The sequence below is a fragment of the Curtobacterium sp. 24E2 genome, assembly GCF_016925595.1.
Classification (GTDB): domain Bacteria; phylum Actinomycetota; class Actinomycetes; order Actinomycetales; family Microbacteriaceae; genus Curtobacterium.
The window spans coordinates 1,078,131-1,190,933 of record NZ_CP068987.1; the positions used below are offsets into that span (position 1 = coordinate 1,078,131).

The following is a 112,803-nucleotide window of genomic DNA, read 5'->3' on the forward strand; positions in this document are numbered from 1 at the left end:
GGCCCGGATCGCGTCCGACACGGACCTCGAGTCGGTCTTCGCCGCGGCCGGGCGCGGGGGCGCAGCGTCGGGTCGCGTCGGCGAGGACGGCCCGGACCCGGCGGCGGTCGACGTGGTCCGCGCCTTCGCGGACGACGTGGCACCGGGCGTCGTGCAGCTCGTCGCGACGATCGACCCCGAGGTCGTGGTCGTCGGGGGCGAGGTGCTGCCGGCGGCACCGGTGTTCGCCGAGGCGCTCGCCGCGGTGGTCACGCCCCGGCTCCGGCACCCCGTCGAGATCGTCCCGTCGACGGTCGGTCGTGACGCCGTCGCCCGCGGCGCCCTCGCGCGGTCGCTGACGCACGTGCGGACCTCGCACATGGGACTCGGCTGACGTTCAGGTACCGCGCCGGGTCCTGACAGGGCGCTCAGGGATGCTGGGGGCATGACGACTGCCGTGACCACCCGTGCCATGACCGTCGCCACCGGCGACTCCACCGCTCCCTCGGACCTCGGCGGACTCTCCGGCCTCGTGCTCCAGATCATCGACGCCCTGGGGGAGTGGGGCGTGGCGCTCATGCTCTTCGTCGAGACGGTGTTCCCGCCGATCCCGTCCGAGCTCATCCTGCCGCTGGCCGGGTTCCTGGCGGGTGCCGGGCAGATGAACCTCGTGCTCGTCCTCGTCCTGGCGACGCTCGGGTCCTACCTCGGTGCGCTGGTGCTCTACTGGCTCGGCGCGAAGATCGGGTTCGAGCGCACCACGCGGTGGTTCGGCAGGCTCCCACTGGTCGACGAGGACGACTTCCGCAAGGCCGCCGCGTGGTTCCACCGGCACGGCAAGAGCGCCGTGTTCTTCGGTCGGTTCGTCCCCATCGTCCGGAGCCTCATCTCCCTGCCCGCGGGAGCCGACCGGATGCACCTCGGCACCTTCTCGGTGTTCACGATCATCGCGAGTGGCATCTGGAACAGCGCGCTCGTGCTCCTCGGCGCCGCGTTCGGCTCGCAGTACGACCGTGTCGAGCAGTACACCGAGTGGATCGACCGGGTGCTCTACGTCGCGATCGCGGTCGTCGTCGTGACGTTCGTCGTCCGGCGGGTCCGTCGGTGGCGGGCGGACCGTCGCGTGGACGGAGGCGGCACCGGCGACGGAGCCGCGAGCGGGGGCGCACGAGGTCGTCGTCGTGCCGAGCCCGCCCGCGACTGAGCCGCTCGTCGTCAGGCCTTCGTCAGCGCTGACTCCTTGTGCGCGGCCCGCTTGCCGCTCTTCTCCGACTCGACGATCCAGTACGGATCGTCGTCGGTCGGCTTGAACGTCTGACCGTCGAACTCGAAGTCGCTGGTGCGCTTCTGGACGAGCTTCCCGGTCGTCTTCCCTTGCGAGGTGTTCCAGTGCGCCGCGTCACCCTTCGTCAGTGCCATCGCTGTCCTCCTTGCGTGATCGCTCACCCTCATCGGAGGTCGAACGGTACCCTGATGCATCCGCATGAACACAGGGAAGTACGCCGATCACGATGTCATAACACCCGCACAAAAGCGGGGTCGGACGCGTACCGTTTCCCATGAGCCAACACGCCGGCAGCAGCCGCGGAACCTGCGGCTCCCGACGGAACGACGGAACCCATGACCATGCTGGACGGCTTGCGGACGGAGACGGTCCTGTCGGGCCGGTACCGGCTGGTGAAGCTCATCGGCACGGGCGGCATGGGGACCGTCTACGAAGCCCGCGACGAGCACACCTACCGCGCCGTCGCCGTGAAGCTCTTCGCGACCCCGGACAAGATGACGACGGCCGACCGCGTCCGGCAGGAGCGCGAGATCCGGCTCCTCAGCATGCTGTCGCACCCCGGGCTCATCCCGCTCTACGACGCCGGCACGCACGACTTCCCCGACGGCCCGCACCGGTTCATCGTGATGGAGCTCATCGCCGACACGACGCTGCTGCGCCGGCTGTCCGAGGGTGCCCTGCACAACTACGAGGTGGCCGACCTCGGCGCCCAGCTCGCCGACGCCCTGGCGTACGTGCACTCCCGAGGCATCGTGCACCGCGACGTCAAGCCCGCGAACATCCTGATCAGCGACGAGGGCTCGTCCGGCTTCGCCCGGACCGTGAAGCTCACCGACTTCGGCGTCGCGCACTTCGTCGACGGCTCGCGCCTGACGAACGACGGCACCATCATCGGCACGGCGGCGTACCTGAGCCCCGAGCAGGTCGCCGGTGAGCCGATCAGCTTCGCCACCGACGTGTACTCGCTCGGGCTCGTGCTGCTCGAGTCCCTGACCGGCAAGCAGGAGTACTCGGGCACCCTGATCGAGGCGGCACTGGCCCGCCTGCGGCACGACCCCGAGATCCCCGACGACGTCGCCTCGGAGTGGCGTGACCTGCTCAGCCGGATGACCGCCCGCGACCCGGAGCGTCGTCCGACCGCGGTCGCGATCGCGAACGCCCTGCGCGGGGGCTCCACGCAGGTCACCGGCCCGGTGCCGCTCGGCCCGGAGCGTGTCAAGCACCAGCGCGACCACCGCATGCACCGTGCAGCGCACCGGCACGCGAAGCGCGGCACCTTCTCGGCCGTCCGCCGCTGGCGTCGGCGGAACGTGCTCGTCGGGTCGTTCGCGGCGTTCGGCGTGCTGGTCGCGTGCGGCTCCGCGTACATCGCGGGCATGCTGCACTGAGGTCGCCCGCGCGTCCCGTTCGTCCGTGGTCCCTGGCAGGATGGACAGCATGACCGACCAGCGCTGGATCAAGATCTGCGGCCTGTCGACGCCCGAAACCGTGGACGCCGCCGTCGACGCGGGCGCCGACGCGGTCGGGTTCGTCTTCGCCGCGAACAGCCCCCGCACCGTGACGGCCGACCTGGCGAAGGAACTCGTCGAGCGGCTGCCGGACGGCATCGACGCCGTCGGGGTCTTCCGCGACCAGAAGATCGACGAGATCGTCGGCATCGCGTCCGAGGTCGGGCTCACCACCCTGCAGCTGCACGGTGGCGAGGCCGCGACCGACTTCGCCCGAGCCCGCGACGCCGGCTTCTTCACCATCCGCGCCCTCGCGGCCGAGGACTACCTGCGCGAGACCGCCGAGCAGCGCGCCTCGTACGACCACGACCTGCTGTTGCTCGACGCCGCCGTGCCGGGCAGCGGTCGGCTGATCGACCCCGCCGTGATCGAGGGCGGGATCGACGAGGCCTGGATCCTGGCGGGCGGCCTGACCCCCGCCAACGTCGTGGCCGCGGTCGAGGCGCTCGACCCCGACGGCGTCGACGTGTCGAGCGGCGTCGAGTCGGAGCGCGGCGTGAAGGACCCGGCGAAGATCCGCGCGTTCGTCGAGGCCGTCCGCAGCCTGGGCTGAGCGCGCGCCCGCGGCTCTCGACGCGGAGCGACGACGGCCTGGAGGCGCGGGGCGGGCCCGCAACGGGCCTCCCGTCCGCCGTGCCGACCGTCTCAGGGCCGAAGGCGCCGGCGTGTCCGGGGACGCCGCCTCGTGCGCGGTCAGCGCAGGGTCGGGATGAGCTCGGTCAGGAAGGCGTCGGTGTCCTCCCAGCCCTCGACCGCGTGGCACGGCACACCGAGGGCCTTCACCGGGTAGTCGTTGCCCTCGGGGTCGAGCCGGTCGCCCACGAAGAGCATGTCGTCGAGCGCGATGCCGGTGATCTCGGCGAGACGCTGCATGCCGTACGCCTTGTCGATGCCCTTGCGGGTGATGTCCACGCTGGTCGAGCCGCCGGACCGCACCTCGAGGTCGGGAGCTCCGCCTGCACCCGGCGACGCAGGTCGTCCTTCTTCGCGCCGGTCGGGTCCCACTGCTTCTTGACGTCGACCGGGGCGGCCTGGCCGAGTGCGGAGAACGTGATCTGCGACCCGCGGTCCTCGAGGATGTCGCCCCAGGTCTCGGACTCCCAGTAGCCGGCGTCCTTCGCGACGGACTCGACCGCTGCGAGGGCGCGTGCCTTCTGGTCGTCGGTGAGGTCCTCGGCGTACTGCAGTGCCCAGTCGTCGTCGGACCAGCGGTAGTACCGCGTGCCGCACGTCGGCAGCAGGTGCAGGTCGTCGAGGGTCAGGCCGTCGCGGGTGCGGAGCGGGGTGACGAGCTGCTGCTCGAACTGCGTGAAGTTGCCGCCGGAGATGACCGCGACCGGCACGACCTCGAGCAGGGACGCGAAGGTCTCGAGCATGCGGGGGTCGAGGGAGGACTTCGACGGGGCGAGGGTGTCGTCCAGGTCGAAGGCGACGAGGCGGGGCGTGGTCATGCCCCGATCCTGCCAGAGGCCACCGATCACATGCCGGGTGCTGTGTTCACCGCACGCGACTGCTGCGCGATGTCTGCGGGGTCACGCGGGTCAGGCGCGGTGAGTCGCGGGGACCCGGTCGCGGTCGTACGTGATGTCCGTGTAGCCGTGCGGCGCCGGGTTGCCGTCGTCGTCGAGGTTCACGAACACGACCTCGTCGATGGTGAGGATGCTGCGGTGCGTGAAGAGGTTCCGTGCCTCGGCCCGCATCGTGAGCGAGCTGCGGCCGAAGCGGGTGGCGACGAGGCCGATCTCGACGATGTCGCCTTCCTTCGCCGAGGACACGAACTCGATCTCCGACATGTACTTCGTGACGACCTTGCCGTTGCCGAGCTGGATGATCGCGTAGACAGCGGCCTCTTCGTCGATCCAGCGGAGCAGGCTGCCGCCGAACAGGGTGCCGTTGGCGTTGAGGTCCTCGGGGCGGACCCACTTGCGCGTGTAGAAGTTCATCTCGGGCTGCATGTCACTACATACTACGCGGCGGCGGCAGCGGAGACGACAGCGGCCGCGCCCAACAGGGACGCGGCCGGACGTTGGTGCCGAGGACTACTCCTTGACGAGCACGACCTCGTCGAGGGGCAGACGGGTGCGCGGAGCGACCTCGCGCTCGGCCGCCTTCTCGTCGAGCTGCGACGGGTGGGCGACGGTGCCGATGGCCGTGACGGTGAAGGGCAGGAAACGCTCCGGCAGGTCGAACGCTGCGCGCAGGCCGGCGGCGTCGATGCCCGCCATCTGGTGCACGTGCAGGCCCTCGGCGTGCGCCTGGACGGTCAGGGCGGCGAGCGACTGGCCGAGGTCGTACTGTGCGAAGGGACGCTCGTCGCCGTCCTCGGTCACGGTCTCGAGCACGCCGACGACGAGGGCGCTGGCACGGAAGGCCCAGGCGGCGTTGAAGCCGAGCAGGTTCTCGTTGATCTTGCGGAACGTCTCGGTGCCACGACGGCCCGCGATGAAGCGGCGGGGCTGGAAGTTCATGGCCGACGCGGCCCAGCGGGCGGCCTCGAGGACGGCGTCGAACTGCTCGTCCGAGATCGTCGCGGTCTCGTCGTAGGAACGGGGGCTCCAGCGCTCTTCGAGCAGGGGCACGAGGGGCTGGCTGGAGTCGGTGGACCGGGTGAGGGTGTCGGCGTTCGTCGAGGTCATGGTGCCTGCAACGGTATTCGATGCGAACGCATTTCCGACCTGAGCGACGTCACATGGTGCAAGGATGGACGCGATGGGTGGCGTGTTGACCGGCTTCGCGATCATCGGCGCGATCATCGCCGGTGGGTACGTCGTCGGGCGCATCGGGCTGCTCGGCCCGCACGCGCAGTTCGTGATGAGTCGCCTCGCGTTCTTCGTGCTCATGCCCTGCCTGCTCTTCCACACCATCGCCTCGGCCGACATCGAGTCGCTGCTGTCCCCGATGCTCTGGGTCTCGCTGCTGAGCGCCGCGGTCGTCGCACTCGGAGCGGCGGCCGTCTTCCGGTTCGTGCTGCGGCGTCCGGTCACCACCACGACGGTCGGCGCCCTGGCCGCGAGCTACGTGAACGCGAACAACATCGGCCTGCCGGTGGCCGTCTACGTGCTCGGGCAGGCGACGGCGGTCGTGCCGGTGATCCTGCTGCAGCTCATCGTCATCGCGCCGGTCGCGTTGACGATCCTCGACGCCGCGACGTCGGGCGCCGGCGGCTGGGGACGCCGGATCTCCGGGCCGTTCCGGAACCCGATCATCATCGCCTCGCTGGTCGGCCTGGTGTTCTCGGCGACCGGCACCTCGCTGCCCGACCCCGTGCTCGAGCCGTTCTCGCTGGTCGGCGCGGCTGCCGTGCCCGTCGTCCTGCTGTCGTTCGGGATGAGCCTGCACGGTGCCGCACCGCTGCGGGACCCGGCGATCCGGACGGACGTCATCGTGGCGTCGTCGATCAAGCTCGTGGTGATGCCGGCGGTCGCGTACGTGTTCGCACGGTTCGTGTTCGGGCTCGGCGACCAGGACGTCTTCGTGCTCACCACCCTGGCGGCGTTGCCCGCGGCGCAGAACGTGTTCAACTACGCGCAGCGCTACGGTGCGGCGGTCCCGGTGGCCCGCGACGTGGTGCTCATCTCGACGATCGGCTCGGTCCCCGTCCTGGTCGCGATCGCCGCGCTGCTGCACCCGTAGCGGCCCTGGTCGCACTGCGCGGCGGACGGGAGGCCCGTGGCGGGGCCCCACCGGGCCTCCCGTCCGCCGTGGGGTCGCGTGCACCGCGGATGGTGAGCAGGAACGGTCGGGTCGCGGTCACCGACCCGACCGTTCCTGCTCACGAAGCGCATCGGGGGCGCGCGTACGCTGACACCCACGGGGCGGACCCGCCTCGGGACCACGACGGACGGAGACCTCCGATGGACACGATGGCGATGATGAAGAACATGTCGATGACGGACATGCCCGCGGCGATGGACACGGACCTGATGCAGGACACGATGATGGCGATGAACGCCGCGTCGATGGCCGCAACGATGTGCTCCGCGAGCGACATGCGCACGGGCGGCGAGATGGCAACCTGCGCCGCGATGTGCTCCAACACGGCGATGATGGCCGACACGGGCATGCGCATGATGATGCGTCCGGCCGGCATGGACCTGCCGAGCATGCAGGCGATGCTCATGGCCGTGATGACGATGGGCACGATGTGCGCCGCCGAGTGCCGGGGGCACATGGACATGGACGAGTCGTGCCGTTACTGCGCCATGGCCTGCGACGAGATGGTCGCGAAGTGCGAGGCGATGCTCGCCTCGATGTCTGCCTGAGCTACGCGCTGCGTGCCGTGGTCTGACGACCGCCGGCACTGAGGATCTCCGCCACCGGGTGGTGGGCGACCGGGTCGCCGACCGACAGGAAGGCGTCGGCGTCCGCCACCCGGAGCTGGGTCACGCCGCCGTCCAGGAACACCACGACGGCGTCGGCGGGACGGGTCTCGACGACGATGCCGTCGCGCCAAGCGCCGGGGGCCGCGTTCGCCATGACGCGCTGGATGGGAAGGATCGTCGTACGGGACATGGCTTCACCTGCTCTCGAAGGGGTTCGGTGCAGGAAACCTACGTCCGGCCTCCGCCCCGCTCAACGCGGGTGGACCCGGGACGTAACAGAACCCGACGGGCTCAGAAGATCATCGGACGGTCGTCGTCGAGCGACGTGTCCAGGTCGAGGTCGACCACCACGGGGACGTGGTCGCTCGGGGCGTCGCCCTTCCGCTCGTTGCGGTGGATCGAGGCGTCGGTGACGACGTCGGCGAAGGCCTGCGAGCCCATCACGAAGTCGATGCGCATGCCCTCGTTGCGCGGGAACCGCAGCTGCTTGTAGTCCCAGTAGGTGTAACCGTCGGGGACGATCGGCCGGACGACGTCCTGCAGCCCCGCCGTCTCGAACGCCCGGAAGGCGTCACGCTCGGGTTCGCTGACGTGGGTGTGCCCCTCGAACACGCGGACGTCCCACACGTCGGTGTCGAGCGGCGCGACGTTCCAGTCGCCCATCAGCGCGAGCGGGGTCTCCGGCGAAGCAGCGATCCAGTCGGCGGTACGGTCGGCCAGCTGCGCGAGCCAGTCGAGCTTGTACGTGTAGTGCGGGTCGCCGACCTCGCGCCCGTTCGGCACGTACAGGCTCCAGAGCCGCACGCCGTCGACGGTGACGCCGATGGCCCGGGCCTCGACGGGCAGGTCCGGCCCCTCGTGCCCCTTGAGGAAGCCGGGCTGGCCGGGGAAGTCGCGGGTCACGTCCTCCATCGGCAGGCGGCTGGCGAACGCGACACCGTTCCACTGGTTCAGGCCGTGCGCCTCGACGTGGTAGCCGGCGTCCTCGAACGCCTGCACCGGGAACTGCTCCGGCTTGCACTTGATCTCCTGCATGCCGAGGACGTCGACGTCCTCGCGCACCAGCCAGTCGACGACCCGCCCCACTCGGGTGCGGACGGAGTTCACGTTCCAGGTCGCCACGCGCATGGGATCGAACCTACCGGCACGCCCATCCCCGGCCGGGGTACGGCACGATGGTGTTCGCTGGAACACCAGGAATCGATCGCATCGGAGGCAGCAATGGCATCGACGACGAACCGCGTCGACGGGACCGCGACGACCGGCACCGCGACCGGCACCACGACCGGGACCACCACCACGCAGGTCACGGCCAAGGGCAGGACGATCATCGACGACACCGTGGTCGCCAAGGTCGCGGGCATCGCCGCACGTGACGTCCCCGGCGTCTTCGCCCTCGGCGGCAACGCTGCCCGGGCCTTCGGCGCCATCCGCGACGCGATCGGGTCGAGCGCGCTCGGCCAGGGCGTCCGCGTCGAGGTCGGCGAGACCCAGGTCGCCGTCGACCTGACGATCGTCGTGGACTACCCGACGCCGATGATGGACGTCGCCACCGCGGTGCGCGCCGCCGTCACGAGCGCCGTCACCGAGCTCGTCGGGCTCGAGGTCACCGAGGTCAACATCGCGATCAACGACGTGAACATCCCCGCACTGAACGGCACCGCCGACGACCTCGACGGCGACGTCCGCGAGGGCCGGGTCCGGTGAACGCCACCGTCGTCGGGATGGGCGTCGGCGCCCTCCTCGCGATCGTCGCGGTGACCCTCGGGTTCTGGGCGTTCGTGGTCGTCGCCGTCTGCACGGCCGTCGGTGGCCTGGTCGCCCGCATCGTCGCCGGTGACGTCGACGTGCGTCGCCTGGTCGACGTGCTGCGCGGACGCCGGAGCTCGTCGTGACCGACGCCGCCGTCGCCACGGTCGGCGACAGCGGCGTCCGGCTCCGCGGCTCCGACCGCATCGGCACGTCGGCGCTGGTGCACACCGCCCAGGCGGTCGCCGCCGAATCGCTGCGCGTGGCCTTCCGGGAGGTCCGTGCCCGGGTCTCCGACGACGGCCGCGGCGCGCTGGCGGTCGAGATCACCGCCCCGCTCACCCTGCCCGTGCTGGGGAGCCACGCGGTCCCCGACGAACCCGTCGTCACGAGCGCGCACCGCGCCCGCGGCACGATCGCCGAGCGGCTCCGGACCATCACCGGCCGACAGGTGTCCCGGGTGACCGTGACGTTCGCGTCGTCGGTCGTCGACGTGCCGCGGAGGGTCCGGTGACCGCCGCTCCGACGCACGGCGAGCACGCCGCCACGTACCGCCGCCTGCTCCGCCGTGAGACACACGTGTCCCGCTCCGGCGCCGTCGTCATCGCGATGCTCATCACCCTCGTGCTCGCAGCCGCTGCCGTCTTCGCCGGTGCCCTCGTGCTGCTCGACCAGAACGTCCTCGGCGTCGACCCGCGCGCCGTGGTGGACGCCGCCCTCGCCGCGCCGCACGGCCTCGACACCACGCTCGTCGTCGGGATCGCGGCGATCGTCGCCCTCGTCGGCCTGGTGCTCCTGCTGCAGGGGCTCCTGCCGCAGCGGCGTCCGCGCCACGCGATGGCGTCCGACCGGCTCGCCGTCGTGGTCGACGACGAGGTGCTCGCCTCTGCTGCTGCCCGCGCTGCCCGCTCGGCCACACGCCTCGGCCAGGACGCTGCCGTCGGCACCGTGGGCCGCCGGACCGTCGAGGTCGTGCTGCGCCCCGCCGCCGGCGTCGACGTGCCGGCAGTGGCCGCGACCGAGGCCGTCGAGCACGAGTTCGACGCGATCGACGCGCTGCCCGCCCTCGCTGCACGGGTCCGCGTCCAGCCGACCGGACGGGTGGACGGATGAACGCGACCAACCGTGGCCTGGGCCGGGCGGCGCTCGTCGTCGTCGGGCTCGTCCTGCTCGTCGCCGGGGTCGGCGCGATCCTGGTGCAGACGGCCCAGGGCCTGCCGCTCGTGGCGTCCTGGTGGCGCACGGCGGGCGATGCACTCGCGGGCCTCGGCACGGACACGTCGCGCGATGACTCCCTGTTGTCGTGGACGTGGGTGCTCGGCGGCGGGGTCGTCGTCGGCATCCTGGCGATCGTGGTGCTGACGACGCTCGGCGGTGGCCGCGAGGGCACCGTCGTCGAGAGCGACGGATCAGCCGACGGCGTCGCCGGTTCGGTGCGCGTCGAGTCGACGGCCGTGCAGCACGCGCTGTCCTCGGCGATCGGGGAGCTGCCGCAGGTGGCCTCGCTCGCGGTCGACGTCTACCGCGTCCGCGGTGGCCGGGCGATCCGGGTGCGGGTCCGTCCGCGCCGGGGCGCATCGCCGCGCGAGGTCACCGAACGGGTCGAGGCCGTCGTGGCCGACCTGGACGCCCTGCTCGGCGAACGCCTGCCGGTCCTGCTCGAGATCGCGCGCGGTGGGGCCGGGTCCTCGCGCCCGGACCGCGTGCACTAGGTCCGTCGTGGTGCGCTCGATCGGTGGGTTGCCGGGGCCGGACTCCGTCCCCGTGCCACGGGTGGTCGTGGAGGCCGCCCGGGGCCGCGAGGTCGCCCTGGTCTGGCACAACGAGATCGGCGGCACGACGTTCCGGATCGGCCCGGACGAGCACGCCGACGAGTTCGTCAAGGTCCTGCCGCACGCCTACGGCCGGTGGATCGACGCCGAAGCGGCCCGGCTGACCTGGGCGTCGCAGTACGTGCGGGTACCAGAGGTGCTCGACCACGGTGCCGATGCCGACGGCGTGTGGCTGCGCACGCGTGCCGTGCCCGGGTGGAGCGCCGTCGACCCGCGCTGGCACGACGAACCGCGGACCGCCGTGATCGCGGTCGGTGAGGGGCTCCGTGCGTTCCACGACACCCTGCCGGTGGACGACTGCCCCTTCGAGTGGTCGACCGTGGCGCGGCTCGACCGTGCTCGTGCGGCGGGTGCCGACACGGACCGCCTGGGCCCGGAGCCGCCCGGCGACCGCGTCGTGGTGTGCCACGGAGACCCCTGCACGCCGAACACGCTCATCGGTGCCGACGGCCGGTGGAGCGGGCACGTCGACCTGGACGCCACGGGTGTCGCGGACCGCTGGGCGGACCTGGCGGTGGCGACGATGGCGCTGGGGTGGAACTACGGGCCCGGGTGGGACTCGTTGTTCCACGAGGCGTACGGGGTGCCCGACGATCCGGAGCGGACGGCGTGGTACCGGGCGTTGTGGAACGTCGATGTCGATGACGTCTGAGCGAGCCGAGTTTCTCGCAGGGTCAGATCTTGGGCTCGTTGACGATGGGGTCGTCCCACTCCGGGAAATCTGGGTACACACCCGGGCGGGACCGGTCGGGAAACGTGACGGTCGAGCGTCCGTAGATGGCATCCGAAAGCGCGTTGCCGTCGTTGGTCCAGAACAGTTCGCTGTAGACCTCGAGGGTGTAGCGGCCGTTCTCTTGAGCGGTGTAGATGAGTTGCCAGCCATCGCCGGTGTACCCCCAGAGCTCGTGGTCGCCGGTGATGTCGCGTTGCTCGATGGTCCACCCCTGATCGGTGAAGTAGTCGAGCATCGGTTGCAGGTCGCGCTGCTCGCCTGCGGTGCCAGGGGGTGACCAGAGTCGTCCGCTGCGCATGTAGTAGCTGTTCTTCGTGTCCGCGCCCGGCAGCGGGGCGACGCCGTCCCCTCCGATCAACGGCAGGTCGTCGCCGCCACCCCACTCCCACTCGCCGTCGTAGGCCTGGAGCTGTGCTTCGTTGAGGAGCCGTTGCATGTGGTCGTAGTGGTCCCGGAAGGCGTCGAACTCTTGGTGGAGCGACCTCTCCGCGACGTCGTCCTGTGTCAGGCCGGCTGCGTCGGTGGGCATCTGGTCTTCTCCTGCTGCGCACCCGGTCAGCAGTCCCAGGGAGAGGACTGCCGTCGTGATGGTGCGGAGCATCGGTCAGATCTTGGGCTTGTTGACGACCGGGTCGTTCCAGGAGGGAGCGGCGGGAATACGCCCGGAAGTGACCGGTCGGGGAACGTGACGGTCGAGCGTCCATAGATGGCATCCGAAAGGGCGTTGCCGTCGTTGGTCCAGAATGGCTCGCTGTAGACGGTGATCGGGTTGTCGCCGTTCTCCTGGGCGGTGTACTGGATCTGCCAGCCGTCGCCGGTGGTGGCCCAGACTTCTTCGTCGCCGGTGATGGTGCGGCGTTCGAAGGTCCAGCCCTGTTCGGTGAAGTAGTCGATCATCGGTTGCAGGTCGCGTTCCTGGTCGATCGTCTCGGGTGGGGACCAGAGTCTGGTGGTGCTCATGTCGTAGCTGTTCTTCGTGTCCGAGCCCGGCAGCGGGGCGACGCCGTCCCCTCCGATCAGCGGCAGGTCGTCGCCGCCGCCCCACTCCCACTCGCCGTCGTAGACCTGGAGCTGTGCCTCCTTGAGGAGCCGTTGCATGTGTTCGTAGCGGTCCCGGAAGGCGTCGAACTCTTGGTGCAGGGACATCTCCGCGACGTCGTCCTGTGTCAGGCCGGCTGCGTCGGTGGGCATCTGGTCTCCTCCTGCTGCGCACCCCGACAACAGCCCGAGGGTCAGGGCTGCCGTCGCGATGGTGCGGAGCATCGATTGCATGGTGTTCATCATGGCTTCCCGGTGGCGATGATCTTCGCGATCGTGTGCTGCGACGTGGCGTCACGGGACAGGTAGCCGACGCCGCTGTCCGGGTACATGTCGTGGCCGGTGACGGCCTTGGTGCCCCGGGCGGCTTCCGCGCTGAACGTCCCGACGTCGCGCAGGTCGCGGGGATCGGTGCGCCCGATCCTCCCGAATCTCGCGGTGTGGTCCTCCGCACCTTCGGTCGCGTAGACCCGGCCCACGTTGAGGTGCTCCGGTCTCGTGGTGTCGGTGAACCCGACCGAGCCGTAGGTGATGAACGAGTCGACTCGGTGCCGGGTCTGCGCGAGTGCCTCGGCCGCGGTGGTGGAGCCGTAGGAGTGTCCGAGGACGGTCACAGACCGCGGTGGCGTGCTGCGACTGTCGTGGATACCGTCCAGGAACGACGCGAGGTTCGCCCCGCCCGCGTGCGCCCTGTCTTGGCGCGGGACCTCGATGACGCCCGGAGCGCGGTACCCGATCCAGGACACGACCGCGAACGATTCTGATCGTCGATGCTTCCACGCGGTTGCCAGAAGCCCGTTGGCGGCGCGGACCTTCTCACCCATGCTGTCGAGCGTGGTCATCGCACCCGGCACGTTGACGGTCACGTTCGACGCGGTGTCCAGATCGCCGAGCGCGACGGCGGCGACGAGCGCTCCGTTCGAGACACCGAACCCGACCAACTGCGCGACCGCTGCCGAGGGTGCCTTCAGCCGACCCGCGAGTTGATCAGCACGGTTGAGTCCGTCGCGGAGCGCGATGACCTGCTCCGTGAACTCGTCGAGGCTGACCGCCCCGTAGGTGTACGCCAACCCGATCAGCCGGTACAGCCGCTCCGGATCCCGCACGGCGGCGGAGAGGACCGCACGGGACGCGATGTCGCGCTGCGCGGCCGGGACCCCGTCGAGTCCTGCGAACTGCAGCTGCGTGGTGAGCGGCAGCGCGCGGACGTCGGCGTCGGTGAATCCGAGTGCAGCCCAGATCGCTGCGACCTCCGCCGGTGTCAGGGAGGGATCGAGCAGCCGCTGCAGCCCTGGCGGGAGTGTCGACGCCGCGGCAGCGTCGAGCGCGGTGTTCGCCAGGGAGTCCCCGCCGGCAGCGCTGAAGGCGTCCGCGATCCGGTCGACCCAGGACGTGTCCTCGGCGTTCTCGGCGAGGTAGTCGCCGAACCCGCCCGGCAGCGTGGCACCGTCGATGGGGACCCAGCTGCAGCGGCTCGTGAACGCAGTCCAGGCGTTGCGCACCCGGACCAAGTCCTGTTCCGTCGAGGCGTCCTGTGCGCGGGCCGTCGCGCTGAACTGCCGCAGCCTGGTCGGGTCGGCACTGCTGCGTCCGCCGGATCGACCACCGCCGGTGCGCTGGCGTGTCCGGGCGCTGAAGGTCGCAGAGACCGGTGACGGGCGCTTCGGTGTGCTGGACGGCTTCGGGTCGAAGACCGCACTGGTCCAGTCGAGCACGGGCTGCATCGGCACGCCGCCAGCTGTGCGCACGAGCGCACGGTCGGTCTCGCGCTGCCGCCACGCCGCCAGATCCGCCGAGCGCTGCCGTTCCACGTCCGCCTGCCGTTGCACGACGCGGAGCTGATCGGCCAAGCTCTCGAGCTCCTTCGCCAGCCGGACGCGGTCGGCGGACTCCGTCACGCGAGCCGCCTCGAACAGCCGCGCGTGCGCACCGTCGAAGTCGAGCAGCGCGGCCTCGGCGGTGCTCCGACGCGGTCCGGCGCTGGCCCGCAGCGTCAGTGCCACCTCGACCGCGCAGTCGACCAACCGCGACGCCGCTGCGTCGTCGAACTCGATCCCCATCGTTCCCCCACCATCCAACTGGCTGTTGTGGGAAACGTAGCATTTCAGTGGTGCAGTGTGAAATTGTGCGCGCGATGGTGTGGAAACAGCGGACCGCCGCCCGCGGGAGCGGACGGCGGCTCGGTGGTCGAGCGGGGACTAGAAGGCGACGCCCCGCGCGGACATGAACGGCACCGGGTCGGTCGTGGCGCCGTTGATGTGCACCTCGACGTGGCTGTGGCACCCGGTGGATGCACCGGTCGACCCGACGAGGGCGATGAGCTGCCCCGCGGAGACCTGCTGTCCCGGGCTGACCCGGAACCCGCCGTTGACGATGTGCCCGTAGGCCGTCTGCACGCCGTTGCCGTGGCTGATGCGGACGTAGTTGCCGTAGCCGCCGTACCAGCCGACGTAGTCGATGGTGCCGGCGGATGCTGCGACGATCGGTGTCGAGCAGCCGCTGGCGAGGTCGGTGCCGTCGTGCTTGGTGACGATCCCGGTGATCGGGTGCACGCGGTAGCCGTAGGGGCTGATGACGTAGCCGCTGGCCGGACGGACCCAGCCCTGACCGCCACCCGAGCCAGCGGAACCGCCACTGCCCGAGCCGCTGCTGCCGGAGCCGCCACCACCGCCGGACGACCCGCTGCCGGCGTTCGCTGCCGCTGCTGCTGCGGCCAGTTCTCGGGCGGCACGGGCTTCGGCCTCGCGCGCAGCCTTCGCCTCGGCCGCCTTGCGGATCTGCTCACCCTTGGCGAACTCCGCCTCGGTCCGGACGCGACCGGAGACCAGGGTCGCGAGCTGGGCGTCGAGCCGGGCCTTGTTCGACTGCTGTTCGTCGTACGCGGTCTGCACGGCGTCGGAGGCGGCCTGTGCCTCTTGCATGCGGGCCTCGGCCTTCGCAGCGAGCCGCTCGAGCTCCGCAGCAGCGCGGTCGGCCTGGGCCTCGAGCGAACGGGTGACGCCGGCGTCGACGGCCGCGGCGGCCTGCACGCGTTCGGCCTGTTCGGACAGCTTGCTCAGCGCGCCGAGGTCGTAGAGCAGGTCGCGCGCATCGTCGCCCTTGGTGAGCACCGAGGTCGTGACGTCGGCACCGCCGGAGCGGGCCATCTGCGCGGCGAACTGGCCGGCCTGCGCCGCGCTCTGCTCGGCGACCTTCGCGTGCTCGTCCGCCTTCGCGCGGAGCTGCTGCTCTTCTTCTGCGGCGTCCTGGGCATCGGACTGGGCGTCGAAGAACACCTGTCCGAGCTCCTGCGCCTTCGCCTGGGCGGCCTCGACCTTGGCGTCGAGGTCGCTGATGATGCCCTTGATCTCGGTGATCTGCCCCTGCTTCGCAGATTCCTTGCCGCGGGCGTTCTTGACCTCGTCCCACGTGGGGTAGGTCGCCGCCTGGGCGGTGGGTGCATCGACGACGACCGTGCCGACCAGGCCCGCGAGTGCCAGTCCGGTGACGGCGAGGCGGAGGCGCACGGTGGCACGAGGGGTGCGGTGGCTGGTGGGGCGAGACATCGAGCACGAGCCTATACATCCGTACAGAGAAGATCGGACGCCGACGCGCCGCTGTGGACAACTCCTAGAACCCGCGCTCCTGGCGGATCTCGTCGGCACTGCCGACCACGTCGCGCCGGAGGACGTCCGCGCCGGAGGTCTCCGCGTAGTCGTAGACGTCGAACCCCGTGCAGTGCGTGATCGTCGCCGGGGCACCGAGGGAGTCCTCGACCGCGGTGGTCCACAGGTCGTGCGACCCGACCACCACGAACGTCGGGTCGGCGTCACGGTAGGCACCGAGGTCGACGAGCCACGGGTACGTGTCGAAGGTGTCGCGGACCTGCAGCAGCTGCATGTTCGTCGCGGAGTACGTGGCGAGTGGCCGCACCGTCCAGAACTGGCCGACCCCGGTGACCGATCGTCCGTCCGCCCAGCGGTCCAGGCAGGACGACGGGGTGTACCGGGCCGTGGCGACGGCGTGCGCGGTGCTCGGTGCGGTGGCGACCCCCGCGGCGAGGACGGCGACGGCGGCGATCGCGACGGTGGCCCGGACCCCGCGGAACGGCCGGTGCACTCGGGTGCGGCGGACCGCGGTGCGCGTGAGTTCGGCCACCGCGACGAGCGCCAGCAGCGGTGCGGTGACGACGGGCTCGAGGTACCGCGGCGTCTCCGACCCGACGAGGACGACCCCGACCGACGCCGCGACCACGGTCACCAGGGGCAACGCGGTCGCGACGAGCACGGTGCGTGCGGTCCGGACCCGCCAGGCCCACACCGTGCCGCCGACGGTGACGAGCACCCCGACGAACATCAGGAGCAGCCCGGCATCGCCCGCGGCTGTGCCGGCCCGCACGTCGGTCAGCGCCGCGAAGAACTGCAGGGTCTCCACCGCGCGCGACGGCCGGACGTAGGTGGACGGGTCGAGCGACACGAAGGGCCGCAGCGGGATCCGTACCAGGTACCCGAGCAACGACCCGGCCGCCATGGTGCCGGACAGCAGCAGCGCTGGACGCCACGGCACCCGGCGCACCGCCGCCAGCAGCACGAGCGTGACCATCACGGGTGCGGCGGACCACGGGACGTACAGCGGGTTCGACGCGGTCGTGCAGAGCGCCACCAGCCCGAGCACCACGAGCACGACGACGGATGCCCGCCCGACCCGCACGGCGCGGAGCACGAGCACCGCGGTGCCGAGCATCGCCAGCACCACGCCGTAGTAGTACGTCGTGGTCAGCAGCAGGGACGCCAGCTCGAGCGACGTCGCGGTGCCCGACGACTCCGTCAGCACCAGCAGGGTCACGAACGCCACGCTCGCCGCCGACACCGTGATGCGGGCCGCTCGTCCGGCCGACGGCATGAGCTCGTTCGCGGCAGCCCGCACCAGCGCGTACACGGCCAGCAGGACGAGCACCCCGTTCAGCGCCAGGGCCTGCTGCGGGGTCCCCGTGACGAGGGCGCAGAGCAGGTAGACCGGCAACTCGGGGAAGAAGAACAGCGCCGGGGACATCGCCCACTCGAACGGCTGCCCGAGCTGCATCGACCGGTGCACCAGGGGCAGCAGCACCGAGTCGCCGTCGTACCAGAGCAGGGCGACCCGTTCCGTGGCGACGACGTGGCGGAGGGCGATGACGGCCAGGGCCAGCGCGACCAGGGCGCCCAGGGCCTCCCGTCCGATCGCCCCGGCCACGCCGCCGGACCGACGGCCGCCGGACGGAGCCGGCGCCACGGCGGAGCGACGCGGTGCTCGGGGCATGTCCCGGAGCGTACCGAGCGCTGCTCGGGACGACCCCACAGGACGGGGAGCGCGCTGCGAGTCCGACCGGCTACCCTTGTGCGCTGTGACCGACGCGCGCGAACAGTTGATCCAGTACATCTCCTCCGAAGCGGTGTTCCACGGCGACTTCACCCTGACCAGCGGGAAGAAGGCGACGTACTACATCGACCTGCGGAAGGTCAGCCTGGACCACCGGGTCGCGCCGCTGATCGGCCAGGTCATGACCGAGCTCGTGCAGCAGGTGCCGGACGTCTCGGCCGTCGGCGGACTGACCATGGGCGCCGACCCCATCGCCAGTGCTGTGCTGCACCAGGCCGCCGCACAGGGCCTGACCTACGACGCCTTCGTCGTCCGCAAGGAGCCCAAGGACCACGGCCGCGGCAAGCAGGTCGAGGGCCCTGACCTCGCGGGCAAGCGCGTCGTCGTGCTCGAGGACACCTCCACCACGGGCGGATCGCCGCTCAAGGCGGCCGAAGCGCTCGAGCGCGAGGGCGCGATCATCGCCGCCGTCGCGGTCGTCGTCGACCGCGACACCGGCGCCAAGGAGACCATCGAGGCAGCCGGGTACCCCTACTTCGCGGCCATCGGGTTGGCTGATCTGGGGCTGACCGCGTGAGCGGGGAGCGTCCGGACGACGCGCGCGACCCCGAGGACACGGCCGGCCCCGCAGCGGCGGCCGACGGTGCCGACGGGGTCGACGGCCAGGAGGCCCGGCGCGCGTCCGACCCGGACGCTCCGTTCCACGGTCTCCGCAGCGCCGCGGACATCTTCGGCGCCCCGCGGGGCGAGGAGGACTGGCCCTCGCGACGGGAGCGCCGCGAGGCCGAGCGCACCGCACGTGAGACGGGCGCCCCGCTGCCGGAGCCGTTCGAGGCGTCGGCACCGGAGCCCGAGGCACCCGCGGCTGCGGCGGTGCCTGCTCCGGCCGCTCCGGTGCTGGACGACGGCGCGACGCAGGCCATCTCGATGCCCGAGCAGCTGTCAGCTCCGTCCGAGAGCCCGGACGCCGCCGCCGAGCACGAGCGCTCCACCCTGCACGACCGCATCCCGCCGGCCGCCGTCGTGCCGCCGAACCCCACAGCGCCGCACCCCTCGTCGATCGTGCTGCCCACCGCGCAGACCCACCGCGACGAGCGCGCCGCGGCCGCGAAGGCCATCGAGGACGAACGTCGCCGCACCGACCCATTCGGCGAGGGCCGTGCCGACGTCGACTGGCTCGGCCGTGCAACCGGCTCCGGCACGCCCGTCCCGCCCACCGGGCCCGTCGCGCACCAGCCGCTCGGTGTCGAGAACGTGCTGCCCCCGTCCGAGGAGCCGCCGAGCTTCACCGACCTGCTCCGCATCGCCGGAACGGGTCCCGTGCCCACGCAGGGAGCCGGACCGGACCGACCGTTCGACTGGGCCATCCGCGACGACGAGACCGGCGAGGTCCCGACGGCCCTGACCGGCGACTCCTTCGACACGACGGCGTTCGGTGGCAGCGGCTCGTGGTCGCTGGCGGACGAGACCGACGCCGAGGACGAGGTCGACTCCGGCGAGGTCGACACCCCGGTCGACGGGGTGCCGCAAGCGCCACGGACGTTCCCGGTGCCGCCGGCGGTGCCGACTGCTGTCGTGCCGCCTGCTGGTGCTGTGCCGCCTGCAGTTGCAGGTGCCGGGCCGGTGGCTCCCGCGGAGTCGACCGAGGCCCCGGACGCGACCCGCTCGGCTGCCGAGGGCGACGGGGCGGACGCGGCCACGGGCCTCCCGGACGCCGCGACCACCGCACTGCCGGTCGCCGGGACGCCCTGGTGGTCCGAACCGGACGCGACCGTGCCGCCGACCGCTGCGCCGCCCCTGGTCGAGCCCGCTGCGTCGCCCGCGTCCCCAGTGCGCCTGCCGCCCGCGGTGGGGCAGGACCTGGACGCCGTCCTCGGCCTGCACCGGGACGACACGGGTACGCAGCCCACGGCGTTGCCGGCCGCGGCGCCGGACGACCTGGACCAGACCGAGTGGGACGGCCGCGAGACCAGCGACACGAGTGCCATCAAGGACCTGTTCGGCACCGAGGCCGTCGGGCAGCTCGGCGGCACGGGCTACGACCCGGAGGACACCGGGACGCGGATGATGCCGGCGGCCGCGGTGCCGTCGGCTGCTGCCGGTGCTGCCGGTGCTGCCGGTGCTGCCGGTGCCGGGGCGTCGTCGCCTGCTCCCGCTCCGTCCGGCCAGCCGGTCGAGCGCGACAACTTCATCAACCAGGGCGCGGCGCGCCTGCGGAGCGAGGGCAAGCGCGGCAAGCAGCTGCTCGTCTACGGCTCGATCGCCCTGATCGTCGTACTCATCGCCCTGGTGTTCCTGCTGACGACGTGGATCCGCGGCAACAACATCTCCGACCAGGAGATCGCGCCGACGAAGTCCCCGGCGGCAGCGTCATCGGCTCCGGCGACTCCTTCGGCTGCGGCGTCTGCCGCTCCCTCGGACGAGGCCGCTGCTCCGGCTGCGACGCTCCAGTTCGCCACCACGCCCGCGCTGCCGGGCGAGCACGCCTGGACCGATCTGGCCGGCGGGGAGTGCCTGTCGCCGTTCACCAACGCCTGGGCGCAGAGCTTCACGGTCGTCGACTGCGCGACGCCGCACATCGGGCAGCTCACCGCACGGATCGCCGTCGACGGGGATGCGTACCCGGGGGCCGAGGCCCTCGCGACGCAGGCGGCCGACCAGTGCCAGTCGGACGCGGCCCTGAACGCCTCGGCGGCTGCGGACGTCGGGGACGTGCAGGTGCAGGGGTCGTACGCTCCGGACCAGGCGACGTGGGACCAGGGCGACCGGTTCATCTCGTGCTTCGTGACGCGGTCGTCGGGACAGGAGCTCACGGCGTCGTTGGCCCCGGGGGCGTAGGGCGGCTGCTGCGGCTGGCGGCTGGGGTACGTGCGGGCGCATCTTCCGACGGTCCACGACGTGATCGACGCGTGTTCTGTCGAGACATGCGCACGCATCGGATGCGTGTGCAATGAACGACATTCCACGAGTTGGTCGTCTGGTGGATCGTCGGAACATGCACACGCATCCGTGACGCGCGAGCGGGCCGCGGTGAACTGGGCGCGGGTCAGGCGGCCGCGGGGACCTTCGCCGACACATCGGACAGGGTCTGCAGCTCGTCGGCGCTGAGCTCGAGCTCCGCCGAGGCCAGCAGTGCCGGCAGCTGCTCGGTGTTGCGCGCGCTGGCGATCGGCGCGACGACGTCGGGCTGCGCCTGCAGCCACGCCAGGGCGACGGTCGCGAGCTCGGTGCCACGGGCCTCCGCGATGGTGGACAGGGCGTCGACCACGGCGAGCCCCTCGTCGTTGAAGTACCCCGAGACCTGGCCCTCGCGGTCCTTGCCGGCGAAGTCCTCCTTCGAGCGGTACTTGCCGGTCAGGAACCCGGCGGCGAGTGCGAAGTACGGCACGACGCCGAGGCCGTGCGCGTGGGCGAGCGGGGCGATCTCGGACTCGTACGGCTGGCGGGTGACGAGGTTGTAGTGCGGCTGGATCGCGACCGGCTGCGCGAGGCCGTTCTCGGTCGCGATGCGGATCCACTCCTCGGCGCGGTCCTTCGAGTAGTTCGAGATCGCGGTGTAGCGGACGATGCCGTCCTTCACGAGCTGGTCGAAGGCGCGGACGGTCTCCTCGAGCGGGGTCGACTGGTCGTCGAAGTGCGCGTAGTACAGGTCGATCCGGTCGGTGCCGAGGCGCTGCAGGCTGGCACGGGCGGCAGCGGCGACGGTGTCCGCGCCGAGGCCCTGGAACTGCGGGTGCTGCGAGCCCTTCGTGGCGATGACGACGTCGTCACGCTTGCCCGAGGCCGCGAGCCACGAACCGATCACCCGCTCGGACTCGCCGCCCTCGTTGCCGGGAGCCCACGCGGAGTACACGTCGGCGGTGTCGATGAAGTCGCCGCCCGCCGCGGTGTAGGCGTCGAGGACCTGGTGGGAGGTCGACTCGTCCGCCGTCCACCCGAAGACGTTGCCGCCGAGGGCGAGGGGGAACACGTGGAGGTCGCTGGTACCGATGCGGGGCATACGGGGGTCCTTTCGCGGTCGGGCGAGCAGTCCTCGATGTGAACCGCTCCTCGGCCGACGCTATGCCCCGAGGCTTGACACGGCCCCGGTGGCAGCGGGTTGCATGGACCCATGACCGCGCTCACCGATGCCCTCGCCGACCCCCGTTCTTCGGTCCGGCTGCAGGCCGTGATGGCCGCCGGGACCACCCCGGACGCGGCCGACCTCGACGTGCTCGTCGAACAGTGCGCCGTCGAGCCGGACTTCTTCGTCCGCGACATGCTCACCTGGGCGCTGACCCGGCACCCGTCGGCCGACGTCGTCGGGCGGGTGGTCCCGTCGCTCACCCGTTCCGAGCCGCAGGCCCGCAGCCAGGCGTTGCACACCCTGTCGAAGGTCGGCGACCCGTCGGCCTGGCCATCGGTGCGCCCACTGCTCGCGGACCACGGCGACGAGGTGCTCCGCGCCGCCTGGCGGACCGCCGTCGCACTCGTGCCCGACGACGAGCGGGCCGACCTGGCCCGGACGCTCGCGGTGCAGCTCGGGGTCGGCCCGCGCGAACGGCGGCTCAGCCTGTCGCGGGCACTGGTGGGGTTGGGCGAGGAGACGGTGGTGCCGGTGCTCGCGGCGGCTGCCGACCGGGGCTCCGAGGCCGTGCGGGAACACGCCGCCGACACGGAGCGGCTGTTGCACGACCCGGACGCGGCGTCCGCGCTCGCCCTCGAGCGGGCTCGGCGCGAGGTGGCGCTCGGCCGCACCCGGTCCGCCAAGGGGTGAGCGCGGCCGTGGACGTCACCAGCTGACGGACGGGAGGCCCGTGGCGACGCCGCCACGGGCCTCCCGTCCGTCACGGGGCGGGGCGGACCGGGGCGGACCGGGATCGGCTGGGGCGGACCGGGATCGGCTGGGGTCGGCTGCCGCGCTCGCGTGAGGTTCCACAACACGCCGTCGGTTCGTCGCCGAGGTTCCACGCGCGAGCCCTGAGCGCGCCGAGGTTCCGAGATCTCGGAACCTCAACGGGCGCGGGCGGGCGCGGCGGACGCGGACATCGCGCCCGCGCCCTCGTCAGTCGGCGTCGGGAGCGAGCCAGATCGCGGTCGCGGCAGCGGCGGGCAGGTCGACGAGCGCCTCGGCGCCGTCGGCCCCACGTCGGGAGACCGCGATGACGCCGGCGTAGTCCCGCACCCGCTCGACCCGCAGGTGGGTGCCGAGACCGACCCCGAGCTCGTCGAAGTACCGCAGCAACGAGGGGTCGTCGTCCGACACCCGGTCGACCGTGCCGCACGCACCGGGCTCGATCGCGCCGAGCAGGACACCGAGCGTGGCGGGTACGGTGCCGTCCGCGGCGGGGATCGGGTCGCCGTGGGGGTCGTGGGTCGGGTGCCCCAGGTCGGCGTCGACCCGGTCGAGGAACCGCTCCGACACCGCGTGCTCGAGCGCCTCGGCCTCGGTGTGGACCTCGTCCCACGTGTAACCGAGGCGGGACACCAGGAACGACTCGATCAGCCGGTGCCGCCGGACCATCGCCACGGCGACCTGGTGCCCGAGCGGGGTGAGCACGACACCGTAGTAGGGGGTGTGCTCGATGAGGCCGTCGCGGTCGAGCTTCTTGAGGTTGCCGGACACCGTCGAGGCCGACACCTTCAGCGTCGCCGCGATGTCCCGCGTGGCCAGTCCGGCGCCGCCGCGTTCCCCGGCCTTCCAGATGAGCTTGACGTAGTCCTCGGCCATGGTCGACAACGAGGGCAGGCGCATACCGCCAATCGTACGGCTGCACTGGTACAACCGGGACGTGCACCAACCCCGTCGCCGCCGCTGGCCGGTCCCGCCCTCGCTGCTCATCGGCCTCGCGCCGCTCGTGGTGTTCGCGGCGATCAGTGCGTGGCGGTCGCGCCCGAGCGACGACTACCCGACCCTCGGCCAGACGGTGGACAGCGTCGTCCGGTCGTTGGTCGTCCCCGAGGGCATCGCCGCCGTCGCGCTCGCCGTGGTCGTCACGGGACTCGGGTGGTGGCGGATCGCGACCGTCGACCGCACCCGGACACCGCTGCGCTGGTCGGCGCTGGCTCCGTCTCTGGTCCTGGTGGTGTGCGTGGTGCGCCTGCCGTTCATCGACTGGGCAGCGTTGCCCGTGCGCTACTTCCTGCTGCTCACCGTCGGGGTGCTGTTCGTCGGGGTGTTCGAGGAGCTGATGGCCCGGGGCACGCTGCTGGTCGGGCTCCGGCGCCGGGTGCCCGAGTTCGGCGTGTGGGCGCTGTCGTGCGTGCTGTTCGGGCTGCTGCACCTGCTCAACGCGCTCGCCGGGGCGGGCATCGGACCGACGCTGATCCAGGTCGTCTTCGCGGCGTCGTTCGGCTCCACGCTCTACGTCGCTCGCCGGGTCACCGGGTCACTGCTCGTGCCGGTGCTGCTGCACGCGTTCTGGGACTTCGGGTCGATCGGGTACTCCGCGACCGCTGATCCGTCGGACACCGGTCGGCTCGTGGGCCTCGGGCTGATCGGCCTGTTCTCGTTCCTGGTGCTGGCGTTCGGGATCGTCGCGGGCGGCATGGTCGCGTGGCGCGACGACCGTCCGCGTCGCCTGGCGAAGCGCTGGCGTTCGGTGCCGCCGATGGCGGCGTTCGCCCTGGAGGCCCGTGGCTTCGAACCCGCACAGCCTGCGGTCCGGTTCACCTCGCGGTAGACCCCCGTTCGCGCGCTGGCAACCGCCTCTCCCTACCGTCGTGGTGATTCCAAGTCGGTACCAAGAGAGGAGCGCCGCTCGGTCCCCGGGCGGCCACCACACATGCGCAGAACCGCTGTCCGCGGGGTGACGGTCGCCGTCGCCGCGACCGCACTCGTGCTCGGGACACCCCTCGTCGCCCAGGCGGCCACGACGTACCCGAGCGACTCCGCCAAGCCCGACCTCGTCTCGCTGCTGAGCGGGTACGACCAGTTCTGGACGTCGAGCGGCGCAAACGACCTGCACGGCACCGTCGTCGACCCGACCACGCTGGCGAAGAACGACCAGCTGACCTCGTGGATCAACCAGAACGCCACCGCGGCGCAGCAGTTCACCGCGCTGCAGGACTCCGAGTACCAGAACGCCACGAACACCGCCTACGACCAGTCCTCCACGGTCGCGCAGGGGTTCGGCGACGTGCTCGAGAAGGCGTACGTGCAGGGCCGGCTCGACGGCGCCCTGCCGTTGACGAGCGCGGTCATCAACAGCTCGAACGGCAGCACCGGCGCGTACGTGAGCACCGGTACCGCGAAGGCCCACTACAGCCACTCGCGCCCCTACCTGCCCGCGACCACCACCGCGACGCTCCCCGCGACCGACGACCAGACCGGCTGCGCCCCCGCGACGGTGAACGCCTCGTCGGTCTCCGCCAACCGCGCCGGCAAGGCGTGGGCATCGGCCGACGGCACGCTCGACATCACCCGCGTCCCGGTCGCCACGGACACCACGCACGAGTTCTCGCCGAACGACGTCGTCCTCGACCCCGGCTACGGCACCGCGGGCATCTGCACCGGCGGCTCGTACCCCAGCGGACACACCACCACGGCGTACCAGGCCGGCATCACCCTGGCGACGCTCGTCCCCGAGCTCTGCGCCGGAGATCCTCGCCCGCACGTCGGAGAACGGCAACGACCGCATCGTGCTCGGCGTGCACTACCCGCTCGACATCATGGGTGGGCGCATCGACGGCGAAGCCGCCCTCGCAGCCCGCTGGTCCGACACCCAGTACCGCACCGACGTGCTCGAGCCCGCTCGCGCCGAGCTCGTGCAGTACCTCGAGCAGCAGTGCGGCGACACCCTGGCGAACTGCATCGCGAAGGAGCAGCCCTACACGAACAACCCCTACGGCGGGAAGGCGATCCCCGGCGGAACCGCCCAGGTCGTCACCGACCGCGCCTCGGCCGTGCGGGTCTACCAGGAGCGCATGACCTACGGTTTCGCGAAGACCGGGACCGCCGGCCAGGCGCCGTCCGTCCCCGCCGGCGCGGAGAACCTGCTCCGCACCACGTTCCCGACGCTGACGGACGCCCAGCGCACGTCGGTGCTCGCCCAGACGGAGATCGACTCGGGCTACCCGCTCGACCAGACCGGTACGGCGAACGGCTCGTGGGAGCGACTCGACCTCGCCGCAGCGACGAGTGCGACCGTGGCGGTCGCCTCGAACGGCGCCGTCAAGGTCCTGTCGACCGGCGGCACCGCGCGGGTGCTGACCGGTGTCCTCACTGCGCCGCACGGTTCGTCGGTCGCAGCGGGGTCGAAGCTGGCGCTGGCGGGCACGGGCTTCACCGCCGGTGTGACGCTGTCCGTCGTCCTGCACTCCGACCCCGTCACGGTGGGCACCCTGACCGTCGCTGCCGACGGCACGGTCGCCGGCACCGTGACGATCCCCGCCGGCACCGCCACCGGTGCGCACACGGTCGACCTGGTCGCCAGCACGGGCGACTCGGTGCTGGCCGCACCACTCGCCATCACCGTCACCCCGGCGGCGGCGGCGACCGGCGTGACGGGAACGGGAGCCGGCACCGGCGGGACGGGCACGGTCGGGACGGGCACCGGCGTGGCGACCGACCCCGGCGCGACCACGGGCGGCACCGGCATCCACCTGCCGGTCGTCAGCGGCTGACCCGCTCGCATCACCGCACCACAGATGCGACCGGCCGGTGCCCGCACCCGCGGGCACCGGCCCCACCGCTCTCCACCCTCCCCGCTCTCCACCCTCCTCGGAGCCACGTCATGCACACGCGCACCATCTGGACCACCGCCGGTGCCGCGCTCGCCGTGCTCGCCGCGGCCGGGCTCGTCACGACCGCGCTCCTCGGCAGCGACCGCACCGCCGCCGCACCGGTGACGACCCCGGCCACGGCACCGGCCAGCGCCGCGCCCGCGGTCCCGCACGTCGACGCCGCCGCGGTCGCGAAGCTGCCGGAAGCGCAGTACTCCGCCGTCATCGCCGGCCTGATGCCCTTCGACCGCACCGTGCGGTCGGACACCGTGTTCCACCTGACCGCGGACGCACCCCTGTTCGGTGCCCACCGCGACCGCCCGGTCGCCCGTCTCGCCGCGCAGGACTTCCTGCGGCAACCGACCACCGTCGTCGGGGTCGAACGCGACGGCGACTGGGAGCTCGTCCTCACCCCTGCCCGCCAGCAGTTGCCGTCAGCCGCGGGGACCACCGGCGCCGCCGCGCAGACCGCGGCGTGGGTGCCGGTCCGCGCGCTCCGGGAGACGGCGACACCGCGCTCCCGGATCGTGATCTCGACGACCGACCAGACCGTGTCCGTCGTGAACGCAGACGGCACGACCCTGCAGCGCTTCGACGCCGGAGTCGGCACGGCGGACACCCCGACGCCGACGGACGTGACCGGGTACCTCGAACAGCGCTACGTCGACCCGGCCCAGGGTACGGGGGACCACCCGATCCAGCTCACGTCGTTGCACTCGGGGGCCGCCGACGAGCCGTACGGCGGCCACGACGGCGGGCTGATCGGCCTGCACTGGAACGCCACGACCTCGGGCACGGTGTCGCACGGCTGCGTCCGGCTCGACGCCGATGCCGTCGCCGCGGTGAACGCACTGCCGCTCGGTACCCTCGTCACCGTCGAGTGACCCGCCGCTGACCCCTCAGGGCTTGCGGCCGACGGCGAACACCCGGCGGAACGGGTACACCGTGCCGTGGGCGCTCGCCGGGTACGCCTCGCGCAGCGCCGCCCGGTACCGCTCGACGTACTCCGCCGTCAGCGCACCGGTCGGGTCGGCGGCGTCGAGCGCCGCCAGTGCCGGCCGCAGCCCGGTGCCGCGTACCCAGTCGAGCACCGGGTCCTCGCCCGGCAGCAGCTGCGCGGAGGTCGTCTCCCACGCGCGGGCCGTGAAACCGGCGTCGAGCATGATGCCGAGGTAGCCGGCGGGGTCGAGCACCGGGTCCTCGCGCAGCACGCCGTCGAGCGCCGACGCCCAGGGACCGGAGGCCCCGATCGACCGCATCAAGGCGTGCGACGGGGACCCGAAGTTGCCCGGTACCTGCATCGCGAACCACGACCCGGACGGCATCGCGTCGAGCCACCGCGGCAGCAGCGCCACGTGTGACGGCACCCACTGCAGCGCCGCGTTCGTCACGACCACGTCGTCGGTCGGCCCGGGCGTCCAGTCCTCGATGGCCCCGAGCTCGAACGACAGGTTCGGCAGGCCCGCCAGAGCGGGGTCGGCCGCAGCCGACGCGAGCATCTCCGCCGAGCTGTCGATCCCGACCACCGGCGACGAACGCCACCGCGCTGCCAACGTGGCGGTGAGGGCCCCGGGACCGCAGCCGAGGTCGACGACGCGACGCGGGGCCTCCTGTCCGTCACCGGCCGGCCACGCGACCTGCGCGACCAGGTCATGGAAGGGACGCCCGCGGTCGTCCGCGAACGCGGCGTACCGCGACGGGTCCCAGCGCACGGCTACAGCTCGACCTCGAAGGGGGCGGTGCGGACGAGCTCGTGCACGCCGGAGATGACCTCGCTCGGTCGGAACGGGTAGCGGTCGATCTCGGCCTGGTCGCTGATGCCCGTCATCACGAGGACGGTGTGGAGCCCCGCCTCGATGCCGGCCTGCACGTCGGTGTCCATCCGGTCGCCGATCATGCCGGTGTTCTCGGAGTGCGCGCCGATGCGGTTCATCGCCGAGCGGAACATCATCGGGTTCGGCTTGCCGACCACGTAGGGCTGCTTGCCGGTCGCCTTCTCGATCATCGCGGCGATCGCGCCCGTGGCGGGCAGGACGCCCTCGGCGCTCGGGCCGGTGGCGTCGGGGTTCGTGACGATGAAGCGGGCGCCGTCTCGGATCAGACGGACGGCCTTGGTGATCGCCTCGAACGAGTAGTTGCGGGTCTCACCGACGACGACGTAGTCGGGGGCGGTCTCGGTCATGATGAACCCGGCTTCGTGCAGGGCGGTGGTCATGCCGGCCTCGCCGATCACGAACGCGGAGCCGCCGGGCATCTGGGACTTGCAGAAGTCGGCCGTGGCGAGGGCGCTCGTCCAGATGCGCTCCTCGGGGACGTGCAGGCCCGAGCTCCGGAGCCGGGCGCTGAGGTCACGCGGCGTGAAGATCGAGTTGTTCGTCAGGACGAGGAACTCGGTGCCCTCGTCGAGCCACTGCTGGATGAGCTCGGGGGCACCAGGGAGGGCCTGGTTCTCGTGGACGAGCACGCCGTCCATGTCGGTCAGCCAGCACTCGACGTCGTCGCGGGTCGCCATGGCCTCACCCTACTGCGCACGGCCGACGGGCCGGCTCGCCGGTCGGGTCGCTGCGGTCGGGTTCCTCCGAAGGGGCCGGGAGGCGCGGATCGGCTCTTGCGCGTCGCCGACGGACCCGAGATGGTCGAGACACCGAACGCCATTCGGCTTTGCCCTAGGCTTTTCGAGACCCGTACTGAATCAAGGAGACCCCGCCGTGCTCGTCGAACCCGGATCCCCGACCGCCGCGCCCCGATCCGCCACCGCGCCGGCCACGGACGCGGTTCCCGATCTGGTCGAGGTGGCTCCGCGACGACGTCGTGGACGGCCGAACGTGCTGAGCCGCGAGCAGGTCATCGACGCCGCGACGGCGATCGCGAACGAGGACGGCCTGGACCGCCTGTCGTTCCGTGCGCTCGGGGTCCGGCTCGGCGTCGCGCCGATGACCGTGCACCGGACCATCGGCGGCCTCGACGACCTGCACGCCGAGCTCGTCCGCCGCACGGTCGACGAGTTCACCGCCACCTTCGTCTGGCCGGACGAGTGGCACGCGGTCGTCCGGGTGTTCGCGGGGACCTTCCGCGACCTGATGCGCACACACCCCCTGGTGCTCGAGTCGCACAGCCGCCGTGGGGCACTGGTGTCCACCGAGTCCGACGCCGTCGTGGCGAAGGTCGTCGGGGCGCTGTGCGACGCCGGGCTGCCCGAGGTCGAGGCCATGTACACGTTCTTCGTCGTGTACGACTTCGTCGTCGGCCACACCTCGGTGCAGATCGGCCGGGGCGACGACGACACCGGGCGCCCCGAGCGGCACACGCTCGTCGGGCAGATCCTGGGGGAGCACTCGTACGACGCCCGCTTCGAGCTGGGCCTCGACGTGCTCATCGCGGGCATCGAGTCCCGCGTCGCCCGCGGCGCCTGACCCCGCGCGCCCGCGCCGTACGCTGGTGCGGTGACCACTGCGCCCGAACCGTCGCACGAACTGACGACGAACGGTGTCGGCCCGCACCCGGAACCCTGGCCCGACGACCCGCGACTCGACCCGGAACTGCTGGCGGCGGGGGACTCGCGGAACGTGCTCGACCACTTCCGGTACTGGTCGATGGACGCCATCGTCGCCGAGCTCGACACCCGCCGGCACGCGTTCGACGTGGCGATCGAGAACTGGCAGCACGACCTGAACATCGGGTCGATCGTGCGGAGCGCCAACGCGTTCCTGGCCGGCACGGTCCACATCATCGGGCGGCGGCGCTGGAACAAGCGCGGCGCGATGGTCACCGACCGGTACCAGCACGTCCGGTACCACCCCGACGTGCAGGCGTTCCTGGCCGCGATGGCCGAGGAACAGCGCCCGGTGATCGCGATCGACAACACCCCCGGTGCCGAGCGCATCGAGACCGCGGCGATCCCGGAGCGGTGCGTGTTCCTGTTCGGACAGGAGGGCCCCGGGCTCACCGACGAAGCCGTGGCCGGGGCGTCCGGGCACCTGGAGATCACGCAGTTCGGGTCGACGCGGAGCATCAATGCCTCGGCGGCGGCCGCGATCGTCATGCACTCGTGGATCGTGCAGCACGCGGAGTTGCCGGACGCTTCCTGAGCAGAAACGGTCGGGTACGGGCCCTGGACCCGACCATTCCTGCTCACGAAGCGGGCGGGGCGGACGTAGGGCGGGCCTCCCGTCAGCCGCGTCAGCGCGGAGCGGTGGTGCGGCGCGCGACCAGGCGGGGCTCGACCAGGGACTCGGTGGCGGCGAGGCCCGGGTCGGCGATGCGCGCGAGCAGGCGCTCGCCGGCGCCACGGCCGATCTCCACGCTGCGGTCGTCGATGCTCGTCAGGCTGACGTAGCGTGTGGCGGCGACCGGGGTGTCGTCGTAGCCGATGACGGAGACGTCCTCAGGGACCCGGAGTCCGCGTTCGGCGAGTTCGGACAGTGCTCCGAGGGCCATCACGTCGTTGGCGGCGAACACCGCGGTGACGTCGGGGTGCTCGTCGAGCAGGGCGCCGAGGGCGCGCGAGCCGGCCTCTTCGGTGGGTTCGCCGGGCAGGACCACGACGGCGACGCTCGCGCCCGCTGTCGGCGCCCCGGCCGCTGCGCCCTCGAACCCTGCGCGGCGTTCCTTCGACGCCGCCGAACTCGCCCCGACGAAGCCGAGCCGCGTGTGGCCCAGCGCGAGCAGGTGCTCCGCGGCCATCCCGCCGCCGGCCCGGTCGTCGTTCGCCACCGTGTCCGCGCGGGGGATCGACACGCGCCCACCGGCGATGACGACCGGCATCGACGCCGGGATCGCCAGGTCGGTGTCGGGCTCGCCGGCGATGACGATGCCCTCGACGCGCATGGACAGGAAGCCCTCGACCGGCGAGGCATCGAGCCCCGTGTTGAGGAACCGGTCCGCGACGACGAGGCGGTGGCCCTGGTCCTGCAGGGCCTCGCGCAGCCCGGTGAGCAGGTCGACGAACCACTGGTTCCGGAAGTCGTCGAGGACCACGCCGACGGTGCGGCTGCGGGTGCCGGCGAGGGACACGGCGGCAGTCGAGGGCCGGTAGTCGAGCTCCTGGATCGCCGTCAGCACGGCGGCACGACGCTGGTCACTCACCCGCGGGGAGCGCTGCAGCACCAGGGATACGAGGGACTTCGAGACCCCGGCGCGCGCGGCGACGTCGTAGATGGTCGCGGGTTTGCCGTCTCCCATGATGCGCTTCGACCTCCGTTGGTTCGTCCGTCGATCGTAGCGGGCGGCGTGGCTCCGTTCGGTGCGCAGGGGTCGGTGCGCTTCGTGAGTAGAAATGGTCGGGTCCGTGGTGCGGACTCGACCGTTTCTGCTCACGATGTGCGTGTGGTCACTCCTCCACACGGGAGGCCCGCGGCACGCATCGTGATCGAGTACGAGGGGGACCAGCACCGGACGGACGCCGAGCAGTGGGGTCGTGATCTGCGGCGCTACCGCGAGATGGACCGGCTCGGCTGGGCGGTCGTGCGGTGGACGAAGTCGGACTTGGGCGTGCACGTGTCCGGCGCCGTCGACCACCTGGGGGAACTGCTCGCGCGCCGCGGGTAGCGTCCGCGGCATGGCGACGCTGCTCATCACCGGGGCCGCAGGACGCATCGGGGCGGCTCTCCGACCCAGGCTCCTGGCGGCTGGACACGACCTCGTCCTGCTCGACGAACGGACGCCCGACGACCCGGTGTCCGCCGGCGAACGGTTCGTCTCCGGCTCGGTGAACGACCCTGCCGCGCTGGACGACGCGCTCGCCGGGGTCGACACCGTGGTCCACCTGGCCGGCATCCCGACCGAGGCCTCGTGGGACGACCTGCTCGCGGCCAACCTGACCGGCACGAAGAACGTGCTCGAGCGGGCGGCGGCGAACGGCGTGCTCCGGGTGCTGCTCGCGAGCTCGATCCACGCGGTCGGCCGGGTCCCCGAGCCCCTCGACGAACCGGGCAGCGTGCCGGGCGATCGACTGCCGCGGCCGGACACCTACTACGGCGTGACGAAGGCGGGGATGGAACTGCTCGGCAGCCTGTTCGCCGACCGGTACGACATGTCGATCGTCTCGGCGCGCATCGGGGCCTTCGGCGAGCGGCCGTCGTCGTCGCGAGCGCTCCTGATGTGGAGTTCGCCCGACGACCTGGCGCGCCTGGTGCTCGCGACCGTCGACCTGCGCGAACCGGGGCACCACGTCGTGTGGGCGCTGTCGCGGAACACCGGGTCGCCGGCCGACCTGCGCGCGGGCGAAGCGATCGGCTTCGTCCCGCGCGACGACGCGTCCCGTGCGCTCGACCCCGACGCTCGGGCGGACCTGCCGCCGGAGGACCTGCGGTTCCTCGGCGGCGAGATGGTGTCGTTGCCCCTCGGGCGCAGCACTTCGTGAGCAGAGATGGTCGGGTGGCCTGACGGCACCCGACCATTTCTGCGCACCATGCGAACGCGGGCGAACGCGCGCGAACGCGAACGCGGGCGAACGCGAACGCGAACGCGGGCGAACGCGCGCCCCGCGCCCGCTACCCGATCAGGCTCGGGCGCAGGTCGCGCAGCGTGCGGGAGCGGGTCTGCCGCGCCGTGACCACGAAGGACACGAGCAGCGCCCCGAGCAGCCAGCAGAGCAGCACACCGGCGTCGGACCACGCGGCGCCGAGGTTCCCGCCGTACATCGTCTGCCGGATCGCGTCGACCGAGTACGTCATCGGCAGCGCGAAGTGCAGCGCCGCCAACGGTCCCGGCAGCGTCTGCCACGGGAACGTCCCGCCGGCGGTGACGAGCTGCACGAGCATGAGCACCAGGCCGAGGAACTGTCCCACCGAGCCGAGCAGCACGTTGAGCGCCATGATGATCGCCGCGAAGGTCGCCGAGGCCAGCACCATGATGCCGATCGTGCCGCCGACGTGCACCACGTTGAGGTCGAGGGCGAACCGCACGATGAAGAACAGCGCGACCATCTGCACCAGGCCGAGCAGCGCCGGGGTCAGCCAGCCGCCGAACACCACCGCGAGGGGCTTCCGCACCGCGGTGATCGCCCGCTTCGAGATCGGCTTGAGGATGAGGAACAGCGCGTACATGCCGATCCAGGCTGCGAGCGAGATGAAGAACGGCGCGAGCCCGGCGCCGTAGTTCGACGCGGCTGCGACGTTGTCGTCCCCGACCTTCACCGGGTCGGAGATGACCGAGGCCTGCGACTCGCGCTCCGAGGCGTTCGACGCGGGGATCTTCGTGCGGCCCTCGTCGAGCGACGCGGCGAGCTTCGAGGACCCGGTCTTCAGCTTGTCCAAGCCGGAGACGAGCGACGAAGCACCCTTGTCGGCGGAGGCTGCGCCCGTGGCGAGCGACGAAGCACCTGACGACAGCGTGGGTGCGGCGGACGCGAGCGCCGACGTGCCGGCTGCCACCTGCGAGGCGCCCGACGAGAGCGTGGACGCCCCGGTCGCCGCCGACGCGATGCCGGCGGACAGCTCGGGAGTCGCGGCCGCCAACGACGAGGTACCGGCCGCGACCTGGGCCGATCCGTCGCGGAGCTGGTCCACCGACGACTTCGCGGTGGCGTAGGTCTTCTTCGCCTGTGCGCCCGTGGTGTTCACCTGCGTGACGGCATCCGTGACGGTGGCGGTCAGCGCGGCCTGCTGCTCCTCGGTGAGTTCGACGCCCTCGGGCAGGTTGTCGGTGATCCCGGCGAGCACGGTGCGGGCGTCGAGCGGCTGCAGCGCGTCGACGTCGGAGCTGTACCCGTCGATCTGGTCGGCGAGCCTCTTGTTGCCGGCGGCGACCTTCTGTGCCCCGTCGTTCAACTGCTGCGTCTGCGACGGCAGCGAAGCGGTCTGCTGCTGCGCGCTCGCCAAGCCCGAGGCGAGCGTCGCTGCACCCGAGGCCACCTGCTGCGCCCCGCTGTCCAGCTGCGCGGTCTGGGAGGGCAACGACGCCGTGCCGGACGCGAGCTCCGCCGCGCCGGACGACAGCTTGCCGGTGCCGTCCGCCAACTGACGGGCCCCCGAGTCCGCCTTCGCGGTGCCGGAAGCGAGTTGGTCGGCACCGTCCACAGCGTCGCCGAGGCTGTCGCGGACGTCGGCGAGCCCGACGAGCAGGGTCTTCGCCGCCTGCTTGCCGACGCGCTCTGCGACGGCGGTGCGCATGGTCTTGCCCGCCTGCTCGGCGATCGTCGAGGCCAGGTACGAGTTCGTGTCGGCCGTCGTCATGACGAGCTTCGCCTGCGTCGGGTCGTCGGACTGCGCGGACACCAGGTGCTCGGAGAAGTCGTGGGGGATCGTCACGACGAAGTCGTAGGTGCCGTTCCGCACGCCGGAGCGCGCGTCCGAGGCGCTGGTCTTCGTCCACTTGAAGTCGGCGCCGTCGATCGCCTCCTTCGTGACGTCGGTGCCGTAGTCGACCTGGTCGCCGTCGAGGGTGGCGCCGGCGTCGAGGTTGACGATCGCCGCCGGGATCTGGTCGAGCTTGGCGTACGGGTCACGGTTCGCCCACAGGTACGCGCCGCCGTACAGCAGCGGCACGATCATCAGGGCGATGAACGCCAGTCGTGCGAGCGGGGTCGCGGTGAGTCGCGCCAGTTCGGCGCGGACGAGCGAGGTGGTGGTCACGGGGTTGCCTCCGTCGGGACGGTTGCGGATTCTGCGGTGACGGAAGGGCCGGACGGGAGGCCCGGCTCGGTTCCGTCGGACAGGGCCGCGTCGTCGGGACCCTCGGTCGGGAGCGCGACGTGCGTCGCGGCGTCGTCGTGCGTCTGGATGGTCTCGGCCGTCTGGATGGTGTCGAGCAGGGCCTCGACGGTCGCGGCTGCGGCCTTCGAGGTCACGAGGACGACGGTCACGCCGCGACGGGCGACGTCGCGGAGCACGGCGAACCACTCCTCGACAGTGCCGCCGTGCCGTTCGGGTGCCGTGACGACGACGCCGGTCACGCCGTCGCGGAGCAGGGCGAGCTCCACGAGCAGCTGCACCCGCACAGCAGTCGGCACACGCTGGACCGGGGTGTCGGCGTAGTGCCGCAGGCCGAGTTCCTCGAGCACGGTGTCGACGTGGTCGCGCGAGGGGCGCTGCGCGGCGAAGGCGAGTTCCTCGCGCACGATCTGCTTGACGGTCATCACGGGGAAGGGTTCGGCGACGCCCGGGGTGTCGACGAGGGCGAAGGCGCGGCGCACGGCGGCGGCGTCCTCGTGCCCGTCGAGCAGCAGCCGCCCGGTGTCGGGCTGCATCCGGCCGCCGGCGACGAGCGAGGCAAGCACGGGGGCCTGCTCGGTCTCGACGGCGACGACCCCGGGGTGTCCGGGCGCGGCGACGGCGGAGACGACGGGCAGTGCCGCGCCGGGCTCCTCGCCGATGCCGACGTGGTCCAGTTCGAGCGTCATGCGGGGTCCTTCACGGGGGAGACAGCGGAGCCGGTGGCCGGGGCCGCGGGTTCGGACAGCAGTGCGGTGCGCCAGTCGATGCCGGCCATGCCGAGCGCCGACAGCACCACCATGCGCCGTCCCGCCTCGTCCGGGGTGCCGGATCGGGTCGCCTCGTCGAGGACGGCGATGCACGCACCCTCGACCAGGCGTCCGAGGGTGGCCGGGTCGACGTCGTCGCGCATGGCGCCCTCGGCGATCCCGAGGGCGCACGCCTGGCGGACCTGGGCGCGCAGGGGGCGAACACCTCGGCGACGGGCTCGGCGAAGGGGCTGCGCACGGCGACCCGGGCCATGGATCGGACATGCGAGACCTCGGTCCAGAGGGTCACCGCGATCGCGGCGAGCCGGGCGGCCGGCGGCAGCTCCTGCAGGTCCGAGGTGGTCGGCATGGCCGCGGCGATGCGGGCGGCACCGGAGGTCACGACCTCGCGCACGAGGTCGTCCCGTGACGGGAAATGTCCGTACACCGCGCGGCGCGAGAGTCCGGCGGCCGCGGCGATCGTCTCGATGGAGGCGTCCGGATCGCGCTGCAGGCAGGTCCGTGCCGCGTCGAGGAGGGCCGCCCGGTTCTCGGTCGCGTCGCGGCGGGGTGCGCGTGCGGGGTGGGGAGCAGTGGTCACGAACCCCATCGTAATAACGTGCACACGTGTGTGCAACTTAACAGGAAGACCGGCCCTCGAACGGGGGTGTCCCCCAAAGTGCGGACTGCCCTTTCTGAATGTCAGCGCATAACTTCACAGCAATCTCATGCGAACCACGGACTGAGCCTGGAGTGCCCTCTTTGAACCGTGCAACACCGAACCACGACCCGAACCCGAACTCCCATCGCATCATGCGCGTCCTGACCGCCGGCATCGCCGCCGTGGCCCTGACGTGCGGCGGCCTCGCAGTCGGGGGCGCGGCCTCCGCAGCTCCGACCGGGGTGCCGGTGGCCGACCTGAAGCTCTCCGCACCACTGCGTGACGCCAAGCCCACCAAGACCGTCGCCGCCTTCGTGCGCACGACCGGCCAGGGAGCCCTCGAGGTGGACGCCGCTGCGAAGGGCGGTGACCTGACCAAGTCCCGGACCCAGTCATCGGCAGCGAAGAGCCGCGTCAAGGCGATCGAGTCGACCACCGCGGCCGTCCGCGCGGCCGTCAAGCACGCCGACGCCGACTCCACCGAGCTCTACTCGACCGAGTACACCGTCCCCGGTGTTGCGGTCGTCGCCGACGTCTCCGCGCTGCAGGAGATCGCGAAGCGCTCCGACGTCGCGAGCGTCATCCCGCTCACGCCGAAGAAGATCGTCCAGCCGACGGTCCTGCCGAACGCGGGCCTCGCGCCCTCTGGCGTCGACCCGAGCCTGGCCAAGGCCGGTGCCGACGGCGTCGCCCCGAAGAACGCCGCGAGTGACGTCTACACGCGCGCGCTCAACGCCTGGCAGCAGACCGGGCACACCGGCAAGGGCGTCAACGTCGCCGTCCTCGACACCGGCCTCGACTACACGCAGGCGGACTTCGGCGGCCCCGGCACGACGGCTGCCTACGACCAGGCCCTGGCCGCCGCGAGCTCCGGCGCGCCGGACCCCAGCCTGTACGACGCGTCGAAGTTCCTCGGCGGGTACGACTTCGCCGGCGCGACGTACAACGCCGACCCGGACGACCCGGCCTACGACCCGGTGCCGGCCCCGGACGACAACCCGATCGACGGCAAGGGTGGCGACCACGGCACCCACGTGTCCGGTTCGATCGCGGGCTACGGCCTGACCGCCGACAAGCAGCAGTACGACGGCGACTACACGAAGCTCACCACGCAGCAGGTGCAGGACATGTGGATCGGTCCGGGCACCGCGCCCGAGGCCGGCCTCTACGCCCTCAAGGTGTTCGGTGACGGCGGCGGTTCGACCGACGTCACGGGTGCCGCGCTCGACTGGGTGGGCCAGGCGCTCACCGAGGGCAAGGACATCAACGTCCTGAACCTGTCGCTCGGCTCCGACTACGGCGCACCGGACGACCCCGACAACGCCAAGATCGACGCACTGACCGCACGCGGGGTCCTGCCCGTGATCGCCTCGGGCAACGCCGACGACTTCACCGACATCGGTGGCTCGCCGGGCAACGCCGAGGGTGCGCTCACCGTCGCGGCCAGCGCCACCGGTCAGTCGCTGTACGACGGCGTCGAGGCCACTGCTCCCGCGAACGTCGCGAAGACCTACCGCTCGCAGTACTCGTCCAACTTCACGGGCACGCTGCCGGTCGAGGGTGACGTGGTCGTCCCGACCACGAACATCGACGGCTGCGCCGCGTTCAGCCCCGAGGAGGCTGCGAAGATCGCCGGCAAGGTCGTCTGGCTGAAGTGGACGGACGGCGCGCTCGAGTGCGGCTCCGGCGTGCGCTTCAACAACGTCGAGGCCGCCGGCGGCACCGGTGTCCTGCTGGCGGGCACGATCAACACGTTCGCCTCGGGCATCGCCGGGAACGCGACCATCCCCGGTGCCGAGCTGACGCTGGAAGCCGCCACGGGCCTCCAGGCCGCTGCCAAGGCGGGGACCCTGCACGTGCGCTTCGCGGACGAGCTCAAGGGCTTCGAACTCGCCACCGACCCGGAAGCCGTGAACACGCTCGCCGGGTTCACCAGCCGCGGCGTGCACGGATCGTTCGGCGACATCGTCAAGCCGGACATCGCCGGCCCCGGGGTCAACGTGATCTCCGCGGCCAACGGCACCGGAGACGGACGCATGTCGATGAGCGGTACGTCGATGGCCACGCCGGACGTCGCGGGCATCGCGGCGCTCACGTTCCAGTCCCACCCGACGTGGAGTGCGCCGCAGGTCAAGGCCGCACTCATGAACACGGCGACGCACGACGTCAAGGACGGCGACGGCACCGCGACCCTGCTCCGCCAGGGAACGGGACGCGTCGACGCGCTGCAGGCGGTCACGGCCGACACCACCGTCCGCAGCGTGGAGAACGGCCAGCTCGTCACCGCGTCGTACGGCGTGGTCGAGGTCTCCGCGAAGACCAGCGAGACCCGGTCCCTGCTCGTCGAGAACACCGACTCCACGGCGCACACGTACGACGTGGCCTACCAGGCCCAGGTCGACCAGCCCGGCGTCGCCTTCTCGCTGAGCACGAAGCGCGTCACGGTCCAGCCGGGCCGTGGTGCCGTCGTGACCCTCGCCGTCACGATCGCCGACCCGACCAAGCTCCGCCGCGTCATCGACCCCACCCAGGAGCCGGTGCAGAACGGCTACGAACGCGAGTTCGTCGCCGCTGCGAGCGGGCTCGTCACCTTCACGCCGACCGACACCACGATCGATCCGCTGCGGATCGGGACGTACATCGCACCGAAGCCGGTGAGCGCGGTCCGCGGTGGGGGCGTCTCGTACACGGGCTCGCAGAAGACCGCCGACCTGCCGCTGCGCGGACAGACGGTCGACCAGGGCACGGCGACGACCGGCTACCACGCCGCGGTCGCACCGTTCGTGCTCGGTGGAACCGACGGGCAGGAGACGTTCCCGGAGGGCTCGGCGTCGCAGTCGCTCAAGGCCGCGGACATCCGGGCCTTCGGGGCGAGCTTCGACAAGCCCTCCGGCACCCTGGCGTTCGGCATCCAGACCGCCGGCCCCGACGCCAACCCCGGCGCCGTGACCAACGTCGAGGTGCTCATCGACACGAACCGGGACGGTGAGCCGGACTACCTGGTGTACGACGCCAAGTCGGCCACCATCGACGCGACGCTCGCCACGACGGTGGACCTGGCGACCGGCAAGGTCGTCGACGCCCAGCCGCTCAACGGCGGTGCGCCCGGCCAGGACGTCAACACCTTCGACAGCACCGTGAAGGTCCTGACGGTCGACGCCGCCACGATCGGCGCCACGAAGACGCTCTCCTACTCGGTCCTGACCGAGTCGGCGTACGCCCCTGGTGCGGCGACGAGCGGTTCCTCGGTCGTGGACGAGACGTCCGAGGCGGCGTTCAACCCCGAGAAGCCGACCCTGACCTTCGCGCAGGGCGGGTCGACGGGCGTGCTCTTCGCCGACCAGGGTTCGCTCCAGGTCACGCGGTCGCCCGGTGTCGCCAGTGCTCGGATCCTGCTGCTCCACCTCGGCAACGCGGTGGGCAACCAGGCCCAGAGCGCCACGGCGACGTGGGTCGCGCCGACGCTGCAACTGCAGAAGGGCAGCGGCGTCTCGGTGGCCGGCACGGCGAAGGTCGGGTCGAAGCTCAAGGCGGGCCACGGCAACTGGGACGGCACGGGTGTCACGTACTCGTACCAGTGGCTCCGTGACGGCAAGGCCGTGACGACCGCCACGAGCTCGTCGTACACGCTCGTCGCCGCGGACGCGGGGCACCGCTTCTCGGTGCGGGTCGTCGCGACGGCGAAGGGGTACCAGGACGGCACGGCGACCTCGGGGCAGACCGCGGTGGTCGCGCGGCGGTGATCGCCCGCTGCGGGCGCTGCGTGCGCTGCGTGCGCTGCACAGTGTGAGCGGAAGGCGTCGGGTCCGAGTGTCGGACCCGACGTCTTCCGCATGCTGGGGAGTTCGCGATGAACCATCGCGGAATGCGGACAGGTAGTTAGACAAACTAGTTATCCGGTGCCAGGGTTGCACCATGCAGTCGCTGAGCCAGCTCCGAGCCAACCCGACCGAGTGGCGACGTCGTGGGCTCACCCCGCCGGACGTCGTCCAGGCCATGATCGAACAGCGCCTCGCCGAGCCCGGGTACTCGCAGCCCGTCGGCGACCCGTCGTACCAGGACTTCTTCCGCGCCTGATCGCGACCAGGCGCGTCGCGTACGACCGGGAGGCCCGGTGTCGGGCGGCACCTGGCCTCCGGTGATCGGCCGGTGCTGCCTCGGCGGGTACCGTCGATGTCGCTCCGGCTCGGGTTATGGAGGAATGTGACATGCTAGGATGTCACGATGGACTCCTCTCGTGACCCGTCGCCCGGAGTGGACGTCGTGGTCGTCCACTTCCACTCGGATCCGACGCTCCTGGCGCGTTGCTTCGACTCGGTGGCGCGATCGGCCGCCGGCTCCGGCGTCGTCGCGACCCTGATCCTGGTGAACAACGGCGGGGCACTGCCGCTGGAGTTGGTCCCCGCGGGCCTCCGACTGGTCGTGGTGGAGTCGCCCGGCAACGTCGGCTTCGGTGCCGCGGTCAACCTCGGCATCGCAGCGGCCACAGCCGAGTCGGTCCTGGTCCTCAACCCGGACGCCGCCCTCGAGGAGCCGGCGCTCGGTGCCTTCCTGGCGGCCGGTCGCCGATTGCCGCACGCACTCCTCGGTGGGTGGATGATCCGCGACGGGGCGGTCGAACGCGACGGGTACATCGACTGGGACTTCTCGTGCGAGCGGCTGGTGAAGCGCGCTCGGTGGTCCGACGACCTCGGTGCGGACGGCATCCGGCACGTCGAGAAGGTGAGCGGCGGCGCCCTCTTCGCAGCGACCGCGGTGCTCCGTCGACTCGGCCCGTTCGACGAGCAGTTCTTCATGTACTGCGAGGACGCCGATCTCTCCCGACGTGCACGTGCCGCCGGCCACCCCCTCGTCGCGGTCGGAGCGGCGCGGGCCGAGCACGCCGGGTCCGCGTCCGAGGCGTCCTTCCACCCGCTGGTGGAAGCGGCCCGGGCGGACGGTGCGATCCGGGTGACGGCGGCGCACCGGGGCCGCGTGGTCTCGATCCTGCAGCGAGTCGAACTGACGATCGTCACGTGCGTCGGTCTGCTCCGTCCGAGGCTCGCCCCGAGCGCCCGTCGGGCACGGCGAGCACGGCTGACCGCGGTGCGTCGATGGCGGTTCCGGGCCACGGTGCCGCGGATGGACCCCGGCGCCGTCACATGACCTCGCCGCGGGCAGGGGTGCGGGGGTCGGGTGACGCGGAGGTGACCAGCCGATAGACTCGGGTGGACCACCGGCCCGCTTGGTCGCGTGAGGTCCTCCGCCAACGTGAGGAGAACCAGATGCCCGCAGCAGTCATCATCGGCGCCCAGTGGGGCGACGAGGGCAAGGGGAAGGCCACCGACCTCCTCGGGAGCCGCATCGACTACGTCGTGAAGTTCAACGGCGGCAACAACGCCGGGCACACAGTCGTCGTCGGCGGCGAGAAGTACGCGCTGCACCTGCTGCCGTCCGGCATCCTCACCCCGGGCGTCACCCCGATCATCGGCAACGGCGTCGTCGTCGACCTCGAGGTGCTGTTCCAGGAACTCGATGCGCTGAAGGCCCGCGGCGTCGACACCTCGAAGCTGCTCGTGTCGGCGAATGCCCACCTGATCACGCACTACCACCGGACCATCGACAAGGTGACGGAGCGGTTCCTCGGCAAGCGCCAGATCGGCACCACCGGTCGCGGCATCGGTCCGTCCTACGCCGACAAGATCAACCGCGTCGGCATCCGCATCCAGGACATCTTCGACGAGAACATCCTGCGTCAGAAGGTCGAAGCGGCCCTCGACCAGAAGAACCACCTGCTCGTCAAGGTCTTCAACCGCCGCGCGATCGACGCCGAAGAGGTGGTCGAGTCGCTGCTGTCCTACGCCGAGCGCCTGCGCCCGATGGTCGCGGACACCGCCCTCGAGATCCACCGGGCACTGGAGCGTGGCGACACCGTCCTGTTCGAGGCCGGTCAGGCGACCATGCTCGACGTCGACCACGGCACCTACCCGTTCGTGACGTCGTCGTCGGCGACCGCCGGTGGCGCAGCGACCGGTTCCGGCATCGGCCCGGGCAAGCTCGAGCGCATCATCGGCATCGTCAAGGCGTACACGACCCGCGTCGGCGCCGGTCCGTTCCCGACCGAGCTGTTCGACGAGTCCGGCGAGTTCCTGCGCGCCAACGGCTTCGAGTTCGGCACCACCACGGGCCGTCCGCGCCGCTGTGGTTGGTACGACGCCCCGATCGCCCGGTACACCGCCCGCATCAACGGCGTGACCGACTTCGTGCTCACCAAGCTCGACGTGCTGACCGGGCTGTCGACGATTCCCGTCTGCGTCGCGTACGAGGTGGACGGCGTGCGCGTGGACGAAGTGCCCGTGAACCAGTCGGACTTCCACCACGCGAAGCCCGTGTACGAGGAGTTCCCCGGCTGGACCGAGGACATCACCGGAGCCCGCTCGTTCGACGACCTGCCGAAGAACGCCCAGGACTACGTACTGGCGGTCGAGGCGATGTCCGGCGCGCGGATCTCCGCGATCGGTGTCGGTCCGGGCCGCGACGCCATCGTCGTCCGGCACGACCTGCTCGGCGCCGGCGCCTGACGATGCGGGTCCTGTTCGTCTGCAGCGGCAACATCTGTCGTTCGCCGCTCGGCGCGCAGGTCCTGACGGCCCGACTCGGCCCGGACGCTGCGGCGTTCGTGGTCGAGTCCGCCGGCACGATCGCCGACGACGGTGCGGCGATGGACGGCGCCGCCGCAGCACAGTCCGTCCGGCTCGGCGGTGACCCGTCGGGGCACGGCTCGCGCTACCTGACGGCCGCGATCGTCGAGGACGCCGACCTGGTGCTGACGGCCGAACGGTCGCACCGTGCGGCCGTGGTGTCGCTCGCTCCGCGGGCGACGAAGCGGGCGTTCACCATCAAGCAGTTCGCACGGGTGCTCGGGGGCTCGAGCCCGGTGACCTGGCCGACGTGCACTCGCCCGAGGACCTGGTCGAACGGGTCGCACGGCTGCGCGGTACCGTCCCGCCGCCGGCCGAACCCGCCGCCGACGACGTCGACGACCCCTACCGCCGGTCCGAGGCGACCCACGCTCGGGTCGCCGACGAGATCGACGCCGCGCTCGCGCCCATCGCCGACGCCCTCCGGGCCGCGCTGCGCTGACGCCGCGCTGCGCTGACGCCGCGCTGCGCCTGGTGCGAGGTTGACCACTCGGTGCAGGGCTTTGTCCGCGCACGGAGTGACCAACCTCGCACGGGCCGGCGGCCACCGCACCGTGGGGGCTCGGCGGAGCTCCCACGGGCCGGCGGACACCGCACCGTGCGAGGATGACTCATGCCCGTCGTCGAGTCCCGCTGTGTCGTACCGGTCGAGCCCGAGGTCGCCTTCGCCGTCTCGCAGACGCAGGGCGCGATCCGGAAGCGCTGGGACCCCTTCATCCGACGGCAGCACCTGGTCGGTGGTGCGACGGTCCCCAGCAAGGGCGTCCGGACGTACACCGTGCAGCGGTTCGGCTTCGCGATGGAGAGCGAGTACGTGTCGTACCACCCGCCGTCGAACGTCGGGATGAAGATGACGAAGGGGTCGTGGTTCTTCGAGCGGATGGGCGGCGGGTGGCGCTTCTCCGCGGCCGAGGGCGAGCCGGGGCACACGCTGGCGGTCTGGCGGTACAACTTCACCTGCCGGCCGAAGTGGTTGGCGCCACTCGCCGAACGGATCGGCGTGCTCGTGCTGCAGCGGGACATCGACCGGCGCATCCGCGGGTTCGCCCGGGGCTGCGAGGACCCCGTCGTGCTGGCCCACGTGGCCGCCCAGCACACCGCCTGAACGGCCCGGGAGGCCTTACATCCTTCGATGGAACTCCCGCAGGTGCATCCCGAAGCCGGTCGTTGCGCGACGCCGCAGTTCCTAGCGTCGACAGCATGACGAACACCACCGAAGTCCGGCCCACAGCCGGCACCGCCGAACCACGACGCGGGGGAGCCAGCGGCGTCATCGCCCGGCACCCGCTCGCGTCCTTCTTCACCCTCGCGCTCGGCCTGAGCTGGCTGGCGTGGATCCCGTACATCCTGTCGCCGCACGGCCTGGGCGTGTGGGACCTGCACTTCCCCGAGGTCCTCGGCTCCGCGCAGTTCACCGGCGTGCTGCCCGGGGCGCTGCTCGGCCCGTTGGGCGGCGCGTTCATCGTCACAGCGGTCGCCGACGGCCGTCCGGGCCTCCGTCGCTGGGTCGGCCGGCTGTTCCGCTGGCGGGTCGCCTGGTACTGGTACGCCCTGGCGCTCGTCGTCGTGCCGGCCATGATCGTGGCGTCCGCGCTGCCCTTCGCCGGCGGTGACGTCCGGGCACCCTCGGCGCTGGCGTTCGCCGCCCTGGTGCCCGGCCTGCTCATCCAGCTGTTCTCGACCGGGCTGAGCGAGGAGCCCGGCTGGCGCGACTTCGCCCTGCCCCGCCTGCAGCACCGCTTCGGCGGGCTCGGAGCCGCCGCGATCCTCGGTCCGGTCTGGGCGCTCTGGCACATGCCGCTCTACCTGAGCGACTGGGGCGGGTGGCCGAACGCGCACTGGAGTGAACCCGTCGTGTTCGCCCTGTTCACGATCACCTTCAACGTCGTGATGATCCAGGTGTTCAACAAGACCGGCGAGAGCCTGCCCCTTGCGCTGCTGCTGCACGTCGGCGTGAACAACACGATCTCGACGCTGTTCCCGGAGATGTACCCGAGCATGACCGCCGGCACGTTGATGATCGGCCTGACGATCACCTCGACGGTCGCGGCCGCGGTGCTCCTCGTCGTGACCCGCGGACGCCTGGGCTACGACCCGGCTCGCCGAGCGCTGCCGATCGACGCCCCGGTCCCCGCTCGCACCCGCCTCGTAGGATCACACGATGGCCTCCGCTGACCTGCGCACCCGCACGCAGCGCGACGGCGCGCAGCGCACCCGCGACCGCCGCGTCGACGTGTTCGTCGCGCTCGGCACGGGCGTCGTGGCCATCGGCCTGCTGCTCGGCCTGCCGCCGCTCGACGGCCTCGAGCCGGACGGCGCCACCCTGGGGATGCGGGTGCCGGCACCGTTCACCGCTGCGTGGACCGTCCTGGCGCTCGGCCTGCTGGTCCAGTCCGCCGCCCTGCTCGCCGCCCGTCGGGCACCACGGACCGTGCTCGTCGCGGTGTCCGTGCTGCCGGTGCTCGTCGCCGCGCTCGCCCCGCAGTCGCTCGACCTGTTCGGCCTCACTGCGCTGCCAGTCGTCGTCGCCGTGGTCCTCGCCGCACTCCGCGTCCCGCTCGCTCGCCTGTGGCCGACGCTGTTGGTCGCCGCCGCGCTCGTGGCAGCCGGCAGCACGGTCCTGTCCGCGGTCGCCGGCGGAGCGCTCCGGGGCGACGTCACGCAGGGACTGTCCGGCGCACTCGGCCAGGGCGTCCTGCAGGCCGTCGGCGCCGTCGGGCTCCCGCTCCTGGTCACCCTGCTGGTGCGCTCCCGCCGCGAGGTCCGCGCCGCCCGCACCGCCGAGGCGAGCGCGGTCTTCCGTGAACAGGACGCCCTGGTCGAGGCCGCGGTGTCCCGTGAGCGTGCCGCCATGGCCCGCGAACTGCACGACATCGCCGCCCACCACCTGTCCGGCATCGCCCTGATGGCCGCCGTGATCGACCGGCAGATCGACAGCGACCCGGAGCGCGCGCACGAGGGCGCCCGCCAGGTGCGGGAGCAGAGCACCGCCGTCCTCGACGACCTGCGCCGTCTGGTCGGGCTCCTGCGCGAGGACGTCCCCGCCGAACGCGCGGTCGAGACGGTCGCCGGCATCGTCGACCTGGTCGAGCGTGCCCGGTTCCGCAGCGACGTACGCCTCGACGTGCTCGCTGGCGACCACCAGCGCGGAGCACAGGCGCTGGCCGACGGCGTCGGCCCGCTCGCGCAGCTCGCCGCCTACCGGACGGTGCAGGAGGCCCTGGCCAACGCCGCCCTGCACGCCCCGTCCGCCCCGTGCACGGTCACCGTCGACGACCGCGACGAGGCCCGGGTGGTGATCCGGGTGGAGAACGCACGGGCCGTCGCTCCGGCAGCGCCGACCTCACCGTCGGGCGGCAACGGCCTGCGGGGGATGCGCGAGCGGGCGGACCTGGTGGGGGCGAGCCTCCAGACCGGTCCCACCGCCACCGGCGGATGGCTGGTGGAGCTGGCGCTCGGACGGGAGGCACCTGCCGCGCCCGCGCAGGCCGCCGACGGTGGCGAGGTGGTCGCGTGATCCGCGTGCTGGTGGCGGACGACCAGCCGCTGGTCCGTGCCGGGGTGTCCGCGCTGCTCGGCGCGGAGTCCGACATCGAGGTGGTCGGCGTGGCCGCCGACGGCGGCGAGGCGCTCGCGCTGGCGCGCTCGTTGCGACCCGACGTGGCCTGCCTGGACATCCGGATGCCCGTGATGAACGGCATCGAGCTCGCCCGATTGTTCTGCGCTCCGGACGCCGATCCGGCGATCCCGGTGCTGATGCTCACGACGTTCGACCTGGACGACTACGTGTTCGGGGCGCTCGAGGCCGGTGCCTCCGGGTTCCTGCTCAAGGACGCCGAGCCGGACACCATCGTCGACGCCGTGCGCCAGGTCGCCGCGGGGAACGGGACGCTCGACCAGGCCCTGACCCGGCGGGTGCTGCGCGAGTTCGTGTCGCGGCGGAGCCTGCAGCCGGTGTCGGGGGACCGGGCCGACGGGGTGCTCACCGCCCGCGAACGCGAGGTCCTGCTGCTGCTCGCGCAGGGGATGTCGAACGAGGAGATCGCCGCCGCACTCGTGCTCGAGGTCTCGACCGTGAAGTCGCACCTGGCGCGGATGCTGCCGAAGCTCGGGGTCCGGTCACGGCTGCAGGCCGTGGTGTGGGCGTACCAGAACCGGATCGTGGCGGTCCCCGAGCCGTAGGGCGCGCGTGGTGCGTGCCGGGCGTCAGCCGGTGGTGAGCGGCTCGGCGGCGCCGGGGACGACGAGGCGCCGGACGTCGTCCTCGGGGTCGGCCTTCGTCAGGTTGAGGCGGAAGCGGCCCTCGTCCTCGAGGACGTCGCCGTCGAGGTACTCGACGGGTTCGCCACTCGTCTCGCACTGGTCCGAGGTGCTGATGACCCGGATGGTGTGGCCGGGGTCGTCGCCCTTCGACACGTCGGTGACCGACGCGTCGTAGACGTCGTAGACGCCCTGGAACTCGACGGTGCGGCCGGTCTTGTCGACCTCCGCATCGACGACGAGGTCAGTAGCTGCACGGCGTTCGGCCGGAGTGTCGAGTGCGATGCGCGAGGCACACGCCACGCTCTTCTCCTCGGTGTCCCCGCGGGGCTGGACCCGGCCCTCCGCATCGCACCCCGCGAGCCCGCCAGTGAGCGCCACCGCCAACACCATGACCGGCACGATCCGTCCCCACCGCATGGGATGAGTAGTGTCGTGGCCGGATCGTGCTGGTCCGTTTTGCGCGCGATCCCCGTTCGGGGGCTTGGGTGGGACCGATGTGCCTGGTGGGGTGTATGCATGCACATCGAATCATCGCGCCGGACCTCGGACGATGCTGCCCTCCGATCGGCCGTCGTGGACGGGATGATCACGGCACTGCGGACACGTCCGCTCCACGAGGTGACCCCGGCCGTCGTCGCGGACCACGCCGGCCAGGACGTCGACGTGGTCGAGCGGACGTTCCCCAGCTGGGACGGTCTGCTCCTGGCCACCATCGACCACTGGAACGAGCAGCGCACCGCACCGCTCATGCCACTCGCCGAACGGTTCGGGACGGTGCCGTTCCTGCGTGCGATCGTGACCGCGAACATCGCCGACCCGTCCCTGATGCGCTTCCTCACCGCCACCCTGAACATCGCGGCGTCACCGGAGCACCCGCTCGCGCCGATGTTGCACGCGCGGTGGCGCCGCTTCCACGCCTTCGTGCAGGACTCCCTGCAGCGCGACAGCCTGCTCGGTCGCGAGCCGAGCACCATGGAGCCGTCGCGCGGCGCCGAGCAGCTGCTCGCGACCTACGAGGGACTGCAGCTGCAGTCCATGGTGCGCCCCGAGATGGACCTGCTCGAAGCGTTCGACCGGGCAGTCACCCGGTTGCGCGAGGGATGGTCCCGCGAGTACGTCGCCCCCGTGTGGGACCTCGACCTGGTGAGCTGACCAGGACCTCGTGGGCTGCCCCGGACCCACCACAGACCACGGACGCTAGGGCGTCCGAGGGCAGACGCCAGCCGTCTGCACGCGCCACCGCTCGATTCGGGTTCGAGCGGAAGCGCGCACACCGTGCCGCCGCTCGATTCGGGTTCGAGCGGCGGCACGCACACCGATCACCCACGGGCACCGCGACGACGCGGCGCCGGGCGAGGAACACACCACGATGCAGCACCTGACGTTCTCGGTCGCGGCCGAGCCCTTCGACCACGAGGACGCCGTCCGGCTGCGCGCCGCGGCGCGGATCGAGGTCGACCGGATCTACGGCCGCCCGGCCGACCGTGGCCGTCCGCTGACCGAGGCGACCGCCGCCGTGCACGTCATCGCCCGAGACCGCTCGGGCTTGGCGCTCGGCACCGCGTCGCTGAGTGCGGCCGGCGACGGCGTGTTCGAGGTCCGGCGGCTGTTCGTCCGACCGGACTCCCGCGGGCAGGGCGTCGGCGACCTGCTGGTGCTCGAACTGCTCGCGCAGGCCGAAGAGCTGCAGGCGCCGGCGGTCGTCGCCGAGTTCGGCGTGCTGCAGCCGCACGCCGCCGCGCTGTTCAGCCGGAACGGGTTCGTGCGGATCCAGCCGTTCGGGCCCTACCGCGACGACCCTGAGTCGGTCTGCTTCTCGCGGGCGTTGTGATCGCCCGTGCCCTCGACCGGGATCTCGAAGAGGTCCGTGTGCCGGTAGTCCTCGGCCCACCCCCGCCGCAGCCGTGACGCCGCACGGTCGAAGGACGCGATGATGTCGAACCCCTCGATGAGGAGCGACTGGATCCGCAGACCGTCGTAGAGCGCGAGGAGCTGCTCGGTGGCACGCGCGGGATCCATGGTGGCCGGTTCGCGACCGACCCGGATGTCCCGCTCGAGTGCTTCCCGGACGGTCCGACGGAACCGGAGGTACAGGGTGCGGTAGTACTCCGCGCCCTCGTGCCCGGGGTCGGTGCTCGAGGCGAGCGTCGAGGCGAGCAGTCGCATCAGCGCCGGTTCCTCCGAGTACGCCACGACCAGCGCGTGCAGGTAGGCGACCGCGCCGTGCGTGTCCGCGATCGGCCGCAGGGGCCGTGACACGGAGCTCGACCACCGGTCGACCGTCGCCGTCAGCAGGCTCTCGCGGGTGGGGAAGTGGGTGCGCAGCTCGTCGACGGTCATCTCGGCCCGGGCGGCGACGGTGTCGACGTCGACCTGCTCGACCCCGGTGTCGTGCAGCGCCGTGATCGTCGCGTTGACGATCCGGGTGCGCAGCTCGATGCCGTCGTCGCCGTGCTGGTTCGTCAGCGGCGCCAGGGGTGCTTCCGGAACCACTCCAGCAGGGCCGTCGCACGGGACGTCCCGGTGGCGGGGTCGGGCGCGTGCCCGTCGGCGAAGAGGTCGAGGAACCCCGGGATCTCCTTGATCAACGGGTCCGCCGGTTGGAACGCCATCGACCACTCCGGGAAGGACCGCGTCGTGACGGTGTCCGCGGCGACCTGGCGCACGTTGGTGTGACGGGGGTCCTGACGGATGCCCTCGAACCGTTCCCGCACGACCTCGTCGTCGCCCTCGATGATGCCGATGCAGTTGCTCCCCTGGTGGGCGAGGATTCCCGTGATGCCGAGCTGCAGGTTCTTCTCGCGACCGACCACCAGGATCTCGGCGAGTTCCTCGTCCGTGACCGGTCGGCTCATCGTGCTCACGTACACCAACGACAGCATGTGGCCCCTGTTCCTCGAAGCGAGGCTTGTGTTCCACACAGTGGCGCACACCTGCCCCGATGGCAAGGCGTGCCGATCGCGTCGCGCTCCTCCTGTCGTCTGAGGCCCGTGGCCGGCGCGCAAGGTGGATGGCGCGGTGTCCTGGCGGTGGGCCGCTGCCTACGCTGGAGGAACCGGACACCGACCGGGTCCCGGTCGGTGAAGGTGCTCGGAAGAGGTGGGGCAGTGTCACGGACGAAGTCGTTGCGCCGCGCTGCGTTCAGGTTCCCGTCGCGCAGTGCGCGAGTCGTCGAGTTCGTGTTCCGTCGCCTCGACGCGACCGGGGACTTCTACCCGGACGACGCGATGGAGGGCACGGTGCCCGGCCCGGACCCGGATCGCGTGGTGTTCGTGGGTGAGCGGGGCGAACTGTCGCTCGGCGTCCGCACCCACGAGCTCTCGCTCCCCGCGTTCTTCGCTCGGCACCGGGCAGCACGGACCGCGCGCGGCGTCTCCTGGAAGATGCTCCCCGCACCGTCGGCGAGTGTCCGGGAACTCCCATCCGTCATCGCCGCCCACCGCGAGGACCTGGGGCGGTGCGACCTCGTCGTCGTGTTGGTCGGCATCACGGATGCGCTCCGGGTCCTGCCGACGAGGGTGTGGGAACAACGCGTCCGTGACACGATCGCTGCCCTGCGCGAGGTGGTGCCCGTGGATGCCGAGGTCGTCATCGGTGAGATCCCACCCCTCGACAACGCCGGGAGTCTGTCCCGGCCGGCTCGGCTCGCAGCCGGGGTGCACGGTCGTCGCCTCAACGCGCGGACTCGACTCGTCGTCGAAGCCTGTCCACGGGTGCGCGCAGTCGGGTTCCCGGACGAGCTGACGCGGTCGGTGTGGCGGCCCGAGTCGGACGAGCACCGGTACCGCGACACGTACAAGGTGTGGGGTGGGCACCTCGACGCCCACGTCTGACGGCCGCGTCGCCGGACCGCGATCGCGGGTCATTGCGACAGTTCGCGGTCCAGTCGGTCGAGGAGTGCCTCGAGGGAGACCTCGAACTCCTCGTCGCTGCGGTCCTCGCTCAACAACGTGCGGAGTCGGCGGACCTCCGGTGCGACGTCGAGGGACGTGTTGCCGTCGCCCTCGGGGATGGCGGCGCCTCCTTCGTCGAGCGGTTCCTCGGCTGGGCCTGCTTCGGCACCGCTGACCACTGACTGCAGGAGGAGCTGGCCGAGCAGGAAGCTGCTGAACGCTCGGTACGCGTTGACCGCCTGGGCGTCCGTGAAGCCGTTCCCCGTCAGCGCGGTCAGGAACGTGTTGACGACCTCGACGCTCCGCAGCGGCGGGCGGAGCCAAGGGGCTGCAGGGTGGCGGGTCGCCACCAGCGGGAACGCCTTCGGGTGGTCCGTGGCGATCTGCCGGACGGCATGGGCGACCGTTTGCAGGAACCCTTGCCAGTGTGCTTCCTCGGCCTCGGTGAGCTGCGAGGTGAGATCCCGCATCAGTGAGGCGACGACGCCTTCGAGTAGGTCTTCCTTCCCGTGCACGTAGCGGTACAGGGACATCGCCTCCACGCTGAGCTCCTGCGCGAGTGACCGCATGGACAGTCCCTGGGGACCTGACCGATCGATCTGGTGCAACGCGGTCTCGACGATGAGGTCACGGCTGAGCCTCGGTGCGTTCGTCTCGGAACGGTTCGCCCTCGATCGTGCTGCCACGGCTGATCTCCCTGCCGATCCGCGGTTCGTGGCTGACAACGGGCGCTGCGCCGAGTTCGCGGCCGACAAACCCACGCTATCGCGACTTACGATGTAAGCTCCCGCTGGGCTTACGCCGTAAGTCCACGAGGTGGTGGTCTCCGCCGATCGAGCGGGCCGTGCGCCGCCGTCACCTCGGATCCACTCCGCATCGAACCCCAGGCGACCTGCCGGGGAAGAGGAGCACCACCATGATCGACAGCAGCAGCATCAACGACCTCACGGGCGCCGACGTCTACGGGAGCGACGACGCCAAGATCGGCACGGTCGGCCAGGTCTACGTCGACAACGACACCCAGGCTCCGACCTGGGTGACGGTGCGGACCGGGCTCTTCGGCACCTCGGAGTCGTTCGCACCCTTGAACGACGCGACGTTCGAAGCCGGCGCCGTCCACGTCGCCTACGAGAAGTCCTTCGTGAAGGACGCCCCGCGGGTCGACGCCGACGGGGCGCTCAGCGCGGACGAGGAGCAGTCGCTCTACTCCTTCTACGGCAACCCGTCGAGCGCGTCGGCGGATGCGGGTCTGTACGACCAGGACGCCGACCGGAGCACGGACTCCGCCGACGTCCAGGGACACGACACGTCCGGTCCGACGACGGACGACGCCATGACCCGCTCCGAGGAACGGCTGCACGTGGGTACCGAGCGGATCGAGTCCGGCCGTGCCCGTCTGCGCAAGCACATCGTCACCGAGCAGGTCACCAAGACCGTGCCCGTCAGCCACGAGGAGGTCACCCTCAGCCGCGAGCCGATCACCGATGCGACCGCTGACGATGCTTTGTCCGGGCCCGCACTGAGTGAAGAAGAACACGAGGTCGTGCTCACCGAGGAGCGCGTCGTCACCGCCAAGGAGACGGTCCCGGTCGAGCGCGTCCGGCTCGGCACCGAGACCATCGCCGGCGAGCAGGAGGTCACCGAGGACGTCGCGCACGAGGAGATCGTCCTCGACGACACGGCCGTGACCGACGAGACCACCGTGGACCGCGACGCCCGTTCCTGATCGTGCTGGGCGACGGCCGCTCGGCGACAGCCGGACGTCCGTCGCCAGCACAGGACGCCTTCTCTGCGCCCTGTCCACCCGACCCTCACCCGAAAGGCTCACCCCATGGACTTCCCCGCCGCTCTGCAGAACGGACTGGCCGCGGTCATCGCGTTCGTGCCGCTCGCCTTGCTCTTCCTGCTCATCCTCGTCGTCGGCCTGATCGTCGCGAAGCTCATCGAGAAGGGGCTCTCGCGTCTCCTCACCAAGGTCGGCTTCGACCGTGCCGTCGAACGTGGGGGCATCAAGAAGGCCCTCGCGAACTCGAAACTCGACGCCTCCGACATCGTGTCGAAGATCATCTACTACACGCTGGTGCTGTTCGTGCTCCAGTTCGCGTTCGGCGTCTTCGGGTCCAACCCGGTGAGTGATCTCCTCGCCGGCATCATCGGGTTCCTGCCGAAGATCATCGTCGCGATCATCATCATCGTGGTCGCCGCGGCGATCGCGGCAGGAGCGAAGGGCCTGATCCAGAACACGCTCGGTGGTCTCTCCTACGGCAAGCTGCTGGGCAACATCGTCGCGGTCTTCATCGTCTTCATCGGAGCGACCGCGGCGTTGAACCAGATCGACGTGGCCACCTCGGTCACCACCCCGCTCCTGATCGCGGTCCTGGCGATCATCGCCGGCGTCGTCATCGTCGGAGCCGGCGGCGGACTCATCAAGCCGATGCAGCACCGCTGGGAGGCGATCCTCGAGAAGGCCGAGGCAGAAGCCCCGAAGATCCAGCAGCACGCCCAGCGTGCGCCGTCCGTCGTCGAGCAGGCAGAAGAGGCTGCCGGGAAGGCCAAGCGAGCTGCCTCGACGACGACCAGTTCCCATCGCTCGAACTGAGCGCGCCCTGTGTGTCGGCCCCGCTCACCATGGGCGGGGCCGAGGGCCATCCCCGCGCTCCCGTGTTCGCTCGGGACCGTGCCCCCAGCATCGGAGAAGACCATGACCTCTCGCCACGCACCGCGCGACGCTCCGGGTGGTGACGACCGGACGGACCAGTTCGACGTGGTCCGACGCGAAGAGCGACTCGTCATCGGCACCGAACGCCACGCCATCGAACGGGTCCGGCTCGAGCGGGTCATCGTCACCGAGCAGCGGACCATCACAGTGGACGTCAGTCACGAGGAGATCCGACTCGTCCGTGAGCCGATCAGCGGCGCGGTACCGGTGTCGGCCGGCACCACGGGCACCGTCCACGAACCGATCGTCGTGGTCCTCCGCGAGGAACAGATCACGGTCTCGACAGCAGTCGTCCCGGTCGAACGCGTCACCCTGACGACCCACACCGTCACGGAGGAGCACCGCGTCGAGGTGGGGCTCCGGCGGGAGGAGATCGACATCGTCACGTCGCACCGTCGGGCCGGAGGAGCTCCACTCCCGTGAGTCGCGTGCGGGATGCGTGAGGGAGTCGGTCGTCCTCAGTCGACGCTGGCTTCGCGGAAGGCGTGCGACACGCGTTCGGTGAAGTGGATGAACACATCCGTGCTCTCCGGCGGCAAGGACTGCCGGAGTGCCCGGCGGTAGGCGGCCCGGAGCGTCCCGACCACCGCGAACCCGTCGGCGCTCAGCTCGATCCGCACGCTCCGGCGGTCGTCCGGGTTGCGGACACGATCGAGCAGGCCTCGCTTGGTCAGACGGTCGAGCAGGGCGGTGACGGCTCCCGTCCCCATCTCCAGGTACCCGCCGAGTTCCTTCGGCGTGCGGTCGTCGTCGACTGCGCCGAGGAACTTCAGCGCGCGGAGGTCGACCGGGTTCAGGTCGTGCGTGACGGCGAGGTGCTGCATCAGGTGCGCGTGCTCGACCTGAGCGCTGTAGAACGCAGCGACCGCCTCGTCCAGCAGACGATCCTGGTCGGCGTCACTCATCGAAGGAGGGCTCGCGCTCATGGTCCTATCTTAGACGAGATCCGTTTGGGACAAAAATTGACTTGAACGAATTTGTAGGCGTATGGTTCACATAGCTCGAAATTCGAGTCAAGTCTCAACCTGAACGGATCTCCTCTCATGCGTCGCCCGAACCGCACCATCGCCCGTGTCGCCACCCTCACCGTCATCCCGGCTGCCCTGCTCGCCGCCGGTGTCGCCGTGTCCACCGCGTCGTACTCGGCGTTCTCGGCCACCTCGTCGGACGACGCCAACAACTGGTCGATGGGATCGGTGGCGCTGAGCAACGACGCGTCGAACGGTGCGCTCTTCGCTGCGTCGAACCTCAAGCCCGGTTCCACCGGGACGAACTGCATCGCCGTCACCTCGACCGGCTCGCTCCCCAGTGCAGTGAAGCTCTACGCCACGAACGTGCAGCAGACCAAGGCGCTGGCCTCGTACGTCACCCTGCAGGTCAAGCAGGGCAGCGGTGGAGGCTACGGCACGTGCAACGGCTTCACCGCGGCGGCCGGGTCCGACGGTCTCCTGTACAACGACTCCCTCGCGTCGTTCGCGTCCAACCGAACGAGCTACGCCACCGGCGTCGGGACGTGGAAGCCCACCGGCGACAAGTCGGAGACCAAGACTTACCAGATCACCTACACCGTCTCGTCGGATGCCCCGGCCTCCCTTATGGGTGCCACCGCGAGCCTCGGGTTCACCTGGGAAGCGCAGAACTCCTGAGCGGCCGGGAGGACACGAGAGGAGGTCGGTCATGCGTCCGTCCGTGTGGGGTCGGTTCGCCGTGGTGCTCGGCGCCCGGGGAATCCTGGCTGCCGTCCTCGGTCTCGTGTTCTGGGCTGTCGCTCCGATGGTCCTCGGCTGGCACACCACCACGGTGATGACCGGCTCCATGGAGCCGTCCCTGCACCCGGGTGACGTCGTGGTGAGCAAGACGGTCACCGCGGGAGAGCTCCGGAAGGGACAGGTGTTGCTCTTCGCCGACCCCGACCACGTCGGCACCCTCCGGCTGCACCGGTTCGACTCCCTCAACAGCGACGGAACCCTCACCACGAAGGGCGACGCGAACCCCTCCGCCGACTCCACGCACATCTCCCGGTCCGCGGTCACGGGAGTCGGGTACCTCCGTGTCCCACTCATCGGCACACCCGTCCTTTGGGCTGCGGACCATCGAGCGGGCCCGCTCGTCGCCCTCGGTTCGGCCCTCGTCCTCGTCGCTGGACTCGCCGTCCTGCCGGCCGTCGCAGATCCGAGCAGGACGACGGGGGCGTCCCGACGTGGGCCCCGGCATCGTCAGCAGGACCACCGGCCGTGGGCGGTGGGGGCACTCCTCGTCGCTTGTGTCTGCACCGTCGCGGCGCTGGCGGTACCTGCTCCGGCGGCCGCCGCGGCCTTTGCCGCCACCGCCACCGCACCCAGCACGATGGCGACCGTGGCCGCGACCCCGGCCACTGCGCTGACGTGCACGTCGAACACGAACGGGTCGGTCACCATCGGGTGGAGCTACGACGGGGTGGCACCCGAGCGGTTCACCACGGTCATCGACGGCGTCGCGAGCAGCGACACCAGCGCCGGCACCGCCCGATCCACCACGATCAGCTCCTGGGACCTCTTCTCGTTCCGCACCTCCAGTGTCACCGTCCGCGCCGACGTCACCTCGACGTGGACGACGACCTCCGCCAGCAGCGTCCGCATCAGCACCGTCCGCTTCCTCGGACTCGGCCGCACCAGTTGTGCCTGACCCGATCCCGCCCTCGTGGGCGGGAGGTCACGACGTCCGCGAAGGCGCCACGCGGAGCCCTGTGGAGCGCCGCTCGAGATCGGCCAGCGCGCGGATGACCTCCGGATCCCGGTGGCGCCATCGGTCGACGACGTCGACGCCGAGCCGGCCGGCGGCGTTCCGGGTCGTCAGCGCGCGGACAGCGAGCAACTCGGCTCCGTCCGGCTGCTGACCGAGGCGCTGTGTGAGCGTGGCGAGCCGGATGAAGCCGCCGCGGTACCGGATCCAGACCACCACCAGGACGATGATCAGCACCGCGGTCGACGAGGTACCCAGGAGGTGCGCCACGTGCAGCGTCTCCTGCTGCTGTTCTGCTCCGGCAGCCGCGATCCGCTGCGCGCTCTGGCTCGCGTCCTGCAGCGGTGCGCTGACCGACTTGCCGATGAACGGCACCTTCTCGAGTGCCGTTGCGGTGCTGCTCAACTGCTCCTGGAACGCGGTGCCCTGGTCGTGGACACGAGTTCCGATGTCGGCGAGGGCGCTGATCGATGCGGAGACCGATCGCCTGAGCAGAACCGCGGCGACCATCCCGGCCACCACGACGACATCGAGCAGCACCTGCCCTGCCGTGCGGATCGGACGTGCGTCGTAGAACACCATGGACAGGTCCTACCACTCGCGCGATGCTGTGCCTCTCGGCTATCGGCCCATATGGAGTCGGCGGGACCGGCCCCCGTCGTCAGGCGCTGGGGATCGTGGGCAGGTCCCAGTAGGCGGGTCGTTCGTAGTGTTCGGTCCAGCCCCGTCGCATGCGCGACGCGGCGCGGTCGAAGGCGTCGACGACGTCGGTGTCCGGTGTGAGGAGCGCCTGCAGGCGGATGCCGTCGTAGAGGGCGAGGAGCTGCTGTGCACCGCGGATCGGATCCATCGTGGCGGGTTCCCGCCCGGCACGGACGTCTTCGGCGAGGGCGGTGCGCACGGTCTCACGGAACTGGAGGTAAGCGGACCGGTAGTAGTCCGCTCCGTCGGTCGACGGGTCGGTCGACGTGGCGAGTGTGGACGCGATCAGGCGCATCAGGGCTGGTTCCTCGGCATGGGCGGCGAGGAGCGCGTGCAGGAACGCGATCGTGCCCTTCTCGGCGGCCAGGGGGAGCAGGGGAGCGGAGACTGCTCGGGTCCACCGCATCACGGTCGCGGCGAGCACGGCGTGCTGCGACGGGAAGAGCCCCAGGACCTCGGGGACGGTCATCCCCGCGCGTTCTGCGACGTCCTCGAGGGTGAACCGGGACGCGCCGCCGGCGTGGACAGCGGTGATCGCGGCGTTCAGGATCCGGGTTCGGGGGATCTCCTCGTCGGCCGCGTCCTGGTTCGTCAATGGAGCGAGCGGGTGCTTCCGGAACCAGTCGAGCAGAGCACGCGCGCGGGACGCACCGAAGGTGGAGTCGTTGGGGCGGTTGGCGGTGAAGAGGTCGCTGAACCCCGGCACGTCGTGCAGCAACGGGTCGAGCGGTTGGAACGCCATCGACCAGTCCGGGAAGGACCGGTGTCGGATCGGCTCGTTGAGGAGCACTCGGACGTTGGTGTGGCGGGGATCGGCTCGGACCTGATCGAAGCGTTCAGCGACGACGTCGTCGTCGCCCTCGATGATGCCGATGCAGTTGTCGTCGCGGTGTGCGAGCATCCCGGTGACACCGAGGCGGGTGTTCTTCTCCCGGCCGACGGCGAGGATCTGCGCGAGTTCCGAGTCCGTGATCGGTCGGGTCTGCGTGCTGGTGTAGACGAGCGATCGCATGATGGTTCCCCCTCAGGTTCTGACATGACCGGACCGACCACAGCGTGCTCCACCTCGACCGCCGCGGCAACCCCCTGAACGGGAGACGCCGCGGCGACCGCAGTACTCACACGGATGACGTCTTGGTGAGACCGTGCTCCGTCTTCTCCCAGTAGTGGGGTCGGGTGATGAGCTGCCACAGGCCCTTGTAGGCGGCGACCGAGTGCAGCACCCAGTACGCGGGGTTCAGCAACGCCCAGAGCATCAGGTCGAACCGAGCGCGTTTGTACGGCCCCATCATGGTCAGGTAGATCATCGTGGCGTTGCCGAGCAGGAAGTCGAGCACGCACAGCCAGAGCACCGGGGCGGGGAACACCGAGGCCGTCCACGCCGTGGGCAGCACGAGCGTGGCGATCGTCACCGCGATGCCGGGCAGCATGCCGAGGAACGTCAACGGTGTCCCGGCGATGAGCAGCGCGAACGCAGCAGCCCGGCGCAGCCCGATCTCCCGCACGAGCGCGCGGGGGCGCCGGGCGTGGACGAGGGCGGTCTGCATGTACCCCTTGATCCACCGCGACCGCTGCCGGACGAAGTTCGGGATCGAGGTGTTCGCCTCCTCCATCGTGGTCGAGTTGACGACGGAGACGCGGTACCCGACCGCGGACGCACGAATGCCCAGGTCGGCGTCTTCGGTGACGTTGTAGGGGTCCCAGCCACCGAGCTCACGCAGGAGCTCGGTGCGGAAGTGGTTCGAGGTCCCGCCCAGCGGGATCGGCAGGTTCCGGGCGTCGAGGCCGGCGAGCATGTAGTCGAACCAGTACGAGTACTCCAGCGTGAACATGCGCGTCAGGGCGTTCTCGTCGGCGTTGAAGTAGCTCAGAGCGGCCTGGACGCACACCGTGTCGGTGCCGGCCCGCTCGAACGTGGTGAACACCTTCTTGAGCTGGTCAGGGTCGGGGCGGTCCTCGGCGTCGTAGATGACCACGTACTCGCCGCGGGCGATCGCGAGGCCGACGTTGCAGGCGCGCGGCTTGGTCTGCGGCGCACCGGGAGGGACGATGACGATCCGCATCCAGGCCGGTGGATCAGCGTCGAGGACGGCCTGGCGTGTCTCGTGGTCCTCGGCCTCGACGAGGACCAGGACCTCGAGGCGGTCCTTCGGCCAGTCGAGGACCTCGAGGTTGCGGACGAGGTCGCCGACGATGTTCGCCTCGCGGAACACCGGGACCAGGACGGTGTACGTCGGCAGGGTGGTGTCGTCGAGCGCGGTGACGTCGGCCGCTGAGACCTGCTCGACGAGGTCGAAGCGGGCGCCGACCATGGAGACCCAGAACTTGAAGACGATGCCGGCCAGGAACCCGAGCGAGAGCACCGCGGTGACGATGGCGGCGGTCGTGCCCGGAGCGATCACCAGGCAGCCGGCGAACGCGAGCAGGGCGATGCCGCCGCCGACCTGTTGACCGCGGGACAGCACCGTGCGGGCGGACATGGCCGGGATCGTGCGGGCGAGGTCGTGTGCGGCGAGGTCGGCGACCTCGTCGTCCAGCTCCCACATGATGCGCTGGCGGACCTCGGCCTCATCGACCGCCCGGAGCACGACCGGCTCGCCGAACTCCTCGGTCAAGGCGGCCCGGAGCACATCCGGGTCCGACCGGCCGCTGGTCAGGACGAGGACACCCTCGCGGATCCGTGCGGAGGCGACCCAGCCCTCGTCGACGTGCCGGCGGACCGAGCACCGGTGCGGCGGGCGCCAGTCGGACTCGTCGCCGCGGTGCCGGGCGGTCGTCTCGTCGATCGACGGGGTGTCGGTCTCGCTGGTGACGGCGGACGCACCGGACACGACGGCGGTCATGCGCCCACCGCCGAGACCAGGGCGTGCATCCACTCGGCGACGACCTCGCGTTCGAACGCCGCGGTCCACGCGAGCGGGATCTGGAGGGCGGCGAGCACCATGACGAGAGCGCTCGTGACCCGGCTGCTGACACGCGGGAGGATCGCGATCGCGACGGCGAGCATCGTGACGAACGTGTTGCCGGCGGTGGCGACCGGGATGAGCCCGATCGCGTAGCCGGCGAGGATCCCGGCGAACAGCGCGACCACGATGACGATCGCACCGGGTCGGTGCACGAGCAGGGCCAGGAGGCACCCCGCGACGACCATCGCGAGGAGCAACAGCCCGTCGAACGAACCCACCAGGTGCTCGAGGCCGCTCAGCCGGGTGCTGTCGGTGTGCACGGTGTTCCGCAGTGCCGCGAACGGGTCGCGGAGGACGAGCAGGTCGAGCACGGACATCGAGCCGATGACGGCGATGCTCGGGAACACGAGGACGAGCGTGTTCGCTCGGCGGATGCCCGGCTGTCCGTGCCGGGCGAGCTCCAGCAGCGGGGCGGTCAGAGCTGCGATGACGACGTAGACGAGGCCCATGGGGTCGACGAGCGTCGACACCATCAACGACAGGCCGGCACGGAACCCCGCCTGGGTGTCGCCGTACGAGAAGAACCGCACCATGTCGGCGATCGCGAGCGCGAACAGTGCGATGCCGAGGAAGGCCTGCAGGTCGTTGAGGGCGACGAAGGCGTAGAGCGGGTTCGCGCCGAGCGCGATCGTGAAGACGACCACCTTCCGCATCCGGAGACCGCGCCGGAGCATGGCCTGCGCCAGGAGTTGCAGCAGTACGCCGGCTGCGAGGCCGCCGAGGACCGCTGCACCGTGCACGCCGAACGGCAGGAACCGGAGCAGGACGCCGGAGAGCAGCGGGTAGAGCTGACCGACGGCCTGCACGACGCCGCCGTCGAGTGCCGCCGTCGCCCGGTCGAGGGTCGCCTGGTTGCCGGTGAGCTCCAGGAGCGGTGTGGTCGGGATCTCGATCGAGAGCACGGCGACCACGACGTAGGGCACGGCGAACGCGAGCCGGAGGAGCCACCGCGTCCACGCGCGGGGAGCGGCCGGAGCGCCGATCGGTGCGGCGGCTCGGCCGACGACAGGACGGCGCTCAGACGCGGGACGGTGACGGTCATGCGCGCTCCTTCGGGTGGATGCGGACAGTGGAGCCCAGGCACCCATCACAGTCGGAGGACAGACGAATCGGTACACCCAGAACGGGGTACAGGCGAGTCCCCTGAAGTGAGGACCTCTGCGCGTCTCGTGAATGGGGGTGCCGCCGCGTCGAACCCGAATCGACACGCCGGCACCCACCGTGACCGCCCCACCCGAGGGAGGTCACCTTCGCTTGGTGCCAAAGCTCCGCGCGGATCTCGTCCGCAACGGAGTTGCTGACTCGATGACCCAATCAGGCGACGCCCCTCGTTGGTATCCCCCAAACGGGGAACGCGCGTTCTCTGGATGGCAGCGGGGCCGCTTCCGTCGATTTCCGCGTACCTGTGCGCCCGGAGAGCGGCACGTCCGTACCGTCTCGTGAGCTACCCCGCGCCGCCCAGCTGCGGGGGCCCGATCCCTGTTCCGGGCTGGCATCGTCGCGGACCGCCGCGCCGAACCCGACGTCGTCGTAGCGCGAGGGCGCCTGCTCCTCGACCCGAACGAGGAGCAGACGCTCTCGGTCACCGTCCGGTGTCCGACGAGGCGGTCGCAGCTGTCCGGTCTGCGCATCCATGCCTGGCGGGGTACGTGCGCGAGCCGGGACCACAGCGGCCGCCCGGTACAACGACACGATGACCACTTCTGCCCGCACCCCGCTCGGCGTCACGCTCGTCGACGGCGGCGCCAACGTCGCACTCTTCTCCAGCACCGCGGAGCGCGTCGAGTTCTGCACGTTCGACGACGACGGGAACGAACACCGCACCGAGCTGCAGCACCGCACCGGCTACACCTTCCACGACATCGTCCCCGGCGTCGCCGTCGGCACCCGCTACGGCTTCCGCGTGCACGGCGCGTGGGACCCGGCCAAGGGCCTGCGCCACAACGGCGCCAAGCTCCTGCTCGACCCGTACGCCACGGCGGTCGACGGCTCGTACGAGTGGGGTCAGGCCCTGTTCGGCCACGACATGAACGACCCCGAGACCCGCGACGACACCGACTCCGCCGCCGCGATGCCGAAGTCGGTCGTCGCCGACCGCTCGTTCGACTGGGGCGACGACGTCCGTCCCTCGACCAGCCTGGCCGACACCGTCTTCTACGAGGTCCACGTCAAGGGCTTCACGAAGCAGCACCCGGACGTCCCCGAGGCGATCCGCGGCACCTACGCCGGCATGGCGCACCCGGCGGCGATCCAGCACCTGGTCGATCTCGGCGTCACGGCCGTCGAGCTGCTCCCCACGCACCAGTTCGTCCAGGACTCGACTCTTGCCGACAAGGGGCTCCGCAACTACTGGGGTTACAACTCCATCGGGTTCTTCGCACCGCACGACGAGTACTCGTCCAGCGGCACCGCCGGCGAGCAGGTCGCCGAGTTCAAGGAGATGGTCAAGGCCCTGCACGCCGAGGGGCTCGAGGTCATCATGGACGTCGTCTACAACCACACCGCCGAGGGCAACCACATGGGCCCGACGTTGTCGTTCAAGGGCATCGACAACGAGTCGTACTACCGCCTCGTCGAGGGTCACGAGGCCAACTACTTCGACACCACCGGCACTGGCAACTCGCTCAACGTCGGGCATCCGGCGGCGCTCGGGCTCATCATGGACTCGCTGCGCTACTGGGTCGAGGAGATGCACGTCGACGGCTTCCGCTTCGACCTGGCGACGACGCTGACGCGACAGGACGGCGAGGCCGAGAAGCACTCAGCGTTCCTCGACATCGTCCACCAGGACCCGGTGCTCCGTCGGGTCAAGATGATCGCCGAGCCGTGGGACACCGCGGGGTACCAGGTCGGCGGGTTCCCGGCCGACTGGTCCGAGTGGAACGGCAAGTACCGCGACGACCTCCGTGCCTTCTGGCGCGGCGACGAGGGGCGCTCGGTGACGCCGTCCAGCGTGTCCTCGGCAGCCCGGACGTCTACGAGGGGTCCCGCCGCTCGCCGCTGTGCTCGGTCGACTTCGTCACGGCACACGACGGCTTCACCCTGGCGGACCTGACCTCGTACGCCGAGAAGCACAACGAGGCGAACGGCGAGGACAACAACGACGGCGAGAGCGACAACGCCTCGTTCAACGGCGGCGTCGAGGGGCCCACGGACGACGCTGGCGTCAACGCGTACCGCGACCGGCAGCGCCGGAACTTCCTCGGCACCCTGCTGCTGTCGGCCGGTGTGCCGATGATCCTCGGCGGCGACGAGATCGCTCGGTCCCAGGGCGGCAACAACAACGCCTACTGCCAGGACGACGAGATCTCGTGGTTCGACTGGGAAGCGGCCGACCGGGACCTGCTCGCGTTCACGACCGCGGCCATCGCGTTCCGGGCGCAGCACCGTTCCCTGCGTCCGGAGTGGTACCGCACGGCACCCGGTGACTCCGACTCGACCGTCTCGGTGCTCCGCGCCGACAACGCCGGCTTCGAGGACGGGGACTGGGCCGACGGCGGCAACCGGGCGGTGATGCTCGTCCTCGAACAGGGCGACGACACCGTCGCGGTCCTGCTCAACGCCTCGGACACGACCGTCGAGTTCACGCTGCCCGCGAAGCCGGGTGGCGGCGACTGGCAGCTCGGGTTGTCCAGCGACCCGGAGCAGCAGGTCGCGGGTGACGCGGCGACTGTACTCGTGCGCGACGCGTCCTTCTCCGCGCTGTACTGACACGGTTCCGGTCGCCGGTCGCCGGACACCGACCCGGTGGGGTCGACGGTCGGCGACCGGAGCTGGTCTACGTTCGACCCATGGGGACTGATGACCTGGCCGTGCAGCAGCGGCGGGACCGGAACCGGTGGTGGCTTTGGTGCGCCGGCGGGTTCGTCCTGTCGCTCGGGCTGCTGCTCGTGCTGGGACGGTGGTTCCCGGTGAGTGCTGGGGTCCTCGGCGGTTGGTTCGTGGTCGCGTTCTCGATGCGGGCGATTCCGTCGGGCCGTCACTTCTCGGCGAACTCGGCCAGCACGATCGGCGCGTTCGTGCTCACGGTCATCGGCCTGGGCCTGCTGATCGGCGTGGTCTGGCCGAGCCGGGGCGAGGCTGACCCACGCATCGAGGGATCGTCCTCGGAGCAGTGCTCACCGCGGTCGGTCTGACGTGGATGATCGTCGTGGAGAAGCGGTTCTCAGCGCGCCGAGTCGAGGGCTGACCTCGTCACGCTCGATCCCGGCGTGCTGGGTGGGCGGGCAGCGCGGAGGTGTCAGCCGCCACCGGTGCTCGTCGGATCGCGATCACGGTCACGTCGTCGTCGTGCGCGACCTCGTCCGCCCGCGCGGACAGTGCCGCCACCAGCGCAGTGGGTTCGGAGCCGCAGGCTCGTGCGAGATCGGCCACGGCGTCGACGGTGTCCTCGCGCCCACCGAACAGATCGAGCACGCCGTCGCTGAACGAGATGAGCAGGTCGCCGGCGTCGAGGAACCCCTCGGTGGTGGCCCACTCGTCGCGAAGCCCCATCCCGAGCGGGAGGTCGCTCGACCGGAGCCGGTCCACGGTGCCGTCCGACCGAAGCACCAGGCTCAACCCGTGGCCCGCGTCCGCCCACCGGAAGGTGCCGTCGGTCGAGATGCGCGCGTGGAACAGCGTGGTGAACGTCACGTCGGTCACGCTGGCCTCTGCGGCGAGCCCGTCGGCTGCGCGGAGGAGGGCCTCGGACGGGTCGTCGACGGCGCGGGCACTGCGGACCGTGGCGCGCACTGCCGCCGCGATGAGCCCGGCCCCGACACCCTTGCCCATCACGTCCCCGAGGGTGACGGCGATCCCGGTGTTCGTCTCGTACCAGTCGAAGAAGTCACCACCGACCGACTTCGCCGGCAGACAGGCGCCCGCCACCGCGACGTCGACGCCCAGGTGGCCGGTCGACGTCGGGAGCAGGGACCGCTGGACGGTGGCAGCCCGCTCGATCTCCGCACGGACGCGTTCCTCGCCCAGCCGGGCAGCGCGGACGTTGCGCCGCGCTCGCCGCGAGAGCTCCTGCACGACCGCCGCGACCGTTCCGAACACGATGACGGTGACACCGAGGCGGACGAGCTCGCTCGCACCGGGGACGTTCGTCGGCGTCAGGAAGTAGGGCGCCATGATCACGAGCGTCACTCCCAGCGCCGCGTACACGACGGTCAGGCGCCCACGGAGGGACCCGCACCAGACGACCGGCAGGACGGCGAGCGAGGTGAAGACCGAGGCACCTGCGCCCGTGCTCGTCCGGAACAGCGCGATCGCCACGAAGTCGAGCACCAGCAACGCCGGCACGAGTCCGACGGCGTGGGGGAGCGCGAGTGCCAGGGCAGCAACGATCGTCGCGACCCCGGTGACCGCGAGGCTCGCGACGAACAGGCCGTCGTCCGTCACCTGGAGCGACGGCACCGTGATGCTCAGGACGGCACCGAGTGCCAACAGCGCACTCAGGGGAGCCTGCCGCGCGAGCGGGCTCTCGAAGATGCTGGTTGGGCGAGACATTCGAGAAGGACGCTACCGGTCGGAGCGGCTCATCGTGCGGCCGATGTCAGCGCGGCCAGGTGAGGACGACCGCCACGGTGTTGAACAGGACGTGGGCCAGGATCGCCCCGCCGAGGCGTCCGGTCATGGCGACGAGCGTCCCCGTCAGCAGGCCGAGTACGAACGTCGTCACGAAGACCTCGAAGCCCGCGACCGACGACGTGGTCGTGCTGATCGCCAGGTGCATCAGCGCGAACGCGAACGCGGTCACCAGCACCGCGAGGAACCGCGTGCGTGGCGTCAGCTCGGCCGACAGCCGGCGCTGCACGACGCCCCGGAACACGATCTCCTCGAGCACCGGACTGACCAGGCACACCCCGATCGCCGAGACCACGAGCAGCAGCACGTCCGGCGTGCCGAGGGTCGGCTGCGGCGTCAGCCCGGTCACACCGAAGAACGCGACGGACAGCACGGCATCGAGCCCGCGGCACACGACGACTATGCCGATGGCCGCGACGGCGTCGGCCCACCCGAGCCCGAGCCTCCGCACGAGGACGGCCGGGCTGGACTTCCGGAGCACCCACCCGACACCGAGCACGAGTGGCACCCACACCGCCAGGTCTGCGGCGAGCACCTGCGTGATCGGCGCGGGCAGACCCCCAGTCCGGGCGACGCCGCCGACGATGCGGGAGAGCAGCACGGCGACCAGGAGCGCGATCACGATGACCTGCAGGTCCCGCACCGCCGAGGAGGGGCGGGCGGCGGTCGGCGCGTCCGGTTCGGGCTGCATGTCGCCACCGTACGGGACGCAGAACGAGACTCGACGTCGCCAGACCCCGAGCGCGTCTCATCGGTGTGGCAGTATTTCCCTGCCGAACGCTGGGACGATCCCGGTCGACCTGCGACAGGGACTCTGCAGGACGCGGCGACATTCGGGGAAGGGTGCCGCGTGGAGCTACGCGACTACATCGCGGTCTTGCGCAAGGGGTGGGTCTTCATCCTGGTGCTGGCACTGGTCGGGGTCGCGGCCGCGGCCGGCTTCTCCCTGGTGAAGAAGCCGGTCTACGCAGCATCCGCGCAGGTCTTCGTCTCCACGGAGACGTCCGGCAGCGCGAGCGACCTGGCGCAGGGCAACACGTTCACCCAGCAGCGCGTGCTGACGTACTCGAACCTGGTGTCGACTCCCATCGTCCTGTTGCCGGTCATCTCGTCGCTCAAGCTCGACATGAATGCGGACCAGCTCGCGACGATGGTGTCGGCGACGGCACCGACCAGCACCACCCTCATCTCCATCTCGGTGGAGGGCACCGACCCGGTGCAGGCCGCGAACATCGCGAACGCGACCTCGCAGAGCCTGACCAACGTCGTGCAGGACATCGAGGCCACCGACGCGAGCGGCAAGAGCACGGTCAAGCTGACCCGCGTCAAGCAGGCGGACGTCCCGAGCACCCCGGTCAGTCCGAACGTGCCCGTCAACGTCGCACTCGGTCTGCTCGTCGGGCTGGCACTCGGCATCGGGATCGCCGTGCTGCGCGAGACCCTGGACAACCGTGTCCGCACCGAGCTCGACGTCGAGAAGATCAGCGACAAGCCGGTCATCGGCGGGATCGCCTACGACGCCAAGGCCGCCGAGCGTCCGCTCATCGTGCAGGTCGACCCCCGCAGCCCCCGTGCCGAGTCCTTCCGGACGCTCCGCACGAACCTCCAGTTCCTCGACATCGGCACGGGCGCTCGGACCTTCGTCATGACCTCGTCGATGCAGTCCGAAGGCAAGAGCACGACCGTGGCGAACCTCGCGATCGCCCTGGACAGCGCCGGCTTCCGGGTCATCCTGATCGACGCCGATCTGCGCCGCCCCCGCGTCGCCGAGTACATGGACGTCGAGGGCAACGCCGGCCTCACCGACGTGCTCATCGGTCGTGCCGACCTCGAGGACGTCGCACACCCGTGGGGGCGCGGCAAGCTCGTCGTCCTGCCCGCCGGACCGATCCCGCCGAACCCGTCGGAACTCCTCGGCTCGCGCGCGATGCAGGACCTGATCGAGCGCCTCGAGCAGCAGTTCGACTACGTGCTGTTCGACGCGCCGCCGCTGCTCCCGGTGACCGACGCGGCGATCCTGGCGAAGAAGGCATCGGGCGCGATCATCGCGGTCGCCTCGGGCCACACCCACAAGGGGCAACTGGCGGCAGCCATCGCATCGCTCGAGAACGTCGGCGCCCCCATCTCCGGCTTCGTCATCACCAAGATGCCCGTCAAGGGTCCCGGTGCGTACGGGTACGGCCGGTACGGGTACGGGTACGGCTACGGCCAGGACGACGGCGCCTCTGCACCGGTGACCCCGCCGAAGCAACCCGGCAAGAAGCTCGGCGTGCTCCGGCGCGCTGGACGCTGAACGGAGCCGCCGACCATGAAGACCCGCCGGGGGACCCGAAGCCTCGGCCGCGCACTGCCCCGAACCACACTCATCGTGGTGGCGGCAGTCGTGGTGGTGCTGGTCGCGATCGACGTCGTGCTCGTCTCCCTCGCCCTGGGGCGCACCGCGCCGGGGCAGAACGGGCCAGCGGGCCCGATCCCCACGTTCACGAGCACACCCGACACGACCGAGACGCCGCGCGCGAGCACGTCGGCTGACGCAGACCCCGCATCCACCGCTCAGCAGGGGCGGCGCCTGTTGGCAGCCGTGGATGACCGGGAGGCATGGCGTGCGTCCGGCGGGTCGTGCGGCGGCCCCCGGCCGGTGCTGGAGCACACCGTGGACGGCGGGTCGACGTGGGTCCCGGTGGGACTCGGGACGGATGTCGGATCGCTCATGGCGATCCGGGCCTCCAGTGCGGAGCTCTCGATCCTGGCGGGCGTCGGTGACGACTGCACCACGACGGCGCGGACCAGCACCGATGCGGGCGTGACGTGGAACGCGGGGACACCCGGCGCCGCCGGCGCCGGGATCAGCACCGACGGTGTGGTGCTCGCGAGCGGGACGATCCAGGCGCCGTGCGCGGACCCGATCGAGGCGTTCCAGGGGAGCGGACCTCGGTCGTGATCTGCGACGGACAGCTCGAGTGGCGGGCCGGCACGGACGCCTGGGTGGACGTACCGATGGGCGGCGTGCGCTCGATCGCGGTCGACGGCGGCGAGTACACCCTGGCCCGCGTGGACGTGGCGTCCTGCTCCGGCGTGCAACTCGTGACCATGCCCGCGGCGGACGTGACCCCCAGCACCGCGGTCTCGCCGGTGGGCTGCGCCGACGGTGCGGACTCCGACGGCACCGTCACGATCGACCGTGCCGGACAGGACGTGTGGCTGTGGGACGGCGAGACGGTCAGGGTCTCGAGTGACGGCGGTGCGTCGTGGTGATGCGACCATGACGGCGGACGCGCTCCGCGCACCGAGCGTGGTCGGAGCCCGCGACGAGTGGAGCCGCTCGTACTCGCGCCGGGTGCTCATCACGGATCTGCTGGCGCTGATCTGGGTGGTCTTCGGCGTGCAGATCGCCTGGCTGGGGATCGAGTCGAACCTCGCCACCAACACCGCGGACCTCCGGCTCAGCTATCTCGGCCATCTCGATCGTCGTGATCGTGGTGTGGATGAGCGCGCTCGCCCTGTACGACACCCGCGGGGCGCGAGTCATCGGTGTCGGGAGCACGGAGTACCGTCTGGTCGCAGACTCCAGCGTCCGGGTGTTCGGGCTGCTGGCGATCGCGGCGTTCCTGCTGCACGTCGATCTCGCGCGCGGGTACGTGCTCATCGCCTTCCCGATCGGGATCCTCGTGTTGCTGCTGTCGCGGTGGATGTGGCGGCAGTGGTTGGTCGCCCAGCGTCAGCAGGGTGGGTACTCGGCGACGGTGCTGCTGGTCGGTTCGCCGGCCAGCGTGCTGCACATCGGCCGCGAACTGGCTCGTTCACCCGAAGCCGGGTACCGCGTGGTGGGTGCCGTCGTGTCCTCCAACCACCGCGGGATGCTGGCGGGCTCGACGATCCGGAGCCACGGCGGATTCGACGACGTCGGCTCGGCCTTGCGCGAGACCGGTGCCGACACCGTCGTGATCACGAGTTCCGACGACCTGCCGCCGGAGCGGGTCCGCGAACTCAGCTGGTCGCTCGAGCCCGGTCGGCAGCACCTGGTCGTCGCACCGAGCCTGACCGACATCGGAGGTCCGCGCATCCACACGCGGCCCGTGCAGGGGCTCCCGCTCATCCACGTCGAGACGCCGACGTACTCTGGGCGCAAGCTCTACACGAAGCGTGCCTTCGACCTGGTCGGTGCAGCGCTGCTCGTCATCGTCCTGTCGCCGCTGCTGCTCGTGCTGACGGTGCTGGTGAAGACCACCACACCGGGTCCGGTCTTCTTCCGCCAGGAGCGAGTCGGCCTGAACGGCGGTACCTTCCGGATGATCAAGTTCCGATCGATGGTCGTCGATGCCGAAGATCGCCTGCAGGAGCTCAGCGCCCTGGACCGGGCCGAGGGGAACGACGTCCTGTTCAAGATGCGGAACGACCCACGCGTCACCCGGGTCGGTGGGTTCATGCGGCGCTACAGCCTCGATGAGGTGCCGCAGCTGTTCAACGTCCTCGCCGGCAGCATGTCGCTCGTCGGTCCACGTCCTCCGCTCGCTCGCGAGGTCGTGCGCTACGACACGCACGTCCACCGTCGGTTCCTGGTGAAGCCGGGCATGACCGGTCTGTGGCAGGTCAGCGGCCGGTCCGACCTGTCGTGGGAGGATTCGGTGCGGTTGGACCTGTACTACGTGGAGAACTGGTCCATCACGGGTGACCTCGTGGTGCTCTGGCGGACTGCCAAGGCCGTCTGGCGATCGCAAGGAGCATATTGATGGCCGCGCTCGAGGCTCCCCCTTCCAGAACGCGTCCGTCAGCGAACGGCGTGAAGTGAACGGGGTCACTTCGGCCGAGGAGGGGCCGCTGAGATGACCGAGGTGCTCCAAATCAACGTTCGCCTCAGTGAGGGCGGCGCGGCCGGGGTCGCGCGCACCCTGCACGACGGCCTGCCGTCGCGTGGGATCAGCGCGAAGATCGCGTACGGCTATGCGAAGGGCGGAAGCCCGTCCCCGCTGGAAGCGGAGTACGGCGCTCTCCGACTCACATCGGCTCCGCGAGCCGCGCTCAATCTCGCTGCGCACCAGATCGTCGGGACCGAGGTGGTCCGCCCATCACGGTCGAGGAGAGCGTCCCTGCGACGGGCGGTGCGACAGAGCGACGTCGTCCACCTCCATGCCATCCACAGCTACATGATGCCGCCGACCGACCTTCTCTCGATGATCGCTGAGGAAGGGAAGCCCATCGTGTGGACCATGCACGACCAGTGGGCGATGACTGGGCGGTGCGCACAGCCCGGGACGTGCACCGGGTGGGAGGGCGGGTGTGACCCTTGTCCCTTCTTGACCGCATACCCGCCCGCGAAGATCGATCGAGCGGCACCCACGTTCGTTGCACGTCGCCGGGCGATCGACGACGTTCGATCGAGCGTGCCCTTGCAGATGGTCGCCTGCGCCTCATGGCTGGCTGAGGAGATGGAAGCGGGCGGTCTCTCAGATGTGACCACCGTCACGAATTCGGTTGATCCGCGGTTCTGGAACATGGCCTGGGCGCAGCGTCCGGTCGATCACCGCTCCACTCCGGCACGGTTCCTCTTCATATGCCGAGACCTTCGTGACGCAGCGAAGGTCGACTGGAGCCTGTTGGAGGAGATCGCGCGGATAGCCCCCGGAAGGCTGACGATAGTCGGCGACAATGCGCCGTCCCCCATCCCGAACGCCACCATGGTCGGAGCGATCACCGATCGCAGTGAGATGTACCGCCTCATGCGTGACCACTCTCACCTCGTGTTCTCGTCGACCGTCGACTACTACCCGTTGACCATCGTCGAAGCGCTCACGGCTGGCATGTCGGTTATCGCGGCGGAGTCCAGAGCCGCTCGCGAGTTCGGGTGGTCGTCGAACGTGACGGTTGTGGACGAACGTCGTCGATGGGCAGACGCCATCGCGTCGGCCGTCCCCAGCAACCCGGTGTCGTCGACCGAGCTCGCTGGCTTCTCTCCCGACAGGATGATCGACGAGTACGTCGACGTCTACCGGAGAGTGCTCGCCGCATGAGCAACGGTTACCGAGCCTTCGTGAGTCTCCTGACCACCGCGTTCGTGCTCCTCGAGCACTTCCAGGTCGGCAAGGTCGGCGACTACCCGATCACGATGGGTCTGTTCCTCGGGATACTGCTCGTCATCAGCGTCAGCACCACGTTGGCGATGAGCAACGTCGTCATCGCCCTGGGGATCGCAGTGGTCCCGAACGCGTTGGTGCAGATCGCTGCTCCTTCGACACGTGAAGGTTCGTCGTCCTTCTTCCAGACCTTGGCTCTGTTCGTGTTCGCGGCCGTCGTCATCGGACAGTGCAGACGGGGCACCATCCGACCGGCAGCAGTCCCGGCCATGCTGCGCGGGGCATTCTTCGCTCTGGTCATCGTCGTCGCGCTCTGCGTGCTCCAGGTCGCGACGGGCGCACGAGGATCAGTCCAGTGGTTCAATCCATTCGGGGAACACCAGTACCTCTACGAGTACGACCCACACCTCGAGTTCAATCCGATCCCGCGCGCCGCCGGCTTCTACCTCGAGCCGTCGTACGCCGCGTTCGTCATCGGCTCCCTTGCCGTCGCGCTGCTGGCGCAGGGGTACCGGAAGGCCCCGGTCTGGGTGCTCGCCGGCGCAGGTCTCCTCGCTGTGCGGTCCGCAACCGGGTTGATCCTCTTCGGCGTGGTGGCCCTGATGGTCATCTTCGTCGGGAAGAGCCGCCTGAAGGTCGTTGCACTGATCGTCTTGGCGGTGCTGACGTCACTCGCGCTGCCGTACTTGTCGGGGAGGTTGGACTCGACCTTCACCACCGGGTCGAGTGCCTACTACCGTTTAATCGGCCCGCTGCAGATCCTCGGTGACACGCTCGTGCACTTCCCGCTCGGGCATCCGTACGGCTCGCTGCGGAACACCGTCGCGGACTACGGCATCCTCAACGGCGCGGCTGCGGGTGACTCCCTCGACAACGGCTTCTACGTGATCGTCTTCTACTTCGGTTGGCTCGGTCTCATCGCGTCCATCACCTTGGGGTCGTGGGCGCTCGTCAGCGTGGCGCGTGGACTGCGAACCGGATCGGTCGCGCAGGCGGTGCTCCCGTTCTGGGCGGTCGGAAGTCTTCTCTTCTCAGGTGGCATCATGTTGCCGGAGTACGTATTCACCCTTTGGCTGGTCTTCGCCACCCGGCACCAACGCCGATTCGTGATCCCAGGAGAGAGCGGTTCTGCACTTGCCCCCGAAGCTGTCGATCATCACCGTGACGTTCCAGGACGACGAAGGCCTGCGGCGGACGGTCGCATCGTTGGAGACCCTGCTCCACGAGTCGGGTGATAGTTGTGAGCTCGTCATCGTCGACGGCGGGATGTCCCCCGGCACGGCTCGGCTCGTGGCGGATCTCGGACGATCTGTCCGGCTGATCTCGGAGCCCGACACCGGTATCTACGACGCGATGAACAAGGGCATGGCCGCAGCGAGCGGCGACCACCTCTGGTTCCTCAACGGCGGTGACGAGAGCCTCATCCCATGGTCGCAACTGTCCGCGATCCTGGACGCGCACGAGGATGCGGTAGTCCTCGGGGACTTCGTCTTAGCAGCGGCCACTCGGAACCAGGCCCGCGCGTCTCGACCTGTTCGTTCGATGTGGCACGCCCTGCCGACCTCGCACCAAGCAATCTTCTACCCGCGAGCGGCGATCACGGGTCGTTACGACCAGAGCTTCCGGGTAGCCGCCGACTACGACTTCACGGCGAGGCTGTATGCGTCGGGAGTCCCATTCGTCGTCGAACACATCGAGGTCGCTCGCTTCCACCTCGATGGGACGTCCACGCAGCACGGAAGCCTGATCGGAGCCGAAGCACGTCGGGTCCAGCGCGAGACGTTGTCCTTGCACCCCGCCGTGTCCTTCGTGAGCGGGCTCCGTCATCGCGCGGCACGCAGGTACCGGTCCATGCTCTCGAGAGGACACTGATGTCGTTCTACGACAGCGTCACCGCCAAGCAGGAGGAAGCCGCCTTGTTCGGCGGACACCCGTGGCTCCTGCAGCCCGGCTACTGGGCGCTTCGCGTGTACCGGTTCGGCAGGTACACGCTCCAGGTCAGGGGCATCCGCGGGAGGTTCCTCCACGCGTTGTCCTTCGCGCTTTACAGCGTGGTTCGACTGGTGACCGGGATCGACATCCCCCGAACGGTCGAGATCGGTCCGCGTTTGATGATCCACCACTTCGGCGGGATCATCGTCCATCCGCAGGCGCGGATCGGGGCTGACTGTGTGCTGCGGCACGGCGTCACGATCGGAGAGCGCCGCGAGGGCGGCGGGGTACCCGTCATCGGGGACAGCGTGACCTTCGGCGCGTACACCCAGGTGTTCGGGCCGATCCGGGTCGGTTCCGGTGCGACGCTCGCTGCGATGGCGGTCGTTGTTGATGACGTGGAGCCTGGAGCGACAGTCATCGGCGCCCCCGCGAGGCCTGTGGGCGTGCGAGATGCCTAGGGTGTCGGTGATCATGCCCGCATGGAATGCGGAGCGTACGATCACGACAGCGCTCCGGTCGACGCTCAGCGCGATGCCGAGCGACGCGGAGGTCCTGGTGTACGACGATGCGAGCACGGACGGAACCCGCCGCGTCGTCGAGCGTTTCGCCGAGCGCTCGCGACGTGTGTCGCTGATCGAAGGAACGACCAACGTCGGTGCGGGAGAGGCTCGCAATCGGCTGCTCGACCGATCCGACAGCGAGTTCGTCGCCGCGATGGATGCTGATGACGTGTGCCTGCCCAACCGGTTCCTCGGGTACCGCCGCCAGGTCTCGGACGCTGACATCGTGTTCGCCCCGATCGCACGATTCGGTCAGACGTGGCGCGTGCACTTCCCTCGACCTGCATCGTTGTCCCCGGCGGCGATGCCACTGGCGCTCCTCGCCCTGAACCCGGTGCCGCAGTCGACGATGATTGCTCGACGGGATTCGCTGGATGGGGCCGCGACGTACCGGCCTGGCCATGCCGAGGACTACGAGCTCTGGATGCGACTGGCTGCATCCGGCGTTCGCATCTCGTTCTCCTCCGTGCCGACGGTTGCGTACCGCCATCACCCGGAGCAGGCAACCTCGCAACCGGGCTACGGCGGGCAGGTGCGTGACAACAGAGACCTCGCCGCGTCGTACGTCGCGCTTGCGGAGTCGGTGCTCGGCGTCGACGTGAGCGACACGAGCACCGACCAGCTGCGTGCGAGGCTCGAACGCCGCATCGACGACGTGACGAGTAGGCGAGACCGCCGTCACCTCCGGCGGCTGGTGCGTTCTCCCTGGAGTTTCCCGCTCAGGACCACCGGAGGAGCGAGCTCACAGGAATCGGACCGCCAATAGGGCTGCCAGGACTGCCCACTCCACGACGATCTGTGCGACGGCGTACCCGAGCGGTATCGGCAGGAGCGAACGATGGAGCGTCGCCAGAGCAAGACCCTGGACGAGCGCACCGACTGCCAAGCCGATCAACGCGCCGTTGGTGCTGTAGAGCAGTCCGAGAACGATGGCGAGCAGTGGCACGAGCATGAGGACGGCCAGGTTGAGGAGCGAGTGCCGGAGTTCCGCTTTGATCTGGAGCTTCCACGACATGAAGGAACTCAAGGTAAGGGATGGCAGGAGCAGCGCCATCGAGGAGATCATGAGCGCGACATGCACCCAGCCAGGGCCGAAGAAGACCTTCTCCAGGATCGGTGCGCCCACCGACAACACGATGGCTGCGACGAAGGTGACGACGTGGAGTGCTTGCCAGACTCGTTTGTCGAACGTGCCGTTGTCTCCGGGGAGCGCGGCACGGCGGGCCATGCGCTCGACGATCGCCCCTCCGAGGGACAACTGGACCTGAGTGACCGGCGTGACGATCAACTGGTACGAGCGTGCGTACGCTGCTGCCGCTCCGACCGGGAGTATGAGCGGCAACGTGCCCGAATCGATCGCTCGGCTCGCGTACGAAGCAACGTTCAGCGGCAGCACCTTGAGGCCGTACCGGAACGGGTTCGGCGCAGGGGCGGCCATTTCGGACGAGGAGCTGCTTGCGCGTCCTCGGAGGGTCCGTTGGCGACCGCGAGCTGAGAGCGCGAGCGTCAACAGGAGACGGACCACGGAGGTGAGAGCGAGTTGGACGCAGAGCACGGTCACGGAGTGGATATGTGCCGCGAGGAGGATCGCGGCCGCGAAGCCGGCGACTGTTGCGCCCACGTCGGTAAGAGCGACAGTCGGGTAGCGGCGATGCACCATGAGTTCGCCGCGAAGCGGCTGGATGAGCGATTGGGTGACGAGCCCCGCGACCAAGATCAGCACGTCGAAGACCCGGGAGGCCCCGTCGGGAGGTTCAAGAACGAAAGGACGAACAACGCTGCGGTCAGCGCAACACCACCTGCGGTCGCGCTCACCGCCGAACTGGACCACGCCGCTCGTCGGAGGGGGCCGGAGACCCCGTGTACGAGCAGGAAACCCATGGCTGAGAAGTCCGTGGCCAGCGCGGCCATCGTGTAGACGAACACGAAGACGGCGAACTGCGCGTAGCTCGCGGGCCCGAGCTCGCGCGAGCACGGCGAAGGCCGCCAACGAGGCGACCAAGGAAAGCGCCTGGCTCGCCGGGAGCCACCCGAGCGACAGGAACGTGCCGAATCGTCTCATGCGTTCGGCACGGAGACCCATCCAGTGCGCCGCAGGTTCCCGGGCGATCGAAGAACCACGTGCTCGGGGCCGCGACCGGAACGTGGGAGGCGAGCTCAGCGGCCCACCACGAGAAGGTGCTGTTCGGTATGACCAGGGCGCTGGCGCGCGACATTGCCACGAGCGTGTCGAGCGGCGATTCGATGTCTTCGGGTCCGATGATGTTGCTGCGAGGGACGTCGAACTCGCGTTCGACCGCGGCGGGGTCATCGGTGAAGATGATGCTCTCGTCGATTGGGATCCCGAGCGCACGGCACGCGTCGTCGTAGTAGCGCCGGGAGAGCGTGCCGAAGGTGCGCTGCGCGGCAGGAGAAGTCGTGTAGTCGCCACGGCGGACGTGCAGAACGGGTCGGTTCGCTGACGCAGATCCCGCCGAGACAGCGTTCCGGTACGCAGCGAGGAGGGCAGTGGTTGCGTCCGTCGGCAGAGCGAGTGATGCCGCATCCTGGAAGAACCCGATGTTGAACGTTCCGGGCCGGAAGGCGGAGGGCAGCGTCTCGGGGTCGCTGAATACCGTCGTCAGCGATCGATCGCGGGTCTTCGATCGGCGACGGCCCCTCCAGTCGTACGGCTGACCGAGCCGGAAGTCCTCTCTCGAGCTTGTCAGCGCTGAAGAGGGAGCAAAGCACCGAGCTCGAACTGCCGGAGACGGTCGCGACCGAAACTGCTCCCTGAGACCAGGAGGGTTGCGGGATGTTCGGACAGGGTCAGGCCGGCGTTCAACTGGAAGAGCTGGTTGCCGAGGCCCCCTGCGCCCACAGGACGGAAGCGTCCCTCAGTCGAGTCGCCAAGAGGTCATTCCTTCATCATCGCATCGGTCTGGTTCCGTTCGCACCGCATCCCAGCCAGAGTTGACAGGAGTCATCGATCTCCGAAGCGCACGCCTGTCACCCGCGCGGGGTTTCCTTCGAGGACGCTGTTCGCGGGACTCGTCCCGGAGACCAATGACATCGGCTTCACGAGGCACGACTCGCCGAGTCGCGTGCCGCCGAGCACCATGCAGCGCGAAGTGATCCAGGTGCCGGCTCCGATCTCGATCGGGCGCGTGATCAACGCCATGTCGGTGCGGTGGGCATGGCTCCCGGTCGTGAGGAACGCCTCCTGCGAGATGACGACGTCGTTCTCGACCCGGATGTGGTCCTGATTGTGGAACCACACACCTTCGCCGATCCAGCAGTCGTCGCCGATGTGGAGCTTCCACGGGAAACGGACACGCATCCGCGGTCGCATGATGACGCGGACCCCGATCTCCGCGCCGAACAGCCGCAGGACCTTCGCTCGGAGCGAGGAGCTGATCTGCCAGGGATTGGTCACGAACAGCAGCTCGGCAACGGCCCACAGGTACACCGTCCCCTTGCCCCGGTTCCACGACGTCCGTTCACCCGGAGCTGACTTCAGCGGAATGACGGGCACTTTCGCGTCCGACATCATGGCCCCGCCTCTCTGCGCGCCCGAGTACGCGTTGCGCCGATGCTACCGGCTGGCGGGCGGCCCGGCGGCGCCGCAGGTGCGCCGACGCCGGATCGGAATCCCTTGCAACTGTTATGGTCGCCCCATGCGGCGCGGGGCAGTTCTCATGGTGGGCCTGAACTTCCCCCTGAGCCCGCCGGGATCGCTCCTTACAGCGGAGGGCTCGCAAGCGGGTTGACGGCGTCCGGTGTCGACGTCAGCGTCATCACGACCTTTCCGCACTACCCGGCCTGGAGCTTCGGAGACACACGTCCACCGTCGTCTGCAGTGACGACCGAAACTGGCTGTGCGGTGCACAGACTCCGCCATCGGCTCCCGGCCCGGCCCGGTGGTGTGAGCAGACTGCTGTCCGAGGTGAGCTTCGGGTTACACGCCGTTTCCCGCCGCTGGGCGCGGCACGACGTCCTCGTTCTCGTGTCTCCCGCTCTGTTCAGTTCGGCAATCGCACTAGTGCGTGCCCGCTTGTTCTCGCGAGGAACCCCCGTCGTGACTTGGGTCCAAGACATCTACTCGCTCGGCCTCCGCGAGACAGGATCGGGTACCGGGCCGGCTGAGCGCTTCGTCGCGGCGATCGAGCGCTGGGTCCTCAAACGGTCATCGACAGTCGTGGTCATTCATGACCGGTTCATGGAGACGGTCGTCGAAGAGTTCGGCGTGCCGGCGTCGCGAGTGACCGTCATGCGGAACTGGACCCACGTCGAGCCGCCCGAGTTCGTCGACCGAGTCGGGGCTCGTGCGTCGCTCGGCTGGGCACCGGACGAGACGATCGTCCTGCACGCGGGGAACATGGGTGTGAAGCAGGGCCTGGGCAACGTCGTCGAAGCAGCTCGCTCCGTTCAGGACAGAGGTCTTCCCATCCGTTTCGTCCTCCTCGGTGACGGAAACCAACGAGAGTCCTTGCAGCAGCAGGCGGCTGGGATCGACAGCCTGCAATTCCTTGCGCCGCTCCCTGACGACGAATTCGCCGCTGCACTCAACTCTGCAGACGTTCTCCTGGTCAATGAGGCACCCGGCATCTCCGGCATGGCTGTCCCCAGCAAGCTGACCACCTACTTCGCGACCGGCGTTCCGGTGCTCGCTGCGTCGGACGAGGGAGCGTCACTCGAGCCGAGGTGCTCGCTGCGAACGCAGGGATCGTTGTCGATGCGGGCAGGCCGACTCGGCTCGTGGACGGCGTGCTCTCGCTCATCCGAGACCCGACTGCGCGGGAGCGGTACGGAAGGGACGCTCGGAATTACCGAGCGGCTCACCTCACTGCGGCTGCTGCGATCGATCGATTCAAAAGTATTCTTCATGTGCTCCTCCCAGACCGGTTCGAATCCGGTTCTGCCGACAAGACAGGGACCAATTGACGAAGCGCGCGCTCATCACGGGCATCACCGGACAGGACGGCTCGTACCTGGCTGAGCTGCTGCTCCGCAAGGGGTACGAGGTGCATGGCCTGATCCGTCGCGCCTCGACGTTCAACACCTCGCGGATCGACCACCTCTACGTCGACCCGCACGAGTCGGGCGCGAAGCTGTTCCTGCACTACGGGGACCTCGGCGACGGTGCACGACTCGTCAGCCTCCTCAGCGAACTGAAGCCGGACGAGGTCTACAACCTCGCGGCGCAATCACACGTGCGGGTGTCGTTCGACGAGCCGGAACACACCGGTGACGTGACGGGTGTGGGCACGATGCGCATGCTCGAAGCGGTCCGGGTCTCCGGCATCCACACGCGCTTCTACCAGGCGTCCTCCTCCGAGATGTTCGGGGCGACCCCGCCGCCGCAGAACGAGGAGACGCCGTTCTGGCCGCGTTCTCCGTACGGTGCAGCGAAGGTCTACAGCTACTGGGTGACCCGGAACTACCGCGAGGCGTACGGCATGTTCGCGGTGAACGGCATCCTGTTCAACCACGAGTCGCCGCGACGTGGTGAGACGTTCGTCACCCGGAAGATCACCCGTGCAGTCGCGCGGATCAAGGCCGGCCTCGAGGACCACGTGTACCTCGGCAACCTCGACTCCGTCCGCGACTGGGGGTACGCCGCCGAGTACGTCGAGGGCATGTGGCGGATGCTGCAGGTCGACGAGCCGGACGACTTCGTCCTGGCGACCGGCGGTGACTTCACGGTCAAGGACTTCCTGACGACCGCGTTCTCCCACGCAGGCCTGAACTGGGAGGACCACGTGCGCTTCGACGAGCGGTACCTGCGACCGAGCGAGGTGGATGCGCTGGTCGGTGACGCATCGAAGGCCAAGGAGAAGCTCGGCTGGGAGGCGACGGTCGACACCGCCGAACTGGCGAGGATCATGGTGGACGCGGACATTGCCGCCCTCGAGCACGAGGGCAGCCCGTGGATCGACACCGTCCGACTCGAGAGCTGGGGATCCTGATGACCACGACCGACTTCACTCCCGGTCCGATCAACCGGGCGGACCGCGTCTACGTCGGGGGACACCGCGGTTTGGTGGGCTCGGCGGTCTGGCGCAAGCTCGAGTCGGAGGGCTTCACCGACATGGTCGGGCGGAGCTCCTCCGAGCTGGACCTGAAGGACCGCGGCGCCGTGTTCGCCTTCTTCGCCGAGCAGCAGCCGAAGCACGTCGTGCTGGCGGCAGCCAAGGTCGGCGGGATCATGGCGAACAACACCTACCCGCACGACTTCCTGAGCGAGAACCTGCAGATCCAGGTCAACGTGATGGACGCGGCTGTGGAGCACGGAGTCGAGCGGCTCGTCTTCCTCGGGTCGTCGTGCATCTACCCGAAGATGGCCGAACAGCCGATCCACGAGGACGCGCTCCTCACCGGGCACCTCGAGCCCACCAACGACGCGTACGCGATCGCCAAGATCGCTGGCATACTGCAGGTGCAGGCCGTCCGGCGGCAATTCGGACGCCCGTGGATCTCGGCCATGCCGACGAACCTCTACGGCCCGGGCGACAACTTCTCGCCCACCGGCTCGCACGTCCTGCCGGCCCTCATCCGCCGGTACGACGAAGCGGCACGAACGGGTGCGGCGCGCGTGGAGAACTGGGGGACGGGCTCGCCCCGTCGGGAGTTCCTGCACGTCGACGACATGGCGGCGGCGGTCTTCCACCTGATGGAGCACTACGACGGTCCGGACCAGGTCAACGTCGGGACCGGGTCCGACGTCACCATCAAGGAGATCGCCGAGACGATCGGCAGGATCGTCGGCTTCACCGGTGAGACGGTCTGGGACACCACCAAGCCGGACGGCACGCCGCAGAAGCTGCTCGACGTATCCAAGCTCGCGGATGCCGGCTGGACCGCGCAGATCGGCCTCGAGGACGGTCTGCGGAGCACCATCGACTGGTACCGCGAACACGTGGACACCGTGCGTCAGTGACGTGGGCTGGACACGGGGAACCGTAGGATCGCGCCATGTCCGACCTGCCCGAGTCGCGACGCACTGCAGCACACCGGGGATCCAGGGCCCGGATCGTCTTGTGGATCGTCCTCGCCCTCGTCCTGCTGCTCATCCTCGCCGTCGCCTGGGTGGGAGTGCGTGGTGCGCTCGCGAAGGGGCACCTCGAACGAGCGGTCGGTGACGTCGACACACTGCGCTCACAACTCACCGGTGGCGACACCGCCGCCGCGCAGAAGACCGCGAAGCACCTGGAGCGTGAAGCGGGGGCAGCTCGTTCGTTGACGGGTGATCCGATCTGGGGGCCTCGCAGAACGTCCCGTTCTTCGGGGCCAACCTGCGTGCAGTCCGACAGGTCTCCGTCGTCGTGGACGATGTTGCCCGGAACGCGGTGACCCCGGTCGCCGACGTCATCGGCGGTCTCGGAACCGACTCGTTCGCGCCGAAGAACGGCAAGGTCGACCTGCAGCCGATCGTGGACGCACAGCCGGCCGTCGCGAAGGCGACGACGACCCTGGCACGGGCGGACCGCGATGCGGACGCGATCGACACGAGTGACACGTTGTCCCCGGTGACGACCGCGGTTGCCGAGCTGCGGAACGCGTTGTCGTCCGCCTCTGCGCAGGTGACCACCGCGAACCGGGTCGTGCAGCTCGCGCCGGCGATGCTGGGCAACGACGGTGAACGGAACTACCTGCTGTTGTTCCAGAACAACGCCGAGTTGCGCGCGGGTGGCGGGATCCCGGGAGCCGTGGCGCTCCTCCAGACGGACGACGGCGCCATCCACCTGCAGAACCAGACGTCCGGTGGCTCGTTCGGTCCGTACGCGCAGCCGATCCTGCCGCTGACCCCGGACACGACCGGGCTGTACGGCAGCATCACCGGGAAGTACATGCAGGACGTCACCCTGACCCCGCGTTTCGACGTCTCGGCGAAGCTCGCTCGGGCCATGTGGAAGCAGAAGTTCGGCGAACAGGTCGACGGCGTGCTGGCGATGGACCCGGTGACGCTGAGCTACATCCTCGAGGCCACCGGCCCGGTGAAACTGCCGACCGGAGACACCTTGACGTCGGACAACGCGGTCAAGCTCCTACTGAGCGACGTGTACGCGAGGTACCCGGATCCGGCCGTGCAGGACGCCTTCTTCGCCTCCGCCGCCAGCGCGGTGTTCGACAAGGTCGCGAGTGGTGACTTCGACCCCCAGCAGTTCGTCTCCGCCCTGAGCCAGAGCACCGGCGAGGACCGACTGCGCCTGTGGAGCGCGGACCGGGCCGAGCAGCGCCGCATCAGCGGTACCGCTGTGGCCGGCGAACTCCCGACCGAGTCGGCGTTGTCACGAGAGTTCGCGGTGTACCTGAACGACGGCACCGGCTCGAAGATGGACTACTACCTCGAGAAGACCGTGTCAGTCGGCAGCTCAGTGTGCCGGAAAGACGGTCGTCCCACGTCGGTCGTCGAGGTCACCATCAAGAACACTGCACCCGCCGACGCCGCGACGAGCTTGCCCGAGTACGTCACGGGTGGCGGCGACTTCGGTGTGGAGCCGGGCAAGATCAAGACCCTGATCGCGACCTACGCGCCTGAGGGCGCGATCTTCCTCGGCGCAACCAAGGACGGCAAGACGACCGCTGTGCAAACGGCGACGGATGGCGGACACCCCGTGGCGCAGTTGCAGACGCTGCTCGCACCGGGCCAGAGCCTGACCTACCGCGTTGCCTTCCTCGGCGAGAGCAAGTACGCGAAAGCCCCCGTGCAGGCGAGCTCCACCCCGGGTGTCCGCCAGTCCGAGGCCAAGCCGATCGCGTTCGAGTGTGACCAGCCTCTCGCCGCCGGGTGAGCCCGCCGTCCCGTTAACGCGGATCGGGCGCCCCCACTCCGGGGGTGATCGATCGCGGCTGTCCGACGTCACAGGCTGGTGATGCGGTGGTCAGGCTTCGTGGGGATGGGGCTGGATGTCCGCCTGACCTGGGATTTCCTCGTCGGATTCAGCCCGATGGCATCATGACGGCGACTCGGTCGCGCGCTCGTCCGGAATGAACACATGACGACCAATGACCGAAATCCACGCCATCTGGTACCGAGCTGTGAAACTCCGGTAGATTGAGACAACTTCGCCATCACAACCGCCAGTTTCTTGGCCGGGGACAACCACGGGCGGATCAGCGGGCTCTGGGTGTCAGGGTCTGGATCTTCAGATCTTTAGGGGAACCACATGAAGAAGCTCATCGCTGCGGTGGTGCTGGCTGGGGCCGCACTGCTCGCCACGCCGACCGTCGCCAATGCCGCCGGTTACACGCCTGACTCCGACGTCTCCGTCTCCGGCACCGCTGTTGCCGGCGGTACCGCCTCCGTGAACTTCACCGAGGGTGCGTTCCAGGACAACGAGACCGTCAACGTTCAGGTCACCGGTGCCGGTGCGGTCACGCTCGGCGCGCTGCCGACCACGACCGTCTCGAAGACCTACACCGCTGCCTCCGACGGTTCGCTCGCCGTCAAGGTCACCTTCCCGAAGGGCGCTTCGGGTACCTACAACCTGACCGCCACCGGCGCGACCTCGGGTGTCGTCGGCTTCGCCGCCTTCACCGTCGCCCCGGCTGACGCTGCTGCTGCTGTCCCCGCTGCGGGTGCTGGCTCCGGCACCGACGGCACCCTCGCCTTCACCGGTTCGACCGTGTCCGCCCTGGCCCTCTGGGTCGCCGGCGGCGCAGTCGTCCTCGGTGGTGGACTGCTGCTGGTCCGCGGCTCGGTCCGTCGCCAGCGCGAGTCCGTCTGAGTCTCGAGCTACTGAACGAAGCCCCCGGAGCGCATCGCTCCGGGGGCTTCGTCGTGTCCGCGCGTCAGCGACGCCGGCGGTGTGCCGCCCACGCGAGCGCGAGGATGCCCAGTACGGCTCCGAGGGCCGCTCCCAGGCCGTTCGCCAGCACGTCGGCCACTGATGCGGTGCGAGCGGGCAGGAAGAGCGCCTGGCCGGTCTCGATGCCGACGCTGACGACCACACCTGCAGCCGCGCCAGCCCACCACCACCGAGCGCCCGCGAGCAGGACCACGAGCAGGCCCAACGGGACGAAGAAGACCACGTTCGACAGCGACTCGATCGTGCCGTAGCCGAACCAGTCGGGGGCCCCGTGCCGATGAGCGATCGCGATCACCTGGTCGAGCGTCGGACCGGCCGCCGCGTCGAGGGGTGAACCCCAGAACCCGACGAGCGCCACCGCGACGCCGTAGGCGGCGGCGGGCCACGTCGCGACTCGACGGCTGCGGCCGGTGGCCGGGGCGTGCCCTGGATCGCGGGGACTGTCGGAGGTCACCCGGATGACGGTAGCGAGTCGGGCCTCCTGGCCGGGCGTCCCCGTCATTCCGTGACGTACCTCGCCGGTCCGGAAAACGAGTACCCCGATCTGGCGCGTGTACCCCGGAAAGACGTCACACCGCCCCGGAAACCCGGGGGACGCCGATGGGCCGCATTGACAGAACCCGTGAATCAACGGGCATCGCTGGCGGTTCGGGCCGTGGTTCTCGTAGCGTTCTGGTGTCAGCAGATGTACCCCGGATCGTGAAGGAGAGCGACATGAGCATCACCGTCAGCAACGCGACGCAGGCCGAGGTCACCCTCGACACCGACACGGTCGACACCATCGCGATCCTCGAAGCCGACGCGGCGACCTCGACCCGTCCGACCCGCGCGAAGGTCACCTGGGTGCAGGAAGACCAGGGTGAGTGGATCGCCGGCTACGGCGGGTACTTCGGCGGCAGCGTCGACAAGCGCGACGGCCGTTTCATCGCCTCGGACACCTTCGGCCTCGTCGTCGGAGAGTTCGCATCGCTGGAAGAAGCGCAGACCAAGCTCGAGGACCAGCTCCACGTCATGCTCCCGTCGGTCATCCGACCGGTCGAGTAGGCGCCACCGCACCACGGGCACCGTCGGCGCCCGCCCACCACGCACCATCGGCGTCCGCGACGCCCGCAGCACCAGCACCAGCACGCAGCACAGCCCGAAGGAGCACCACCATGAGCATGACCGCCGATCACCACCAGCAGACCGAAGTGACGCTGGACACCCGGACGATCGAGGTCATCGCCGAGATCGAGGCGCAGGTCGTCGCCGACACCGCGCCGGCTCGCGTCCGCATCAGCTGGGCGCAGCCCGACACGGGGCTCTGGGTCGCCAACTACGGCGGGTACTACGGCGGCACTGTCGACCGGCAGGGCACGCACTTCTTCGTCGCCGACACGTTCGGTGAGTACGTGGGGGACTTCCGCTCCCTCGACGAGGCGAAGGGGCGTCTGACCGAGCGGCTGCACGTGCTGCTGCCGGACGTGATCCGGCAGGCTGTCTGAGGCGCTGAGCCCCGCGAACCCCGAAACCCCACCGGATCCGGTGGGGTTTTCGTGTGCCCCGAGCGGGTGACGCGGGTCTGAGGTGCGCCTGCCCCCACAACGAGTGGTCCCCCTATTGGGGACCCGTCCCGTCCCCACTTCGGTATCGAGACCTGCCAGTATCGACCCGGCGCCACCGACCGTCCTCCCTGAACCGACGGCCGTGGATCAGGCGCCCGCATCGTCTCGACCCGAAAGTGATCATGCTGCCTGTTTCCCAGGGCACCGCTGTGCCTCGACGCCGCTTCGGCGTCCGAACCGTCGCCATGTTCGGCGCCGCGCTGCTCGTCGGCGCCGGTCTCTCGACGACCACGGCGGTCATCGCCGCCGAGCCTGCCTCGGCCGTCACCGCGATCTCGAACGGTGCACTGGTGTGCGACCAGAACACGCTCTACGCCATCGACGGCACGGGCAAGGTCGTCGCGGTGGACATCACCACGGGTGACTCCAAGGGCACGACCGCCGACGTCACCAACCTCGGCACCGGGGCCAACAACGGCCTGGGCATCTCGCGTGAGGGCCTGTCGATGTTCGCCGCGTCGAACAACGTCAGCGCCACGCTGCGGCAGTACGACCCGAAGACCAACGTCGCGTCGGATCCGATCGCCACGGACAAGACACGGACCGTCATCCGTGGTGCGGTCAACCCGAAGAACGGCATCTACTACTACGGCGACAACACCGGGTGGCTCGGTGCCTACGACCCGGCGACCAAGACGTACCTCGGTCAGGTCGGACAGATCAACGGTCTGAAGGCCGGCAACGGTGACTTCGCGTTCAGCTCGCGCGGCCTGTTCTTCGTCGTGGCGGCCGACACGGTCTACCGCGTCAACACCGACGAGGTCCCGAGCACCTCGGGCAGCACGGTCATGACCACGTCCGCGATCGCGACCCTGCCGGCAGGCACCAGCAGCCCGGGCATCGCGTTCTCGTCCGACGGCTACCTGTACGTGTCGAACACCGTGACGGCGAACAACGTCTCCACGACCACGATCTACCAGCTCGACCCCACCTCGGGTGCGCAGGTCCGCAGCTTCCCGATCGTCGGCAACTACGCCGCCAGCGACCTGGCCAGCTGCAACTACGCCGACACCGTCACCGGTGAGTCGAGCGTCGACAAGCGCTGGAACACAGGCGACCAGTTCGGCCTCGCCATCACCGGCGGCGGCATCGACCCCACGAAGCCCGGCACCTCGGCGACGACGACCGGCAAGGACACCGGCACCCAGTCGCAGCGCGCCGGCGCGGTCCTGAGCACGCCGAACAAGGACTACACGGTCACGCAGACCGCCTCGGGCACCACCGACCTGGCGAACTACAGCACGTCGTGGGTGGCACGGAACCAGACGACCGGCGCGCTGGTCGCCGAGGGCACCGGGAACACCGGCACCTTCACGTTCCCCGCAGCCACGACCGCCGACGGCACCGACGTCATGGTGACCTTCACCAACACGCTCAAGGCCGTCCACGTCACCACGACCTCGGACACCGGCAACACGCCGAACGGCACCACGCTGACCGTGCCGGCGAAGGGCGTCCTGGCGAACGACAGCGGCACCGGCCTGTCCGTCGTGTCGAACACCACGCCCGCCCACGGCACCGCGACCGTGAACCCCGACGGCTCGTACACGTACACCCCGGCCGACGGCTTCTCGGGCACGGACACCTTCCAGTACACGGCGAAGGACTCCTCCGGCCAGACGTCGACCAGCACCGTGACGATCACCGTCGCCCCGGCGGGCACCGACGACGCGTTCAGCGTGCACGCCGGCCAGACCGCCACCGCGGACGCGAAGACGGGTCTGCTCGCGAACGACCACGGCACCGGCCTGACGGTCACGGGCAACACGAAGCCCGCCCACGGTGACCTGACCGTCGGCAAGGACGGTTCGTACTCGTACACCCCGACCGCCGGGTACTCCGGTCCGGACTCGTTCACCTACACGGCGAAGGACGGCGACGGCGCGGAGATCTCCGGCACCGTCACCATCACGGTGCTGCCGACCGCGGTCGCGGACACCGTCACCGCGACGGCAGGCTCGCCGATCAGCGGAAGCGGAACCGGAAGCGGAACCGGCACCGGCACCCCCGGCACTGCCCCCGGCCTGCTCGCCAACGACCTCGGCTCGGACCTGACGGTGACGGGCAGCACCAAGCCGCCGCACGGTGACGTCGTCGTCGCGAAGGACGGCAGCTACACCTACACCCCGGCCACCGGGTACTCCGGCGCCGACTCCTTCACGTACACCGTCACCGACGGCAACGGGAAGAGCGACACCGTCACCGTGACCGTGAACGTCGCCCCGCTGGCGAAGGACGACACCGTCCGCGTCGCCGCCGGCAACACCTACACCGCCGACACCCGCGCCACCGGCGTCCTGGGCAACGACCTCGGCACCGGCCTGACCGTCTCGTCGAACACGAAGCCCGCGCACGGCGAGCTCACCCTCGACAAGGCGACCGGTGCGATCACCTACACGCCGGCCGACGGTTTCTCGGGCACGGACTCGTTCCGGTACACCGCGACGGACACCGCCGGTGCGCCGACGACCGCCACGGTGACCATCACGGTCAACCCGACGATCGCGAACGACTCCACGACGACGAGCGCCGGCACCCCGGTGAACGTCGACGTGCAGCACAACGACCGCGGCACGGACCTGGTCACCACGATCGTCACCGGTCCGGCGAACGGCACCGCCGTGGTGGCCGAGGACGGCACCGTCGACTACACGCCGACGGGTGACTTCTCCGGCACCGACTCGTTCACCTACACCGTGACCGACGGCTCGAAGGTCACCACCAGCCCGGCGACGGTCACCGTCACCGTCAAGCCGGTCGCGAACGGCGACACCGTGTCGACGAAGTCCGGCGAGACGCTGACCATCGCGCCGACGACGCTCACCGGCAACGACAAGGGAACGAAGCTGACCGTCACCGACGCGGCCGCCGTGCCGGACGCCGACGGCACGACGCACGGCGACGTCACGATCGACCCGACCACCGGCACGATCACGTACACGCCGAAGCCCGGATTCTCGGGCACCGACACCGTCACCTACACGGTGCGGGACGACTCCGGCCAGACCACGACCGGCACGATCACCGTCGTCGTCGGCCCGATGGCCACCCCGGACACCGCGACCGCCACCGCCGGCACCACGCTGACCGTGGGCGGGGACGGCGACGACCGCACGGGCGTCCTCGCGAACGACGAGGGCACGAAGCTCACCGCCACGGTCGACCTCGAACCGGCGAACGGCGACCTCGAGCTGGCGGAGGACGGGGCGTACACGTACACCCCGAAGGACGGCTTCTCGGGCACGGACACCTTCACCTACACGGCGAAGGACCCCTCCGGCGGGACGGCCACGGGTGTGGTGACCATCACGGTCGAGCCCGGCACCGAGCCGGACGAGATCACGGTCACGGCAGGCGGCAGCAAGACGGTCACCTCCGCCGACCTGACCGGCAACGACCACGGCACCGGCCTGTCGGTGCTCGACATCCCCGTCGGCAAGAGCGGCACGAACGGCACCGCGGTCCGGAACGACGACGGCACGGTCACCTACACGCCGAAGCCCGGCTTCTCGGGCACCGACGAGTTCACGTACACGGTCACCGACCGCAACGGCCTCACGAACACCGGCACCGTCTCCGTCCGGGTCACCCCCGTCACGGCGGGCGGCTCGACCACGGCCGACGCCGACGGCTCGACCACCGTGCCGGCCGACAAGGGCGTGCTCGACGGCGCCACCGGCACCGACCTGCACGTCACGGACAACACCGACCCGTCGCACGGTGACGTCGTCGTCGAGAAGGACGGCGGCTACACCTACACGCCGAAGCCCGGCTACTCCGGCCCGGACTCGTTCGACTACACCGTCACCGACGGCGCCGGCGGCACCACGACCGGCACCGTGACGATCGTCGTCGCCCCGAAGGCCGTCGCCGACACCGCGACCACCTCCGCCTCGACCCCGGTCGACGTCGTGGTCACGGGCAACGACTCCGGCACGGAACTCACCGTCACCGCGGTCACCAAGCCCGGTCACGGCGAGGCCGCGATCACCGGACGCGGAGCCGGCACCGGCACCGGCACCGGCACCGGCACCGGCACCGGCACCGGCACCACCGTCACGTACACGCCGGCCGACGGCTTCTCCGGCACGGACACGTTCACCTACACGGTGACCGACCCGACCGGCGGCACCGCGACGGCGACCGTCACGGTGACGGTCGAGCCCGTCGCCGTCGCGGACGCCGTGCACACCACCGCGGGCACGGCGCTGGCGATCGCCGGCACGACGCTGACGGCCAACGACCACGGCACGACGCTCACGGTCACCGGCCACGGTGGCGCCGCACACGGCGACGTGACCAAGGGCACCGAGCCCGGCTCGCTCGTCTACCTGCCGAAGAAGGGCTTCTCCGGCACGGACACGTTCACGTACACGGTCACGGACGGCTCCGGCCAGACCACCACGGCGACCGTCACCGTCCTGGTCGGCACCATGGCGACGCCCGACACCGGCCGCACCGCCACCAACGGCACCGTGACCGCGACCGTCGGAACGGGCGTCCTGTCCGACGACGAGGGCACCGACCTGTGGGCGAAGACCGACCGCAAGCCGGCGCACGGCACCGTGGTGCTGGCGAAGGACGGCTCGTACGTCTACACGCCGGAGCACGACTGGTCCGGCATCGACACCTTCACCTACACGGCGGTCGACCGCGACGGCAACACCGCGACCGGCCTCGTCACGATCACCGTCACCCCGACGGCGACGAACGACAAGGCGGCCACGAAGGCCGGCAAGCCGGTCGCCGTCGCAGGCCCCGGCGTCCTCGGCAACGACCACGGCAGCGACCTGAGGGTCGTGACCTCCGGTACGGCGGAGCACGGCGCGGTCTCGATCGCCGCGGACGGCACGTTCGTCTACACCCCGGCGAAGGGCTTCTCCGGCACCGACACCGTGACCTACCGGGCGCAGGATGCCTCGGGTCAGCAGGTCGACGCCACCGTCACCGTCACCGTCGGCATCGACGCGACGAAGGACGCCGGCCGCACCGTCGCCGGCACCCCGATCGCCCGTGACACCGCCCACGGTCTGCTCGCCAACGACCAGGGCACCCGCCTCACCGCCGCCCTGGACCGGCGGCCGGCCCACGGCACGGTGACGGTCCAGCCCACCGGTGCGTACGTCTACACCGCGGCCGCCGGCTTCACCGGCACGGACACCTTCACCTACACGGTGACCGACGCCTCGGGGCAGACCACCACCGCCACCGCCACGATGACGGTCGTCGCCGCCGCTGTCGCGAAGGACGACTCCGCCACCGGGACCGTCGGGCACCAGGTCACGATCGACCCGCTCGACAACGACTCCGCCTCGGGCGGTGCCACCTTCGAGGCGGGCACCCTGCACCTGATCGACCCGGAGACGGGCAAGCAGTCCGACCGCGTCGTCGTCAGCCACGAGGGCACCTGGACCGTCCGCGACGGCAAGGTCGTGTTCACCCCGGCGGAGAGCCACACCGGCACGACCCTCATCGGGTACGTGGTGACGGACAGCAACGGCCAGACGGTGACGGCGACCATCACGGTCACCTACCCGACCGGCATCGCGGCAGCGGTCCACACCGCGGAGCTCGCCCTCACCGGCGCGACCGGCCTGGTCGGCCTCGGCCTCGCGGCGATCGCCCTGCTCCTGGCCGGCGTGCTGCTCGTGACACGTCGCCGCCTCGCGGCGGGCATCGCAGCCACCCCGGGGATCCGACGCAGCGCGCGTTCGTGACCACCGAGGTCGACCGGGAGGCCCGGATCACGTCAGCCGACAGGCGCACGTGATCCGGGCCTCCCGTCGTCGTGCCGTGGTCGCGTCCGACGCACGCCGCCAGCGGGCGGGTGAGGAGCCGGAGTCAGTGCACCGGCACCGCTGCCTCCGTGCCGGACCCCTGGGGCAGCAAGTCGGACTTCGAGCCGCGGATGAACACGGCGGCGATGACCGACGCGAGCACCATGCCGATGGCCGCTGCGAGGAACGCCACGGAGTACCCGTCCGCGAACGCGTCCAGCTCCGAGCCGCCTCCGTCGTAGCGAGCGACGGCAGCGGCGTAGAGCGCGGTGAACACGGACAGACCGATCGACCCGCCGATCTGCAGCGCGGAGTTCAACGTGGCCGAGGCCGCACCGGCGTCGTGCGGCGCGACGCCCGTGAGTGCGAGGTTCTGCAGTGGCACGAAGACGAACGCGAGGCCGAGACCCAACACGATCAGCGCCGGCAGCACCTGGACCACGTAGGAACCGTCCGCCGTGAGGCGGCTGAGGTACCCGAGCCCGACGGCGGCGATCAACGGTCCGCCGATCATCATCGGCCGCGGGCCGACGGAGGACAGCAGCTTCGTGGCGATCGGAGCCACGACCATGATGGTGAGCGTCATCGGCAGCGTGGCCAGGCCGGCGGGCAACGGGTCCATCCCGAGCACGATCTGCAGGTGGAACGCCACGTAGAGCATGGCTCCGATCAGGACGCTGCCGACGATCATCTGGACGAGGAAGGCTCCGCCCCGGACCGCGTCGGTGACGACGCGCAACGGCAACAGAGGCTGGGCGACACGGCTCTCGACGAACACGAACAGCACGAGCAGTCCCGCGCCCAGGGCGAGGAAGCCGATCGTCCGGATCTCGCCCCAGCCCTGCTCGGCGAGGCTGAACCCGTACACCAGCGATCCGAGGCCGAGCGTGACGGTGGCGGCACCGAGCAGGTCGTAGCGGTTGTCGCCCTCGGCCTTGGACTCCTGCACCAGCAGCATGCCGCCGATGAGTCCCACAACCACGAAGAAGACGTTCACGAGCAGGCACCACCGCCAGTCGGCGAACTCGGTCAGGACACCGCCGAGCACGAGGCCCACGGCTGCGCCCGCGCCCGCGACCGTCCCGAAGACGGCGAACGCAGTGTTCCGCTCACGGCCGCTCGGGAAGGTCACGGTCAGCAGCGCGAGCGCGGCCGGCGCCAGCAGCGCAGCGAACACGCCTTGGAGACCACGAGCGATGATCAGCTCGGTGCCGTTCTGGGCGATGCCGCCGATGACGGAGGCGACGCCGAACCCGAGCATGCCGACGAGGAACGTGCGCTTCCGCCCCCAGTAGTCAGCGACTCGACCACCGAGCAGCAGGAGGGCACCGAACGCGAGGGCGTAGGCGGTCACGACCCACTGGCGTTCACCGTCGCTGAGGCCGAGTTCCTGTTGCGCCTGGGGCAGGGCGATGTTGACGATGGTGCCGTCGAGCACCACGACGAGTTGGGTCAGCGCGAGGACGACGAGCGCCCACCAGCGCCTGGACGGTGCGGTCGTGTCGGATGCGGTCCGCGAGGGCATGGTCATGGAAATGGTCTCCGGGCTTCGATGGGGAACGCCGGAGGTTTCCAGCCTCGGATCGACCGCGCGCTCGCGACGGGTCAACCGCACCGATCAGATTCGGTCAGAGGGCCAGTCTAGGCGACGGGCTCGATGAGCTGCGGGCCGTCGTTCTTCACGCTGTTCACGGTGCGCGCGACCTCGTACTGCTCCAGGCCGGCCGCGACCGTCAGCGACTCGTGGTCGAGCAGCGCGAGCAGGTCGTCGGTCGGCAACTCGCCCCCGAGCCAGTCGTCGTAGCCGTCGGGCGTCAGGAACGCCGGCATGCGGTCGTGCACCTCGCCCGGGGCCACGTGGGCGTCCCGCGTGATGATCGCCAGCGACAGCCGCCACTTGTCCGGGTCGCCGTCGGGCTTGGTCGGGTCCGGCCAGGCGCTCACGACCCCGGCCATGGCCAGGGCGCCGCCGGGCTCGTGGACGAAGTGGGGTTCCTTGCCGTCCTCGCGCACCACCCACTCGTAGTAGCCCTGCGCCGGCACGATGCACCGGTTCGTCGCGAAGGCCCGCTTGAACATGCCGCTCGTCGCGACCGTCTCGATGCGCGCGTTGATCGGCTTTGGGCGCTGCTTCTGGAAGTCCTTCGCCCAGCTCGGCACGAAGCCCCAGCTGATCTGCGGCAACTCGCGTTCGCCGTGCCGCTGGCGCACCGCGGACACGGGGTCGGTCGGGGCGACGTTCCAGCTCGGCACCAGGCCCGTCCCCCCGACGCCGGTGTCCTGGTCGACGTGCTCGGGCCGGCCGGCGAGCTCACCGAGGAGCTCGGGCAACAGATCGGCCGTGGTGTCGGAGACGACGAACCTTCCACACATGCGCCCAGTGTGCCCCGTGCCCCCGACAGTCGCGCGGCCGGCGCTGTTCCCTTGTCCCTCACGAAGTCGGGCCGGCGGGGACCTCGAGCGGCTCGGCGGCCTCGGCGGCGACCCGGGCGCGCTCGGAGCGGCCGAGGCGGACGACGTACTCGGGCAGCACGAGGACGTACAGCGCGACGGACACCACGGGCCACCAGGGCGCGACGTCGAGCAACGGGCCGGCACCGAGGGCGGCGATCCCGGCCCCCAGCAGCGGGGTGACGCGGGCGAGCGTGCCGATCAGGCCGCGCCGCAGCAGGACCGTGTCGGTGCGGACGGCCTCGCGGTCCTCTGGACGGACAGGGCGTGGCCGTCGCAGCAGGTAGGGCTGCGCCGACCACCGCACCGAGTTCTGCCACGAGGCTCGCACCTGCCGCCCGTTGATCGTCGCCGAGGGGTCCGGCGGGCGCCGCGTCGGGAAGCACGCGAACGTGAGCAGGCCCACGCCGGCCGCCAGCAGCACGATGGCCGCCACGCTGCGGAGCGGAGGCTGTGCCGTCCAGCCGAGCCGGGCCTCCAGGACGAGCATGCCGACCAGCGCGACCGCGGCCGCTGCACCGGACCACGCTGCTGCGCGGCGGACACGACGTGGGTCCAGCACGTCGTCGACGTGCCGGAAGAAGATCCGCCAACCGAGTGCGAACACGGGTCAGTCGCCCGGCAGCGAGAGCTTGCTGCCCTTCGGGGTGCCGGGCCGACCGCGGGCGGGCGGTGCCGGGGGACGGGCGGGAGGGCCTCGGCCTCGACACGCAGCTGCTCCTGACGGCCGAGGGTGCGGATGCCCCCGATGGCGGTGACGGCACCGCTCGCCGGGATGAGGATCCAGACCGCGGAGAGACCGACGATGTCGTCGTTCGTCGAGACCGTGAAGACGTTGAGCAGCACGGTCGCGAGCAACGCGAGCGCCCACCCTCCCAGCAGCAGGTACCCGCGGAACGCTGCTCGGACCAGCAGATCGCGGGTCTCGGGCATGCCGTGCAGGACGGCGTCACGGTGCTTCGGGTCGACCGTGGGAGGGTTGCGGCGGTAGTAGCGGGCGATCGCCTCCTGGGTGCGCCAGCCGATTCCGGGGATCGGCGGGACGTTCCAGCCCTTCGGCCCGACCGGTACGAAGCACGTGCCGATGAGTCCGATGCCGGAGGCGAACAGCACCGCCACGACGATCGCAGCGGCGACGGGGACGGAGCCGTCGTCGAAGGCCAGTCCGAGGACGACGAGGCCCGCCAGTGCGACGACGGCCACGATCACGCCGACGACCACGATGCGGCGGCGGCGCTGCACGCTGACGAGTGCGGGCAGTCGCTCCCGGTACACCTGCCACCCGATCTTGAACACGTGTCATGTCTACCCGGTTCGGAGTTGGCGTGCGTCAGAGTCGGCGGCGCCGGACACGCCCGGCGGCCCGGGCACACGCGGGTGCTCGGGCCCGGTACCCCGGGCACGCGCAGCACACGTCCAGGTGGGCGCGATGACCTCGGTTCCATGAGTCTCGACATCGTCTACACCGCAGCCGCCCACGCCACCGGAGGCGGCCGCGACGGGCACGTCCGCAGCGAGGACGACCGGCTCGACCTGGACACCCGCCCGCCGAAGGAGATGGGCGGCAGCGGCGAGGGCACCAACCCCGAGCAGCTGTTCGCCGCCGGGTACGCCGCGTGCTTCCTCGGTGCACTGCACGCCGCAGGCAAGGAACTGGACCTCGACACCACCGGCGCCGAGGTCTCCGCCGAGGTCGGCATCGGCGGCACCGGCAACGGCGCCTTCGGCCTGGCCGTCGAACTCGACGTCTACGCCCCGGCCGCCCCGCAGGAGCAGCGCCAGCGCCTCGCCGAGCGCGCGCACGAGATCTGCCCGTACTCGAACGCCACCCGCGGCAACATCACCGTCACGCTGTCGATCGTCCACTAGCGTTCCGGCGTGGTCACCGACGAGACGCGCTGCCCCTGCCTGAGCGGCAACCCCTACGGCGAGTGCTGCGGCCCCCTGCACCGCGGCGCGGCCGCGCCCACCGCGGAGCGCCTGATGCGCTCACGCTTCAGCGCGTTCGCGCTGGGCCTGCCGGAGTACCTGTTGCTCACCTGGCACCCGCGCACCCGTCCGGCCGCCCTCGAGTTGGACGCGTCCCAGCGCTGGACCCGGTTGGACGTCCTGACGACGACCTCGGGAGGCCCGTTCGACTCCCGGGGCACGGTCGCGTTCCGCGCGTGGTGGCGTTCAGACGACGACCGCGGCACGCTCGAGGAGACGAGCGAGTTCGTCTGCGAGCAGGGACGATGGTTCTACGTGGACGGTGTCGTCGCCTGACGGCTCCGCACCACGCCAGCTGACAGGAGTCGACATGCCCGCACGCGACCTCACCCGCTTCGGCGACCGGACCACGGCCGCCGAGGTCGTCGACGGCCTCGACCTGACGGGGCGCACGGCGATCGTCACCGGCGCGGCTTCCGGTATCGGGGTGGAGACCGCCCGAGCGCTCGCCGGAGCCGGGGCGCGCGTGACGCTCGCCGTGCGGGACGTCGACGCCGGCCGACGTGTGGCGGAGGACATCGCCCGGACCTCGGGTCGGGACGCACCGGCCGTCGTCGAACTGCACCTGGACCGTCCGGGCTCCGTCGAGGCGTTCACCGCAGCGTGGTCGGGTCCGCTCGACGTGCTCGTCGCCAACGCCGGCATCATGGACGCGCCCGAGTCGTACACACCCGCCGGGTGGGAGTCGCAGTTCGCGACGAACCACCTCGGGCACTTCGCCCTCGCGCTCGGGCTGCACGACGCCCTGGCCGCCTCGGGTTCGGCGCGCATCGTCTCGGTGTCGTCGAGTGGGCACGGCGGTTCGCCCGTCGTGTTCGACGACCTGTTCTTCCGACGGCGTCCCTACGAACCCGGCCTCGCCTACGGCCAGTCGAAGACCGCCAACGTGCTGTTCGCCGTGGCTGCCGGCCGGCGGTGGGCCGCCGACGGCATCACCGCGAACGCCCTGATGCCCGGCGGGATCTGGACCGGGCTGCAGAAGCACTGGGACCCCGAGGTCCTCGCCGCCACGAAGATCGCCGCGGCCGACGCCGTGAAGACCCCGGAGCAGGGAGCAGCGACCTCGGTCCTGCTCGCCACCGCACCGGAACTCGACGGGGTCACCGGCCGCTACTTCGAGGACTGCCACGAAGCAGCGGTGGTCGAGCGGATCGAGGACGGCCTGCACGGCGTGCTGCCCTGGGCGCTCGACCCGGACCAGGCCGACCGGCTGTGGGACGTCTCCGTCGCACTGCTCGACGCCGAGGCGCGGTCCCGCGGCTGACCGAGGGTCGCCGGTGTGGTCGTCTTCGGCTAGCTGCTGATGACGGCGGGCAGACCGACAGCCGTGCGCATCGCACGACGGACGGCGGCCTCGTCGGGCAGCAGCTCGTCCTCGTCACCGGTCAGGAAGAAGCGGATCTGCCCGATGGCCTGTTCGGTGAGCATGTCGAGGCCGTTCAGCACCCGGCCGCCCGCACCGGCCCAGCGCGACGCGACCGCGGTCGGCCACGGTTCGTAGGCGACGTCGAACAGCACGGCGTCCGACCCCGACGGCACCAGCTCGAGCGGGTCGGCCGCGCCGCCGGGCAGCGTCGACAGGACGAACCCGTGGTGGGTGCCGGGCAGGTCGGTGAGCGGCAGGACCTCGAGCGAGACGCCGAGCCGCACGGCCAGCTCCACGAGCGACCCGGCCTTCGCGGTGTCGCGCAGGAACACGCGCACGAGCGACGCCCCGAGCCGCACGGCCGCGGTCAGGGCGCTCGCCGCGGTCGCGCCACCGCCCAGGATCGTGGCCTCCCCGGGCAGGTGCCCGAGGGCCTCGACCGGTCGGACGAGCCCCTGGACGTCGGTGTTGGCGCCCGCGCGGACGATGCTGTCGCCCTCGCGGCGGAACGCCACCGTGTTGGCGACCCCGAGCTCGTCGACGAGCGGGGTCGTGCGGTCCAGGAGCGGCAGCACCTCGCGCTTGAGCGGCATCGTGAGACTCAGCCCGCGCCATCCGGGACCCAGCCCCGCGACGAACGCGTCGAGCCCGCCGGACGCGACCTCGTGCCTCCCGTACGACCACCCCAACCCGAGCACGTCGTAGGCCGCTTCGTGGAGCGTGGGGAGAGCGAATGCGCGATGGGGGAGCCGAGCACCGCGAGGCGCGTGCGGTCTGGATCTGGGACGGCCACGATCACCCAGCCTATCCAGCTGATTTCCTGTGCGCGCCGTTAGGTTAGGCTACCCTTCGTGATCCGCTCATCCCTTCGTCTCCGACGTGTGCTCGCTGCTGCGGGTGCCGTCGTCGCAGCCTCCCTCGTCCTCGCCGGCTGTGCCTCCGGCTCCAGCTCGTCCGAGTCGTCTTCGGGATCGTCGTCCGACGGCGCCTTCCCGGTGTCCATCACGACCGGCCTCGGCACCACGACGATCGACTCGCAGCCGAAGCGCGTCGTCGCACTCGGCTGGGGCGACGCCGAGACCGCGCTCGAGCTCGGCGTGCAGCCGGTCGGCGCGAGCGACTGGCTCGCCTTCGGTGGCGACGGCGTCGGCCCGTGGCTCAAGGACGCGTACACGAAGTCGCCGAAGATCATCCAGACGCTCGAGCCGAGCTACGAGGACATCCTCAAGCTCAACCCGGACCTGATCCTCGACGTGAAGTCGTCGGGCGACAAGGACCGCTACGACAAGCTGTCCGCGATCGCGCCGACCGTCGCGATCCCGAAGGGCGGCGAGAACTACCTGGCGTCCACCGAGCAGCAGACCACGATGATCGCGAAGGCGCTCGGCAAGGAGTCCGAGGGCAAGAAGCTGCTCTCCGACCTCGACGACGCCTACGCCGCGGCGCGCAAGGCCCACCCGGACTTCGAGGGCAAGACCGCCGTCGTCGGTGCGTACAGCTCCGAGGGCTTCGGGGCGTACGCCTCCACCGACAGCCGCTCGTCGTTCATGAAGAACCTCGGGTTCACGATCCCGTCGGCCATCGACAAGGAAGCCGGCAAGGCGTTCTCCGTCACGCTGTCCGACGAGAACCTCGACCTGCTCGACGCCGACCTGACGCTGATCCTGCCGATCTACGTCGACGCGTCGAAGGCCGAGTCGGACCCGCTGTTCCAGAAGGTGCCGTCGGTCGAGGCCGGTCATTACATCGTCTTCGACGACAAGGACGTGTCGTCGGCGTTCTCGATGGGCACCACCGCCGCGATCGAGTGGGCGCTCGACAAGCTGCCGGCGCAGTTCGAGGACAAGCTCGGCTGACCTGGCCGGTCTTCACCCGCGAAAGCGACAGGGTGCCGCCGATGTTCGGCGGCACCCTGTCGCTTTTGCGTGGTGTTCGGGGCTGACGGTGTGGTCGGGACGGCTCAGACGGGGAAGCTCGAGCCGAGCAGCGCGAAGAGCAGCGCGATCAGCGGGAGCGTGCCCTGCTTGAACGCGGAGTTGACGTACTTGCGGCCGGAGCCGACCAGGATCACCGCGGCGCCGAGCATGCTCGCGGTCGAGAACACGACGAGGGTCCAGCCGGTCGCGGTGTTGCCCGCCAGCACCAGCACGACACCGAGGATCGCGCCGATCGCCAGGAACAAGTTGTAGAACCCCTGGTTGAACGCCAGGGAGCGGGTCGCGTCGGCCTCGGTCTCGGTCGCGATGCCGAACACCTTGCGGGCACGTGGGCTCGTCCAGATGATGGATTCGAGGAACCAGATGTACACGTGGACGAGGCCAGCGAGGACCGCACACACGCCCGAGATCACGAGCAAGACCGACATGTGCTCATTCTCGCAGGCGTCGGCGGGGTTCGGCTGCGCGTCCGCCAGTAGGCTCGGGGCATGAGCGACGACGTCACCCCGCCCGAGCCCGAAGCGACGGCCGTCGCCGAACTCCGGAGCATCCGGCAGAGCATCGACAACATCGACGCCGCCGTCATCCACATGCTCGCCGAGCGCTTCAAGTACACGCAGCGAGTGGGGCACCTGAAGGCCGAATCGGGCATGCCCGCCGCCGACCCGGACCGCGAACAGATCCAGGTCGCACGGCTCCGGAGCCTCGCCGCCGAGGCGCACCTCGACCCCGCCTTCGCGGAGAAGTTCCTCAACTTCATCGTCGCCGAGGTCATCCACCACCACGAGCGCATCGCCGGGCGCGACGAATGAGCGTCGACCTGCCGACCCTGCTCGTCGGTTCCTACACCGCCACCGGCGGCGGGAACGCGACCGGCATCTCTCTGGTCGACGGCGGCGCTGCCCGCACGGGCACGGGCGCTCCGACGGTGGCGGTCGCTCGTACCGTCGCGGTGCTCGACGATCCCTCGTTCCTCGCGGTGTCGGGCGACCGCGTCTACGCCGTGTCCGAGACCAACGACGGCGGCGTCTCCGCCTTCCGGATGCAGAACGGCGCGCTCGAACACCTGTGGGACGCCTCCGCCGGCGGTGACGCCCCCTGCCACCTGCGGGTCGACCCGTCCGGGGCCCTCATCGTCACGAACTACGTCTCCGGCACCGTCACCGCCGTCTCCCTGGCGGCGGCCGAGTCGTTCTCCGCCTCGGTGCTCGCGAGCGACGGTGTCGTCCTGCCCGCCGACGGCGTGCACGGGCGCACCGACCGGCTCGCCGTCCCCGCCTCGGCCATCGCCGTCGCGACCCTGCCGGCTGCCACCGGCCCGGTGCAGGACCGGCAGGATGCGCCGCACGCGCACCAGTCCGTCGCGACGCCGGACGGCACGGTGCTCGTCGCCGACCTCGGTGGCGACGCACTGCACGAGTTCCGCGTGACGGTGTCGGCCGACGGCGTCCCCGCGCTCGAGGCCCTGCGCGTGCACCACGTGGCGCCCGGTGTCGGCCCGCGACACCTGGCCTGGTACGACGGCGACCTGTTCGTCGCCGGTGAGCTCGACGGCGCGGTCCACCGACTCCGACGCGACGAGTCCGGCTCGCTCGTGACGATCGCCTCGACCCCGACGTTCGAGGGTGCGGTGGGGGAGTCGCTCCTCAGCCACATCGAGGTCGACGACGCTGGACTCGTGACCGTCGCCGTCCGTGGCCGCGACCTGATCGTGGTGCTCGACGCTGCCGACGACGGGCTCGCGCTCGTCGGGTCCGCGTCGTGCGGGGGTGCCTGGCCGCGGCACTTCGCCCGGGTGCCCGGGTACGTGCTCGTCGCCAACGAGCGGTCGGACGCCATCGCCGTGCTGCCGATCGGTGCCGACGGCGTGCCGGGCGAGGCCGTCGAGCAGATCGCCGTCGGTACCCCGACGTGCATCGTCCCGCTCTGACCGCGTGCTTGCTGGAGCGCGCCTGACGCCGTCGTGTCGCGACAACGCCTCGTTGTTCACGAGACACCGCTGACTTCAGGGGCGTCTCGTCGGCACTGAGGCGTCGGACGGAGACGACGGCGTGTTCCGACGGGGCGCTAGCGCTCGATCAGGTTCTCGAACGGGCGACCCTCGGCCAGCGCGGCGACCTGCCGACGCATCAGGTCGATCGACCGCGGGACGCTCAGGTCGGTGTTGCCCCCGACGTGCGGCGTGAGGACCGTGTTCGGCGTCGTCCACAGCGGGTGGCCGTCGGGCAGGGGCTCGGGGTCGGTGACGTCGAGCGCCGCGAACAGCCGCTCGGACTGCAGCTCCGCCACCAGTGCATCGGTGTCGACGACCTTGCCGCGGGCGACGTTCACCACCAGGGCGCCGTCGGGCAGCGCGGCCAGCAGCTCGGCGTCGACCAGCCGCTCGGTCTCGTCCGTCAGCGGCGCGATGAGCACGAGGACGTCCGTCGTCGGTGCCAGCTCGGGCAGCTCGCCGAACGCGTGCACGTGGCGACCGTCCTGGTCGCGAGCGGTGCGGGCCACCACGGTGACCTCGGTGCGGAACGCCTCGAACCGGGTGGCGATCGCCGACCCGATCGCGCCGTAGCCGACGACCGTGACCCGGCGGTCGGCCAGGGACCGGGTCTCCCGGGCGTCCCACACACCGTTCGCGCGATCGGCCTGGAACGCCGCGAGCTCACGCAGCGAGGTCAGCGCCAGGCCGACGGCGAGCTCGGCGGTCTCGTCGTCGTGGATCCCCCGACCGTTCGCCAGCTGGGCGTGACCGGGCACGTGCGGCACCGCGTGCTCGTAGCCGGCGCTCGGCAGTTGCAGGAGCTCGAGCGCCGGCAGGTCGTGCACGAACTGCCAGCGGTGCCGCCCACCGAAGTAGAACGGCAGGAACGTGATCGCGACGTCGTCCGGGCGACCGTACGGCGCCTCGACGTCCCACACGTCCAGCTCGATGCCGTCCGGCACGGGGCCGAACCGGTCGACGAGCTCCGCGAAGGGCAGGGTGACGATGGGCACGCGGTGTCCGCCGGGCCTAGGAGTCCGTGCGCGGCGAGAACGCACCGTCGGAGTCGAGCGGCCCACGGCCGACGTACCCCTCGGTGACGTCCTCGACGATCACGTCGCCGAAGCGGGTCGGCAGCGTCGCGTTGTGCGTGCCGCGGAGCTCGTCGAGCGTCGCCGTGAACGCCCCCTGGACCTCGAGCGCGTTCGACGTGGCGTCGGTCACGCCGATGCGCAGGACCGGGAAGCCCCGACCGTCGCACAGACCCTGGAAGCGGACGTCGTCCTCGCGGCGGACGGTCACGATGACGCGACCGGTCGACTCGGAGAACAGCGCGGTCGCCGTGTCGACGCCGTCGCGGGACTCGAGCTCGTCGAGGACCACGCGGGCGCCGAGGCCGAAGCGGAGCACCGACTCGGCGAGCGACTGGCCGAGGCCACCGTCCGCCAGGTCGTGCGCACTCGTCAGCAGTTGCTCGCCGCTCGCTGCGAAGAGCAGCTCGGCGAGTTCCTTCTCGCGACCGAGGTCGACCGCCGGCGGACGACCGCCGAGGTGGCCGTGCACCGTGCCGGCCCAGGCCGACCCGTCGAGCTCGAGGCTCGTGGTGCCGAGCAGGTAGATGTTGTGGCCGTCGTCCTGCCAGCCCGACGGGACGCGCTTGGCGACGTCGTCGATGACACCGAGCACACCGACGACCGGGGTCGGGTGGATCGGGGTCGTGCCGGTCTGGTTGTAGAACGACACGTTGCCGCCGGTGACGGGGATGCCGAGCTCCATGCAGCCGTCGGCCAGGCCCTCGACCGCTTCGGAGAACTGCCACATGACCTCGGGGTTCTCGGGGGAACCGAAGTTCAGGCAGTCGGTGACCGCAGCGGGGACGGCACCGGTGACGGCGACGTTCCGGTACGCCTCGGCCAGGGCCAGACGAGCGCCCTGCTTCGGGTCGAGCTGGCAGTAGCGGCCGTTGGCGTCGGTGGCGATGGCGACACCGAGACCCGTTTCCTCGTCGACGCGGATCATGCCGCCGTCGTCGGGGAAGGACAGGGCCGTGTTGCCGAGCACGTAGGTGTCGTACTGGTTCGTGACCCAGTTCTTGGACGACAGGTTCGGCGAGCCGAGCAGGCTGAGGAACTGCGCCTTGAGGGCGGGGCCGTCGGCCGGACGGTCGAGCGACGCCGCGGTGTCGGCCTGCAGCGCGTCGATCCAGGTCGGGTAGGCGACCGGGCGGTCGTAGACCGGGCCGTCGACGGCGACGGTGCGCGGGTCGACGTTCACGATCTCCTGACCCTGCCAGTCGATGACGAGACGGCCGGTGCCGGTGACCTCGCCCAGGACGCTGGTCTCGACCTCCCACTTGCCGACGACGCTCAGGAACTCGTCGAGCTTGTCGGGGCGGACGACCGCCATCATGCGCTCCTGGCTCTCCGACATCAGGATCTCTTCGGCCGTGAGCGTGGGGTCGCGCAGCAGGACGTCGTCGAGCGAGATGTGCATGCCGCCGTCGCCGTTGCTCGCGAGCTCGGACGTGGCGCAGGAGATGCCCGCGGCGCCGAGGTCCTGGATGCCCTCGACCAGTTCCTTCTGGAACAGCTCGAGGCAGCACTCGATCAGGACCTTCTCGGCGAAGGGGTCACCGACCTGGACGGCGGGACGCTTGGTCGGGCCGCCCTCGGTGAAGGTGTCGGACGCCAGGATCGACGCGCCGCCGATGCCGTCGCCACCGGTGCGGGCACCGAACAGCACGACCTTGTTGCCGGCACCGGACGCGTTCGCCAGGTGCAGGTCCTCGTGCCGTAGGACGCCGACCGCCAGGGCGTTGACCAGCGGGTTGCCCTGGTACACCGGGTCGAAGTAGGTCTCGCCGCCGATGTTCGGCAGACCGAGGCAGTTGCCGTAGAACGAGATGCCACCGACGACGCCGTGCACGACGCGTGCGGTGTCCTCGTGGTCGATCGCGCCGAAGCGGAGCTGGTCCATCACGGCGACCGGGCGGGCGCCCATCGAGATGATGTCGCGGACGATGCCGCCGACGCCGGTCGCGGCGCCCTGGTACGGCTCGACGTAGGACGGGTGGTTGTGCGACTCGACCTTGAAGGTCACCGCCCAGCCGTTGCCGACGTCGACGACACCGGCGTTCTCGCCCATGCCGACCATCAGGTTCTTCGTCATCTCCGGCGTGACCTTCTTGCCGAACTGACGGAGGTAGTTCTTCGAGGACTTGTAGGAGCAGTGCTCGGACCACATGACGGAGTACATCGCCAGCTCGCCCGAGGTGGGGCGGCGGCCGAGGATCTCCTTGATGCGGGCGTACTCGTCCGGCTTCAGGCCGAGCGCGTCGTACGGCTGGTCCTTGTCGGGAGTCGCCGCGGCATCCTGCACGGTGTCGGGCTTCGGGCGCACGTAAGTCGTCACGGTGTTGTCGTTCCCTGTCACTGGAGTCGCGGCCGTCACTTGACGAGCGTCGACTCGATCACGGAGGTGAAGAAGGTGAGGCCGTCCGTGCCGGAGGCCATGGCAGCGGCCGTGTCCGGGCCGAACCCGGGCTCGGTCGCGTGCTCGGGGTGCGGCATCAGGCCCACGACGTTGCCGCGCTCGTTCGAGACGCCGGCGATGTCGTCGATCGACCCGTTCGGGTTCACGCCGACGTAACGGAACACGACCTGGCCGTTGTCCTCGATGCGCTTGATCTCGTCGGCGTCGGCGACGAACCGACCGTCGGCGTTCTTGAGCGGGATCGTGATCTCCTGCTGCGCGGTGAACCCGGAGGTCCAGGCGGTCGAGGTGGTCTCGACGCGGAGCTTCTGGTCGCGGCGGATGAACTGCTGGTGCGCGTTGCGGGTGTGCGCCCCGGGGACCAGACGGGCCTCGGCCAGCATCTGGAAGCCGTTGCAGATGCCGAGCACGGGCATGCCCTTGCCGGCAGCGTCGATGACCTCGGCCATGATCGGCGCCTTCGCGGCGATCGCACCGGCGCGCAGGTAGTCGCCGTACGAGAACCCGCCGGGCAGCACGATGGCGTCGACGCCCTGCAGGTCGTGGTCGCCGTGCCAGAGGACGACGGGGTCGGCGCCGGCGAGACGGATCGCGCGCTGGGCGTCACGGTCGTCGAGGGAGCCGGGGAAGGTGATGACGCCGATGCGCATCCGGGTCACTGCCCTTCGACGGTGACCGAGACGACGTCCTCGATGACCGCGTTCGAGAAGACGTCGGCGGCGATGTCGCGGACCTCGGCCAGCTTGGCATCGTCGACGGGGCCGTCGACGGTCACCTCGAAGCGCTTGCCGATGCGGACGTTGGTCAGGTCGGCCTTGCCCAGACGGGCGAGGGCGTTGCCCACCGCCTTGCCCTGGGGGTCGAGGATCTCAGCCTTGGGCATGACCTCGACGACGATCGTTGGCACGTGTTCTCTCCAGCGCTTCAGGGGTGGGGGACGCGACCAGTCTACGGGGCGCGCGCGACACGCCGGGACGGATCCGGGCCTCCTGTGGAGAACGTGCTGTGCGTTTGCTCACCTGTGTTCCACTCCGTATATTCGAAGTCGAATAGTCCAGTCGGAAGACTGCCGCATCGATCCGTCAGGAGGCCCGCATGGCGTCGCTCACGCCGCTCGCGTTCGCCGCGCTCGACCTGCTGAACGAGGCCCCGATGCACCCGTACGAGATGTTCCAGACGATGGTCCACCGGCAGGAGGAGCGGAACGTCAAGGTCCGCCCGGGCACCCTGTACCACCAGGTCGGCCGCCTCGCCGAGCTCGGGTTCGCCGAGGTCGTGGGCACCGACCGCGACGGCAACCGGCCGGAACGCACCACGTACACGATCACCGACGCGGGCCGCGCAGCGCTCGCGGACGGGCTCCGCCGCATGGTGGCGGAGCCCGCGGACGAGTACCCGGAGTTCCACCTGGCGCTCTCCGTGCTCGAGAACCTGCCGCACACCGAGGCGGTCGATGCCGTCCGGGCCCGGATCGTCGTACTCGAACGGGAGCGCGACGACTACGACCAGGCACTCCAGCGCGTGCAGGCCAAGCAGCTGACCGAGCGGTACTGGCTCGACGTGTCGTACGTCCGTGCGATGCTCGCCGCGCAGATCGAGTGGCTCAGCACCACCGTCGACCGCATCGCCAGCGGCGACCTCCCTGGGACGGCCCGGCCGTCCCCACAGACACTGACTTCCCCACGAACAGCAAGGACACCACTCGATGACCACCGTCACGCCTCCGCGGACGACCGAGAAGAAGCCGTGGCCCGCCCTCTGGGCGCTCGTCGTCGGCTTCTTCATGATCCTCGTCGACTCGACCATCGTGTCGGTCGCCACCCCCACCATCGCGCAGAAGCTCGACGCGGACATCAACTCCGTGATCTGGGTGACGAGCGCGTACCTGCTCGCCTACGCCGTGCCGCTGCTCATCACCGGCCGGCTCGGTGACCGCTTCGGCCCGAAGGTCATGTACCAGATCGGCCTCGTGGTCTTCACGCTCGCCAGCCTCTGGTGCGGTCTGTCCGGCTCGATCGAGATGCTCATCGTGGCCCGTGTCGTGCAGGGCCTCGGCGCCGCGATGATGAGCCCGCAGACGATGTCCGTCATCACGCGCATCTTCCCGCCGCAGAACCGCGGTGCCGCGATGGGTCTGTGGGGCGCCGTCGCCGGTGTCGCCTCGCTCGTCGGCCCGATCGTCGGCGGCCTGCTCGTCGACGGCTTCGGCTGGGAGTGGATCTTCTTCGTGAACGTCCCCGTCGGTGTCGTGGCGTTCGTGCTCGCGCAGCGCTTCGTGCCGTCGTTCGACCGCCACGGGCACCGCTTCGACTACCTCGGCATCTTCCTGTCCGCCGCGGGGCTGTTCCTCCTCGTCTTCGGCATCCAGGAAGGCGAGACCTACGACTGGGGCACCATCGCCGGGCCGATCTCGGTGTGGTCGCTCATCATCGTCGGCCTCGTGGTGCTCGCCGGGTTCGTCGTCTGGCAGGGCGTGCAGAAGGGTGAGCCGCTGCTGCCCCTCGGTCTGTTCAAGGACCGCAACTTCACCCTGGCCAACGTCGCCATCACGGCCGTCGGTGTCGCGATCGCCTCGTTCGCGCTGCCGATCATGCTCTGGGCGCAGGACGTCCTGCGGTTCTCGCCGACCCAGGCTGCGCTGCTCCTCGTGCCGCAGGCCGTGCTGTCCGCCGGCCTCGCCCCGCTCGTCGGCAAGAACCTCAACCGGTGGAACCCGCGCTGGGTCGCCGCGTTCGGGCTCGCGTGCTTCTCGGCCGGGCTGTTCTGGTTCGGCGCCCTGCTGTCGTCGAGTGCCGACTGGGGATGGGTGCTCCTGCCGAGCGCGCTCCTCGGCATCGCCAACGCGTGCATGTGGGGTCCGCTGTCCGTCTCGGCGACGCGCAACCTGCCGCCGAAGCTGGCCGGTGCCGGCTCGGGCGTCTACAACACGACTCGTCAGATCGGTGCCGTGCTCGGTTCCGCCGGCATCGCCGCGCTGATGGAGGCTCGGATCACCGCGAACTTCCCGGCCTCGACCGGTGGGACCTCCGCCGGTGGTGCCGAGCAGCAGGTCGGCGGATTGCCCGGGGCCCTGCTCGAGCCGTTCTCGCGGGCCATGGGAGAGTCGCTGTTCCTTCCGGCGATCGTGCTCCTCGCGGCGATCGTGGCGGCGCTGTTCCTGGCGAAGCCGAAGCAGACCGTCGCCTGGCAGCAGACCGGTGGCGTGACCGCGCAGCCCGAGGCCGCCGGAGCCCCGTCGAAGTAGGAACGCGCACAGTTCGTGAGCAGAAATGGTCGGGTCGCCTGCGGGCACCCGACCATTTCTGCTCACCATGCGCCGCCCGCGCCCGCGCCCGCGCCCGCGCCCGCTCAACCGCGGCGCTGCAGGTGCTCCCGCGTCAACTCGTCGATCTGCTCGTCGGTCAGGGCGTCGACGGCGTGGGCCTCGCGGCGATCGGTCCGCTGCCACCGGATGAACAGCGAGATGAGCACGGGGATGTCCGCCACCTCGGCGATGAACCACAGCAGGTCGCCCGCCAGGTGCTGATCGCGCAGCGGTGACGGGAACCACGGTTGCCCCACGGCCTGCACCACCGACCCGTCGAGCACGTGGTTCGTGATCCGGAGCACGATGCCCGGCACCGCGTCGATCATCAGCTCCACGAAGGCGAGCAGGAACTCCGCGGTGACGAACGTCGACGACCGCAGCACACCGGGTTCCGACAGCGGAGCGAGCAACCCGAACCCGAGCATCGGCACCATCACCGTGATCACGACGGCCCAGACGGACGATTCGCGCAGGGTCGCCGCGAACGGTGTCAGCAAGAGGCCGAACAGGACGAGGGCGACGAGCGGCGCGACGATCGCGTTGCCGAGCAGGCGCACTGGACGCGACCGCATGGCGGCGTTGGCGGCGTGCGCGAGGCGATCCGGGCCTCCTGTCCGGAGCAACGAGACGGGCGCACCGAGCGCGGCGAAGGTGGGGACCGCGAAGAAGAGCAGGGCGGACCGCAGCACGAACGCCCACCGCAGCTGCTGGTCGTAGACGCCGACGATGCCGAACTGCAGGATCCCGAACAGCACCAGTGCGGCGACGAAGGCGAGGGTGCGCCACCAGGGCCAGCGTGCGCCGCGGCGCGCAGCGCCGACCACCCACCAGCCGTAGGCGACCGCGGCGACGGCGATCATCACCGCGGACAGGGGATCGAACCGCCAGGTGCTCCAGAACTCGGGTGTCGACGGCGTCGGGTGCCTCCAGGGGATCGGCCTGCCGCCATCCTCTGCCCGGCGCGTGTGCCGGTGCAGGCCCGAGGCGCCCCGAACGGTGAGAACCGGTTCAGATCCGGGTGACGCCCCGGGCCGGCGTGGTCCGCGAGAGCAACCACACCCCGATCGGCACGGCCACGGCGCCGACGACCGCGACCGCGAACGACAGGTGCAGCTGCATCACCAGGAACGCCGGACCGATCGTGCAGAGCGCAGCGACAGCGACGACCGGCCAGGACGGGCGGTCGGCCGAGGGCAGCAGCCGGGGAGTGGGCGGTCGAACCAGCGGAGTGCCCGAGCAACCCCGAGCGCGACGGCGAGCACCGCGACCAGCGCGATCAGCCGGGACGCCCACCACCCGCCGGAGCCCGGCGTCGGGAACGGCAGCCCGACCAGCAGGGCGATCCCGTTCAGCGCGATGAAGAGCGGCAGGTGCCACAGGTAGATGGTCATGCCGTCGCGGCCGAGGACGAACACGGCGCCGAGCGCAGCCCTGGTGCGCATCAGGCGGGTGAGCGGAGCGTGCACGAGCTGGACCAGGCAGGCCTGCGCGATCGCGAGGAACGCCAGCGGGAGCATCGGCGGGTTGAGGTCCTGCAGCATGTCCGGTGCCCACAAACCGACCGAGGTCATCGGGACGAGCAGGGCGTAGGCGGCGACGGCCACCGCGAGCAGGAGCGCCTTCGACCGCCGAGCGAACCAGCCGTCGGCCCAGAGGAACCCGAGCTGCTGCGCGAAGAGCCACACCGGCCCGAGGTTGAGCAGTCCGACCTCGGCGACCCCGGTGGCCAGGCGGACCGCGTCGACCACCGCCGCGAGCACGAGCAACACGCCGAGGGTCGCCCAGGGCGCGCGCTCGTGGAACCGCATCATCAGCGGCACGCAGCACTGCGTGATGCCGTAGGCGGCGAGGAACCAGAGCGGTGAGCCGATGCCGAACGCGACCTCGGCGAGGAGGTCCGGCGGGGTGCCGGCGGCCGTGGCCACACCGAGCCCGAGCGCGAGGAAGAGGAACAGCGGAACCGCGGGCCGGAACAGGCGCACGAGGCGGGTGGCCAGGTAGTCGCGAGCAGGGCTCGGCCCACCGCGGGCGACGGTGCTGCGCCAGCCGACTGCGCTCGCGAAGCCGCCGACCACGAAGAAGAGGGGCATCACCTGCCCGACCCAGGTGGCGGCGACGTACCACGGGAGTTCCTGCAGGGGGCTCGTCACCCGCACTCCGTGGTCGTCGGACGCGACGCCGACCATCGTGACGTGCACGATGACGACGAGGACGACGCAGGCCGTCCGGATGAGGTCGACGACCAGGTCCCGCTTCGCGATGATCCCCGGACGTCCGGTGCGCTGTTCGCCTGTTCAGACAGGCCGTGGCTCGTGGACATGTCGGGACGTTAGCGTGCGGAATGGTCGGTCGAGCGTTGGTCCAGCTGATCGCGACCGGATCGTGACACTCCGTATTCCGGTCGCGGCATGTGTCAGACCGCTGGTCCTCGGTGGAACCTCGTGTACAGTGAGCGTGTTGTCTTGATTCCTTCAAAAGAAAGGCTCAGCATGGACGCCGACGCCGATCTGCTCCGCACCTCGGGCCTCCGGGTCACGACGCCGCGACTCGCGGTGCTGCGTGCCACCGGATCCATGCCGCACGCCACCGCCGACGACATCGTCACGGCGCTCACGGCAGAGCCCTGACGACCAGTCACCAGGCCGTGTACGGCGTGCTCGCGGCGCTGACCGGCGTCGGACTCGTCCGACGCATCGAGCCGGCCGGCAGCCCCGCGCGGTACGAGCGACGGACCGGGGACAACCACCACCACATCGTCTGCACGCTGTGCGGCGCGATCGAGGACGTCGACTGCGCCGTCGGGCACTCGCCCTGCCTGACCCCGTCGGACGCGCACGGCTTCGCCGTCACCACCGCAGAGGTCACGTACTGGGGCATCTGCGAGCGGTGTGCGGCGGCCGAGCGCGACGACGCCGGCGATGACGCAGGCGCACCCGGCGCAAGCACAAGCGCAGACGAGCCCGGCGCAAGCGCGCCCGACGCCCCGCGCGTCCCCTGAACCACCCGAGCACCCCTGACCGAACCAACCGTTCCACCCAAGGAGGAACCGTGTCCGACCAGAACACGACGCCCGGCCAGCCGGCCGGCACCCCCACCACGACCACCAACTCCGGCGCTCCCGTCTCGAGCGACGAGCACTCGATGGGCGTCGGGGCCGACGGCCCCCTCGCGCTGCACGACCACTACCTGGTCGAGAAGCTCGCCCAGTTCAACCGCGAGCGCGTGCCGGAGCGCGTCGTCCACGCGAAGGGCGGCGGTGCCTTCGGCACCTTCACCGTCACGCACGACGTCAGCAAGTACACCCGCGCCGCGTTCCTGCAGCCGGGTCAGCAGACCGAGATGCTCACGCGCTTCTCGTCCGTCGCCGGTGAGCAGGGTTCGCCCGACACGTGGCGCGACCCCCGTGGTTTCGCGCTGAAGTTCTACACGTCCGAGGGCAACTACGACCTCGTCGGGAACAACACCCCCGTCTTCTTCATCCGTGACGGCATCAAGTTCCCCGACTTCATCCGCTCGCAGAAGCGCCTGCCCGGCTCGCACCTGCGCGACCACGACATGCAGTGGGACTTCTGGACCCTGTCGCCCGAGTCGGCGCACCAGGTCACGTGGCTGATGGGTGACCGCGGCCTGCCCGCGTCGTGGCGCGAGATGGACGGCTTCGGCTCGCACACCTACCAGTGGATCTCGGCCTCGGGCGAGCGCTTCTGGGTGAAGTACCACTTCCTGACCGAGCAGGGCCACAAGACCCTGACGCAGGAGGACGCCGACCGCATCGCCGGCGAGGACGCGGACTTCCACATCCGCGACCTGCACGCTGCGATCGAGCGTGGGGACTTCCCGCGCTGGACCCTCAAGGTGCAGGTCATGCCGTACGAGGACGCCGCGAGCTACCGCTTCAACCCGTTCGACCTGACGAAGGTGTGGCCGCACGCGGACTACCCGCTCATCGAGGTCGGCACGATGGAGCTCAACCGCAACCCGGAGAACTACTTCGCCGAGATCGAGCAGGCGACGTTCGCCCCGTCGAACTTCGTGCCCGGCATCGCCGCCAGCCCGGACAAGATGCTCCTCGCGCGCATCTTCAGCTACGCGGACGCCCACCGCTACCGCGTCGGCACCAACCACGCGCAGCTGCCGGTGAACGCCCCGAAGAACGAGGTGCACTCGTACTCGAAGGACGGCGCGATGCGCTTCGACTTCCAGAAGTCCGAGGTGCCCGTGTACGCCCCGAACTCGCTCGGCGGCGCACACGCCGACCCGACCGCGACCGACGACGTGCCCGGTTGGGAGTCGGACGGTGCGCTGCAGCGCTCCGCCGCGACCCTCCACCCCGAGGACGACGACTTCGGCCAGGCCGGCACGATGGTCCGCGAGGTCCTCGACGACGCCGCCCGCGAGCGCCTGGTCGGCAACATCGCCGGTCACGTCTCGAAGGTGACGCGCGACGACCTGCGCGAGCGCGTGTTCGCGTACTGGACGAACGTCG

The 112,803-nt window shown here is 70.4% G+C and carries 114 protein-coding genes and 4 pseudogenes (2 of these 118 running past the window's edge); 69 read left to right on the plus strand and 49 right to left on the minus strand.

The window, feature by feature from the left end:
• Window positions 1–373 carry the 3' end of an ROK family transcriptional regulator gene (locus JN350_RS05405; protein ID WP_205463814.1) on the plus strand. 803 nt of this gene lie to the left of the window's left edge, so 373 of the gene's 1,176 nt are visible here — the last part of the coding sequence; its start codon lies beyond the left edge, outside the window; the stop codon is at window positions 371–373.
• 51 nt (window positions 374–424) lie between these two features.
• A complete protein-coding gene (locus tag JN350_RS05410; RefSeq protein WP_205463815.1) occupies window positions 425–1,183 on the plus strand; it encodes a DedA family protein in 759 nt (252 codons plus the stop codon).
• An 11-nt stretch (window positions 1,184–1,194) separates the two neighbouring features.
• On the opposite strand, the gene JN350_RS05415 is transcribed toward JN350_RS05410, so the two are convergent.
• On the minus strand, window positions 1,195–1,398 hold the full coding sequence (locus JN350_RS05415) for a hypervirulence associated TUDOR domain-containing protein (RefSeq protein ID WP_205463816.1): 204 nt from the start codon (window positions 1,396–1,398) through the stop codon (window positions 1,195–1,197).
• Window positions 1,399–1,599: 201 nt separating this feature from the next.
• Here JN350_RS05415 and JN350_RS05420 point away from each other — a divergent pair, with 201 nt between their 5' ends.
• Complete coding sequence (locus tag JN350_RS05420) at window positions 1,600–2,652, plus strand: serine/threonine-protein kinase (protein WP_205463817.1); 1,053 nt, start codon at window positions 1,600–1,602, stop codon at window positions 2,650–2,652.
• 49 nt (window positions 2,653–2,701) lie between these two features.
• Complete coding sequence (locus JN350_RS05425; RefSeq protein WP_205463818.1) at window positions 2,702–3,325, plus strand: phosphoribosylanthranilate isomerase; 624 nt, start codon at window positions 2,702–2,704, stop codon at window positions 3,323–3,325.
• A gap of 140 nt (window positions 3,326–3,465) precedes the next feature.
• Here JN350_RS05425 and JN350_RS05430 read toward each other — a convergent pair.
• From JN350_RS05430 to JN350_RS05440, 3 genes and pseudogenes are all read right to left on the minus strand, one after another.
• Window positions 3,466–4,223 (minus strand): annotated as a pseudogene (locus tag JN350_RS05430) (HAD-IIB family hydrolase).
• A gap of 90 nt (window positions 4,224–4,313) precedes the next feature.
• On the minus strand, window positions 4,314–4,727 hold the full coding sequence (locus JN350_RS05435) for an acyl-CoA thioesterase (RefSeq protein ID WP_111086180.1): 414 nt from the start codon (window positions 4,725–4,727) through the stop codon (window positions 4,314–4,316).
• A gap of 84 nt (window positions 4,728–4,811) precedes the next feature.
• Entirely contained in the window at window positions 4,812–5,408 is a 597-nt protein-coding gene (locus JN350_RS05440; RefSeq protein ID WP_111086179.1) for a nitroreductase family protein, read from the minus strand.
• A gap of 73 nt (window positions 5,409–5,481) precedes the next feature.
• Between JN350_RS05440 and JN350_RS05445 the strand changes: the two genes are divergently transcribed.
• Window positions 5,482–6,405 (plus strand): AEC family transporter, encoded by a 924-nt coding sequence (locus tag JN350_RS05445; protein WP_205463819.1) that lies wholly within the window; start codon window positions 5,482–5,484, stop codon window positions 6,403–6,405.
• Window positions 6,406–6,626: 221 nt separating this feature from the next.
• Window positions 6,627–7,034, plus strand: a complete 408-nt coding sequence (locus JN350_RS05450; protein WP_205463820.1) for an aldehyde dehydrogenase — start codon at window positions 6,627–6,629, stop codon at window positions 7,032–7,034.
• A gap of 1 nt (window position 7,035) precedes the next feature.
• Here the strand turns inward: JN350_RS05450 and JN350_RS05455 are convergent, their stop codons facing one another.
• Both JN350_RS05455 and JN350_RS05460 read right to left on the minus strand, forming a co-directional pair.
• Window positions 7,036–7,284 (minus strand): nuclease, encoded by a 249-nt coding sequence (locus JN350_RS05455; RefSeq protein WP_123937443.1) that lies wholly within the window; start codon window positions 7,282–7,284, stop codon window positions 7,036–7,038.
• A 101-nt stretch (window positions 7,285–7,385) separates the two neighbouring features.
• The gene (locus JN350_RS05460; protein ID WP_205463821.1) at window positions 7,386–8,222 is read right to left on the minus strand and encodes an exodeoxyribonuclease III; all 837 of its coding nucleotides are present in this window, start codon (window positions 8,220–8,222) and stop codon (window positions 7,386–7,388) included.
• 93 nt (window positions 8,223–8,315) lie between these two features.
• On the opposite strand from JN350_RS05460, the gene JN350_RS05465 reads away from it, so the two are divergent.
• Genes JN350_RS05465 through JN350_RS05490 form a run of 6 tightly spaced genes read left to right on the plus strand, consistent with a single transcriptional unit; the run spans window position 8,316 to window position 11,327 of the window.
• Complete coding sequence (locus JN350_RS05465; protein WP_205463822.1) at window positions 8,316–8,801, plus strand: Asp23/Gls24 family envelope stress response protein; 486 nt, start codon at window positions 8,316–8,318, stop codon at window positions 8,799–8,801.
• Window positions 8,798–8,989, plus strand: a complete 192-nt coding sequence (locus JN350_RS05470; protein WP_205463823.1) for a DUF2273 domain-containing protein — start codon at window positions 8,798–8,800, stop codon at window positions 8,987–8,989. Before JN350_RS05465 ends, JN350_RS05470 begins: the two co-directional genes overlap by 4 nt.
• The gene (locus JN350_RS05475) at window positions 8,986–9,357 is read left to right on the plus strand and encodes a hypothetical protein (RefSeq protein WP_123937446.1); all 372 of its coding nucleotides are present in this window, start codon (window positions 8,986–8,988) and stop codon (window positions 9,355–9,357) included. The genes JN350_RS05470 and JN350_RS05475 overlap by 4 nt, the downstream gene beginning before the upstream one ends.
• A complete protein-coding gene (locus JN350_RS05480) occupies window positions 9,354–9,956 on the plus strand; it encodes a hypothetical protein (RefSeq protein WP_205463824.1) in 603 nt (200 codons plus the stop codon). The genes JN350_RS05475 and JN350_RS05480 overlap by 4 nt, the downstream gene beginning before the upstream one ends.
• Window positions 9,953–10,555, plus strand: coding sequence for a hypothetical protein (locus JN350_RS05485; protein ID WP_205463825.1), 603 nt, complete (start codon window positions 9,953–9,955; stop codon window positions 10,553–10,555). The genes JN350_RS05480 and JN350_RS05485 overlap by 4 nt, the downstream gene beginning before the upstream one ends.
• Window positions 10,556–10,562: 7 nt before the next feature.
• Window positions 10,563–11,327 (plus strand): aminoglycoside 3'-phosphotransferase, encoded by a 765-nt coding sequence (locus tag JN350_RS05490; protein WP_205463826.1) that lies wholly within the window; start codon window positions 10,563–10,565, stop codon window positions 11,325–11,327.
• Window positions 11,328–11,349: 22 nt separating this feature from the next.
• On the opposite strand, the gene JN350_RS05495 is transcribed toward JN350_RS05490, so the two are convergent.
• From JN350_RS05495 to JN350_RS05515, 5 genes are all read right to left on the minus strand, one after another.
• On the minus strand, window positions 11,350–12,009 hold the full coding sequence (locus tag JN350_RS05495) for a hypothetical protein (RefSeq protein ID WP_205463827.1): 660 nt from the start codon (window positions 12,007–12,009) through the stop codon (window positions 11,350–11,352).
• A complete protein-coding gene (locus JN350_RS05500; protein ID WP_205463828.1) occupies window positions 11,964–12,671 on the minus strand; it encodes a hypothetical protein in 708 nt (235 codons plus the stop codon). The genes JN350_RS05495 and JN350_RS05500 overlap by 46 nt, the downstream gene beginning before the upstream one ends.
• A gap of 17 nt (window positions 12,672–12,688) precedes the next feature.
• Complete coding sequence (locus JN350_RS05505; RefSeq protein ID WP_205463829.1) at window positions 12,689–14,506, minus strand: alpha/beta hydrolase; 1,818 nt, start codon at window positions 14,504–14,506, stop codon at window positions 12,689–12,691.
• Window positions 14,507–14,644: 138 nt separating this feature from the next.
• Complete coding sequence (locus tag JN350_RS05510; RefSeq protein ID WP_205463830.1) at window positions 14,645–15,991, minus strand: M23 family metallopeptidase; 1,347 nt, start codon at window positions 15,989–15,991, stop codon at window positions 14,645–14,647.
• 64 nt (window positions 15,992–16,055) lie between these two features.
• Window positions 16,056–17,723: a hypothetical protein gene (locus JN350_RS05515; protein ID WP_205463831.1), complete on the minus strand. Its 1,668-nt coding sequence runs from the start codon at window positions 17,721–17,723 to the stop codon at window positions 16,056–16,058.
• Between the two features lie 85 nt (window positions 17,724–17,808).
• Between JN350_RS05515 and pyrE the strand changes: the two genes are divergently transcribed.
• Both pyrE and JN350_RS05525 read left to right on the plus strand, forming a co-directional pair.
• Window positions 17,809–18,360 carry an orotate phosphoribosyltransferase gene (pyrE, locus tag JN350_RS05520; protein ID WP_205463832.1) on the plus strand — a complete coding sequence of 184 codons (552 nt, stop codon included), beginning with the start codon at window positions 17,809–17,811 and terminating at the stop codon, window positions 18,358–18,360.
• Entirely contained in the window at window positions 18,357–20,621 is a 2,265-nt protein-coding gene (locus JN350_RS05525; protein WP_205463833.1) for a septum formation family protein, read from the plus strand. Before pyrE ends, JN350_RS05525 begins: the two co-directional genes overlap by 4 nt.
• Before the next feature lie 208 nt (window positions 20,622–20,829).
• Here the strand turns inward: JN350_RS05525 and JN350_RS05530 are convergent, their stop codons facing one another.
• On the minus strand, window positions 20,830–21,783 hold the full coding sequence (locus tag JN350_RS05530) for an aldo/keto reductase (RefSeq protein WP_205463834.1): 954 nt from the start codon (window positions 21,781–21,783) through the stop codon (window positions 20,830–20,832).
• Between the two features lie 111 nt (window positions 21,784–21,894).
• On the opposite strand from JN350_RS05530, the gene JN350_RS05535 reads away from it, so the two are divergent.
• A complete protein-coding gene (locus tag JN350_RS05535; RefSeq protein ID WP_205463835.1) occupies window positions 21,895–22,539 on the plus strand; it encodes a HEAT repeat domain-containing protein in 645 nt (214 codons plus the stop codon).
• A gap of 288 nt (window positions 22,540–22,827) precedes the next feature.
• Here the strand turns inward: JN350_RS05535 and JN350_RS05540 are convergent, their stop codons facing one another.
• Window positions 22,828–23,517 (minus strand): metal-dependent transcriptional regulator, encoded by a 690-nt coding sequence (locus tag JN350_RS05540; protein WP_205463836.1) that lies wholly within the window; start codon window positions 23,515–23,517, stop codon window positions 22,828–22,830.
• A gap of 37 nt (window positions 23,518–23,554) precedes the next feature.
• Between JN350_RS05540 and JN350_RS05545 the strand changes: the two genes are divergently transcribed.
• Complete coding sequence (locus JN350_RS05545; protein ID WP_205463837.1) at window positions 23,555–24,445, plus strand: CPBP family intramembrane glutamic endopeptidase; 891 nt, start codon at window positions 23,555–23,557, stop codon at window positions 24,443–24,445.
• A 32-nt stretch (window positions 24,446–24,477) separates the two neighbouring features.
• On the opposite strand, the gene JN350_RS05550 is transcribed toward JN350_RS05545, so the two are convergent.
• The 3 genes from JN350_RS05550 to JN350_RS05560 are packed head-to-tail and all read right to left on the minus strand — an operon-like array spanning window position 24,478 to window position 25,203.
• Window positions 24,478–24,852, minus strand: coding sequence for a hypothetical protein (locus tag JN350_RS05550; protein WP_205463838.1), 375 nt, complete (start codon window positions 24,850–24,852; stop codon window positions 24,478–24,480).
• Between the two features lie 9 nt (window positions 24,853–24,861).
• A complete protein-coding gene (locus tag JN350_RS05555) occupies window positions 24,862–25,005 on the minus strand; it encodes a hypothetical protein (protein ID WP_205463839.1) in 144 nt (47 codons plus the stop codon).
• A 36-nt stretch (window positions 25,006–25,041) separates the two neighbouring features.
• Window positions 25,042–25,203, minus strand: a complete 162-nt coding sequence (locus JN350_RS05560) for a hypothetical protein (protein WP_205463840.1) — start codon at window positions 25,201–25,203, stop codon at window positions 25,042–25,044.
• A 200-nt stretch (window positions 25,204–25,403) separates the two neighbouring features.
• Here JN350_RS05560 and JN350_RS05565 point away from each other — a divergent pair, with 200 nt between their 5' ends.
• On the plus strand, window positions 25,404–26,387 hold the full coding sequence (locus JN350_RS05565) for a hypothetical protein (protein ID WP_205463841.1): 984 nt from the start codon (window positions 25,404–25,406) through the stop codon (window positions 26,385–26,387).
• A gap of 110 nt (window positions 26,388–26,497) precedes the next feature.
• Window positions 26,498–27,370, plus strand: a complete 873-nt coding sequence (locus JN350_RS05570; RefSeq protein ID WP_205463842.1) for a L,D-transpeptidase — start codon at window positions 26,498–26,500, stop codon at window positions 27,368–27,370.
• A 15-nt stretch (window positions 27,371–27,385) separates the two neighbouring features.
• Here JN350_RS05570 and JN350_RS05575 read toward each other — a convergent pair whose 3' ends face one another.
• Together JN350_RS05575 and JN350_RS05580 are read right to left on the minus strand one after the other, a co-directional pair.
• The gene (locus tag JN350_RS05575) at window positions 27,386–28,198 is read right to left on the minus strand and encodes a methyltransferase domain-containing protein (protein WP_205463843.1); all 813 of its coding nucleotides are present in this window, start codon (window positions 28,196–28,198) and stop codon (window positions 27,386–27,388) included.
• Between the two features lie 2 nt (window positions 28,199–28,200).
• Window positions 28,201–28,998, minus strand: a complete 798-nt coding sequence (locus JN350_RS05580) for an HAD-IIA family hydrolase (protein WP_111086157.1) — start codon at window positions 28,996–28,998, stop codon at window positions 28,201–28,203.
• A gap of 196 nt (window positions 28,999–29,194) precedes the next feature.
• On the opposite strand from JN350_RS05580, the gene JN350_RS05585 reads away from it, so the two are divergent.
• Together JN350_RS05585 and JN350_RS05590 are read left to right on the plus strand one after the other, a co-directional pair.
• A complete protein-coding gene (locus tag JN350_RS05585) occupies window positions 29,195–29,899 on the plus strand; it encodes a TetR/AcrR family transcriptional regulator (protein WP_205463844.1) in 705 nt (234 codons plus the stop codon).
• Window positions 29,900–29,929: 30 nt separating this feature from the next.
• Window positions 29,930–30,574, plus strand: coding sequence for a TrmH family RNA methyltransferase (locus JN350_RS05590; protein WP_205463845.1), 645 nt, complete (start codon window positions 29,930–29,932; stop codon window positions 30,572–30,574).
• Between the two features lie 91 nt (window positions 30,575–30,665).
• Here JN350_RS05590 and JN350_RS05595 read toward each other — a convergent pair whose 3' ends face one another.
• On the minus strand, window positions 30,666–31,667 hold the full coding sequence (locus JN350_RS05595; protein ID WP_205463846.1) for a LacI family DNA-binding transcriptional regulator: 1,002 nt from the start codon (window positions 31,665–31,667) through the stop codon (window positions 30,666–30,668).
• Between the two features lie 183 nt (window positions 31,668–31,850).
• On the opposite strand from JN350_RS05595, the gene JN350_RS05600 reads away from it, so the two are divergent.
• Complete coding sequence (locus JN350_RS05600; RefSeq protein WP_205463847.1) at window positions 31,851–32,033, plus strand: hypothetical protein; 183 nt, start codon at window positions 31,851–31,853, stop codon at window positions 32,031–32,033.
• Between the two features lie 10 nt (window positions 32,034–32,043).
• Window positions 32,044–32,847 carry an NAD-dependent epimerase/dehydratase family protein gene (locus JN350_RS05605; RefSeq protein WP_205463848.1) on the plus strand — a complete coding sequence of 268 codons (804 nt, stop codon included), beginning with the start codon at window positions 32,044–32,046 and terminating at the stop codon, window positions 32,845–32,847.
• 130 nt (window positions 32,848–32,977) lie between these two features.
• Here JN350_RS05605 and JN350_RS05610 read toward each other — a convergent pair whose 3' ends face one another.
• The 4 genes and pseudogenes from JN350_RS05610 to JN350_RS20620 form a co-directional block, all read right to left on the minus strand.
• On the minus strand, window positions 32,978–35,059 hold the full coding sequence (locus tag JN350_RS05610; protein WP_205463849.1) for a YhgE/Pip family protein: 2,082 nt from the start codon (window positions 35,057–35,059) through the stop codon (window positions 32,978–32,980).
• Window positions 35,056–35,826, minus strand: coding sequence for a P-loop NTPase family protein (locus JN350_RS05615; RefSeq protein WP_205463850.1), 771 nt, complete (start codon window positions 35,824–35,826; stop codon window positions 35,056–35,058). The genes JN350_RS05610 and JN350_RS05615 overlap by 4 nt, the downstream gene beginning before the upstream one ends.
• Window positions 35,823–36,050 carry a hypothetical protein gene (locus JN350_RS19050; RefSeq protein WP_240347572.1) on the minus strand — a complete coding sequence of 76 codons (228 nt, stop codon included), beginning with the start codon at window positions 36,048–36,050 and terminating at the stop codon, window positions 35,823–35,825. Before JN350_RS19050 ends, JN350_RS05615 begins: the two co-directional genes overlap by 4 nt.
• 299 nt (window positions 36,051–36,349) lie before the next feature.
• A pseudogene (locus tag JN350_RS20620) lies at window positions 36,350–36,496 on the minus strand (TetR/AcrR family transcriptional regulator); the annotation flags it as partial.
• Window positions 36,497–36,699: 203 nt separating this feature from the next.
• Between JN350_RS20620 and JN350_RS05625 the strand changes: the two are divergent.
• From JN350_RS05625 to JN350_RS05665, 9 genes are all read left to right on the plus strand, one after another.
• Window positions 36,700–40,290, plus strand: a complete 3,591-nt coding sequence (locus JN350_RS05625) for a S8 family peptidase (RefSeq protein WP_205463853.1) — start codon at window positions 36,700–36,702, stop codon at window positions 40,288–40,290.
• Between the two features lie 172 nt (window positions 40,291–40,462).
• Window positions 40,463–40,624 carry a hypothetical protein gene (locus JN350_RS05630; RefSeq protein ID WP_205463854.1) on the plus strand — a complete coding sequence of 54 codons (162 nt, stop codon included), beginning with the start codon at window positions 40,463–40,465 and terminating at the stop codon, window positions 40,622–40,624.
• A 147-nt stretch (window positions 40,625–40,771) separates the two neighbouring features.
• Window positions 40,772–41,692, plus strand: a complete 921-nt coding sequence (locus JN350_RS05635) for a glycosyltransferase (RefSeq protein ID WP_205463855.1) — start codon at window positions 40,772–40,774, stop codon at window positions 41,690–41,692.
• 119 nt (window positions 41,693–41,811) lie between these two features.
• The gene (locus tag JN350_RS05640; RefSeq protein ID WP_205463856.1) at window positions 41,812–43,107 is read left to right on the plus strand and encodes an adenylosuccinate synthase; all 1,296 of its coding nucleotides are present in this window, start codon (window positions 41,812–41,814) and stop codon (window positions 43,105–43,107) included.
• 2 nt (window positions 43,108–43,109) lie between these two features.
• A complete protein-coding gene (locus JN350_RS05645) occupies window positions 43,110–43,685 on the plus strand; it encodes an arsenate reductase/protein-tyrosine-phosphatase family protein (RefSeq protein ID WP_205463857.1) in 576 nt (191 codons plus the stop codon).
• 155 nt (window positions 43,686–43,840) lie between these two features.
• Window positions 43,841–44,332: an SRPBCC family protein gene (locus JN350_RS05650; RefSeq protein ID WP_205463858.1), complete on the plus strand. Its 492-nt coding sequence runs from the start codon at window positions 43,841–43,843 to the stop codon at window positions 44,330–44,332.
• Window positions 44,333–44,427: 95 nt separating this feature from the next.
• Complete coding sequence (locus tag JN350_RS05655) at window positions 44,428–45,402, plus strand: CPBP family intramembrane glutamic endopeptidase (RefSeq protein ID WP_205463859.1); 975 nt, start codon at window positions 44,428–44,430, stop codon at window positions 45,400–45,402.
• A complete protein-coding gene (locus JN350_RS05660; protein ID WP_205463860.1) occupies window positions 45,389–46,744 on the plus strand; it encodes a sensor histidine kinase in 1,356 nt (451 codons plus the stop codon). Before JN350_RS05655 ends, JN350_RS05660 begins: the two co-directional genes overlap by 14 nt.
• Window positions 46,741–47,409: a response regulator gene (locus JN350_RS05665; RefSeq protein ID WP_205463861.1), complete on the plus strand. Its 669-nt coding sequence runs from the start codon at window positions 46,741–46,743 to the stop codon at window positions 47,407–47,409. Before JN350_RS05660 ends, JN350_RS05665 begins: the two co-directional genes overlap by 4 nt.
• A 24-nt stretch (window positions 47,410–47,433) precedes the next feature.
• On the opposite strand, the gene JN350_RS05670 is transcribed toward JN350_RS05665, so the two are convergent.
• The gene (locus tag JN350_RS05670) at window positions 47,434–47,868 is read right to left on the minus strand and encodes a hypothetical protein (protein ID WP_205463862.1); all 435 of its coding nucleotides are present in this window, start codon (window positions 47,866–47,868) and stop codon (window positions 47,434–47,436) included.
• 138 nt (window positions 47,869–48,006) lie between these two features.
• Between JN350_RS05670 and JN350_RS05675 the strand changes: the two genes are divergently transcribed.
• Both JN350_RS05675 and JN350_RS05680 read left to right on the plus strand, forming a co-directional pair.
• Window positions 48,007–48,642, plus strand: coding sequence for a TetR/AcrR family transcriptional regulator (locus tag JN350_RS05675; protein ID WP_131881141.1), 636 nt, complete (start codon window positions 48,007–48,009; stop codon window positions 48,640–48,642).
• A 217-nt stretch (window positions 48,643–48,859) separates the two neighbouring features.
• Complete coding sequence (locus tag JN350_RS05680) at window positions 48,860–49,321, plus strand: GNAT family N-acetyltransferase (RefSeq protein WP_205463863.1); 462 nt, start codon at window positions 48,860–48,862, stop codon at window positions 49,319–49,321.
• On the opposite strand, the gene JN350_RS05685 is transcribed toward JN350_RS05680, so the two are convergent.
• Both JN350_RS05685 and JN350_RS05690 read right to left on the minus strand, forming a co-directional pair.
• Window positions 49,276–49,983: a TetR/AcrR family transcriptional regulator gene (locus tag JN350_RS05685; RefSeq protein WP_205463865.1), complete on the minus strand. Its 708-nt coding sequence runs from the start codon at window positions 49,981–49,983 to the stop codon at window positions 49,276–49,278. The genes JN350_RS05680 and JN350_RS05685 overlap by 46 nt on opposite strands.
• Window positions 49,953–50,372: a BLUF domain-containing protein gene (locus JN350_RS05690; RefSeq protein ID WP_205463866.1), complete on the minus strand. Its 420-nt coding sequence runs from the start codon at window positions 50,370–50,372 to the stop codon at window positions 49,953–49,955. The genes JN350_RS05685 and JN350_RS05690 overlap by 31 nt, the downstream gene beginning before the upstream one ends.
• 225 nt (window positions 50,373–50,597) lie before the next feature.
• Here JN350_RS05690 and JN350_RS05695 point away from each other — a divergent pair, with 225 nt between their 5' ends.
• A complete protein-coding gene (locus tag JN350_RS05695; protein ID WP_131881135.1) occupies window positions 50,598–51,323 on the plus strand; it encodes an SGNH/GDSL hydrolase family protein in 726 nt (241 codons plus the stop codon).
• Window positions 51,324–51,352: 29 nt separating this feature from the next.
• Here the strand turns inward: JN350_RS05695 and JN350_RS05700 are convergent, their stop codons facing one another.
• Window positions 51,353–52,069, minus strand: coding sequence for a TetR/AcrR family transcriptional regulator C-terminal domain-containing protein (locus tag JN350_RS05700; protein WP_111086143.1), 717 nt, complete (start codon window positions 52,067–52,069; stop codon window positions 51,353–51,355).
• Between the two features lie 230 nt (window positions 52,070–52,299).
• Here JN350_RS05700 and JN350_RS05705 point away from each other — a divergent pair, with 230 nt between their 5' ends.
• The 3 genes from JN350_RS05705 to JN350_RS05715 all read left to right on the plus strand — a co-directional run bounded on the left by JN350_RS05705 (window position 52,300) and on the right by JN350_RS05715 (window position 54,525).
• Window positions 52,300–53,109, plus strand: a complete 810-nt coding sequence (locus tag JN350_RS05705; protein ID WP_205463867.1) for a DUF2382 domain-containing protein — start codon at window positions 52,300–52,302, stop codon at window positions 53,107–53,109.
• 105 nt (window positions 53,110–53,214) lie between these two features.
• A complete protein-coding gene (locus JN350_RS05710) occupies window positions 53,215–53,982 on the plus strand; it encodes a mechanosensitive ion channel family protein (RefSeq protein WP_131881131.1) in 768 nt (255 codons plus the stop codon).
• Window positions 53,983–54,084: 102 nt separating this feature from the next.
• Window positions 54,085–54,525 (plus strand): YsnF/AvaK domain-containing protein, encoded by a 441-nt coding sequence (locus JN350_RS05715; RefSeq protein WP_205463868.1) that lies wholly within the window; start codon window positions 54,085–54,087, stop codon window positions 54,523–54,525.
• 35 nt (window positions 54,526–54,560) lie between these two features.
• Here JN350_RS05715 and JN350_RS05720 read toward each other — a convergent pair whose 3' ends face one another.
• Window positions 54,561–55,007 carry a MarR family winged helix-turn-helix transcriptional regulator gene (locus JN350_RS05720; RefSeq protein WP_131847084.1) on the minus strand — a complete coding sequence of 149 codons (447 nt, stop codon included), beginning with the start codon at window positions 55,005–55,007 and terminating at the stop codon, window positions 54,561–54,563.
• Window positions 55,008–55,145: 138 nt separating this feature from the next.
• Here JN350_RS05720 and JN350_RS05725 point away from each other — a divergent pair, with 138 nt between their 5' ends.
• Window positions 55,146–55,748 (plus strand): hypothetical protein, encoded by a 603-nt coding sequence (locus JN350_RS05725; protein WP_205463870.1) that lies wholly within the window; start codon window positions 55,146–55,148, stop codon window positions 55,746–55,748.
• 31 nt (window positions 55,749–55,779) lie between these two features.
• Entirely contained in the window at window positions 55,780–56,766 is a 987-nt protein-coding gene (locus JN350_RS05730) for a signal peptidase I (RefSeq protein WP_205463871.1), read from the plus strand.
• A gap of 27 nt (window positions 56,767–56,793) precedes the next feature.
• Here JN350_RS05730 and JN350_RS05735 read toward each other — a convergent pair whose 3' ends face one another.
• The 4 genes from JN350_RS05735 to JN350_RS05750 form a co-directional block, all read right to left on the minus strand.
• On the minus strand, window positions 56,794–57,405 hold the full coding sequence (locus tag JN350_RS05735) for a hypothetical protein (RefSeq protein WP_205463873.1): 612 nt from the start codon (window positions 57,403–57,405) through the stop codon (window positions 56,794–56,796).
• Between the two features lie 79 nt (window positions 57,406–57,484).
• Window positions 57,485–58,537, minus strand: coding sequence for a BLUF domain-containing protein (locus tag JN350_RS05740; protein ID WP_111086135.1), 1,053 nt, complete (start codon window positions 58,535–58,537; stop codon window positions 57,485–57,487).
• Window positions 58,538–58,643: 106 nt separating this feature from the next.
• Complete coding sequence (locus tag JN350_RS05745) at window positions 58,644–60,368, minus strand: glycosyltransferase (RefSeq protein ID WP_205463874.1); 1,725 nt, start codon at window positions 60,366–60,368, stop codon at window positions 58,644–58,646.
• Window positions 60,365–61,414, minus strand: a complete 1,050-nt coding sequence (locus JN350_RS05750; RefSeq protein WP_205463876.1) for a hypothetical protein — start codon at window positions 61,412–61,414, stop codon at window positions 60,365–60,367. The genes JN350_RS05745 and JN350_RS05750 overlap by 4 nt, the downstream gene beginning before the upstream one ends.
• Window positions 61,415–62,184: 770 nt before the next feature.
• Between JN350_RS05750 and JN350_RS05755 the strand changes: the two genes are divergently transcribed.
• Window positions 62,185–63,546 carry a glycogen debranching protein gene (locus tag JN350_RS05755; RefSeq protein ID WP_461963950.1) on the plus strand — a complete coding sequence of 454 codons (1,362 nt, stop codon included), beginning with the start codon at window positions 62,185–62,187 and terminating at the stop codon, window positions 63,544–63,546.
• A 736-nt stretch (window positions 63,547–64,282) separates the two neighbouring features.
• Window positions 64,283–64,627 (plus strand): hypothetical protein, encoded by a 345-nt coding sequence (locus JN350_RS05760; protein ID WP_205463877.1) that lies wholly within the window; start codon window positions 64,283–64,285, stop codon window positions 64,625–64,627.
• A 58-nt stretch (window positions 64,628–64,685) separates the two neighbouring features.
• Here JN350_RS05760 and JN350_RS05765 read toward each other — a convergent pair whose 3' ends face one another.
• The gene (locus tag JN350_RS05765) at window positions 64,686–65,984 is read right to left on the minus strand and encodes a PP2C family protein-serine/threonine phosphatase (protein WP_205463879.1); all 1,299 of its coding nucleotides are present in this window, start codon (window positions 65,982–65,984) and stop codon (window positions 64,686–64,688) included.
• A 46-nt stretch (window positions 65,985–66,030) separates the two neighbouring features.
• On the minus strand, window positions 66,031–66,753 hold the full coding sequence (locus tag JN350_RS05770) for a CPBP family intramembrane glutamic endopeptidase (RefSeq protein WP_205463880.1): 723 nt from the start codon (window positions 66,751–66,753) through the stop codon (window positions 66,031–66,033).
• Between the two features lie 159 nt (window positions 66,754–66,912).
• On the opposite strand from JN350_RS05770, the gene JN350_RS05775 reads away from it, so the two are divergent.
• The 9 genes from JN350_RS05775 (at window position 66,913) to JN350_RS05815 (ending at window position 75,394) form a co-directional block, all read left to right on the plus strand.
• On the plus strand, window positions 66,913–68,355 hold the full coding sequence (locus tag JN350_RS05775) for a tyrosine-protein kinase domain-containing protein (protein WP_131921299.1): 1,443 nt from the start codon (window positions 66,913–66,915) through the stop codon (window positions 68,353–68,355).
• Window positions 68,356–68,433: 78 nt separating this feature from the next.
• Entirely contained in the window at window positions 68,434–69,003 is a 570-nt protein-coding gene (locus JN350_RS05780) for a beta propeller repeat protein (protein WP_205463881.1), read from the plus strand.
• On the plus strand, window positions 69,000–69,317 hold the full coding sequence (locus tag JN350_RS05785; protein WP_205463882.1) for a hypothetical protein: 318 nt from the start codon (window positions 69,000–69,002) through the stop codon (window positions 69,315–69,317). The genes JN350_RS05780 and JN350_RS05785 overlap by 4 nt, the downstream gene beginning before the upstream one ends.
• 230 nt (window positions 69,318–69,547) lie before the next feature.
• Window positions 69,548–70,792: a sugar transferase gene (locus tag JN350_RS05790; RefSeq protein WP_240347573.1), complete on the plus strand. Its 1,245-nt coding sequence runs from the start codon at window positions 69,548–69,550 to the stop codon at window positions 70,790–70,792.
• Window positions 70,793–70,885: 93 nt separating this feature from the next.
• Window positions 70,886–72,070 (plus strand): glycosyltransferase family protein, encoded by a 1,185-nt coding sequence (locus JN350_RS05795; protein WP_240347574.1) that lies wholly within the window; start codon window positions 70,886–70,888, stop codon window positions 72,068–72,070.
• Window positions 72,071–72,090: 20 nt separating this feature from the next.
• Window positions 72,091–73,368, plus strand: coding sequence for an O-antigen ligase family protein (locus tag JN350_RS05800; RefSeq protein ID WP_205463883.1), 1,278 nt, complete (start codon window positions 72,091–72,093; stop codon window positions 73,366–73,368).
• On the plus strand, window positions 73,340–74,005 hold the full coding sequence (locus JN350_RS05805; protein WP_240347575.1) for a glycosyltransferase: 666 nt from the start codon (window positions 73,340–73,342) through the stop codon (window positions 74,003–74,005). Before JN350_RS05800 ends, JN350_RS05805 begins: the two co-directional genes overlap by 29 nt.
• Window positions 74,005–74,526 (plus strand): serine O-acetyltransferase, encoded by a 522-nt coding sequence (locus tag JN350_RS05810; protein WP_205463885.1) that lies wholly within the window; start codon window positions 74,005–74,007, stop codon window positions 74,524–74,526. The genes JN350_RS05805 and JN350_RS05810 overlap by 1 nt, the downstream gene beginning before the upstream one ends.
• Before the next feature lies 1 nt (window position 74,527).
• Entirely contained in the window at window positions 74,528–75,394 is an 867-nt protein-coding gene (locus JN350_RS05815) for a glycosyltransferase family 2 protein (RefSeq protein WP_205463886.1), read from the plus strand.
• Here JN350_RS05815 and JN350_RS05820 read toward each other — a convergent pair.
• From JN350_RS05820 to JN350_RS05830, 3 genes are all read right to left on the minus strand, one after another.
• Entirely contained in the window at window positions 75,371–76,351 is a 981-nt protein-coding gene (locus JN350_RS05820; RefSeq protein WP_205463887.1) for an oligosaccharide flippase family protein, read from the minus strand. The genes JN350_RS05815 and JN350_RS05820 overlap by 24 nt on opposite strands.
• Window positions 76,352–76,439: 88 nt before the next feature.
• Complete coding sequence (locus JN350_RS20625; protein WP_205464374.1) at window positions 76,440–77,336, minus strand: alpha-1,2-fucosyltransferase; 897 nt, start codon at window positions 77,334–77,336, stop codon at window positions 76,440–76,442.
• 254 nt (window positions 77,337–77,590) lie between these two features.
• Entirely contained in the window at window positions 77,591–78,142 is a 552-nt protein-coding gene (locus JN350_RS05830; RefSeq protein ID WP_308202615.1) for an LbetaH domain-containing protein, read from the minus strand.
• A gap of 57 nt (window positions 78,143–78,199) precedes the next feature.
• On the opposite strand from JN350_RS05830, the gene JN350_RS05835 reads away from it, so the two are divergent.
• The 6 genes from JN350_RS05835 (at window position 78,200) to JN350_RS05860 (ending at window position 84,338) form a co-directional block, all read left to right on the plus strand.
• Entirely contained in the window at window positions 78,200–79,606 is a 1,407-nt protein-coding gene (locus JN350_RS05835) for a glycosyltransferase family 4 protein (RefSeq protein ID WP_240347576.1), read from the plus strand.
• Window positions 79,548–80,576 (plus strand): GDP-mannose 4,6-dehydratase, encoded by a 1,029-nt coding sequence (gene gmd / locus JN350_RS05840; RefSeq protein WP_134195695.1) that lies wholly within the window; start codon window positions 79,548–79,550, stop codon window positions 80,574–80,576. The genes JN350_RS05835 and gmd overlap by 59 nt, the downstream gene beginning before the upstream one ends.
• Window positions 80,576–81,547, plus strand: coding sequence for a GDP-L-fucose synthase family protein (locus JN350_RS05845; protein ID WP_205463890.1), 972 nt, complete (start codon window positions 80,576–80,578; stop codon window positions 81,545–81,547). Before gmd ends, JN350_RS05845 begins: the two co-directional genes overlap by 1 nt.
• A gap of 35 nt (window positions 81,548–81,582) precedes the next feature.
• On the plus strand, window positions 81,583–81,960 hold the full coding sequence (locus tag JN350_RS05850; RefSeq protein WP_205463891.1) for a hypothetical protein: 378 nt from the start codon (window positions 81,583–81,585) through the stop codon (window positions 81,958–81,960).
• Window positions 81,933–83,402, plus strand: a complete 1,470-nt coding sequence (locus tag JN350_RS05855; protein WP_205463892.1) for a DUF4012 domain-containing protein — start codon at window positions 81,933–81,935, stop codon at window positions 83,400–83,402. The genes JN350_RS05850 and JN350_RS05855 overlap by 28 nt, the downstream gene beginning before the upstream one ends.
• 375 nt (window positions 83,403–83,777) lie before the next feature.
• Window positions 83,778–84,338: a sortase gene (locus JN350_RS05860; protein ID WP_111086114.1), complete on the plus strand. Its 561-nt coding sequence runs from the start codon at window positions 83,778–83,780 to the stop codon at window positions 84,336–84,338.
• Window positions 84,339–84,402: 64 nt separating this feature from the next.
• Here the strand turns inward: JN350_RS05860 and JN350_RS05865 are convergent, their stop codons facing one another.
• A complete protein-coding gene (locus tag JN350_RS05865) occupies window positions 84,403–84,873 on the minus strand; it encodes a VanZ family protein (protein ID WP_205463893.1) in 471 nt (156 codons plus the stop codon).
• 260 nt (window positions 84,874–85,133) lie between these two features.
• Here JN350_RS05865 and JN350_RS05870 point away from each other — a divergent pair, with 260 nt between their 5' ends.
• From JN350_RS05870 to JN350_RS05880, 3 genes are all read left to right on the plus strand, one after another.
• Entirely contained in the window at window positions 85,134–85,463 is a 330-nt protein-coding gene (locus JN350_RS05870; RefSeq protein ID WP_205463894.1) for a hypothetical protein, read from the plus strand.
• A gap of 110 nt (window positions 85,464–85,573) precedes the next feature.
• Window positions 85,574–85,903, plus strand: a complete 330-nt coding sequence (locus JN350_RS05875; protein WP_205463895.1) for a hypothetical protein — start codon at window positions 85,574–85,576, stop codon at window positions 85,901–85,903.
• Window positions 85,904–86,145: 242 nt separating this feature from the next.
• Window positions 86,146–91,740, plus strand: coding sequence for an Ig-like domain-containing protein (locus JN350_RS05880; protein ID WP_205463896.1), 5,595 nt, complete (start codon window positions 86,146–86,148; stop codon window positions 91,738–91,740).
• 124 nt (window positions 91,741–91,864) lie between these two features.
• Here JN350_RS05880 and JN350_RS05885 read toward each other — a convergent pair whose 3' ends face one another.
• The 3 genes from JN350_RS05885 to JN350_RS05895 all read right to left on the minus strand — a co-directional run bounded on the left by JN350_RS05885 (window position 91,865) and on the right by JN350_RS05895 (window position 94,858).
• Entirely contained in the window at window positions 91,865–93,331 is a 1,467-nt protein-coding gene (locus JN350_RS05885) for an MFS transporter (protein ID WP_205463897.1), read from the minus strand.
• A 110-nt stretch (window positions 93,332–93,441) separates the two neighbouring features.
• Window positions 93,442–94,173, minus strand: a complete 732-nt coding sequence (locus JN350_RS05890) for an SOS response-associated peptidase (RefSeq protein WP_205463898.1) — start codon at window positions 94,171–94,173, stop codon at window positions 93,442–93,444.
• A gap of 58 nt (window positions 94,174–94,231) precedes the next feature.
• Window positions 94,232–94,858, minus strand: coding sequence for a hypothetical protein (locus JN350_RS05895; protein WP_205463899.1), 627 nt, complete (start codon window positions 94,856–94,858; stop codon window positions 94,232–94,234).
• An 836-nt stretch (window positions 94,859–95,694) separates the two neighbouring features.
• Between JN350_RS05895 and JN350_RS05900 the strand changes: the two genes are divergently transcribed.
• Genes JN350_RS05900 through JN350_RS05910 form a run of 3 tightly spaced genes read left to right on the plus strand, consistent with a single transcriptional unit; the run spans window position 95,695 to window position 97,504 of the window.
• The gene (locus JN350_RS05900) at window positions 95,695–96,120 is read left to right on the plus strand and encodes an organic hydroperoxide resistance protein (RefSeq protein ID WP_205463901.1); all 426 of its coding nucleotides are present in this window, start codon (window positions 95,695–95,697) and stop codon (window positions 96,118–96,120) included.
• A 9-nt stretch (window positions 96,121–96,129) separates the two neighbouring features.
• Complete coding sequence (locus tag JN350_RS05905) at window positions 96,130–96,516, plus strand: YchJ family protein (RefSeq protein WP_205463902.1); 387 nt, start codon at window positions 96,130–96,132, stop codon at window positions 96,514–96,516.
• A 34-nt stretch (window positions 96,517–96,550) separates the two neighbouring features.
• Complete coding sequence (locus JN350_RS05910; protein ID WP_205463904.1) at window positions 96,551–97,504, plus strand: SDR family NAD(P)-dependent oxidoreductase; 954 nt, start codon at window positions 96,551–96,553, stop codon at window positions 97,502–97,504.
• A gap of 29 nt (window positions 97,505–97,533) precedes the next feature.
• Here the strand turns inward: JN350_RS05910 and JN350_RS05915 are convergent, their stop codons facing one another.
• A complete protein-coding gene (locus JN350_RS05915) occupies window positions 97,534–98,304 on the minus strand; it encodes a shikimate dehydrogenase family protein (protein WP_205463905.1) in 771 nt (256 codons plus the stop codon).
• A gap of 153 nt (window positions 98,305–98,457) precedes the next feature.
• Here JN350_RS05915 and JN350_RS05920 point away from each other — a divergent pair, with 153 nt between their 5' ends.
• Window positions 98,458–99,462, plus strand: a complete 1,005-nt coding sequence (locus JN350_RS05920) for an iron-siderophore ABC transporter substrate-binding protein (protein ID WP_240347577.1) — start codon at window positions 98,458–98,460, stop codon at window positions 99,460–99,462.
• A 104-nt stretch (window positions 99,463–99,566) separates the two neighbouring features.
• Here the strand turns inward: JN350_RS05920 and JN350_RS05925 are convergent, their stop codons facing one another.
• The gene (locus tag JN350_RS05925) at window positions 99,567–99,971 is read right to left on the minus strand and encodes a DUF1304 domain-containing protein (protein WP_123293628.1); all 405 of its coding nucleotides are present in this window, start codon (window positions 99,969–99,971) and stop codon (window positions 99,567–99,569) included.
• 60 nt (window positions 99,972–100,031) lie between these two features.
• Between JN350_RS05925 and JN350_RS05930 the strand changes: the two genes are divergently transcribed.
• Both JN350_RS05930 and JN350_RS05935 read left to right on the plus strand, forming a co-directional pair.
• The gene (locus JN350_RS05930) at window positions 100,032–100,355 is read left to right on the plus strand and encodes a chorismate mutase (protein ID WP_123671988.1); all 324 of its coding nucleotides are present in this window, start codon (window positions 100,032–100,034) and stop codon (window positions 100,353–100,355) included.
• Window positions 100,352–101,473, plus strand: coding sequence for a lactonase family protein (locus JN350_RS05935; protein WP_205463906.1), 1,122 nt, complete (start codon window positions 100,352–100,354; stop codon window positions 101,471–101,473). Before JN350_RS05930 ends, JN350_RS05935 begins: the two co-directional genes overlap by 4 nt.
• A 137-nt stretch (window positions 101,474–101,610) precedes the next feature.
• On the opposite strand, the gene JN350_RS05940 is transcribed toward JN350_RS05935, so the two are convergent.
• Genes JN350_RS05940 through purS form a run of 4 tightly spaced genes read right to left on the minus strand, consistent with a single transcriptional unit; the run spans window position 101,611 to window position 105,917 of the window.
• Window positions 101,611–102,531, minus strand: a complete 921-nt coding sequence (locus tag JN350_RS05940) for a 2-hydroxyacid dehydrogenase (RefSeq protein WP_205463907.1) — start codon at window positions 102,529–102,531, stop codon at window positions 101,611–101,613.
• A 16-nt stretch (window positions 102,532–102,547) separates the two neighbouring features.
• Complete coding sequence (gene purL, locus JN350_RS05945) at window positions 102,548–104,929, minus strand: phosphoribosylformylglycinamidine synthase subunit PurL (RefSeq protein ID WP_240347578.1); 2,382 nt, start codon at window positions 104,927–104,929, stop codon at window positions 102,548–102,550.
• A 35-nt stretch (window positions 104,930–104,964) separates the two neighbouring features.
• Window positions 104,965–105,660, minus strand: a complete 696-nt coding sequence (purQ, locus tag JN350_RS05950) for a phosphoribosylformylglycinamidine synthase subunit PurQ (RefSeq protein WP_205464376.1) — start codon at window positions 105,658–105,660, stop codon at window positions 104,965–104,967.
• A 5-nt stretch (window positions 105,661–105,665) separates the two neighbouring features.
• On the minus strand, window positions 105,666–105,917 hold the full coding sequence (gene purS, locus JN350_RS05955) for a phosphoribosylformylglycinamidine synthase subunit PurS (RefSeq protein WP_017886272.1): 252 nt from the start codon (window positions 105,915–105,917) through the stop codon (window positions 105,666–105,668).
• A gap of 188 nt (window positions 105,918–106,105) precedes the next feature.
• Here purS and JN350_RS20075 point away from each other — a divergent pair.
• Together JN350_RS20075 and JN350_RS05965 are read left to right on the plus strand one after the other, a co-directional pair.
• Window positions 106,106–106,351, plus strand: a pseudogene (locus JN350_RS20075) (PadR family transcriptional regulator); the annotation flags it as partial.
• 364 nt (window positions 106,352–106,715) lie between these two features.
• A complete protein-coding gene (locus tag JN350_RS05965; protein ID WP_205463909.1) occupies window positions 106,716–108,254 on the plus strand; it encodes a DHA2 family efflux MFS transporter permease subunit in 1,539 nt (512 codons plus the stop codon).
• A gap of 104 nt (window positions 108,255–108,358) precedes the next feature.
• Here JN350_RS05965 and JN350_RS05970 read toward each other — a convergent pair whose 3' ends face one another.
• Together JN350_RS05970 and JN350_RS05975 are read right to left on the minus strand one after the other, a co-directional pair.
• Window positions 108,359–109,177 carry a cytochrome c oxidase assembly protein gene (locus JN350_RS05970; RefSeq protein WP_205464377.1) on the minus strand — a complete coding sequence of 273 codons (819 nt, stop codon included), beginning with the start codon at window positions 109,175–109,177 and terminating at the stop codon, window positions 108,359–108,361.
• Between the two features lie 258 nt (window positions 109,178–109,435).
• Window positions 109,436–110,503, minus strand: a complete 1,068-nt coding sequence (locus tag JN350_RS05975) for an acyltransferase family protein (protein WP_240347690.1) — start codon at window positions 110,501–110,503, stop codon at window positions 109,436–109,438.
• Between the two features lie 303 nt (window positions 110,504–110,806).
• Between JN350_RS05975 and JN350_RS05980 the strand changes: the two are divergent.
• Window positions 110,807–111,315, plus strand: a pseudogene (locus tag JN350_RS05980) (Fur family transcriptional regulator).
• 50 nt (window positions 111,316–111,365) lie between these two features.
• A protein-coding gene (locus JN350_RS05985) for a catalase (protein ID WP_205463910.1) crosses the window boundary here: on the plus strand, window positions 111,366–112,803 show its 5' portion. It continues 92 nt past the right edge of the window; only the first 1,438 of its 1,530 coding nucleotides appear in the window; its start codon is at window positions 111,366–111,368; its stop codon lies off the right edge, out of view.

Bases quoted from the DNA above. Each gene is read 5' to 3' on its own strand.
- JN350_RS05410 (WP_205463815.1), top strand. From the start codon at position 425: ATGACGACTGCCGTGACCACCCGTGCCATGACCGTCGCCACCGGCGAC.
- JN350_RS05415 (WP_205463816.1), bottom strand. From the start codon at position 1,398: ATGGCACTGACGAAGGGTGACGCGGCGCACTGGAACACCTCGCAAGGG.
- JN350_RS05420 (WP_205463817.1), top strand. From the start codon at position 1,600: ATGACCATGCTGGACGGCTTGCGGACGGAGACGGTCCTGTCGGGCCGG.
- JN350_RS05425 (WP_205463818.1), top strand. From the start codon at position 2,702: ATGACCGACCAGCGCTGGATCAAGATCTGCGGCCTGTCGACGCCCGAA.
- JN350_RS05435 (WP_111086180.1), bottom strand. From the start codon at position 4,727: ATGCAGCCCGAGATGAACTTCTACACGCGCAAGTGGGTCCGCCCCGAG.
- JN350_RS05440 (WP_111086179.1), bottom strand. From the start codon at position 5,408: ATGACCTCGACGAACGCCGACACCCTCACCCGGTCCACCGACTCCAGC.
- JN350_RS05445 (WP_205463819.1), top strand. From the start codon at position 5,482: ATGGGTGGCGTGTTGACCGGCTTCGCGATCATCGGCGCGATCATCGCC.
- JN350_RS05450 (WP_205463820.1), top strand. From the start codon at position 6,627: ATGGACACGATGGCGATGATGAAGAACATGTCGATGACGGACATGCCC.
- JN350_RS05455 (WP_123937443.1), bottom strand. From the start codon at position 7,284: ATGTCCCGTACGACGATCCTTCCCATCCAGCGCGTCATGGCGAACGCG.
- JN350_RS05460 (WP_205463821.1), bottom strand. From the start codon at position 8,222: ATGCGCGTGGCGACCTGGAACGTGAACTCCGTCCGCACCCGAGTGGGG.
- JN350_RS05465 (WP_205463822.1), top strand. From the start codon at position 8,316: ATGGCATCGACGACGAACCGCGTCGACGGGACCGCGACGACCGGCACC.
- JN350_RS05485 (WP_205463825.1), top strand. From the start codon at position 9,953: ATGAACGCGACCAACCGTGGCCTGGGCCGGGCGGCGCTCGTCGTCGTC.
- JN350_RS05495 (WP_205463827.1), bottom strand. From the start codon at position 12,009: ATGCTCCGCACCATCACGACGGCAGTCCTCTCCCTGGGACTGCTGACC.
- JN350_RS05500 (WP_205463828.1), bottom strand. From the start codon at position 12,671: ATGCTCCGCACCATCGCGACGGCAGCCCTGACCCTCGGGCTGTTGTCG.
- JN350_RS05505 (WP_205463829.1), bottom strand. From the start codon at position 14,506: ATGGGGATCGAGTTCGACGACGCAGCGGCGTCGCGGTTGGTCGACTGC.
- JN350_RS05510 (WP_205463830.1), bottom strand. From the start codon at position 15,991: ATGTCTCGCCCCACCAGCCACCGCACCCCTCGTGCCACCGTGCGCCTC.
- JN350_RS05515 (WP_205463831.1), bottom strand. From the start codon at position 17,723: ATGCCCCGAGCACCGCGTCGCTCCGCCGTGGCGCCGGCTCCGTCCGGC.
- JN350_RS05530 (WP_205463834.1), bottom strand. From the start codon at position 21,783: ATGCCCCGCATCGGTACCAGCGACCTCCACGTGTTCCCCCTCGCCCTC.
- JN350_RS05535 (WP_205463835.1), top strand. From the start codon at position 21,895: ATGACCGCGCTCACCGATGCCCTCGCCGACCCCCGTTCTTCGGTCCGG.
- JN350_RS05540 (WP_205463836.1), bottom strand. From the start codon at position 23,517: ATGCGCCTGCCCTCGTTGTCGACCATGGCCGAGGACTACGTCAAGCTC.
- JN350_RS05570 (WP_205463842.1), top strand. From the start codon at position 26,498: ATGCACACGCGCACCATCTGGACCACCGCCGGTGCCGCGCTCGCCGTG.
- JN350_RS05580 (WP_111086157.1), bottom strand. From the start codon at position 28,998: ATGGCGACCCGCGACGACGTCGAGTGCTGGCTGACCGACATGGACGGC.
- JN350_RS05595 (WP_205463846.1), bottom strand. From the start codon at position 31,667: ATGGGAGACGGCAAACCCGCGACCATCTACGACGTCGCCGCGCGCGCC.
- JN350_RS05605 (WP_205463848.1), top strand. From the start codon at position 32,044: ATGGCGACGCTGCTCATCACCGGGGCCGCAGGACGCATCGGGGCGGCT.
- JN350_RS05615 (WP_205463850.1), bottom strand. From the start codon at position 35,826: ATGACGCTCGAACTGGACCACGTCGGCATCGGCGAGGAGCCCGGCGCG.
- JN350_RS19050 (WP_240347572.1), bottom strand. From the start codon at position 36,050: ATGCGCGACGACGTCGACCCGGCCACCCTCGGACGCCTGGTCGAGGGT.
- JN350_RS05625 (WP_205463853.1), top strand. From the start codon at position 36,700: ATGCGCGTCCTGACCGCCGGCATCGCCGCCGTGGCCCTGACGTGCGGC.
- JN350_RS05630 (WP_205463854.1), top strand. From the start codon at position 40,463: ATGCAGTCGCTGAGCCAGCTCCGAGCCAACCCGACCGAGTGGCGACGT.
- JN350_RS05635 (WP_205463855.1), top strand. From the start codon at position 40,772: ATGGACTCCTCTCGTGACCCGTCGCCCGGAGTGGACGTCGTGGTCGTC.
- JN350_RS05640 (WP_205463856.1), top strand. From the start codon at position 41,812: ATGCCCGCAGCAGTCATCATCGGCGCCCAGTGGGGCGACGAGGGCAAG.
- JN350_RS05645 (WP_205463857.1), top strand. From the start codon at position 43,110: ATGCGGGTCCTGTTCGTCTGCAGCGGCAACATCTGTCGTTCGCCGCTC.
- JN350_RS05650 (WP_205463858.1), top strand. From the start codon at position 43,841: ATGCCCGTCGTCGAGTCCCGCTGTGTCGTACCGGTCGAGCCCGAGGTC.
- JN350_RS05655 (WP_205463859.1), top strand. From the start codon at position 44,428: ATGACGAACACCACCGAAGTCCGGCCCACAGCCGGCACCGCCGAACCA.
- JN350_RS05660 (WP_205463860.1), top strand. From the start codon at position 45,389: ATGGCCTCCGCTGACCTGCGCACCCGCACGCAGCGCGACGGCGCGCAG.
- JN350_RS05675 (WP_131881141.1), top strand. From the start codon at position 48,007: ATGCACATCGAATCATCGCGCCGGACCTCGGACGATGCTGCCCTCCGA.
- JN350_RS05680 (WP_205463863.1), top strand. From the start codon at position 48,860: ATGCAGCACCTGACGTTCTCGGTCGCGGCCGAGCCCTTCGACCACGAG.
- JN350_RS05690 (WP_205463866.1), bottom strand. From the start codon at position 50,372: ATGCTGTCGTTGGTGTACGTGAGCACGATGAGCCGACCGGTCACGGAC.
- JN350_RS05705 (WP_205463867.1), top strand. From the start codon at position 52,300: ATGATCGACAGCAGCAGCATCAACGACCTCACGGGCGCCGACGTCTAC.
- JN350_RS05710 (WP_131881131.1), top strand. From the start codon at position 53,215: ATGGACTTCCCCGCCGCTCTGCAGAACGGACTGGCCGCGGTCATCGCG.
- JN350_RS05715 (WP_205463868.1), top strand. From the start codon at position 54,085: ATGACCTCTCGCCACGCACCGCGCGACGCTCCGGGTGGTGACGACCGG.
- JN350_RS05720 (WP_131847084.1), bottom strand. From the start codon at position 55,007: ATGAGTGACGCCGACCAGGATCGTCTGCTGGACGAGGCGGTCGCTGCG.
- JN350_RS05725 (WP_205463870.1), top strand. From the start codon at position 55,146: ATGCGTCGCCCGAACCGCACCATCGCCCGTGTCGCCACCCTCACCGTC.
- JN350_RS05730 (WP_205463871.1), top strand. From the start codon at position 55,780: ATGCGTCCGTCCGTGTGGGGTCGGTTCGCCGTGGTGCTCGGCGCCCGG.
- JN350_RS05735 (WP_205463873.1), bottom strand. From the start codon at position 57,405: ATGGTGTTCTACGACGCACGTCCGATCCGCACGGCAGGGCAGGTGCTG.
- JN350_RS05740 (WP_111086135.1), bottom strand. From the start codon at position 58,537: ATGCGATCGCTCGTCTACACCAGCACGCAGACCCGACCGATCACGGAC.
- JN350_RS05745 (WP_205463874.1), bottom strand. From the start codon at position 60,368: ATGACCGCCGTCGTGTCCGGTGCGTCCGCCGTCACCAGCGAGACCGAC.
- JN350_RS05755 (WP_461963950.1), top strand. From the start codon at position 62,185: ATGACCACTTCTGCCCGCACCCCGCTCGGCGTCACGCTCGTCGACGGC.
- JN350_RS05760 (WP_205463877.1), top strand. From the start codon at position 64,283: ATGGGGACTGATGACCTGGCCGTGCAGCAGCGGCGGGACCGGAACCGG.
- JN350_RS05765 (WP_205463879.1), bottom strand. From the start codon at position 65,984: ATGTCTCGCCCAACCAGCATCTTCGAGAGCCCGCTCGCGCGGCAGGCT.
- JN350_RS05770 (WP_205463880.1), bottom strand. From the start codon at position 66,753: ATGCAGCCCGAACCGGACGCGCCGACCGCCGCCCGCCCCTCCTCGGCG.
- JN350_RS05790 (WP_240347573.1), top strand. From the start codon at position 69,548: ATGAGCGCGCTCGCCCTGTACGACACCCGCGGGGCGCGAGTCATCGGT.
- JN350_RS05795 (WP_240347574.1), top strand. From the start codon at position 70,886: ATGACCGAGGTGCTCCAAATCAACGTTCGCCTCAGTGAGGGCGGCGCG.
- JN350_RS05810 (WP_205463885.1), top strand. From the start codon at position 74,005: ATGTCGTTCTACGACAGCGTCACCGCCAAGCAGGAGGAAGCCGCCTTG.
- JN350_RS05835 (WP_240347576.1), top strand. From the start codon at position 78,200: ATGCTACCGGCTGGCGGGCGGCCCGGCGGCGCCGCAGGTGCGCCGACG.
- JN350_RS05845 (WP_205463890.1), top strand. From the start codon at position 80,576: ATGACCACGACCGACTTCACTCCCGGTCCGATCAACCGGGCGGACCGC.
- JN350_RS05850 (WP_205463891.1), top strand. From the start codon at position 81,583: ATGTCCGACCTGCCCGAGTCGCGACGCACTGCAGCACACCGGGGATCC.
- JN350_RS05860 (WP_111086114.1), top strand. From the start codon at position 83,778: ATGAAGAAGCTCATCGCTGCGGTGGTGCTGGCTGGGGCCGCACTGCTC.
- JN350_RS05870 (WP_205463894.1), top strand. From the start codon at position 85,134: ATGAGCATCACCGTCAGCAACGCGACGCAGGCCGAGGTCACCCTCGAC.
- JN350_RS05875 (WP_205463895.1), top strand. From the start codon at position 85,574: ATGAGCATGACCGCCGATCACCACCAGCAGACCGAAGTGACGCTGGAC.
- JN350_RS05880 (WP_205463896.1), top strand. From the start codon at position 86,146: ATGCTGCCTGTTTCCCAGGGCACCGCTGTGCCTCGACGCCGCTTCGGC.
- JN350_RS05885 (WP_205463897.1), bottom strand. From the start codon at position 93,331: ATGACCATGCCCTCGCGGACCGCATCCGACACGACCGCACCGTCCAGG.
- JN350_RS05890 (WP_205463898.1), bottom strand. From the start codon at position 94,173: ATGTGTGGAAGGTTCGTCGTCTCCGACACCACGGCCGATCTGTTGCCC.
- JN350_RS05900 (WP_205463901.1), top strand. From the start codon at position 95,695: ATGAGTCTCGACATCGTCTACACCGCAGCCGCCCACGCCACCGGAGGC.
- JN350_RS05910 (WP_205463904.1), top strand. From the start codon at position 96,551: ATGCCCGCACGCGACCTCACCCGCTTCGGCGACCGGACCACGGCCGCC.
- JN350_RS05925 (WP_123293628.1), bottom strand. From the start codon at position 99,971: ATGTCGGTCTTGCTCGTGATCTCGGGCGTGTGTGCGGTCCTCGCTGGC.
- JN350_RS05930 (WP_123671988.1), top strand. From the start codon at position 100,032: ATGAGCGACGACGTCACCCCGCCCGAGCCCGAAGCGACGGCCGTCGCC.
- JN350_RS05935 (WP_205463906.1), top strand. From the start codon at position 100,352: ATGAGCGTCGACCTGCCGACCCTGCTCGTCGGTTCCTACACCGCCACC.
- purQ (WP_205464376.1), bottom strand. From the start codon at position 105,660: ATGCGCATCGGCGTCATCACCTTCCCCGGCTCCCTCGACGACCGTGAC.
- JN350_RS05965 (WP_205463909.1), top strand. From the start codon at position 106,716: ATGACCACCGTCACGCCTCCGCGGACGACCGAGAAGAAGCCGTGGCCC.
- JN350_RS05970 (WP_205464377.1), bottom strand. From the start codon at position 109,177: ATGATCGCCGTCGCCGCGGTCGCCTACGGCTGGTGGGTGGTCGGCGCT.
- JN350_RS05975 (WP_240347690.1), bottom strand. From the start codon at position 110,503: ATGGTCGGCGTCGCGTCCGACGACCACGGAGTGCGGGTGACGAGCCCC.